Source organism: Rhodoferax sp. LS1R11, from assembly GCF_056521395.1.
Genome location: NZ_JBWMAW010000018.1, coordinates 1 through 85,983, shown reverse-complemented (window position 1 = coordinate 85,983; position 85,983 = coordinate 1). Strand labels below are relative to the sequence as shown.

General features: G+C 59.2%; 79 protein-coding genes and 1 pseudogene. 44 read left to right on the top strand and 36 right to left on the bottom strand.

Annotation, left to right across the window (positions count from 1 at the left end):
* From AC097N_RS18290 to AC097N_RS18225, 14 genes are all read right to left on the bottom strand, one after another.
* The coding region (locus AC097N_RS18290) for a GDP-mannose 4,6-dehydratase (RefSeq protein ID WP_479583499.1) at nucleotides 1-594 on the bottom strand (594 nt) is incomplete at its 3' end.
* A gap of 20 nt (nucleotides 595-614) precedes the next feature.
* Nucleotides 615-1,301, bottom strand: coding sequence for an exosortase-associated protein EpsI, B-type (gene epsI, locus AC097N_RS18285; RefSeq protein ID WP_479583498.1), 687 nt, complete (start codon nucleotides 1,299-1,301; stop codon nucleotides 615-617).
* A gap of 3 nt (nucleotides 1,302-1,304) precedes the next feature.
* Nucleotides 1,305-2,204 carry an exosortase B gene (xrtB, locus tag AC097N_RS18280; RefSeq protein ID WP_479583497.1) on the bottom strand — a complete coding sequence of 300 codons (900 nt, stop codon included), beginning with the start codon at nucleotides 2,202-2,204 and terminating at the stop codon, nucleotides 1,305-1,307.
* Nucleotides 2,201-2,617, bottom strand: coding sequence for a BRO-N domain-containing protein (locus AC097N_RS18275; RefSeq protein WP_479583496.1), 417 nt, complete (start codon nucleotides 2,615-2,617; stop codon nucleotides 2,201-2,203). Before AC097N_RS18275 ends, xrtB begins: the two co-directional genes overlap by 4 nt.
* Nucleotides 2,614-3,996, bottom strand: a complete 1,383-nt coding sequence (locus AC097N_RS18270) for an RNA-binding domain-containing protein (RefSeq protein WP_479583495.1) — start codon at nucleotides 3,994-3,996, stop codon at nucleotides 2,614-2,616. Before AC097N_RS18270 ends, AC097N_RS18275 begins: the two co-directional genes overlap by 4 nt.
* 13 nt (nucleotides 3,997-4,009) lie before the next feature.
* Nucleotides 4,010-4,909: a chain length determinant protein tyrosine kinase EpsG gene (epsG, locus tag AC097N_RS18265; protein ID WP_479583494.1), complete on the bottom strand. Its 900-nt coding sequence runs from the start codon at nucleotides 4,907-4,909 to the stop codon at nucleotides 4,010-4,012.
* A complete protein-coding gene (gene epsF / locus AC097N_RS18260; protein ID WP_479583493.1) occupies nucleotides 4,906-6,258 on the bottom strand; it encodes a chain length determinant protein EpsF in 1,353 nt (450 codons plus the stop codon). The genes epsG and epsF overlap by 4 nt, the downstream gene beginning before the upstream one ends.
* Before the next feature lie 2 nt (nucleotides 6,259-6,260).
* Entirely contained in the window at nucleotides 6,261-7,100 is an 840-nt protein-coding gene (gene epsE, locus AC097N_RS18255) for a polysaccharide export protein EpsE (RefSeq protein ID WP_479583492.1), read from the bottom strand.
* A gap of 68 nt (nucleotides 7,101-7,168) precedes the next feature.
* Complete coding sequence (locus AC097N_RS18250) at nucleotides 7,169-8,137, bottom strand: EpsD family peptidyl-prolyl cis-trans isomerase (protein ID WP_479583491.1); 969 nt, start codon at nucleotides 8,135-8,137, stop codon at nucleotides 7,169-7,171.
* Between the two features lie 12 nt (nucleotides 8,138-8,149).
* Nucleotides 8,150-9,367 (bottom strand): XrtB/PEP-CTERM-associated polysaccharide biosynthesis outer membrane protein EpsL, encoded by a 1,218-nt coding sequence (epsL, locus tag AC097N_RS18245; RefSeq protein WP_479583490.1) that lies wholly within the window; start codon nucleotides 9,365-9,367, stop codon nucleotides 8,150-8,152.
* Nucleotides 9,368-9,369: 2 nt separating this feature from the next.
* Nucleotides 9,370-10,791 (bottom strand): undecaprenyl-phosphate glucose phosphotransferase, encoded by a 1,422-nt coding sequence (locus AC097N_RS18240; protein ID WP_479583489.1) that lies wholly within the window; start codon nucleotides 10,789-10,791, stop codon nucleotides 9,370-9,372.
* Nucleotides 10,784-11,575: an XrtB/PEP-CTERM-associated transcriptional regulator EpsA gene (gene epsA / locus AC097N_RS18235; protein WP_479583488.1), complete on the bottom strand. Its 792-nt coding sequence runs from the start codon at nucleotides 11,573-11,575 to the stop codon at nucleotides 10,784-10,786. Before epsA (AC097N_RS18235) ends, AC097N_RS18240 begins: the two co-directional genes overlap by 8 nt.
* Before the next feature lie 277 nt (nucleotides 11,576-11,852).
* Nucleotides 11,853-12,389, bottom strand: a complete 537-nt coding sequence (locus AC097N_RS18230) for an FxDxF family PEP-CTERM protein (RefSeq protein WP_479583487.1) — start codon at nucleotides 12,387-12,389, stop codon at nucleotides 11,853-11,855.
* Between the two features lie 104 nt (nucleotides 12,390-12,493).
* Nucleotides 12,494-13,435 (bottom strand): 23S rRNA (adenine(2030)-N(6))-methyltransferase RlmJ, encoded by a 942-nt coding sequence (locus AC097N_RS18225; protein WP_479583486.1) that lies wholly within the window; start codon nucleotides 13,433-13,435, stop codon nucleotides 12,494-12,496.
* 163 nt (nucleotides 13,436-13,598) lie between these two features.
* Between AC097N_RS18225 and rplM the strand changes: the two genes are divergently transcribed.
* The 5 genes from rplM (at nucleotide 13,599) to erpA (ending at nucleotide 16,175) form a co-directional block, all read left to right on the top strand.
* A complete protein-coding gene (gene rplM, locus AC097N_RS18220; protein WP_479583485.1) occupies nucleotides 13,599-14,072 on the top strand; it encodes a 50S ribosomal protein L13 in 474 nt (157 codons plus the stop codon).
* Nucleotides 14,069-14,461 (top strand): 30S ribosomal protein S9, encoded by a 393-nt coding sequence (gene rpsI / locus AC097N_RS18215; RefSeq protein WP_114971756.1) that lies wholly within the window; start codon nucleotides 14,069-14,071, stop codon nucleotides 14,459-14,461. Before rplM ends, rpsI begins: the two co-directional genes overlap by 4 nt.
* Nucleotides 14,462-14,563: 102 nt before the next feature.
* Nucleotides 14,564-15,292 carry a DUF6776 family protein gene (locus AC097N_RS18210; protein WP_479583484.1) on the top strand — a complete coding sequence of 243 codons (729 nt, stop codon included), beginning with the start codon at nucleotides 14,564-14,566 and terminating at the stop codon, nucleotides 15,290-15,292.
* A gap of 36 nt (nucleotides 15,293-15,328) precedes the next feature.
* A complete protein-coding gene (locus AC097N_RS18205) occupies nucleotides 15,329-15,748 on the top strand; it encodes a bactofilin family protein (RefSeq protein WP_479583483.1) in 420 nt (139 codons plus the stop codon).
* Nucleotides 15,749-15,809: 61 nt separating this feature from the next.
* A complete protein-coding gene (gene erpA / locus AC097N_RS18200; RefSeq protein ID WP_479583482.1) occupies nucleotides 15,810-16,175 on the top strand; it encodes an iron-sulfur cluster insertion protein ErpA in 366 nt (121 codons plus the stop codon).
* A 15-nt stretch (nucleotides 16,176-16,190) separates the two neighbouring features.
* On the opposite strand, the gene AC097N_RS18195 is transcribed toward erpA, so the two are convergent.
* Complete coding sequence (locus tag AC097N_RS18195; protein WP_479583481.1) at nucleotides 16,191-17,306, bottom strand: anhydro-N-acetylmuramic acid kinase; 1,116 nt, start codon at nucleotides 17,304-17,306, stop codon at nucleotides 16,191-16,193.
* A gap of 21 nt (nucleotides 17,307-17,327) precedes the next feature.
* Complete coding sequence (locus tag AC097N_RS18190; protein WP_479583480.1) at nucleotides 17,328-18,683, bottom strand: peptidoglycan DD-metalloendopeptidase family protein; 1,356 nt, start codon at nucleotides 18,681-18,683, stop codon at nucleotides 17,328-17,330.
* 143 nt (nucleotides 18,684-18,826) lie between these two features.
* Between AC097N_RS18190 and tyrS the strand changes: the two genes are divergently transcribed.
* The 4 genes from tyrS to phoB all read left to right on the top strand — a co-directional run bounded on the left by tyrS (nucleotide 18,827) and on the right by phoB (nucleotide 22,233).
* Complete coding sequence (tyrS, locus tag AC097N_RS18185; RefSeq protein WP_479583479.1) at nucleotides 18,827-20,071, top strand: tyrosine--tRNA ligase; 1,245 nt, start codon at nucleotides 18,827-18,829, stop codon at nucleotides 20,069-20,071.
* A 48-nt stretch (nucleotides 20,072-20,119) separates the two neighbouring features.
* The gene (gene dtd / locus AC097N_RS18180; RefSeq protein ID WP_479583478.1) at nucleotides 20,120-20,584 is read left to right on the top strand and encodes a D-aminoacyl-tRNA deacylase; all 465 of its coding nucleotides are present in this window, start codon (nucleotides 20,120-20,122) and stop codon (nucleotides 20,582-20,584) included.
* A 118-nt stretch (nucleotides 20,585-20,702) separates the two neighbouring features.
* Nucleotides 20,703-21,296 (top strand): hypothetical protein, encoded by a 594-nt coding sequence (locus tag AC097N_RS18175; protein ID WP_479583477.1) that lies wholly within the window; start codon nucleotides 20,703-20,705, stop codon nucleotides 21,294-21,296.
* 244 nt (nucleotides 21,297-21,540) lie between these two features.
* The gene (gene phoB, locus AC097N_RS18170; protein WP_479583476.1) at nucleotides 21,541-22,233 is read left to right on the top strand and encodes a phosphate regulon transcriptional regulator PhoB; all 693 of its coding nucleotides are present in this window, start codon (nucleotides 21,541-21,543) and stop codon (nucleotides 22,231-22,233) included.
* A 47-nt stretch (nucleotides 22,234-22,280) separates the two neighbouring features.
* On the opposite strand, the gene AC097N_RS18165 is transcribed toward phoB, so the two are convergent.
* Nucleotides 22,281-22,880: a transglycosylase SLT domain-containing protein gene (locus tag AC097N_RS18165; protein ID WP_479583475.1), complete on the bottom strand. Its 600-nt coding sequence runs from the start codon at nucleotides 22,878-22,880 to the stop codon at nucleotides 22,281-22,283.
* 265 nt (nucleotides 22,881-23,145) lie between these two features.
* Between AC097N_RS18165 and gspG the strand changes: the two genes are divergently transcribed.
* From gspG to epsA (AC097N_RS18105), 12 genes are read left to right on the top strand one after another with little or no spacing between them, the layout of a single operon-like run.
* A complete protein-coding gene (gspG, locus tag AC097N_RS18160; RefSeq protein WP_479583474.1) occupies nucleotides 23,146-23,577 on the top strand; it encodes a type II secretion system major pseudopilin GspG in 432 nt (143 codons plus the stop codon).
* Between the two features lie 2 nt (nucleotides 23,578-23,579).
* Nucleotides 23,580-24,767, top strand: a complete 1,188-nt coding sequence (locus tag AC097N_RS18155; RefSeq protein WP_479583473.1) for a type II secretion system F family protein — start codon at nucleotides 23,580-23,582, stop codon at nucleotides 24,765-24,767.
* A complete protein-coding gene (locus tag AC097N_RS18150) occupies nucleotides 24,764-26,446 on the top strand; it encodes a GspE/PulE family protein (RefSeq protein ID WP_479583472.1) in 1,683 nt (560 codons plus the stop codon). Before AC097N_RS18155 ends, AC097N_RS18150 begins: the two co-directional genes overlap by 4 nt.
* Nucleotides 26,433-27,242 carry a hypothetical protein gene (locus AC097N_RS18145; RefSeq protein ID WP_479583471.1) on the top strand — a complete coding sequence of 270 codons (810 nt, stop codon included), beginning with the start codon at nucleotides 26,433-26,435 and terminating at the stop codon, nucleotides 27,240-27,242. The genes AC097N_RS18150 and AC097N_RS18145 overlap by 14 nt, the downstream gene beginning before the upstream one ends.
* Before the next feature lie 5 nt (nucleotides 27,243-27,247).
* Complete coding sequence (locus tag AC097N_RS18140; RefSeq protein ID WP_479583470.1) at nucleotides 27,248-27,772, top strand: hypothetical protein; 525 nt, start codon at nucleotides 27,248-27,250, stop codon at nucleotides 27,770-27,772.
* Nucleotides 27,754-28,311, top strand: coding sequence for a hypothetical protein (locus AC097N_RS18135; protein WP_479583469.1), 558 nt, complete (start codon nucleotides 27,754-27,756; stop codon nucleotides 28,309-28,311). Before AC097N_RS18140 ends, AC097N_RS18135 begins: the two co-directional genes overlap by 19 nt.
* On the top strand, nucleotides 28,312-28,800 hold the full coding sequence (locus AC097N_RS18130; RefSeq protein ID WP_479583468.1) for a hypothetical protein: 489 nt from the start codon (nucleotides 28,312-28,314) through the stop codon (nucleotides 28,798-28,800). It abuts the gene before it with no gap.
* Entirely contained in the window at nucleotides 28,797-30,803 is a 2,007-nt protein-coding gene (locus tag AC097N_RS18125; protein ID WP_479583467.1) for a secretin N-terminal domain-containing protein, read from the top strand. Before AC097N_RS18130 ends, AC097N_RS18125 begins: the two co-directional genes overlap by 4 nt.
* The gene (locus AC097N_RS18120) at nucleotides 30,800-31,276 is read left to right on the top strand and encodes a type II secretion system protein (RefSeq protein ID WP_479583466.1); all 477 of its coding nucleotides are present in this window, start codon (nucleotides 30,800-30,802) and stop codon (nucleotides 31,274-31,276) included. Before AC097N_RS18125 ends, AC097N_RS18120 begins: the two co-directional genes overlap by 4 nt.
* Nucleotides 31,251-31,634 (top strand): type II secretion system protein, encoded by a 384-nt coding sequence (locus AC097N_RS18115; RefSeq protein ID WP_479583465.1) that lies wholly within the window; start codon nucleotides 31,251-31,253, stop codon nucleotides 31,632-31,634. The genes AC097N_RS18120 and AC097N_RS18115 overlap by 26 nt, the downstream gene beginning before the upstream one ends.
* Nucleotides 31,621-32,097, top strand: coding sequence for a type II secretion system protein (locus AC097N_RS18110; protein WP_479583464.1), 477 nt, complete (start codon nucleotides 31,621-31,623; stop codon nucleotides 32,095-32,097). The genes AC097N_RS18115 and AC097N_RS18110 overlap by 14 nt, the downstream gene beginning before the upstream one ends.
* Nucleotides 32,094-32,870 carry an XrtB/PEP-CTERM-associated transcriptional regulator EpsA gene (gene epsA / locus AC097N_RS18105; RefSeq protein WP_479583463.1) on the top strand — a complete coding sequence of 259 codons (777 nt, stop codon included), beginning with the start codon at nucleotides 32,094-32,096 and terminating at the stop codon, nucleotides 32,868-32,870. Before AC097N_RS18110 ends, epsA (AC097N_RS18105) begins: the two co-directional genes overlap by 4 nt.
* Before the next feature lie 15 nt (nucleotides 32,871-32,885).
* Here epsA (AC097N_RS18105) and AC097N_RS18100 read toward each other — a convergent pair whose 3' ends face one another.
* Genes AC097N_RS18100 through AC097N_RS18090 form a run of 3 tightly spaced genes read right to left on the bottom strand, consistent with a single transcriptional unit; the run spans nucleotide 32,886 to nucleotide 36,652 of the window.
* On the bottom strand, nucleotides 32,886-34,067 hold the full coding sequence (locus AC097N_RS18100; protein ID WP_479583462.1) for a hypothetical protein: 1,182 nt from the start codon (nucleotides 34,065-34,067) through the stop codon (nucleotides 32,886-32,888).
* Nucleotides 34,064-35,989, bottom strand: coding sequence for a bifunctional metallophosphatase/5'-nucleotidase (locus AC097N_RS18095; protein WP_479583461.1), 1,926 nt, complete (start codon nucleotides 35,987-35,989; stop codon nucleotides 34,064-34,066). The genes AC097N_RS18100 and AC097N_RS18095 overlap by 4 nt, the downstream gene beginning before the upstream one ends.
* Before the next feature lie 15 nt (nucleotides 35,990-36,004).
* Nucleotides 36,005-36,652, bottom strand: a complete 648-nt coding sequence (locus tag AC097N_RS18090; protein ID WP_479583460.1) for a PEP-CTERM sorting domain-containing protein — start codon at nucleotides 36,650-36,652, stop codon at nucleotides 36,005-36,007.
* 1,252 nt (nucleotides 36,653-37,904) lie between these two features.
* Between AC097N_RS18090 and AC097N_RS18085 the strand changes: the two are divergent.
* The 10 genes and pseudogenes from AC097N_RS18085 to AC097N_RS18040 all read left to right on the top strand — a co-directional run.
* Nucleotides 37,905-37,997: pseudogene (locus AC097N_RS18085) on the top strand (PEP-CTERM sorting domain-containing protein); the annotation flags it as partial.
* 67 nt (nucleotides 37,998-38,064) lie between these two features.
* On the top strand, nucleotides 38,065-39,489 hold the full coding sequence (locus tag AC097N_RS18080) for a hypothetical protein (protein WP_479583459.1): 1,425 nt from the start codon (nucleotides 38,065-38,067) through the stop codon (nucleotides 39,487-39,489).
* Nucleotides 39,490-39,613: 124 nt separating this feature from the next.
* On the top strand, nucleotides 39,614-41,164 hold the full coding sequence (locus AC097N_RS18075) for a ShlB/FhaC/HecB family hemolysin secretion/activation protein (protein WP_479583458.1): 1,551 nt from the start codon (nucleotides 39,614-39,616) through the stop codon (nucleotides 41,162-41,164).
* Between the two features lie 19 nt (nucleotides 41,165-41,183).
* Nucleotides 41,184-52,403, top strand: a complete 11,220-nt coding sequence (locus tag AC097N_RS18070) for a filamentous haemagglutinin family protein (RefSeq protein ID WP_479583457.1) — start codon at nucleotides 41,184-41,186, stop codon at nucleotides 52,401-52,403.
* Nucleotides 52,404-52,504: 101 nt separating this feature from the next.
* Nucleotides 52,505-54,226: a DUF2341 domain-containing protein gene (locus tag AC097N_RS18065; protein ID WP_479583456.1), complete on the top strand. Its 1,722-nt coding sequence runs from the start codon at nucleotides 52,505-52,507 to the stop codon at nucleotides 54,224-54,226.
* A 2-nt stretch (nucleotides 54,227-54,228) separates the two neighbouring features.
* On the top strand, nucleotides 54,229-54,639 hold the full coding sequence (locus tag AC097N_RS18060; RefSeq protein WP_479583455.1) for an ExbD/TolR family protein: 411 nt from the start codon (nucleotides 54,229-54,231) through the stop codon (nucleotides 54,637-54,639).
* A complete protein-coding gene (locus AC097N_RS18055) occupies nucleotides 54,636-55,322 on the top strand; it encodes an energy transducer TonB family protein (RefSeq protein WP_479583454.1) in 687 nt (228 codons plus the stop codon). The genes AC097N_RS18060 and AC097N_RS18055 overlap by 4 nt, the downstream gene beginning before the upstream one ends.
* Before the next feature lie 25 nt (nucleotides 55,323-55,347).
* The gene (locus AC097N_RS18050) at nucleotides 55,348-56,904 is read left to right on the top strand and encodes a putative porin (protein ID WP_479583453.1); all 1,557 of its coding nucleotides are present in this window, start codon (nucleotides 55,348-55,350) and stop codon (nucleotides 56,902-56,904) included.
* On the top strand, nucleotides 56,891-57,736 hold the full coding sequence (locus tag AC097N_RS18045) for an ankyrin repeat domain-containing protein (protein ID WP_479583452.1): 846 nt from the start codon (nucleotides 56,891-56,893) through the stop codon (nucleotides 57,734-57,736). Before AC097N_RS18050 ends, AC097N_RS18045 begins: the two co-directional genes overlap by 14 nt.
* A complete protein-coding gene (locus AC097N_RS18040; protein ID WP_479583451.1) occupies nucleotides 57,736-58,395 on the top strand; it encodes a hypothetical protein in 660 nt (219 codons plus the stop codon). The genes AC097N_RS18045 and AC097N_RS18040 overlap by 1 nt, the downstream gene beginning before the upstream one ends.
* 38 nt (nucleotides 58,396-58,433) lie before the next feature.
* On the opposite strand, the gene ybeY is transcribed toward AC097N_RS18040, so the two are convergent.
* Nucleotides 58,434-58,886, bottom strand: coding sequence for an rRNA maturation RNase YbeY (ybeY, locus tag AC097N_RS18035; protein ID WP_479583501.1), 453 nt, complete (start codon nucleotides 58,884-58,886; stop codon nucleotides 58,434-58,436).
* Nucleotides 58,887-58,959: 73 nt separating this feature from the next.
* Nucleotides 58,960-59,973 (bottom strand): PhoH family protein, encoded by a 1,014-nt coding sequence (locus AC097N_RS18030; RefSeq protein ID WP_479583450.1) that lies wholly within the window; start codon nucleotides 59,971-59,973, stop codon nucleotides 58,960-58,962.
* 41 nt (nucleotides 59,974-60,014) lie between these two features.
* Here AC097N_RS18030 and ruvA point away from each other — a divergent pair, with 41 nt between their 5' ends.
* Nucleotides 60,015-60,587 (top strand): Holliday junction branch migration protein RuvA, encoded by a 573-nt coding sequence (gene ruvA, locus AC097N_RS18025; RefSeq protein WP_479583449.1) that lies wholly within the window; start codon nucleotides 60,015-60,017, stop codon nucleotides 60,585-60,587.
* A gap of 15 nt (nucleotides 60,588-60,602) precedes the next feature.
* Here the strand turns inward: ruvA and AC097N_RS18020 are convergent, their stop codons facing one another.
* Nucleotides 60,603-61,817: a carbonic anhydrase gene (locus AC097N_RS18020; RefSeq protein WP_479583448.1), complete on the bottom strand. Its 1,215-nt coding sequence runs from the start codon at nucleotides 61,815-61,817 to the stop codon at nucleotides 60,603-60,605.
* Between the two features lie 153 nt (nucleotides 61,818-61,970).
* Between AC097N_RS18020 and ruvB the strand changes: the two genes are divergently transcribed.
* Complete coding sequence (gene ruvB, locus AC097N_RS18015) at nucleotides 61,971-63,029, top strand: Holliday junction branch migration DNA helicase RuvB (protein ID WP_479583447.1); 1,059 nt, start codon at nucleotides 61,971-61,973, stop codon at nucleotides 63,027-63,029.
* Here ruvB and AC097N_RS18010 read toward each other — a convergent pair whose 3' ends face one another.
* The 5 genes from AC097N_RS18010 to AC097N_RS17990 are packed head-to-tail and all read right to left on the bottom strand — an operon-like array spanning nucleotide 63,030 to nucleotide 66,461.
* Nucleotides 63,030-63,671 (bottom strand): histidine phosphatase family protein, encoded by a 642-nt coding sequence (locus AC097N_RS18010; protein WP_479583446.1) that lies wholly within the window; start codon nucleotides 63,669-63,671, stop codon nucleotides 63,030-63,032. It abuts the gene before it with no gap.
* A gap of 23 nt (nucleotides 63,672-63,694) precedes the next feature.
* Nucleotides 63,695-64,300: a DUF4136 domain-containing protein gene (locus AC097N_RS18005; RefSeq protein ID WP_479583445.1), complete on the bottom strand. Its 606-nt coding sequence runs from the start codon at nucleotides 64,298-64,300 to the stop codon at nucleotides 63,695-63,697.
* Between the two features lie 29 nt (nucleotides 64,301-64,329).
* Nucleotides 64,330-65,262 carry a tRNA 2-thiocytidine(32) synthetase TtcA gene (gene ttcA / locus AC097N_RS18000; RefSeq protein WP_479583444.1) on the bottom strand — a complete coding sequence of 311 codons (933 nt, stop codon included), beginning with the start codon at nucleotides 65,260-65,262 and terminating at the stop codon, nucleotides 64,330-64,332.
* Nucleotides 65,263-65,275: 13 nt separating this feature from the next.
* On the bottom strand, nucleotides 65,276-65,647 hold the full coding sequence (locus tag AC097N_RS17995; protein WP_479583443.1) for a dihydroneopterin aldolase: 372 nt from the start codon (nucleotides 65,645-65,647) through the stop codon (nucleotides 65,276-65,278).
* Nucleotides 65,648-65,672: 25 nt separating this feature from the next.
* Entirely contained in the window at nucleotides 65,673-66,461 is a 789-nt protein-coding gene (locus AC097N_RS17990; RefSeq protein ID WP_479583442.1) for an SDR family oxidoreductase, read from the bottom strand.
* A gap of 20 nt (nucleotides 66,462-66,481) precedes the next feature.
* Here AC097N_RS17990 and AC097N_RS17985 point away from each other — a divergent pair, with 20 nt between their 5' ends.
* The 8 genes from AC097N_RS17985 to AC097N_RS17950 all read left to right on the top strand — a co-directional run bounded on the left by AC097N_RS17985 (nucleotide 66,482) and on the right by AC097N_RS17950 (nucleotide 73,938).
* Complete coding sequence (locus AC097N_RS17985) at nucleotides 66,482-67,624, top strand: class I SAM-dependent methyltransferase (protein WP_479583441.1); 1,143 nt, start codon at nucleotides 66,482-66,484, stop codon at nucleotides 67,622-67,624.
* 43 nt (nucleotides 67,625-67,667) lie between these two features.
* The gene (gene trxC / locus AC097N_RS17980) at nucleotides 67,668-68,105 is read left to right on the top strand and encodes a thioredoxin TrxC (protein WP_479583440.1); all 438 of its coding nucleotides are present in this window, start codon (nucleotides 67,668-67,670) and stop codon (nucleotides 68,103-68,105) included.
* A gap of 84 nt (nucleotides 68,106-68,189) precedes the next feature.
* Nucleotides 68,190-68,558, top strand: coding sequence for a phosphomannose isomerase type II C-terminal cupin domain (locus tag AC097N_RS17975; protein ID WP_479583439.1), 369 nt, complete (start codon nucleotides 68,190-68,192; stop codon nucleotides 68,556-68,558).
* Nucleotides 68,559-68,588: 30 nt separating this feature from the next.
* The gene (locus tag AC097N_RS17970) at nucleotides 68,589-69,581 is read left to right on the top strand and encodes an ROK family protein (protein ID WP_479583438.1); all 993 of its coding nucleotides are present in this window, start codon (nucleotides 68,589-68,591) and stop codon (nucleotides 69,579-69,581) included.
* A gap of 149 nt (nucleotides 69,582-69,730) precedes the next feature.
* Nucleotides 69,731-70,981: an ABC transporter substrate-binding protein gene (locus AC097N_RS17965; RefSeq protein ID WP_479583437.1), complete on the top strand. Its 1,251-nt coding sequence runs from the start codon at nucleotides 69,731-69,733 to the stop codon at nucleotides 70,979-70,981.
* A 139-nt stretch (nucleotides 70,982-71,120) separates the two neighbouring features.
* Nucleotides 71,121-72,005 carry a carbohydrate ABC transporter permease gene (locus AC097N_RS17960; RefSeq protein ID WP_479583436.1) on the top strand — a complete coding sequence of 295 codons (885 nt, stop codon included), beginning with the start codon at nucleotides 71,121-71,123 and terminating at the stop codon, nucleotides 72,003-72,005.
* Entirely contained in the window at nucleotides 71,995-72,849 is an 855-nt protein-coding gene (locus tag AC097N_RS17955) for a carbohydrate ABC transporter permease (protein WP_479583435.1), read from the top strand. The genes AC097N_RS17960 and AC097N_RS17955 overlap by 11 nt, the downstream gene beginning before the upstream one ends.
* 6 nt (nucleotides 72,850-72,855) lie before the next feature.
* Entirely contained in the window at nucleotides 72,856-73,938 is a 1,083-nt protein-coding gene (locus AC097N_RS17950; protein ID WP_479583434.1) for an ABC transporter ATP-binding protein, read from the top strand.
* On the opposite strand, the gene AC097N_RS17945 is transcribed toward AC097N_RS17950, so the two are convergent.
* The 5 genes from AC097N_RS17945 to AC097N_RS17925 are packed head-to-tail and all read right to left on the bottom strand — an operon-like array spanning nucleotide 73,935 to nucleotide 80,609.
* Nucleotides 73,935-76,451, bottom strand: a complete 2,517-nt coding sequence (locus tag AC097N_RS17945) for a sensor domain-containing protein (RefSeq protein ID WP_479583433.1) — start codon at nucleotides 76,449-76,451, stop codon at nucleotides 73,935-73,937. The genes AC097N_RS17950 and AC097N_RS17945 overlap by 4 nt on opposite strands.
* A 5-nt stretch (nucleotides 76,452-76,456) precedes the next feature.
* A complete protein-coding gene (locus AC097N_RS17940) occupies nucleotides 76,457-77,893 on the bottom strand; it encodes a sensor histidine kinase (protein WP_479583432.1) in 1,437 nt (478 codons plus the stop codon).
* Nucleotides 77,890-78,603 (bottom strand): response regulator transcription factor, encoded by a 714-nt coding sequence (locus AC097N_RS17935; protein WP_479583431.1) that lies wholly within the window; start codon nucleotides 78,601-78,603, stop codon nucleotides 77,890-77,892. Before AC097N_RS17935 ends, AC097N_RS17940 begins: the two co-directional genes overlap by 4 nt.
* 28 nt (nucleotides 78,604-78,631) lie before the next feature.
* The gene (locus AC097N_RS17930; protein WP_479583430.1) at nucleotides 78,632-79,888 is read right to left on the bottom strand and encodes a multifunctional CCA addition/repair protein; all 1,257 of its coding nucleotides are present in this window, start codon (nucleotides 79,886-79,888) and stop codon (nucleotides 78,632-78,634) included.
* Between the two features lie 37 nt (nucleotides 79,889-79,925).
* A complete protein-coding gene (locus tag AC097N_RS17925) occupies nucleotides 79,926-80,609 on the bottom strand; it encodes a glutathione S-transferase family protein (protein ID WP_479583500.1) in 684 nt (227 codons plus the stop codon).
* Between the two features lie 144 nt (nucleotides 80,610-80,753).
* Between AC097N_RS17925 and AC097N_RS17920 the strand changes: the two genes are divergently transcribed.
* Nucleotides 80,754-80,927 (top strand): hypothetical protein, encoded by a 174-nt coding sequence (locus tag AC097N_RS17920; protein ID WP_479583429.1) that lies wholly within the window; start codon nucleotides 80,754-80,756, stop codon nucleotides 80,925-80,927.
* A 2-nt stretch (nucleotides 80,928-80,929) separates the two neighbouring features.
* Here the strand turns inward: AC097N_RS17920 and AC097N_RS17915 are convergent, their stop codons facing one another.
* On the bottom strand, nucleotides 80,930-82,939 hold the full coding sequence (locus AC097N_RS17915) for a lytic transglycosylase domain-containing protein (protein ID WP_479583428.1): 2,010 nt from the start codon (nucleotides 82,937-82,939) through the stop codon (nucleotides 80,930-80,932).
* Between the two features lie 9 nt (nucleotides 82,940-82,948).
* Here AC097N_RS17915 and AC097N_RS17910 point away from each other — a divergent pair, with 9 nt between their 5' ends.
* Nucleotides 82,949-83,548, top strand: coding sequence for a 5-formyltetrahydrofolate cyclo-ligase (locus AC097N_RS17910; protein ID WP_479583427.1), 600 nt, complete (start codon nucleotides 82,949-82,951; stop codon nucleotides 83,546-83,548).
* 13 nt (nucleotides 83,549-83,561) lie between these two features.
* On the opposite strand, the gene AC097N_RS17905 is transcribed toward AC097N_RS17910, so the two are convergent.
* Nucleotides 83,562-84,548, bottom strand: a complete 987-nt coding sequence (locus AC097N_RS17905) for a LysR substrate-binding domain-containing protein (RefSeq protein WP_479583426.1) — start codon at nucleotides 84,546-84,548, stop codon at nucleotides 83,562-83,564.
* 123 nt (nucleotides 84,549-84,671) lie between these two features.
* Between AC097N_RS17905 and AC097N_RS17900 the strand changes: the two genes are divergently transcribed.
* Nucleotides 84,672-85,112, top strand: coding sequence for a DUF2917 domain-containing protein (locus AC097N_RS17900; RefSeq protein WP_479583425.1), 441 nt, complete (start codon nucleotides 84,672-84,674; stop codon nucleotides 85,110-85,112).
* Here AC097N_RS17900 and AC097N_RS17895 read toward each other — a convergent pair.
* Complete coding sequence (locus AC097N_RS17895; protein ID WP_479583424.1) at nucleotides 85,045-85,497, bottom strand: TfoX/Sxy family protein; 453 nt, start codon at nucleotides 85,495-85,497, stop codon at nucleotides 85,045-85,047. The two genes, AC097N_RS17900 and AC097N_RS17895, sit on opposite strands and share 68 nt — an antisense overlap.
* Nucleotides 85,498-85,983 lie beyond the last annotated feature (486 nt).

Below are 85,983 nucleotides of genomic sequence, written 5' to 3'. Positions count from 1 at the left end.
GGTGACAAAGGTCTCACCCCGCAGCGGGCTCTCGTGGTTGAACAGAATGCCGTTGCAGGCATACATGCCATAGGCTTCGCGGTAGTTCACCGTGATCCAGTAGGCATACATCTTGGCTACCGCATAGGGGCTGCGTGGGTAGAAGGGGGTGGTCTCCTTCTGGGGAATCTCTTGCACCAAACCATACAGCTCGGAGGTACTGGCCTGGTAGAAGCGGGTCTTCTTCTCCAGCCCCAGGATGCGGATGGCTTCCAGCAGGCGCAGCGTGCCCATGCCATCGGCGTCGGCCGTGTACTCGGGGCTCTCAAAGCTCACGGCCACATGGCTCATGGCGCCCAGGTTGTAGATCTCATCGGGCTGGACTTGCTGGATGATGCGGATCAGGTTGCTGCTGTCGGTCAGGTCACCGTAGTGCAACACCAGGTTGCGCTGGGACACATGGGGGTCCTGGTACAGGTGGTCAATGCGGTCGGTGTTGAAGCTCGACGCCCGGCGCTTGATGCCGTGCACTTCGTAGCCCTTTTTAAGCAAAAGCTCGGCCAGGTAGGATCCGTCCTGGCCTGTGATGCCGGTGATGAGGGCGACTTTTTTCATGGTGTTAAGCAAGTTAGTGATTAATTGGAAATAGAGGTGCCTGCAAAACGAATGCGATGTTCCGGCGCGATAGCCTGAATCATCTCGCTCGCAAATTGGCTTTGAATGACATAGGCATTTGCCGTGTTTTTATCAATCGATGAAACTCGCACCAACATGCCGTCAGGAATCCTGCCCGTCATCGCGTAGCGCATTTCCACCATTTTTTTGTTGGTTCTGTTTGTCGTAATGTGGTCGCCGACAACTGTCCAATAGGTCAGGGGTTCAAATCGTTGCCCCAGAAAAGTTTCAAGCTGTGTGGCCGCTATTGGTCTTGCTGCCAGATTCAACTCGCTGGGCTGCTTGTGCGTTACCTGGAACCCTTGCGCTGGGTAACAAAGCTCAGGTGTGTGGATTTGCAGTGCATTGCTTTGGTTTTTTCCATACGCAATAGACAGCATGATGCGATAGCCGTTGTTGTTGACGTAGGTACGCGTGAGGGTTTCACTGTAGAGCTTGTCCAGCATTTCCTTTTGCTGGGGGTTTACGACTTGATTCGAAATGTTGAGTTGTGCGTTCCATTGACCGAATGTGGTTGGCACCATGGTTTCGAGAGCGATGGACGGGCGTTCGTCTGCCATGTTGATGGTGGGGCGCAGCACCACGCCAAGCGCTGCAGAGGCAAGCATCAGTGCCAGAAGCACCCAATGTTTCATTGAAAGTTTCATGGCTTAGGCACCTGCGAGGCGACGCCGTTGGCGATAGCTCTCAAAAGTTTGCAGCACGGTGTCAAACCCGATGATGAGCAGTAGCGCGCTTAAAAAAAGCACCATGCCCGCAAACCCGTGTAAAAAACCCTGGCCCGCTTCGTCACCAAAGTGGTAGGTGATGAGGGTGAGCGTCATCACGCGGATGACATTGGCTGTGAAGGAAATGGGAACAATCAACACAGCTAGTCCGACGTTTCTGAACAGTGAGTCCCGCCGAATAATATTTAAATACAACAGGCCCAGTGCTTCCAGCGTAAGCAGGGTGTGCAGTCCGGCGCAGGCATCGGCCACCAGCAGCATGTATTGGCCAATTTGCAAAATAACGCCTGTGCGGGCAATGGGATAACCCACCCAGAACAGGATGTGTTCGGCCACATAAGACACAGCCATTTTCATAGGCATGGTGACCAGGTCCACCACCGTACTAGGTAGCGGAACCATGAACAGCATGAAGAACAGGGCAAACCATTGGGCTTTGAGTGCGGCGGTGCCACGCAGCAGCAGCAGCAGGCCAACCAGCAACCAGATAACGGAACCAATCTCCATCAGCAAGATGTCTTGCGAGCGGCCAATGGCATAAAGCAGCACGCCGAAAACAAAGAGGGGCCAGCCCAATGCGCTTGGTTTTTGGCCCTGCGCAGCCAGCTCCATGGCGCCCCAGTTGCGGTACATCAGCCACAGCGAGATGCCCAACACGATGGGCCCGTGCATTTGCTCATCGCTGCTCCAGATACCCCGGAACAAGCCCACCAGGCTGGGCACATACAGCACCGCCAGCCCAATGATGATGGGCGCCCAGGTGAGCAGCTGCGCGGGCAGGGGCGGGCGGGTTGCGATGGGGTTGTTTTGAGTGGGAGTCATTTGAGGCGCTTGGCGTTTTTGCCGGTGACGATGGCTTTGCCGGACTTGGTTTCGATGGCTTTGCGCGTGTTGCCAGCAATGGTGCCGCCTTGCTGCGCGATAACCCGGCTTTCTTCAAATCCTTGGGGTAACTTTTGTTTTGATATTTCCGCGGTGTTTGCCATATCGGTAAGGCGCATCTTGCCGTCTGGCGCGGTCATTTTCAAACCGTGACAATTTGTCACGGTTTCATTGCCCTCGGCTTTAAGCCGTTGTTTGAGCTTGCGCCAACATGCCGACGCATCAACGCTGTCGGTGAGTACCGCAACAACATCGACGATGCTGAAAAACCAAGCTTGGCGCTGTTCGTCCCAGTGGGAGCGAACTTGCATGTTTTCAAAAAGCTTGATGCTGGACATGGCGTGTGTGGTCATGGTTGGCTGAGCACTTTCCAATGGCCACCGTGGGTGGGGCCAATGCGGGCCACTCGGCCTTCTTGTTGTAGCTTGGTTAAAGCACGCTCAATGGTTCGAGTGGTCACGCCAATTTGGGTAGCAAGGTCGGGGATGGTGGCATTGGAATCGTCACGGAGAGCAGTAAAAACTTTCTCCGACATTTTTCCCGACATTTTTCCCGACATTTTTCCCGACATTTTGTCGTTTACTCCCCCAGACTCGGGCTGTTGCTCGGTGGTTTCTTTGACAGTGCTCTTGAACACGGTTACGGCCATGCCGCCCTGAGTGGCTTCAAATTCGGGTTCGGGCAAGCCATAGGCCAAAAAGGTGTCAATCACCCGACGCACGCCGCTGCCATACTTTTCAATGAGTTCAAGCTCTCTGAAGATGGTGGCGATTTGTTTGTTGCGCAGGTGCGATTTGTAGTTGCCGGTTTTGATTTTTTCAACGGTCAGGTCGTCCAGTAGTGCGCCGGGGTTGAAAAATTCGATGCGGTTGTCAAAGACTTTAATGGTGGAGTCGTTGGCGCTGCGGTAGTCGCGGTGCACGATCATGTTGATGATGATTTCGCGCAGGGCCTCCATGGGGTAGTCCCAGCGTTCGGTGCGCTTGGGGTTGCCGGTGATGATGTAGGCCTTGTTGATGTGTTTGACCATGAAGTCCATGATGCGCTGGACTTGTTCAATGAGTGTGTCGCGGCTGGTGATGCTGTCTTTGATGATGGTGGGGCTGGCAAAGCGCCCGGCTTCTATGGTGCTTAGAAAAACATCATTTTTGGAAAACAGCAGGTGACAGGCAAAAGTGGGGCAGCCTTGTTTGACGAGTTCAAATTTTTCTAAAACCGCGTCAAAGGGTGCGTTGAGTTTGATGGCGTCGGCAAAGGCCTGAACTTTGGGCACAGAGATGGACGTGATGGCGTGTTCGGGGTCTGGGTGGTAGTCCCAGCTGGAGTTGATGAGTTTGATGTGCGCGTCAGATATTTCAGTGGCGGTCATTTGGTGGTTGGCGTTGCCAACGCGTTTGAAATACCGGCCTTTGCAAGCGACGGGCTTGATGGGGTATTCACCCAAGCTGATCACCGCAACGGTTTTGCCGTTAATCGGCACGAGTTCCACATCAGGAATGATTCTGGGGCTGGTGATTTGTTTGCATTGGTTGATCCAGCCTTGAACGGTTTCAGCCTGAATGGATAGCCCCAGAGTTTGCCCCTTGTCGTTGATGCCCAGCAACACCGTTCCACCAAGGGTGTTGGCAAAGGCGCAGAGCGTTTCAACTACTTCTTTTTGAAAACTGCTTTTGAATTCAACGCGCGCACTTTCCCCTTGTGCAATGAGTTCAAGTAGTTGCGCAGCGTTCATTGGCAATTTCAGTTCAGGCGTCGTTCAGCACCGAGCCAACCAGCGCCACGCCGCTGTCTTGCAGGCGGCGGGCCAGCAGTGTGGCTTGGGGCACCAGGCTTTTGTTTTTGCGCGCCACCATCAGCGCCGCGCCCGTGCGGGAGGCGATGATTTCGGCGTCCGCATAGTCACTGCCTGCGGGGGTGTCGATGATGATGACGTCAAACATCTGGCTGGCGGTATGCAGCAGTTCGCCAAAGGCGGGGCGGCCCAGCAGCTCTTGCGGGTTGGGGGGCACGGCGCCTGCGGGCAGCACGCTCAGGCCCGGCAGACCAGGTACTTGCAGGGCGGCCTCCAGCCCGGCGCGGCCTGCCAGCAGGCCGGACAGGCCTGCGCCTTTGGCCAGCTGAAACAGGGTGTGCTGGCCGTGGCCGGGTTTGGCACGCAGGTCGGCGTCGATCAGCAGGGTGCGCTCGCCTTGTTGGGCAAACACGATGGCCAGGTTGGCGGCAATAAAGCTGCGGCCCTCGCCCTGGCCGGGGCTGACCACGGCCAGCACCTTGCGGTTGGCGTCGGTGTTAAACCAGCGCAGCATGAGCTGGCTGCGCACGGCGCGCAGGTTTTCGCCCACTTTGCTAAAGGGTTGGTAAGCGGCTACCAGTTCGCGGCTGAGGCTGTTGTCTTTGCCGCTGAGGTAGGAGTAGTCAAACTGCTTGCTCAGGGCAAAGTCGATGTCTTCTTTGGTAAGCAGTTTCAGGGCCAGGGCGGCGTCGCCAAACTGGCTTTTGTCTTTTTGCTGCCGGTCCGAGATGCGGGCGGCATCGGCCACGCTCAGGCGGCCGGTGGCCACCAGAATGTCGCCAATGGAGCGGGCTGCGCCTGTGGCTGCAGGGGGCACTGCAACATGGGGGTGAATGGGGGTGACGGTGGTCATGCGCGTACTCCGGTAGCGGTGCTGATGGTGCCCAGCAAGGGCAGGCCCAGTGCGTCAACCAGGTCTTGGGCGGAGCGCACGCGGCGGTTGGCCAGCTCCAGCATCAAGGCCAGGGCCACGCCCAGCAGGGTGCCTAAAAAGATGGAAACCAGTATGTTCAAAAACACCTTGGGTTTGGACGGGTCTGCCGGGGCCGAGGCGGGGTTGAGCACCGCAATGTTGGTCTGGTTGGTCTGGCTTTCCACGTTGGACTGTGCGGCGCGCTGGCTCATGGCCTCAAAGGTGCGCTGGGCGCTCTCAATATCGCGGCGCATGACGTTGAGTTCGTCACGCTGTTTGTTCAGCACCAGCACTTTGGCTTTTTGGGCACCCAGGGCGCCTTGCAGTTGTTGCTCGCGCTGCTTGCTGACCTGGTAGGTGGTGTCAATGGAGCTGGTGATCTTGCGGGTCTCGGCGTCCAGCTGGGCCTTGAGGGTGGCCAGCTCGGCTTCGGCGCGCTGGGTTTGGGGGTGGTTTTTGCCGAGGTTGATGTTGCTTTCGGTCAGCTTGGCGTCCAGGCGGGCAATGTCGGACTTGAGGCCGTTAATGAGGGGGCTTTGCATGACCTCGGCCACGGTGTCGGCCTTGCCGCTTTGGCGCTTGCTTTGGCTGTCGGTGGTTTGGCCTTGCACGCCGGTGAGCTGGCTGGAGGTTTCGTTGAGTTTGGCGGTCTCAAAGTCAAGCCGGTCGTCAGCAGAGGTGATGCCGTTTTGTTGCTGGTAGTCAGAGAGGGCTTGCTGGGCTTTTTCAAGCTTGCTGCGGGCGGTCTTGGTTTGCTCTTCAAAGAACGAGGCGTATTGGCGGGCCGGGGCCAGGCGCAGGTCAAGGTTGACGTTGATGTAGGCCTGGGCAAAGGCGTTGGCTACGGCGGCGGCAAAGTTGGGGTCGGTGCCGGTGTAGTTGATGTTGATGACGTTGCTCTCGCGGGAGGGCTTGACGTCAAGGTTTTTTTGCAGCAGCGCGGAGAGCCAGTCATTGAGCTGGCCTTTGCCTTCGGTGACGTCACGCCATTGCTGTTGAATGGCGGGGCTTTTGTCCATGCCCAGCATGGACACCACGGCTTTGGCCACGCGGTCGCTGTTGATGATGTCCACCTGGGTGGCCATGTAGCCGGGGGCCATCATGCCTTGCAGCACCATGCCGGTCACCTGGTCGGGGGACTTGACGTCCACCACCACGGCGGCGCTGGCGGTGTATTGCTTGGGCAGCCACAGGCTGACGCCGGTGACGGCGGCCACGGTGAGCAGCAGCGTGAGCAGCGCCACTTTGTAGCGGGCGCGCAGGATGAGCAGGAATTGTTGAAGAGTCATGATTAGAAAATGCTTTCTTTGACGTAGATGACGTCGTCGGCCAAGACGGGGTCCGTCAGCTGGGGTTCGAGGGCCTGGATGCTGCCGTCAGCCGCTTTGCGGTGCAGGCGCAGGCGTTTTTCGGTTCCGCGGGCGGTGGGGCCGCCGCCTTGGGCGAGGGCTTGCATCACCGTCATGCCGCGCTCAATGCGGAACGAGCCGGGGCGCTGGGCTTCGCCATAGATGTAGAACACGGGGGCGCGGTGCACATAGATGCTGTCGCCGCCTTGCAGGACGATGTCGTCTTGCAGTTTGTCGCTCAAGAAGATGGAGGGAATGTCAATTTGCTTGCGAAAGGTGGTGCCGTTGCGCACGCCGGTGACGATGGCGACGTCGTCACCGCCTGCGGTGGCGCCACCGGCGTTGGCCAGCATGTCGCTCAGGCGGGTGTTGGCGGTCTCAAGCGGAAAACGCCCGGGGCGGTTGACCTGGCCGAGCACGGCCACCTGGTTGCCGCGAATTTGCACCAGGATGATGTTGACCTGGGGCTTTTTGATGAAGCCGCCTTTTTCAAGCGCAGTGGCAATTTTTTGCTCGGCCACGGCAATGGACAAACCACCCAGATCCACCGAGCCGATCAGGGGGTAGGTGATGGAGCCGTTCTCAGACACACGGGTCTCGATGGTGAGGTCGGGGTTTTGGAACACCTGCACGCGAATGGCGTCACCCGCGCCCAGCGGGTAGTCGGGCTTGGCCTGTGTGGGGGCCTGGGCCTGGGCGGTGAGGCCTGCCAGGGCGAGCACGGTGGCGACCAGAAATTGCGGTAGGCGGAGCTGCGGCAGACTGAAAAAGCGCTGGGTCATGGGGTGAGGTCCGGGTTGGCTGGGGGTGGGGCGGTGGCTTGCCGATGGGCGGTTTATTGATGGACGGTTTATTTGAGCCCGGCCACGCCTTTTTCGATGGCTGTTTTGCTGGCGTCGGCGGCAGCAGCGGGGGCGGCTGGTGTGGCGGCAGGCGCAACTTCTGCAGGTGCAGCGGCAGCAGCGTCTTCGGTTTTGACAAAGTCGCCCATGTAGGTGATCTTGGCGGCGGCGCGCAGTTCTTTGATCTTGGCGGCCACGGCTTCGCTGGCGCGCTGGTTGCCTATGAATTGCTCGATGCGGGGCAGGGCGGCGGCTTCAGTGATGGGCGCGACCTGTGAGGACACCACGCGCAGCAGGGTGACGGTTTGCGGTGCGCCAATGACGATGCTTTGGCCGTCTTTGGTGACGTGGAGTTGTTTGAGCAGCTCAAGCGGAATTTGCTCGGCCGCACGGGTGGCGGCACCACCGCCAAACTTGATGTCTTTGCTTTTCAGGATGGCGACCACTTCTTCCATGGGCTTGCCGGCGGTGACAAATTCGCGGAATTGGCCCGCCATGCCAGCCGAGGCGGGGACCACAATTTCTTGCACGTTAAAGATGCGGCGTTCGCTGAACAGCTGGGGGTTGTCGGTGAAGTATTTTTTGGCTTCTTCGGGGGTGACTTTGGGCAACGCGGCGGCAATTTGCTGCATGTAGGCGCGGGTCAAAATCTCGCGGCGGGCGGCTTCGATTTGCGTCACGACCTCGGGGGAGCGGTGGAGCTTGGTCTCGGTGGCCTGGTCGACGGCGAGTTGCTGGTCGATGAGTTTTTCAAGCACTTCGCGGCTCATGGCCTTGGCGGCCTCGGGGGACGCGTTGGCGGTGTTGGCGCGGCTGAGCACCTGGTTGATCTGGTGCACCGAGATTTCTTCGGAGCCGACTTTGGCGGCCACTTGGGTGGCTGTTTTTTTGTCTTCTTTGCTGCCGCAGGCGGTCAGGGCGAGGGCGGCGGCAACGGCAAGCGCCGTCAATGAATAGCGGGTGATGGAGGTGGTCATGGTGCGTGAGGCTTAGTAGCTGAATTGGGCTGAAATAGTGGCCTGGTTGCTGGTGTAGTCAAGTCCGGCCAGGGTGGAGTCGCGGGTTGAGTGTTGCAGCGCGGCGCTGAAGGCCACGCGTTGGTAGGGTTGCCAGTCGAGCGACAGGCCGGTGTTGCGGGTGGTGTCGGTGCGGTCGGCAGCTGCGAACCCGAACGGCGAGCCTTTGAAGTTTTGGCGGGCGATGTTGTGGTTCAGGCGCAGCAGGGTTTTGGGGCTGACTTGCCAGACCGGGCCGAGTGACAGGGTGTCGGTCTGGCTGTAGTTGTACAGGTTGCTTTGGTTGCTGGCGAGGTCACGCGTCCAGCCGCCGGTGAGGGCGGACTTGCCGGTGAGGTTCCAGCGCAGGTTGACGCCGGTGTTGACGCCGCTGAAGTCGCGCTGTGCAAAGTTGGGGTGCGTGCGGCTGATGTGGGCCACGCTGAAGTCTGCCGTGCTGTTGCCGGTGACGAGCCAGTGCAGGTTGAGCTGGTGGTCGAGCTGGTTGTAGCCGTCATCAAACAGGGCTGCGGCGGAGGGCACGCGGTTGATGTATTGGCCCTTGGCGGTTTTCAGGCTGTAGCTGAGGGTGCTGCCCGAGGAAAAGTCGTAGCGCACGCCCAGGTCTGCGGCGTTGGCGCTGTAGTCGTCACCTGTGAGCAGGGCTTGCTGGTTGGTTTGTTTGTTTTGCGAGACGCCTGCGAGCAGGCGCCAGGGGCCATCAAGCTCGTAGGTGGCGTCGAACCGGGTGTTGGTGTTGGTGCGCTGGTTGCGTTGGCTGTAGCCCTGAAAGTCTGAAAAATTGTTGAGGGTTTCCTGGCGGCCGGTGGTGAGGTTGCCACGCAGCCGCGGGGTCAGCGCCCAGCGCCAGGCGGCGTTGTAGTTGCGGGCGGTGAAGCTGAGGTAGCCAAAATTTTGGTAGTGGTAGTCAATCAGGTTCAGGTCAAGCTCGACGCGCTGCAGGCTGTAGGCTTTGTTGAAGTTGAGGCCCAAGGAGGTGATGCCCAGGCGCTCGGCGGCGCTGGACTTGCCCAGCAGGGCATTGAGGTTGGCGCTGGCGGGCAGGCGAAACAGGTTGCTGTCGGTTTGCAGGGCGTAGCTGGCCTTGAGTGTGAGGCCGTCATACGCTTGCGCCCACACGGGTGCGGTGCTGCACAGGAGCAGCAGGGCGGTTGAGCTGGCCCACAGGGGCTTGCGCGCAAGGGGGGTCATGCTCAGTAGGCCTTTTGGTCTTTGACGACGAGGCGCACGGTCTTGAGGATGATGTGCATGTCGAGCTGGAGGGACCAGTTGCGCAGGTAGTCCAGGTCAAAGTCGATGCGGCCCTGCATTTTGTCCAGGGTGTCGGTCTCGCCGCGGTAGCCATTGACCTGGGCCCAGCCGGTGATGCCGGGCTTGACCTTGTGGCGCACCATGTAGCCTTTGATGAGTTTGCGGTAGAGCTCGTTGTGGGCCACGGCGTGGGGGCGGGGGCCCACAATGCTCATGCGGCCTTGCAGCACGTTGACGAACTGGGGCAATTCGTCAAGCGAGGAGCGACGCAGGAAGGCCCCCAAGCGCGTGATGCGTTTGTCGTTCTTTTGGGCTTGCTGGATGGCGCCACCGTCTTCGGTCACGGTCATGGAGCGAAACTTGTAGACCAGGATTTCTTCCCCATCGAGCCCGTAACGGCGTTGTTTGAAAATGATGGGTCCCGGAGATCCCAGCTTGACGGCGACTGCAATAACGAGCAGTACCGGAAAAATAAGTGTAAGTATGATTAGTGACAGAAAGATGTCACTGACGCGTTTGAGGGCGCCGTCGGAGCCTTTGAAGGGGGTCTCGCAGACCGAGATGACGGGCATGCCGCACACCGAGCCGGTGTGGCCCTGAATGAGGTCGGTCACAAACATGTCGGGCACAAAGTAGATGGAGGCGGTGGTGTCTTTGAGTTCATCCAGCACCTGCAGGATGCGCGGCTGTGAGGCCATGGGCAGCGAGAGGTAGATGAGCTGGATGTGGTGCTCCTTGACCAGGCTGGCGAGATTTTCGAGTTTGCCCAGCAAACGGTTTTGGTCGGTGGGGCTGAGGCGGTCGGTGCTGCGGCTGTCAACAAAACCGGCTACTTCAATGCGCGAGTAAGGGGAGTTGTGGATTTTGTCCGCCAGTGCCAGGCCTTGTTCGTTCATGCCGACGATGAGGGCACGCGGCAGCGGTCCTTGCAGTTTGAGCAGGCTGGCCGCCGTGGTGCGCAGCAGCAGGCAGGCGACGAGCTCGGTTAGCGGGGCGACCCAAATCCAGGTGTAGAGAACCTTGGTGGAGAACTCGCGCATGTAGCCGGTGACGAGGCCGGTGGCCAGCAGCAGCCCGGCAATCCAGATCCAGTTGACGACGATGTCGGCCACCATGGCCAGGAGCGAGACCTGCAGGCGGGCCTGGCTGGGAAAGGTGAGGGCAAAGACCAATATGGTGAGCATGAGCGTGGGCGGCGGTATTTGCCCTTCTACATAGTAGGTAAGCACCCACAGCGAGCCCACCAGCGCGGCAGGCCCGATCAGCGATTCAAAAATGCTGAGCAAGTTGTCTTTGCCCAGCGAGGGTTGGACGGTTGATTTTTTGAGGGCGGCTGCGGAGCGCGCTATCTTGGTCTTAGACATTGTTGACGTAAGTTTTGTAAATGCCCACGGCTTGTGCGCGGTTGGTGACATTGAGTTTTTTGAAGACGCGCTGCATGTGGTTTTTGACGGTGAAGGCGCTGATGTTCAAAATGCTGCCGATTTCGGGGTTGGTTTTGCCCAGGGCGACCCAGCACAGGACTTCAGCTTCTCGTTCGCTGATGTCAAAGGCCTGGGCCAGGGAGGTCACGGGGGTGTTGATCGAGACGGCCTGGGCCTGGTGGGGCAGGTGAGCGAGCTGGCGCAAGGCGGTGTCTATGTAAGGCATCATCATGGCCATGGCCTCGCGCTGGGCGTCTGTGAATGACTCCTGGGTGCTGAAGGTGACGTACAAACAATCATGACTTCCCCTTTCATCTTTGATGCCGTGGGTCATGGCGCAGCGCATTTTTTGCAGTGCATCACCTAAAGCACATTTCAGGCCAGTGTCTTCCAGCAGGAAGCCGCTTTCGCCCGCGTTCAGGGCAAAAGGCTTTTTTCCGAACTCGGTCCAGCGGGCAAACAGTTGCAGCAGCAGGGGGCTGATGGTTTCGGGGTTGGAGTTATGGGAGCGCACGCCGGTCATGGCCGAAATAATGTCGTGCTGGATGGCGCCGGTGCTGAAATCGCCCCAGGCGGCAATCATGATCTCGTGCGGAAGGTACTGCTGGATGTCGCCCTGCAACCAAAATAGTGCATCAAAATGGCTACGCACCGTTACCGAGTGCGTGACAACACGGTGGTAATGGTGAAGGTCCTCGGGTAATAACGAGGGCAGGAATGTCATATTGGAATACGTTTTTTCTATTAAAAACTTGATGCCAGGGTTGACTTCTGTAGCTCCCCTGGCTTTTGCCAGCTACAAACTAATGCCAAGATAGTGACTTAAGTTTAAGTCATTGCTGCGACTGCACATATCCGCCTGCTGGCGGATGGCGTAAGTGGGCTGCTTGTGTTAAAGAAGTTTTAATAAAAATACGCAAAAGCACGCAGCCATAAAAAAAAGGAATTGCGCTGCAATTCCCTTTTTTTGGAAGAGGCTTGGGCCTCTTGCTGGAGTCAAATCAAACCGATTTGGACTTGTTGCGGCGGCGGGCGATAGCGCCCATCAAACCCAGGCCAGCCAGGAGCATGGCGTAGCTTTCTGGTTCTGGAACAGGCGTTACTTCGGGGAAGGGTGTGTTGCTGACCGACAAGCTTCCAGTGAAGCCGACCGTCGAGCCGCCGATGGCATTGCCGGTCAGGACAATCGTGTGCATGGTGTTGGTGATGCTGCTGGCGTTGAATTGCCACAGGTCAGCACCAATCACGCCTGGAACCGAGAAGTTCACGATGGGGGTGAATGCCATGCCGTCAAACGTGGCGCCGGTCACATCGTAACCAACACCGGTGAAGTTGGCTGACAGCAAAGAGCTGACGCTGATGACGCCAGCAGGCAGAAAGGTCAGGTCGAGGCTGAAGGTGTTGGTGGTTGCGGAGCCGCTGAACGCGCCTGAAAAGGTTGTTGCGTCAGTTTGTGTCAATGAGACCGCTGTTACAGCGGAGGCAAAAGACGAAGCCGCAACCAGTGCTGCGGCGAGGATGAGTGATTTGAGTTTCATGGTGTTCCCTTGGAAAGGCAGTGTTAGGTAAACCAATAATAGGATTCACTACTTTCCGCGTCTATAGTCCATTCGGACTAACCCTATGTCATTTTGGCGACATATTAACCCCCGGATTCCACGCTGAACGCCGCATGCTGGTCTTGTCCCAGCAGGGTGACGAGCTGTGGCAGGGCGGTTTGCAGGCTGGCTTTCAGGGTGTGGGGCGGGTTGATGATGAACATGCCGCTCGCTGGCAGGCCGGGGCGGATCACCTCGCCCGCTTCATCGGAGGTTAATTTGCTGGACTTGACGGTGAGTGTGGCGTTTAGCCAGCTCTTGCCTGCTTTGTTGGCCAGGGTTTTGAGTTTGCGGGGGATGTCATGCGCCTCAGGGCGGGGAATGAGCGGGTACCAGACGGCGTAGGTGCCGGTGGCAAAGCGCACGAGCGCGTCGGCCACCATCGCCACCACACGGCTGTAGTCGTTTTTGATTTCGTAACTGGGGTCGCACAGCACCAGGGCGCGGCGCGCGGGTGGCGGCAGGAATTTCTTGATGCCCTCAAAGCCGTCTTCACGCAGCACGGCTACCTGGCGACCGGCTTCGAGCTGGGCGATGTTGGCGGTGAGTGTTTTGACGTCGGTGGGGTGCAGCTCAAACAGTTTGAGTTTGTCGCGGTCGCCCTCCAGCAGGCGCTGGATGATGAATGGCGAGCCGGGGTAGACCTTGTGGCTGCCTTTGTTATTGAAGCTGGCGACGAACTCGATGTAGTCCTTGAGGGCGGGCGCGAGGTTGCCGGTGATGGCTTTGACTGCGGCGGCTGCTTTTTTGTCAGCGGGTGGCGGGCCGTTGAGTGCCGCCAGCAGCTTGAGAAAGCCGTCGGCCGCCTCGCCGCTGGTTTCGGCGTAGTCGCCGTCAAGGCGGTACAGACCGGCCCCGGCGTGGGTGTCGAATACCGTGAGTGCGGTGTCTTTTTGTCGCAGATGGCGCAGGATGGCAATCAGGACAGTGTGTTTGAGGACGTCGGCATGATTGCCGGCATGAAAGGCGTGGCGGTAACTAAACATAACGAATTTTAACCGCCTGGCGGCGAAATTTGTATAATAGAAGGCTTCGCAGCGCTTTTGTGGCTCCGCGGCGAAGCTTGAACCCCACCTAAGAGATTCCCGTCAGAGGAACGCCGACCGTGGAAAAGAGCCCGACAAACCCTCCTTTAAAAAGAGAAATCTCATGACCAAAACTTTCAGCGCCAAATCCGCTGACGTGGTGCACGAGTGGTTTGTGGTTGACGCGACCGATAAGGTCCTCGGACGAGTAGCCAGCGAAGTTGCTCTCCGTTTACGCGGCAAACACAAGGCCATTTACACGCCTCACGTCGATACCGGTGACTTCATCATCGTTATCAACACATCTCAACTGCGTGTGACTGGCGCCAAGCCAATCGACAAAGTGTATTACAGCCACTCCGGCTACCCAGGTGGCATTTCTGCCATCAACTTCCGTGACATGCAAGCCAAGTTCCCCGGCCGCGCTTTGGAAAAAGCCGTCAAGGGTATGTTGCCTAAAGGCCCTCTGGGCTATGCCATGATCAAGAAGCTCAAGGTTTATGGTGGTGCTGAGCATCCTCATACCGCCCAGCAGCCCAAAGTGTTGGATATCGCCGGCATTTCTGGCGATGCAGTCAAAAGGGAGTCCGCCAAATGATCGGTGAATGGAACAACGGTACCGGCCGTCGCAAATCTAGCGTCGCCCGTGTTTTCCTGAAAAAAGGCTCCGGCCAAATCGTGGTCAATGGCAAAGACATCTCCAAGTTTTTTGGACGTGGCACTTCCATCATGATTTGCAAGCAACCCCTGTTGCTGACCAATCACGCTGAAACGTTTGACATCATGGTCAACGTGGCAGGCGGCGGTGAGTCTGGCCAGGCGGGCGCTGTGCGCCACGGTATCACCCGTGCCCTGATTGACTACGATGCAACGCTCAAGTCCGAGCTGAGCAAAGCTGGTTTCGTCACGCGTGATGCACGTGAAGTCGAGCGTAAGAAGGTCGGCTTCCACGGTGCTCGCCGTCGCAAGCAGTTCAGCAAGCGTTAATTTCCCAAAGAAATTTCGCCAACGAATTGTTGCGAACCAAACAGCCGCCAGAACGCAAGTTCTGGCGGCTGTTTGCATTGGGGCTGCTAGACTCGGCGCCCTATGCGACTTCGCCTCATCCTTCGCCGCCTGACTGTCAGTGCCCCTCGCATGGCGGTGCGCAGTGCCCTGCCCTGGCCGTTTCGCTGGGTGGTGCTGGCGGTTGTTTTTGGGTTTTGCGCAGCCATTGGTTTGTGGGCTTTCGAGTTTGGCAAGAGCATTGCGGGTCTTGACCGGGGGACCCGGGAAGAGTTGCAGCAAACCCGGACCGCTTTGGCCGTGTTGCAGGCCGAGGTGGTCATTTTGAATGCTGCGCGGGAAAAGGCGCAGTCCGTTGCCAACACCGCTGACACGCTGTTGACCTCGGAAAAAGTGGCCCAGGAGCGCCTGGTGGCGCAGATCAAACAACTGGAAGCGGACAACCGGACGCTGCGCGATGACCTGGGATTTTTCGAAAAACTGATACCTGCCACGGGTGCCGAGGGGCTTGCGATTCGCAGTTTGCAAGCCGAGGTGATGGATGCCCGGGAAGTAAAATGGCAGGTGCTGGTGATTCAGGCCCAGAAGAGTCCGCCGGAGTTCAACGGGCAACTGGACCTGAGCTTCACAGGGTTGCTCAATGGCAAGCCGTGGACCGCCAGCTTGCCCGGTGGCGCGCAGGCTTTCAAGGTGAAGCAGTATGGCCGCCTGGAAGGTGTTTTTGAGTTGCCACCGCAAGTGGTGATCAAAGGCTTGACCGCAAAAATCATGGATGGTGCGACGACCAAAGCGGTTCAGTCCATCAAGCTCTAACAAGTGGCAAACATCAACGAAACCTGAATACACAACATGTTCAACAAGAAAAAGCAGCCTCCCATCAAAAGCCTGATCGCCGAAGGCAGTCACATTGATGGCAATTTCAGGTTTGTTGACGGTTTGCGCATTGATGGGGCGTTGGTGGGCAATGTCAGTGGCAATACCGATCATGCGAGCATTCTGGTGATTTCAGAGTCGGCGTCGGTGACCGGAGAGGTTCGGGCCGATCACATCATCATCAACGGCGCCGTGAACGGTCCGGTGCACGCCCGTGTGATGCTGGAGTTGCAACCCAAGGCGCGCATCACCGGGGATGTGCACTACACGGCGCTGGAAATGCACCAGGGCGCCCTCATTGCCGGACTGTTATGCCCCATGGTGGGCGGCGTTGCCAAGGGTGACAAGGGTGATGAGGAAAAGCCCACACTGAAACTAGCGGCAAATAACCAGTAAGTGAATTCCTGAGCGATTTGCTGTAGTATTAAATGATAGATCTCGAAATAAAGGATTCCCCATGAGCGCCGTTGCTGAAAACATCCAGACTGAAATGCCAACCCCGATTCTCTTCACGGACAGTGCTGCTGCAAAAGTTGCTGACCTGATTGCTGAAGAAGGCAATCCTGACCTGAAATTGCGCGTGTTTGTGCAGGGTGGCGGTTGTTCCGGCTTTCAGTATGGTTTCACGTTTGATGAAATCACCAATGAAGACGACACCATCATGAGCAAAAATGGCGTGTCTTTGTTGATTGATGCCATGAGCTACCAGTACCTGCTGGGTGCCGAAATTGACTACAAGGAAGACTTGCAGGGTGCGCAGTTTGTGATCAAGAATCCCAATGCCACGAGCACCTGCGGTTGCGGTTCGAGCTTTTCGACCTGATGAACCGGCCCGGCCTCACGCCGGGTAGATAGCACCGAGTATGCGGGCGCCTTTGGCGCCCGTTACTGTTTGTAGGCTCAAAGCCTCACGTAAGATGGTTTTGCGAGCCAGCCAGGCAAAGGCTGCGGCCTCGACCTGCAACGGCGGTAGGCCGTGGACGTGGGACGATTCCACTTGCAAGGTGGGCAGAAGTGCCTGCAGTCGCGACATCAGATGGGCATTGAACGCGCCACCCCCACAGACAATCAGATTTTTGCTCTCATTTCCGTAGCGCTCTACGCTGGAGGCGCATGCGCTTGCGGTGAGTTCGGTCAAGGTAGCCTGAACATCCACGGGTGACAGGGTTTTGAATGGGTCGAGTTTGCCCGCCAGCCAGGCTGGGTTGAACAGGTCGCGCCCGGTGCTTTTGGGGGCGGGCTGGGCGAAGTAGGGTTCGTCCAGCAGTGCGTCCAGCAGGCCGCTGTGAACCTGGCCAGCTGCGGCCCAGGCGCCGTCGGCGTCATACGGGTGACCGAGGTGTTGCAGGCACCAGGCGTCCATCAGGGCGTTGCCCGGCCCGCAGTCAAAGCCGAGTACGTCATCGGCCAGTCTGGGGCCTAAAACGGTCAGGTTGGAAATACCGCCGATGTTGAGCGTGGCGACGGTCTCACCCGCGCGCCCAAACACAGACTGGTGAAAGGCGGGGACGAGGGGGGCGCCCTGGCCGCCCGCGGCAACGTCACGGCTGCGAAAGTCGGCCACGACGTCAATGCCGGTGAGTTCTGCCAGCAAGGCGGGGTTGTTGAGCTGCAGGGTGTAACCGGTGCCATCAAACGACTGTGGCTGGTGGCGTACCGTCTGGCCATGGGCGCCGATGGCGGTGATGGCCGCTGGACTCATGCCTGATGCGCTCAGCAGTTCGGTCACTACGTGGGCGTAGGTTCGCACCAGCGCATTGCCAGCCAGTGCCGCACGGTGAAGCTCATTGAGCCCGGCGCTGTTGAGCGCCAGCATTTCTTGCGTCAGACCTTGGGAAAAGGGGGCGCTGGCAAAAGCCAGCACTTGCAGGCGGGAGTTGGAGAAGTCGGCCAGTATGCCGTCAACCCCGTCCAGCGAGGTGCCGGACATGAGTCCGATGAACAAGTCCGACACGCTGTGGGCGCCTCGGCCAGGTTACTCGGCGTTTGCCGGTTTCATGATGCCGGCGGCTGCCAGTGCGATGCGGTTGGCCGAAGCCAGACGACCAAACAAAGCCTTCGAGGCGCCGGAAACCGGCGTCGAGCCACCATTGGCCTGGGCAAGTGTGAGAGGGTCTTGGTGGACGCCGTTGACGCGGAACTCAAAGTGCAGATGGGGGCCCGTGGCCCAACCCGTGGAGCCGACGGCTCCGATGTTCTGCCCTTGCGCAATGGTCTCGCCTTTGCGGACGTTGATTTTGCTCAAGTGGGCGTAGATGGTGGTCTGGTTGTTGTTGTGGTCCACCATGACGACATTGCCAAACCCGTTTTGCACACCGGCGAAGGCCACCGTACCGTCACCGATGGTGCGCACGGCGGTACCCGTGGGGGCGGCGTAATCGACGCCCAAATGGGCTTTCCAGATACCCAGAATGGGGTGGAACCGCATTTTGAAGCCACTGGAGACGCGTGAAAATTCCACGGGCGACGCCAGGAAGGAGTGGCGCAGGCTCTGGCCATCCAGGGTGAAATAGGAGCCTTTGCCCGTGGTCATGGGGTCCTGAAACCACATGGCGGTCGACGTTTTGCCAGCGTTCACGAACTCGGCGCTCAGGATGCGGCCGGAGCGAATGGGCTCACCATCGGCTTCCAGGGTTTCGTACACCACCGAAAACCGGTCACCTTTGCGCAAGGCGCGGTGAAAGTCGATGTTGCCCGAGAAAATATCAGCCAGCTGGTTCGCCACGGCATCAGGAATGTCGGCGTCATCGGTCGCCGCAAACAGGGTGGTGCTGATGGTGCCGCTGGCAAGCTTGGATGAACTGGTCAGCGCGGCGGTTTCGATGCGGGACTGAAAGCCCTGGGGGGTGCGCTCAATCACGAGCCGCTTGAAGTTGTCGTCGCCTGCGTTGCTCCAGCGGGAGGTCAGCTTGACCAGCGTGTTGGTGTCGCTGGCTTCGGCCGTGACGTTGCGGCCACGATGTTCCAGCAACAGCCGGGCGGTGTCATTGGTGCGCAGAAACTGGACCGCGACCAGGTCGTTGACCCCCAGGCGTTTGAGCAGGGTGGCCGGGGTGTCTGTGGCGCGGGTGACGTCGGTGCGAAACAGGTTGAGGGCGAGCGCACCGATGTCGGTTGTCGTGGTCAAGGCCTGCGGTTGAATAGTTTCAACCACTTCACGCACGAGCACATCGGAGGCTTCGGTTTCAAGGGAGGCCAGCGCAAATGCGCCGCCACCGCCGCCCAGCATGAACGCCGCAAGGACGGCGGTGACGCGTTTAGGGTGGTGTTCGAGGGACTGACGGGCAAAACTCAGCAGGGCGTTGACGCCGGTAACAAGGCTGTTAATCAAAAGAAGTCTTCCAAATTTGGTTTGGTTTGAGCGCAACAGACCAGGTGCCGGTGCCGCCAAGGGACTTAGCCACTTAAAATCCAGGGCTAGGGAGGAGCGCAATTATAACTTCCCTGACCTTTGTTGTACCAAGAAAAACCCTTATGAATCAAGCACTGGCTACCCAATTTCCTGTAACAGACCGTGTCCGGGAGGCGCTGGCCGTGACCCTGCGGGGCTGTGAAGAATTGATTCCTCAGGAGGATTGGCTCAAAAAACTGGCCCGATCCGAGGCCACGGGCACGCCGCTGCGTGTCAAGTTGGGGCTGGACCCGACGGCGCCGGACATCCACATTGGCCATACCGTGGTGTTGAACAAGATGCGCCAGTTGCAGGATTTGGGGCATACCGTTATTTTCCTGATTGGGGACTTCACCACCCTGATTGGGGACCCGTCGGGCCGCAACACCACCCGCCCGCCGCTGACGCGGGAGCAGATTGAGGTGAACGCGCAGACCTACTACCGGCAGGCCTCGATGGTGCTGGACCCGGCCAAAACCGAAATTCGCTACAACAGCGAGTGGGGTGACAACCTGGGTTCGCGCGGCATGATCGAGCTGGCGGCCAAGTACACGGTGGCACGCATGATGGAGCGCAACGATTTTCATGACCGTTTCAAGTCGGGCACGTCGATCAGCGTGCACGAGTTTTTATACCCGTTGATGCAGGGTTACGACTCGGTGGCCTTGAAGAGCGATCTGGAACTGGGGGGGACAGACCAGAAGTTCAATTTGCTGATGGGGCGCCACCTGCAGGCCGAGTATGGCCAGGAGCCGCAGTGCATTTTGACCATGCCGTTGCTGGAAGGCCTGGATGGCGTTGACAAAATGTCCAAGAGCAAGAACAACTACATCGGCATCTCGGAAGACGCCAATACGATGTTTGCCAAAGTACTGAGCATTTCGGACGTGCTGATGTGGCGTTGGTACACCTTGCTGAGCTTCAGGAGCGAAGCCGACATTGCGGTCCTGAAGGCCGAGGTGGAAGCTGGCCGCAACCCGAAAGACGCCAAGGTGGCGCTGGCCAAGGAAATCACGGCGCGGTTCCACTCGCATGCAGCAGCCGATGCGGCCGAGCAGGATTTCATGAACCGCAGCAAGGGCGGTGTGCCGGACGACATTGCCGAGGTGGCCCTGCCGTTGGGCGAGGGTGGGGCGCAGGTGGGTATTGGCGCTTTGCTCAAAATGGCGGGGCTGGCCGCGTCCAGCGGCGAAGGCAACCGCCTGATTGACGGCGGCGGTGTGCGCATTGACTCAGGTGTGGTCAGTGACAAAGGCCTGAAATTGGGAGCCGGAACCTACGTGGTGCAGGTGGGCAAGCGCAAGTTTGCCAAGGTCACGCTGGCTTGAAGGGCAATGATTTGAAGGACTTGGAATGAAACAACAGCAGGCCCGCGCGTGATCGCGGTTTTGCAGCGCGTAAGTGAAGCACAGGTGGTGATTGACGGCGCAATCGTGGGTGCGATTGGCGCTGGACTGTTGGTGCTGCTGTGTGCCGAACGGGGCGACTCAGAGGCGCAGGGCGACAAGATGCTGGCGAAAATCCTGAAGCTGCGCATCTTCAGCGATGAGGCGGGCAAGATGAACCGCAGCGTTCAGGACATGGACGGTCAGGGCGCTGCAGGTGGCCTGCTGGTGGTGAGCCAGTTCACCTTGGCTGCTGACGCGTCCGGTGGTAACCGACCCAGTTTCACGCGTGCGGCGTTGCCTGATGAGGGGCGGCGCCTGTACGACTACTTTGTGAATCAGGCCAAAGCGGTACATCCGGTGGTGCACACGGGAGAGTTTGGCGCGGATATGAAAGTCCACTTGGTGAACGACGGCCCGGTGACGATACCGCTGCGATTTATTTCAGCCTCGTGAGGAGCTTTGCTATGAGTATGCGGTGGCAGCCACCAAGGGGTTGGCGATGTGACAGGTATTGGTTTTTTACAATAAACCATATAAACTGTATATCTCGTTTAAAAAAGGAAAATCCATCATGACAGCCACCGAAAAGACCACCGAAATATCCGGTGCCGTGACGCCAAATGCCGTCACGCCAGCACCCTTAAAGGCTGCAACCGTGTTAACCGTGACCAGGCCAGTAACGACCGCTGTCGTTCCACCCGCAGCAAAGCGAGCAGTCAAAAAACCATTGGCCACCACCAAGACAGCCGCTAAGTCCGAGTCAACGACTGTTGCCAAGCCCGTAGCTAAGCCAAATGCAAAGTCAGTTGCAAAAAAACCCGCTAAAGCATCGCCAAAGCTCGCACCCAAAGCAGCGGTAAAAGCAGCAGTTAAGGCACCAGCCAAGGCAGCAGTCAGTGCTGCGCAAAAAGGCAAAGCGGCCAAGGACGCCAAGGCGAAGAAGCCAAAACTGGTGCGCGACAGCTTCACTATTCCCAAAGCTGAATACACCGTCTTGGACGACCTCAAGCAGCGCGCAGGAAAACTTGCCAGCGCCGTCAAGAAGAGTGAATTGATTCGGGCAGGTGTCAAGGCCCTGGCCGCCATGTCAGATGTAGCATTTTTGACTGCGTTGAAAGCCGTACCCACCATCAAAACGGGCCGTCCTTCAAAAGCCAAGACTTGATAGCAGCGCGTTGAGTCTTGAAAAAACGGTCACCATTTTAAAAACCATCTTGGAGTTGGGCCGAAATAAAGTTAGGCCACACTTCCCTCGAATCAAAGTGTGGCCGAGTTGATGGAGCTGGGTATAGCGGCCTGATTTCGTTAAATGGATCAAAAACTTGCGCTTGATGAACTCGCATGGGTTGCCGCAATAAAACCGTCATATCCCTGCAATAGACTAAGTTTTTTAGCGAAAAAATTTATATATGGCGGCGCAAATTCTTGTGGTGGAAGACGATCTCGGAATCCAGGAACTGATTGAAATCAATCTTTCACGTGCGGGTCATGTTGTTCAAATTGCCGCTAACGCCGAAATGGGACATGGGCTTGTGCTGGAGTCTTTGCCAGACCTGATATTAATTGACTGGATGCTGCCCGGCATGTCTGGAATCGATTTCGCGCGTCTTTTGCGATCCGAGCCTCGCACACGCAATGTCTCGATCATCATGCTAACCGCGCGGGATGACGAGCGTGACAAGATCACCGGCCTTGAGGTTGGTGCTGATGACTACGTCACCAAACCTTTTTCTCCCCGAGAACTGCTTGCCCGTATTGCGGCGGTGCTTCGTCGTCGTGTTCCTCAGGTGACCGAAAATACAGTCGAAGCGGGTGGTCTGCGTCTGGATCCGGCAGCTCAGCGTGTCACCGCTGCTGGAGCGGATGTGGCGCTTGGTCCTACAGAGTTTCGCTTGCTTCATTTCTTTATGACACACGCTGATCGGGTTTACAGCCGTGCTCAGCTTTTAGACCAGGTTTGGGGCGATCATTTCTATGGTGAAGAGCGCACAGTAGATGTCCACATCCGTCGGTTGCGCGTCGCTATCGAGGGGGGCGGCCACGATGAGCTGATTCAGACTGTCCGCGGTAGTGGTTACAGCTTTTCTGCCGGTGGGCGATGAGCCATTGATGGGGTACGCGGCAAGCCGTAATTAATTCGTGGGTAAGTTCACTGAATGCTGCCTCGCTGCCGTGCATAGATTTTCAATACGGCTGGCACATAGCGGGTAGTTTCAGGAAAGGGCGGAATACGCCTTCCGTGCGCCAGGACCGCGCCAGCTCCGGCGTTGTAAGCAGCTAGCGCCAACTCTTTGTTTTCTGAAAATTGATCGAGCAGATCTCGTAACAGATGTGCTCCTCCCTGCAAATTCTGCTTCACATTCATAGGATCTGTCAGGCCGTAACGACGCGCCGTGGCGGGCATCAATTGCATCAGACCCATCGCGCCTTTGGGTGAAATGGCGTTTGGGTTGTAACCCGATTCGACCTCGATTACCGCATGGAGCAAGGCGGCTTCGATGCGGCTGGACTGCGCCGCCGAACTGATAGCTTCTTCAAAATGATGTTTTTCAATGCGCCGTACTGGATCGCCCGGTTTTACTTTGCTTCGTATAGACGCGTCCCCGTTGGTACGCAGCAGTAATCTGAACCGCGCGTCCGTGGGTTGATCGCTGAAATGAGAGGTCCCATCCTCGGCAATGAACTGAAACACATCGGCCGAGGCGGGGGTCGCCGAACAGACGCCGACGACACACAAAATGGTGGCCATAACAGTTGATTCGAAGACGCGATTACCTTGCACCTTTGACCGTCCTTGGGTAGGGGTAATAGCGAATGATCACGGCTGGTGATTTTGACACTGTGATGTTACGGAAATATTTCAACTCCAGAAGTGGTGGATTAATTTTTTCGTAACAAAACCGTCACAGCCGACCTCTAGACTTCATCTTGTGCTTGATCTTGATCGGCGCCCCAGTTGCGCTGTTTGGTTACCAACAAGACGGCCATAGACCGTTAAAACACAACACCCCCATATGACACAGATTCAAACCCTGGGCGCCCGACGTGCCGCCGGATTCACCCTGCTGGAACTGCTCGTTGTGATGGTAATCATCGGCATGCTGGCTGGCTTTGTGGCGCCAAAATTCTTCGCACAAATTGGCAAGTCAGAGACAAAGACTGCCCGTGCCCAGATCGATGCGCTGGAGAAGTCTCTCGATCAATATCGTTTGGATGTGGGGCACTATCCAAGCACTGAGCAGGGATTGCCGGCGTTGAATGAACGGCCTGCAGGCGAAGCGAAATGGTCGGGTCCGTACCTCAAAAAGACGGTGCCACTTGATCCTTGGTCGCATCCCTATATTTACAAATTCCCAGGCGAACATGGCGAATTTGACCTCTACTCCTACGCCAAGGATGGTCAGCCTGGCGGTAGTGGCGAGGCGGAAGACATCGTGAGCTGGTGAGCATGCACTTCTTGGTCAAAACCTTGAAATCAGACACGGGTATTGGTGTCACGATGCTGGAAGCCATTGATGCCGCCGATGCCCGGCGACAGGTTGCCGCGCTTGGCCATGCCGTACTGTCAGTCGCGCCTGCGCCGCTGTTAAGCCGCATGCGTGCGTCGGGCTCCACGCGTTTTCCGCTCCTGCTTTTCAGTCAGGAACTGTTGTCCCTGCTCGATTCGGGGATCACCATCGTGGAAGCCATCGAGACACTCGCCGAAAAGGAAAATCGACCCGCTGTGCGCACGGTGCTCTTGAGAATTGTTGCGTCACTTCGCGAAGGCAAGCCGTTCTCGGCCACGCTTGAAGACGTGCCGCAAGCCTTTCCGCCGCTGTATGTCGCCACCGTTCGGGCCAGCGAACGCACCAGCGGCCTGGGCGAAGCGCTGGGTCGTTACATCGCTTATGCCACTCAACTTGAAACGCTTCGCGGGCGGCTCGTCAGTGCCGCGATCTACCCGGCGTTGCTCGTGGCTGTCAGTGGCTTGGTCATTCTATTTTTAATGGGCTACGTCGTGCCGCGCTTCTCACATATTTACGAAGACATGGGCGGTGATTTGCCGTTTCTTTCTCGCCTTTTGTTGCAGTGGGGACTGGTCGTTGAAAAGTACTGGCCGATGTTGATAGGTCTTGCGGCCGCACTGGTGGTTGCCGCTGTCAATGGTGGTGGCCGTATGGTGGCGCAACGCGTGGTGGTCCTGATGTGGCGTATTCCGGCCATTGGCGAGCGAATGCGCGTGTTTCAGCTGGCGCGTTTGTACCGCACGCTGGGCATGTTGTTACGTGGCGGGATCGCTATCGTTCCTGCGCTGGACATGGTGGCCGGGCTGCTTTCCGCCGCCCTGCAAACGCGTCTTGCGAATGCGACGAAAAGTATCCGCGAGGGCAACACGATATCGCACGCGTTTGAGTTGGACGGCCTAACCACCGCTGTCGCGCTGCGCATGTTGCGGGTTGGCGAACGCGCGGGAAACATGGGCGAGATGATGGAGCGAATTGCGGCCTTTCACGATGAGGAAATGGCGCGCTGGGCAGAGTGGGTAACCCGCCTGCTCGGGCCTGTGTTGATGCTGCTGATGGGGCTTGTGATCGGCGGTGTCGTGATTCTCATGTATTTGCCAATATTCCAATTGGCCGAAAGCATTCGATGAACGCCCGCCAAGACATCAACTACTTCGCTGAGCCGTTCTCTTCAGTGGAGATTGGAACTGCTCGCACACTCGCCAAGGCGAGGGGCGGCCGCCTGATCGATGCACTGGATGAAGCGAGCGCATTGAGCGCGGAGGTGTTTATAGCGCGGCTTGCCCTGACAGCTCGTCTGAGTGCTTTTCGTCTGAGCGAGATGGATGTGCTTCAACCAGCCTTTGATCTCCTTCCCTACGGTGAAGCCTTACAGCGTGAATGCCTGCTGTTTCGGCGCGACCCCGAAAATTTGGTCATGATCGTTGCCGACCCCTTCAACCTGTCGCTTCGCGACTGGGCGGAGGAGCACATTCGTGCCCGGCTGGAAATTCGCCTGGCCCATGGCAGCGATATTGCGGCCTACCTCGCCCGCCATGAGGAAACCCTGCGCGCGATGGATGGCATCGTGTCTATGCAGCAATCGGATCAGCAAGGGAGCGGCGCTGAAGACATATCGCTCAAAAGCATCAGTGAAGACGCAAGCCCCGTGGTGCGCCTGGTCAATTCGACGCTCTACGATGCACTCAAGGCCGGTGCCAGCGACATCCATCTGGAAACGGCACCGAGCGGTATTTTCATCAAATACCGCATCGATGGCGTGCTGGCCAGCGTTGGTGGGACCCAGGGGGCTGACAACGCTGAGCAGATCATCTCCCGCATCAAGGTGATGGCCGAACTCGACATTGCAGAGCGGCGCGTGCCCCAGGACGGGCGTTTCAAAGTCTCTGCCAGCGGTCGCGAGATCGACATCCGCGTGTCCATCATGCCCAGCATTCACGGCGAAGATGCCGTTCTGCGTATCCTTGACAAACAGCGCCTGTCTGACAAAGTCGTGGGACTCAGGCTGGAATCCCTGGGGTTTGATGCCGCCACCATGGCTGCCTTGAACCGGCTATCTGCCGAGCCCTATGGCATGTTGCTCGCCACCGGTCCAACAGGCAGCGGCAAGACGACGACTCTGTATGCCGCCATCAACGAGATCAATCATGGGCACGACAAGATCGTCACCATTGAAGATCCGGTCGAATACCAGTTGCCGGGTGTTTTGCAAATTCCGGTGAACGAAAAAAAGGGACTCACCTTTGCACGTGGATTGCGTTCCATCCTGCGCCACGATCCTGACAAGATCATGGTCGGTGAAATCCGCGACGGCGAGACGGCGCAGATTGCCGTGCAGGCCGCGCTGACCGGTCACCTCGTGCTCACGACGGTGCATGCGAATAACGTTTTTGATGTGTTGGGGCGCTTCACGCACATGGGCGTGGACCCCTACAGCCTGGTGGCAGCACTCAACGGTATCGTGGCGCAGCGCCTGGTTCGGATGAGTTGTATTCATTGTTTGGAGAGCGATGCACCTGATGCCGCTTTACTTGCGGCTTCGGGAATCACCGACGTGACTGGTTTTAACTTTCGAGCCGGGCGTGGCTGTGCGCAATGCCGTGGCACCGGATTCAAGGGTCGCAAGGCCGTGGCCGAAGTGCTGATTCTGGATGATGAGTTGCGGGAAATGATCGTCGCCCGCGAACCGGTTCGCCGTATCAAGGAAGCGGCTTATCGAAAGGGCACGCGCCTGCTGCGCGATGTTGGACTGGACCTTGTGCGGAACGGGGAAACCACCTTGCAGGAGCTTAATCGTGTGGTTGCCTAAATCCCGGGTGCTGAATATTGCACTTTCGGCCCAGCAGGTGTCGCTCGTCAAAACGGGCGGCTTGGGGTCGCGTGCATCTTCTGTTTGTCGCACTGTTACTTTGCCTCAAAGCGATGATGCTGCGCCCTGGCGCCCCGCTATTTCGGCGTTGGCGAAGATGCTGTCCGAACCTGGCGCCAGCAAGTCAACCGTGAATATCGTGTTGTCCGGGCGGTTCGTGCGCTGGCAATTGCTGCCATCGCGCCCAGAGCTGACCCGATCGAACGAATTGAAGACCTATGCTGCCCTGCGCTTTGCCGAGACCTTTGGCAAGATTGCTGATACCTGGCAGGTATTGCATTCGTTTCAGCCACCTGGCAAGTCCATGCCAGCCTGTGCCATTGATGTGGCCCTGATGGAGGGGCTGTCCAGCACTTGCAAGGCAGCTGGTGCAAGCCTTGCGTCGGTCACTCCGTACTTCGCTTGCGCGTTCGACCACTGGCGCAGGGTCGTCAATGGAAAAGCGGGCTGGTTTGGTTTGATCGAGTCAGACTGTCTGTCGCTGGGCCTGGTGCAGGGGGACAACTGGCTTGGTTTGCGGACGCAGCGCTTCGACGCAGACTGGCGTGATGTGCTGCCGGGCATGATGGCGCAGATCGGCATTGCCGCCGAACTCGCCGAGGCTTCGGTACCGCTGTATCTGGTTGGCAATGGTGAGTCACCCGTACCCATCCCGGGTCTGCCGTTCGAGTGGCTACAGCCAAAGCCCGTTCAGGAACGCGCCATGGGCGGCTGCCGAATGGCGTTTGGAGTTTGAGGTCCATGCAAGCAATCTCCCTCAATTTTATTCAACGTCGCCGTTTCGCGTCACCACTGGGACTGCTGCTGTTTGTGGCAGGCCTGACGGTTGCGGGCACTGTTGCCTTCGACTTATATGTTGCGCAGGATGAGTTGACGCGCATGGAGGCACGTCAGGCACGCTTGCCGCTGCCAAGTACAGTGAAACCCGTCCGCGTGAATGCACTGCCCGCTTTGGCAGACGATGCAAAGCTTGTCGTGCGTGTCGTCACCCAACTGCGTCAACCGTGGGATGCCGTACTGCGCGAGATAGACCTGCTGGCTGATCCCGCCGTAGCGCTTCTCAGTATCGAGGCGCAGGGCCAAACGCGTACGCTGCACCTCACAGGTGAGGTCAAAGCCATGGCTGAATTGGTCGCCTATGTCGGCCGTCTGCGTGAGTCTGCGTCGATCGATACGGCGTACCTTTCGCACCATGAGGACCGGCAGGTGGGTGCGGTCAAGGTGATTCGCTTTGCGGTGGATGCCACATGGAGAGCTCCCCTGTGACGTCAGACAATATGGTTGCACATCTGCGTTTTCAGCTTGGCCACCACGGTTGGCCTGCTGCGGTGGGGCTCGCGTTGATCGCCTGTGCCCTCGCAGTGCAGTTCCTGGGCGTGGAGCCGGTTCAGGCAAAGACGGTGGAGCTGCGTGCCAGCCAAACCGCGTTGCGCCAACGTCTTGCGCAGCAGCCGAGTCAGGAGAACGCTGCAAGCAAGCGAACGGCTGATTTCTATGCCAGCTTGCCTGCGGCCACTGGTGCGCTCGAAGCGATCGAAGTCATTCACAGCATTGCCGCTGCCAAGGGCGTCAAGTTGGCCACCGGCGACTATCGGCTGGTGCGTGAAGGCGGCGCGCATCTTCAGCGTTACCAGATTACCCTGCCGGCTCGCGCCAGCTACCCAAGCCTGCGCGCCTGGATCGCTGAGGTCATGAACGCCGTACCCTCGGCGGCACTGGACGAAATCAGTTTCAGGCGTGATGACGTCGGTAGTGATTCAGTCGAGGCACGCGTGCGCATCACTTTATTCCTGAGGGGCGCCTGAATGCTGCCGTTGCGTAAAGTATTGCTCGCTGTGGCGCTGGCCGCAACCGTCGGTCTGTCGCTGTTTGATCTACCCGGAGCAGAGCCAGAACCAGCAGAAAGCGTTAGTGCCAAGCCGCCGGTGACCTCTCCAGTCGTCGTGATGCGCCAGCCCGCTGTATCGCAGCCCGCGCAACCCCTGAGGACGCGCTTTGACCCCACCGCGCCAGACCTCTTTGCGCCTCGAAATTGGCAGCCCCCGCCCTCGCGGCCTGCACCCTCCGCGGTGGTTCTTCCCCAGGCGCCGCCACTGCCTTTTCGTTATCTGGGCAAAGTACTTGATAACGGTGAAATCATGGTGTTTGTCGATCAAAGCGCCCGCACCCACCTGCTGCGCAAGGGTGATGTTCTGGCTGACTACAAGGTCGAGCAAATTACGCCAGCGGAAATGACACTCGTCTATCTGCCACTCAATGAAAAACAACGACTGACATTTGGAAGTGCAAATTGAAATTCGTCAAACCCCTCGCCCGTCTGACCGTAGTAGCGGTTGCGATTATTCTTTTTGGCTGTGCGGCCAACCCGGCCATCAAAGAAAGCCGCCAAATGCTTGCCGAGGGCCGTATGGATGACGGCGTTCAGCGACTGGAGCGTGCCATTCGGGAAGACCCGAATGACCATGAATTGCGTGTCCATTATTTTCGGCAGCGTGACCTTGTGGTGAGCCAGTTACTCACTTTGGCGGAGGCCGAACGAGCAGCACAACGCCTTGAGTCGGCACAAACCATTTACCAGCGGGTGCAAAAACTCGATGCCAACAATGCGCGCGTGCGCGATGGTCTTGCTTCAATGACGGCCCAGCGGCGTCATGAAGGGCTCGTTCGTGAGGCGGAAGTGCTGCACGGCAAAGGTGATGCCGTTGCCGCGGAACGCATTTTGCGCGCTGTACTGGCCGAGAGTCCGACCCATGGCGATGCGCGTCGGCTGTTGCAAACGCTGCGGGACAAGATGGCACATACCGAGGTGCCTGCCCAGTCTCTCAACGCAACGTATAACAAGCCGATCACGCTGGAGTTTCGGGACACGCCGCTGAAGACGGTGTTTGAGGTCATCGCCCGCAGTTCAGGGCTTAACTTTGTATTTGACAAAGACGTCAAGTCTGACACCAAAGTCACCATCTTCGTGCGCAACACCAGCATCGATGAAATCGTCAAACTGATCCTGGTAACCAATCAGCTCGAACGAAAACTGCTCAACGAAAACTCGGTACTGATCTACCCGAACACGCCTGCAAAAACAAAAGACTACCAGGAGCTGGTGACGCGCAGTTTTTATCTGGCCAATGCAGACGTCAAACAAGCGCAGGCGCTGATCCGGTCGTTGGTCAAAACCAAGGATATTTTTGCCGACGAAAAGCTCAATTTGCTGGTGATCAAGGACACACCTGCCGCCGTGCGTTTAGCTGAACGCTTGCTGGAATCACTCGACATGGCGGAACCCGAGGTCATGCTGGACGTTGAGGTGCTGGAGATGACCCGCAGCAAACTTCAGGAATTGGGCTTGCGTTTTCCCGATCAGATCGGCTACGGCCTGCTCCAGCCCACCACAAGCACCACCATTGTGAACGGCGGCGTGTCCCAAACCAGCACCAACCTGGGCGGAACTCTCGCGCCCGGTTATGTGGACTTGCGCAATACAGGCAATCTGACGTCTTTTGTGTCCAACCCCGCATTGATGCTCAATTTGAAGAATCAGGTGGGCGATGGCAATCTGCTTGCCAACCCGCGGATTCGCGTCAAAAACCGCGAAAAGGCCAAGATTCACATTGGTGACAAGGTGCCTGTTTTCACCACAACGTCCACGGCCAATGTTGGTGTGGCTGCCTCAGTCTCCTACCTGGATGTGGGCCTCAAGCTCGATGTTGAGCCCAATGTCTATCTTGACGACGATGTGTCCATCAAGGTGGGGCTTGAGGTCAGCAGCATCGTCAAAGAAGTTTCTGGACCGGCGGGGTCGCTGGCCTACCAGATTGGCACACGCAGCGCATCCACTGTCTTGCGCCTGAAGAATGGAGAGACCCAGGTGCTTGCCGGACTCATCAGCGACGAAGAGCGCAGCAGCGCCAATCGGCTGCCGGGCCTGGGTGACGTTCCTGTCCTGGGTCGCCTCTTCTCAAGCCAGATGGACAACAGCAGCAAAACCGAGATTGTCTTGCTGATCACGCCGCGTATTGTCCGCAACCTGGCACGCACGCAAGACGTATCTGCCACCGTGCCAGCGGGTTCGGAATTGTCGGTGGGAACCCCGGCGCTGCAGGTGAAAAAGGCAGACGCACGGGGGTTGTCACTTTCAACCAGCCCGCAAGGTGGCCCACGCCCTGCGGCGCCGCCCGAGCCCGAGCCGACGCCCATGGTGGTTGAAGTGCCCGCCGCGCAAGCTGCGCCAGTGTTCGTGGTACCCCAGGCTGAGTCCTTGCCGTCCCAACCGGCTGCGGTGGAAAGCGCACCCCAATGAGAAGCAGAGCCGCTGGTTTCACCCTGATTGAGCTGGTGGTCACGGTGGCGATCGTCGGCGTTCTGGCCTCCATCGCCGTTCCGCTGAGTGAGCTCAGCGTGCAGCGGGGCAAAGAGCAGGAGCTGCGCAGCGCATTGCGGCAGATTCGCTCGGCATTGGACACCTACAAAAAAGCCTCGCAAGAAGGCCATGTGCTGCGCCGTGCGGACGGGTCGGGCTATCCGCGATCGCTCAATGAACTGGTTGATGGCGTCGACGATGCCTTGAACCCCGCGAACGCAAAAATTTTCTTTCTGCGACGCCTTCCCCGCGATCCCTTTTACCCGGAGCCGGGCATTCCCGCCGCCGATACCTGGGGCCAGCGCGCCTATGCCAGCCCACCCGATGCACCCGCAGAGGGTGACGATGTGTTCGATGTCTACTCGCGCTCCGAGCGTGTTGGTCTCAATGGCATTGCTTATCGTGAGTGGTAACAAGCATCGCGGCTTCACCCTCATCGAGCTGCTGGTGGTGATGGCCATCATTGCCACGCTGCTCAGCATTGCCACGCCGCGTTATTTCAACCACATTGACCGTGCGCGCGAAGCCGCCTTGCGTGAAACCCTGTCTGTGGTTCGGGATTCGATAGACAAGTTCCACTCCGACAACGGCCGGTACCCCGCCGAGCTGGAAGAATTGGTGACCAAGCACTACCTGCGTCGCGTGCCGGTGGATCCTGTCAGTGAAAGTACGGATACCTGGGTGATCGTGCCACCGCCAAGCGCGCTCTCGGGTGTGTGGGATGTCAAGAGTGGTGCCGGTGGAGAGGGGGCGCCGTATGCGCAATGGTGATACCTGTAGCCAGCGAGGCTTTGGCTACCTTCTCGTCTTGTTCACGCTGGCTGCAATGGGGGGGCTGCTGGCCGCTGCGGGTCAAGTCTGGCACACCACTGCGCAGCGTGAAAAAGAATCCGAACTTCTCTTCGTCGGTAACCAGTTTCGCCAGGCCATCAACTCGTACTACGAACGTACGCCCACTGCGGCAAAGCAATATCCGGCCAAGCTCGAAGACCTGCTGGAAGACAAGCGCTTTTTGGTGCCGTACCGCCACTTGCGCAAGATATATCGCGACCCCATGACTGGTGGCCTGGATTGGGGGCTGGTCAAGACGGGGGACCGCATTCTGGGCATTCACAGTCGGTCCACCGGCACACCTCTCAAGACGGCATTTCAGGGGCGTGACGAGAGCTTCTCGGGGCTGTCGAGTTACGACCAATGGGTATTCAGTCAGGACTCCATGGGAGCAGCACCATGAATAAATTCATTCACCTCAATAGCCAGGACCTTGAGCACCTTGTTGTCACTATTGAAACGTCGCTCAAAATCAACAACCGCTACCAGTTCTTTCTTTGGGCCCAGGGCGCACTGCAAGGCTTTATTCCCCATGAGACCCTTTTTGGCGCCTATGGCGACATCGCAAGGATGCGTTTCAAATGCGAAACCTTCTCTCGCGGTCTGTTGAGCGAGCGTGCCGAGCAGGAGGTAGGCGATACCGTCAACGGCCTGCTGCCGCGACTGGCGGACGACTGGCTGCGTGGCGGACGCACACCACGGCTTTCTTGCGTGGACGGCGACGATCAGGTCGGCCGACGACAGCTATTGACCGATATCAAACGCTGCGACTTCGGCCACGTGGCGGCACACGGAGCGAAAGAAATACAGGGCGATTTCGGTAGCTTCTTTGTGTTTGCCGGTTTGGGGCAACCCCCCGGCGCGCGCGAAGCCTATCTGTTGGAAATGCTGATGCCCTATCTGCACATGGCACTGCACCGCATGCTGGCCAACCCAGGCAGTGGTGAGGCGCCAGAGGTTGCGGTTGCCCGGCTCTCCAAGCGCGAAATCCAGGTGTTGCATTGGGTAAAAAATGGCAAGACCAATCAGGAAATAGGACAAATTCTGGACATCAGTCAAACCACGGCCAAAAATCACGTGCAGCGAATCATGCGCAAACTCAAGGTCAACAACCGTGCCCAGGCCGTGGGCAAAGGCGCCGTTTTGCGATTGCTGGCGCCCGGTGAATCCGCCTGACGTGTAAAGCCCGGCCTACGGCAGCACAATGATCTGAAGTGAAACCTTGAGTGCGCGCTCGTAAGCTTCGTCAAGCGGCATGCGGGTGCTTGCGCTGGCCTCGGCCGGTGGCAAGGGTTCTGAACTGTGGGGCGGCTGTCCAAGCACATCACGAAACAGGGAGGCCGGCACCATCAGGTGTTGGCCGTCGGCACCGCGCAGCGCCATGCCCGCGAGCCGCCCCGCACCGTCAAACACCGGTCCGCCGCGTGCTCCCGCAGGCAGCGGTATGCCCAGCTTGCGCACCCCTGCCTGACCACTGAAGGCACCCAGAAAGCCTTGATGCAGCCACGGCCAGGCAGGCGTTGCATCTGCTGCCGCGTCTGGCGTGGCAGCGTAGGCCATGGCAAAACCGGGGCTGCCGGCAAAGGCGTCACGCGGGGCCAGCTGCACGTCACCCCCCTCCAGTGGCGACACCAGCCGCAGTGAGGCCAGACCTAGCATGCGGTGTGCCTCCGGCAGGGGTTCAATCACCGCCTCTGTGGTTTGCCCGAGCCCGTTGCGAACCCAGACGCGCTGGGCACCCGTGATGCCTGCGATGGGTGCCAGTGCGCGCTGACCGCCATCCAGCAGCACGCCACTGTCAACCACCCGGGCGCCATCGGGTAAGGGCAGCTGGTCATTCAGCATCAAAAATTGCGGTGCCATGCGGTGGGGCAGGTCCAACAAGGTACCGGTCGCACGCGGGGAGGGCGCCGCCAGGGCGCGTCTGGTTTCTGTGGCCACCGTGTCGTCTGGCGCACGCGTCAGCGTGTCCTCCAGCAACTGCTGTGCAAAAGCGCCTTGTCCGCCGACCCGCAGCAGCCATGCGTACAGCGCGCTGGCGGCGGGGGAGTCCCGGTGCGCACCCGCCGTATGGGCACAAAACGCTAACGCCCGCCGGTAGTCGCCCGCCTGCATCCAGGCACGCACCAGGCCCATCTCCGTGTCGGCAGCGTGAAGCATCATGGCCGCCCGGTCAAACCCGAGAATGGCCGAGGACGTTTCACCCCGCATCAGGGCCTGCTCTGCCGCCTTGAGCAGCGCCTCCCGCTGCGGCATGCCTGCCGCACTGGCGGCACGCGGGTCCATCACCTGGGCGGCCGTGGGCGTCTGCGCTTGCGTGCCACCCCACAGGGTGGTCACGCACAAGGCCGTCAAGAGTTTTTTGGCGCTCAAGGCAGTCTGGTCACGCGAGGCACGTTCAGCTGCAGCAGCGGGTCCGTCTGGTTATAGGCAGCCTGAGGCGCTGCATAACCGCTGGCCAGGTAGCCCACCAGCGCATCAATGTCCTGCGCGCCGCCCAGCGGGTTCAGGCCCCCCAGCAGCACCGTGAAGCCGTCTCCACCGGTGGCCAAAAAGTTGTTCACCGTCACCCGGTAGCTCTTGGTTGGGTTCACCACCACACCCGCGCTCACGATCTGGTCCTGGGCGCCTGCCACCATCGGGGGCACCACGGTCACATCCATGGGGGTCAAGGCCAGGTCCACAATCTTCGAACAAGCCGGGGCCGAGGCACTCCACGAGTACTTGACGCCATTGGACACTTGCAAAATGCGCTGGGTGGTCTGACCCAGGCAGCCCACAAACTGCTGCTCCAACAGGTTTTTAATCTGCTGGCCGGTCAGCGTCATCGTCACCAGGCTGTTGCCAAAAGGCTGCACGGTAAACGCATTGCCGTAAGTCACGTCGTACGGGTAAGCCGCGCCCACAAAGCCGGGCGTGCGCACACCGCCCGAGTTCATGAAGGCCGCCACCGCGCCGCCCACCTGGGCTGGCTGCGTGGCCTGCAACTGCGCGTCGGCAATCAGCGAGCCTGCAGGCATTTCACCGGCGGTGTTAGCGGCGTTGGACAACGCGCTGGTGATCGTGCCGATGACCTGGTTGGCCAGCGGCGACACCAGTGCGTTGTAGCCCGCCACCATGTCTTTCACCGCTGTGTTGTTGGCAATGACGGTGTTGATGGCCGCATCGGTGCGGTCGACCAGACGGTTCGTCACGGCCACGGCGGTCACATTGCGGGTGGCCGGGTCGATGGTCATGTCAATGTCGGTCAGCACCCGCCCAAACGCGCTGGAGCTGGTCACGGGGACCAATCGGCCGGTCTTGTTGGCCAGGCCCGTGGGGCGTACCGTGCTGGTGACGACACCGGCTGTGCTCTTGACGTCAACGGTATTGGCCGAGCAGTTGTAGGCGGCGTGCGTGTGGCCGCTGATCACCAGGTCCACGGCGTTGTCCAGGCGCTTGACGATCTTGGCGATGTCGGAGTCACTGCCATCGGTGTTTTTCAGGTTGCCATCGCAGCCATTGATGTCACCCACGTTCGGGCTGGTCTGAAAACCGCCCTGATGCACCAGCACCACGATGGACTCAATACCCTGTGCACGCAGCCGCGGCACCAGCGCGTTGACGGTGTCCGCCTCATCGCGAAACTCCAGCCCGGCCACACCTGTGGGCGTCACAATTTTGGGTGTGTCTTTGAGCGTCATGCCGATGAACGCCACCTTCACGCCATTGAAAGTCTTGATGCCATACGCGGGCAGCAGGGGGCGCCCCGTAGCCGTCTCCACCACGTTGGCCGACAGCCACTTGAACTTGGCGCCGTCAAAAGTGCCCGGCGCGCTGGAACCCAGCCCCTTGCAACTGTTGGCGTCAGGTACGCCGTTGGTGAGCTTGCAACCGCCGTTCTGCAGGCGGCGCAGCTCAGCGCTGCCCTTGTCAAACTCGTGGTTGCCTACGGCGTTGAATTCCACCCCAATCTTGTTCAGGGCCTCAATGGTTGGCTCGTCATAAAACAGGGCCGAGATCAGTGGCGTGGCGCCAATGAAGTCACCCGCACCCACCACCACGTTGAGCGGGTTTTGGGCCTTCATGCGGGCCACATAGGCGGCCATGTATTCGGCACCGCCCACGGCGGGGCGTTGTGCTGCAGGAATGGTCGTGTTCACACCAAAGGTGCCGGGCGACTGCAGGTTGCCGTGAAAATCGTTGAAGCCAATGACCTTGACATTGAACGGTACCGGCGCGGGCGCTTGTGCCTGCACGGCGCCAAAACACAGCATGGCGGCCGCGGCAACAGGAATGAGGGTATGAAGTTTCATGGTGCGCTCCTGGAATTATTGGGCTGCTTTGCTACGGCGGCGGCTGGCGATGGTGCCAAACAGGCCCAGGCCCGCCAGCATCAAGGCAAACGACGAGGGCTCGGGCACGGGCGCCACCGTCAGACGCAGGGCACCCACCGTGGCATTCAACGGTGTGCCTTCCAGCATGAGCGACTGGTCCAGCACGCCGCTGATGCGGTAGCTGCCCGCGCCCAGCGAGAACACGCCCTGGCTGAACGACGCGTTGGTGAGCGCCACATTGAAGTCATAACCCGTGTCGGCCGCAGTGAAGTAGTCAGTCACAGGCACCACAGACGTGCTGCCCAGGAAGCTGCCGTTGTTCATGAGCTTGAACGTGTCGCCCGCCAGGGCGCCGTCCACCACCGTCAGCTGGCCCACCGAACCTGCGCCAATGGTGAACGTGAAATTCAGTGCCTTGCCAAACGTGCTGCTCAGCGTGTTGGCGTTGTCAATCCACTCCACACCTGCGGTGAGCGAGTCAAAGTCATTCACATTGAACTGGTTCCACTGACCGTAGGAAGCGTCACTGCTGAGTGTGGTGAGTGCCACATCTGCAACCCCTGAAGGGGCTGCAAAAACGGGTGCAGAGAAGGCTGCTATCAGCGCGCAGGCCGCCAGCGACTGGGGTTTAAAAATGAACATCAAGCTCTCCGTGTAGTCAGGTTAAAAAACTTGACTATCACGATATAGCGTGTCCCCGCTGTGAATTGACCATGAATTTATTGTGACGAATTTATGTCGTCAGAAACGCGCAACGGCTTTGAATTTGATCAGTCAACGGTGATCATGCGGTTTGATCTGATTGCTATAAATATGATAGCTATACCCGAAGGATGTACCTGGGCTACAGCCTGTTTTTTCTCTAAAAGAGTGGCTTGCAACCTTTTTTAGGTGTCTGAACGGACTACGAATTGCGGGGTTTGATTCACATCAACTGTAATGTTCGCGAACTAAATTAGTTCCCACGTTGACGAAATATATTTTCTGTTGGCGTACGGGGAGCTAGTTAAACCAATATGCCTGCTCAGGGGGATTCACTGGTGCAGTGAATCTGGATACCGATAGCAACTTTTCCTTTCTTCAACTTCTTTTAGAGAACTTTCACATGAAACTTAAACTTATCGCTCTGGCTGCTTTGTTGGCCACCGCCGGCGGCGCCCATGCGGCCATCGCCAACAGCAGTGTCAACGGCAACTCATCCTCTGGCGACATGTTCGTTAGCATGGTGAGTGCATCCAATAACGCGTCCTTCGCAGCTGATCTGGGCTTGCGCCTGGACCAGTTCACTTCCGTGATTGCTCCAACCGCCACTGGTATCAAGCTGGTATGGGATCTGGACAATAGCACCTTCACCGACTTGAGCAGCGTTGCTACCGGCTTGGCCGGTGTGATGCAAGCCCTGAACTACGGTTCGGTTTACACCACCTTCGCCACTGCCGCCGTCACTGGCGCTGCCGATTTCAAGTATGACGTCAAGGCCATGGATGGCTTGCCAGGTTCACTGCCAGGTGTTGGTACCAATCGCTATCTGTCCACCTCCGCAGCCGGTAGCGTCACAGCAACGAACGGTCAGGTATTTGTTTTGGATAGCGCACTTGATCCCTATGTCAATGCCTCCAATGGGGATAGCACCAACAGTACCCACGGCACTCTCGTGAACACAGCTGGTGCCAACATGTTCGACTCTGGCGATGCCACAAACGTTTATTTTGTGAATGCTAGCGGTAATGCCTGGAAGAACAACACAACCTTCGCCTCCACTGGTGCTGTCGGTAGCGCGTTGAACTTCTACTCGTTGACCAATACGAGCACAAATACAGCCACTCAGGCTTTGGTGACCAAGTACTCCGGCCAGTGGGAGTTTGACGCGAATTCCGCCCAACTGAGCTACACGGTTGCTGCTGTGCCAGAAGCCGAAACCTACGCCATGTTGCTGGCTGGCCTGGGTTTGATCGGTGCCTTCGTGCGCCGTCGCAAATCTGTTTGATTCTTCTTTGAATGCTTCGTCCCCGCTCCGCAAGGGAGTGGGGGTATTTACCTAAAGGAAATTTGTCATGAAATTGAAACACATCGCTCTGGCAGTCGCTTCAATCAGCGTCGCACCTGCATTCGCCGCTACCGGCAGCTTGGCCACTTTGTACGGCGTTACTGCTGCCCGCACGGTGTACGTGTCCGGCGCGTCTGCCCTCTCTGGATCTTTGGCGGCTGTTGTTGCCAAAAACTGCACTGGCGGCGCTGGCAACGTGAAATCGCTTACCGTTGGTAGCTCCACTAGCGCCGGTCGTGTCACAGTTTGCACCACCACTTCGATCGACGGCCAGTTCACCGGTCCCTTTGCTGTGGTCAAACGTGATACCAATGGATCTTTTGACGGCGTGGGTCCTGTGATCAGCCAGACTGGTCTGACAACCTGGGCCAACGTTGCCAGCTGCGACAGCACTGCAGCAAATTGCGCGATAGACAGCACCAATTCAATCATCCCCCACGCTGGCTTGTCTGACGTCGATACCAATGTCTGGATTGGCATGTCCAACACCGGCGCTTTGAGTGTGCCTGTGCCTGAATTGGGTAGCACCATTGCCAGTGGTGGCTTTGCCGGTCAGGGCTTTGGCATTATGGCCAGCGAGGAACTTTACAAAGCTATGCAGACCAAGCAAAAGGCTGAAGGGACTTTGGCATCTACTTGCGCAGTGGGTGACTTCACTGCTGGTGCCTGTCAGCCCTCTATCAGCAAGGAGGAATATGCCGCTGTGGTCGACGGTGGAAACTTCAACTACATTGCCAATGGTGCTCTGACTGGTACAGCCGACGTCATCAATCTGTGCAAGCGTGTAGAAACATCAGGCACCCAGGCTGTGTCGAATGTGTACTTCCTGAACAATTCCTGCAGCAACGCCAGCCCCACTTTCGGTGCCAAGCCACCGAAATCGGTTGATTTGCTGAACAGCCCAACGGCCGTGTCCTTCAACACTGCCAATGTTGTTGGTAACTACGACGACTTCGGTGGTGCATTCGGCTTGTTCGAAGGCTCTGGCACGGGTGATGCACGCAACTGCGTGATCAACCGCAACAACGGCCAGAACCCCAACAAGGTAGCTGACGGCTTGGGTAAATTCGCATTGGGCTTCTTGTCACTCGAGAACACCCCAGCTGCTGGTTGGAAGTTGCTCAAGCTCAACGGAGTGTCGCCAAATGCTAACCAGACAGCCGCTGGCTGGGTAACAGATGCCACTCACCGCGTCAACGTGATCAAAGGCGTGTACGACCTGTCCCCAGAGCTTGAAATGCTGTGGCCCGCTGCCACGCCGTTCAGCACCTTCCTGACTACGCTGAAGAACACCTTTGCCGACCCATCTGCCGTGAACACCAAGGGTATCTTCCAGGCCAATGGCGCGTTCACCAACGCTGCTTTCCCAACCCAAGTGCACAAAGGTACACGCGGCGGCAGCTTCTGCGCGCCTATGGCATTGGCTGAGTAAGTTTTAGGTTTTGACTAACCCAGGCGCTGTAGCAGTCACAGCCTGGGTCTGTTTGAATCCCACCCCCCGGAGACGGGGGGTGGTTTTTGTGTTTTGGCCTTGCGCCTTGAAAATTTGGTGAGCAATGAATAGATCGCTGTGGATGATGGGACTGGCGTTGCTGTGTGCCGTAGGCTCGGCGCAAGCGCAGGAAGCCCAATTTGACGTATTCGAGTACCAGGTGGAGGGAGCAACACTGTTGCCGGTCACCGTGGTCGAAAAGGCGGTGTACCCGCACCTGGGTGAAAAGAAAACCTTGGTCGATGTAGAAAAAGCGCGCGAAGAGTTGGAGAAGGCCTACCACGGCGCTGGCTACCTCACCGTGTTGGTGAGCATTCCGCAGCAAAAAGTGGATGGCGGCGTGGTGAAGCTGGCGGTGACCGAAGCGCCGGTGGATCGGCTGCGCGTGGTGGAGTCGCGCTATTTCAGCCTGAGTTCCATCAAGGCAGGTGCACCTGAACTTGCCGAAGGCCATGTACCAAATTTCCCGCAGATGCAGGAAGAGCTCGCCGCCTTGAATCGCAGTGGCGACCGGCGCGTGACCCCTGTGCTGCGCCCGGGCAAGACGCCTGGCACGGTAGAGGTGGACTTGAAGGTGGAAGACAAGTTGCCCTTGCATGGCAGCGTAGAGGTGAACAACCGTTACAGCCAGGACACAACCCCAACCCATGTAAGCGCAAGCTTGCGCTATGACAACCTGTGGGACAAACAGCACAGCCTGGGGCTGACGGTACAAGGTGTTCCGGAAAACCCCAGCGAGAGCCGTGTGCTGTCGCTGAACTACACCTGGCCTATGGCTTCAGGCAATTATCTGGCTTTCTACGGGGTCAAGTCGGACTCGGACGTGGCGGCCCTTGGCACGTTGAATGTGGTGGGCAAGGGCGTGATTCTAGGAGCGCGCTACATCATGCCGCTGCGTGGCGGAAACGATTTCTTCCACACTGCCACTGTCGGGATGGACCACAAGGACTTTTCCCAGGCCGTGAACCTGATTGGCAGCGGCAGCTTTAATACGCCCATCACTTACATGCCGTTTACCTTGGGCTGGGACGGCACTTGGGTCGGCGAAGGCCAGAGCACCAAGCTTGGACTGGCGTTCAACTTTCATGTGCGCGGGTTGGTGGGCGATGAGCAGCAGTTTGCCGACAAGCGTTTCAAGGGGCGCTCGGGCTATGCCTACCTGCGCGGCAATGCGTCGCACAGCGACACCGCTACCAGCGGCTGGGGCGCAAGCGTCCGCACCAGTTGGCAAATCTCGCCACAGCCTTTGATTTCGAACGAGCAGTTCACCATCGGTGGCGTCGATACCGTGCGCGGCTACCTCGAATCTGCCGCTTCGGGCGACACCGGGATCGCAGCGAGCCTGGAAGCGACCACACCCAACTTCGCCAAACGCATGAGTGATTCGCTCGATGATGTGCGTTTGTTGGCGTTTGTGGACGCTGGCACCGTGAATGTGCTCTCTCCAATTACGGCGGATGACCACTACACCCTGGTCGGCGCTGGCTTGGGCATGCGACTAAAGGGCTGGCAGGGATTATCGGCTGCGGTGGATTGGGCCGTGGCCTTGAATGACTTGGGTGCGACCCATCGGGGCGACAGTCGCGTGTATTTCAAATTGGGTTACGAGTGGTGAATGGGATCTGGAGAACTGTATGAATCGTAATTGTTATCGACTGGTATTTAACACGACCGCAGGCATGATGGTGCCGTTGGCGGAAATCGCGCGTGGACGGGGCAAGGCTGCAAGCAGTTCGGTACTGATTGGTACGCTTGTCGCAAGCGTGGTGTTGGCCAACGTGGCACAGGCAGAAATGCCGGTGGCCAGCGCCGGTGGAGCAATTCCGAATTTTGTGACTTCCGGTCAAGCAGGCTACCAAGTTAATGGTAACCAGGCATTCATCAACCAGGTGGGTAACAAGTCCATCCTCAATTGGCAAAGTTTCAACGTCAGTGCCGGCAACAATGTGCAGTTCCGTCAGGTCGACAGCCTGTCCACCAACAATCCGGTAGCGGGTGCCAGCTTCACTTCGCTCAACCGCATCTGGGACAACAACCCCAGCGTTATAGCCGGTGCGCTCTCGCAGGCTGCTGGTCAAAATGGGAACGTAATTCTGGTCAACACGAATGGAATGGCCTTCGTGGGTGGCTCGCAGGTCAATCTGAACAGCTTTACTGCCAGCAGTCTCAACATCAAAGATACGTTCGTTCTGGACTCACTCTTCCCTGGGGATAAATTGCCGCAGTTTGAGGGCTCAGGAGGTTTCATCAAGGTGTTTGAGGGGGCGAAAATATCTGCCGGAAATTCCGGCCGTGTCATGCTGATCGCACCAACGGTCATCAACAAAGGAATAATCGACGCGCCTGATGGCCAGGTGATCCTGGCTGCTGGCAGCAAGGTGTATCTGAGGGCTTCCGGGAAAGAAGATCCCAACGTACGTGGCTTGTTGGTTGAGATTGATAGCCCTACAGCTTTGAACGATTTCAATACAGTTAACACTGCCATCAAAGACGGTAAGTTGGACGGTCAAACGGTTTCGCTTACAAGCCCCACCCAGGATCTGTTGGGTCATGCCACCAATCTGGGGGAGTTGTCCACCCCGCGTGGCAATGTGACAATGGTCGGCTACGCTGTCAATCAACAAGGCATCGCGCGGGCAACAACCTCAGTTGTGGTGAATGGATCAATCTATTTACAGGCCAAGGACCGTGCCTTTACCAGTGGCGGCACACTCGACCCGGCTGGCGCGCAGCGCGGTGGCAGGGTAACGCTGGGTGAAAAAAGTTTGACTGAGGTGCTGCCAGAGGTGGCTGATGCCACCTCTGCTGTCGACGGCGCTGCCGGCGCTGGGCTAGAGAAACTATCCCAAGTGCAGGTGCTGGGGCAGGATATTCGCATGGCAGGCAGCGCGGCAATCAACGCGTCCTCGGGTGAGGTAAGCATGATCGCGGTGGATGCGCCCGGCTCACTGAACTCGGTAACTTCCATTTACAGCGGGAATAGCCCTGTGTCCAACGCGGCACGTATTCACATCGCTAGTGGTTCGCGCATCAATGTGGCCGGTATAGAGAATGTGCAGGTCGCGGTTGCGCGCAACAGCATTGAGGTTGAACTTCGTGGTGACGAATTGAAAGATTCTCCAGCCAATCAGCAGGGTCCGCTTCGGGGCGAAACCGCCTATCTCGACATCAACCGTGCGCTTGCAAATGCGAATGCAGGCAAGTCCACGTTGATTGCAAAAGACAGTCTGGAGGGCTACCAGGCTCGTCTTGAGCGCACGGTGGCTGAGCGCTCGACAGTGGGTGGCAACGTCTCGATTCACTCGCAAGGTGAGGCTATTCTCGAAGCTGGCGTCGTGATTGATCTTTCTGGTGGCAGTACGCAATACACGCCCGGCACGGTGAAAACTACGCTGCTGGCCAAGGGTGGCGTTCTGACTGATCTGGCCGATGCCAACGCCGAAATTAGATACGACGGAATTTCGACGCGTTATGTCGTGGATTACACGCGCTGGAATAAAAAGGAGGTGATTGATCTGCCGCAGAGTTTGAAGTATGAGGCCGGCTATACCGAAGGCAAAAATGCGGGTGCTCTGGGCGTATTTGGCATGAATGCGACCTACATGCAGGCCGACATTCAGGGACGTACTACGGTGGGCCAATTACAGCGCGATGCAGTTGCTCAGCCGACGGGTGCACGTCTTACGCTTGGTTTTGACGATACGGTCAAAAACCTAAATGAAGTCAGTAATCTAAGTGTAAAAACCCGCGACTATAAGTTGAATCAAAATGTTGAGGTGGCCAATGAAGCTGCCCGGTTGGCAACTGACTTCAAGTTTGGTGATGCACTGCCGGATGATCTCAAAAACACCTTGACGGTAAATGCCAATCTACTCACCAAAGGCAAGGTTGCTTCGCTGAATGTATTCAGCAATCAAGCTGTAACTGTGCGAAATTCCTTGCGGACGTCCCAAGGTGGTGGGGTGTCGATTATCGGTAGCGGTGTGACAGTAAATGCCAATATCGATGCTGCCAGTGGCACTATCAACCTTGCCGCACGCAATACGGCACGCACGGTTCCCGAGACACTGTCTGGCAACTTGCCTGACCCGCAGCTCACAATTGCCGACGGTGTCACACTGTCGGCACGTGGCGCATGGGTCAACGATCTTCAGTCTCCCCCGAGTGGACCCTATGAGGCGGTTCGCCTGAATGGCGGCGCTATCACACTGTCTGCCGAATCCCAGGCAAGCAGCGGTGCATATATCGCACAAGGCGCCGTGACGCTGGGAAAGAATACCTTGCTTGATGCAAGCGGTGGCGGGCAGGTTAAGGCTGACGGCAAGGTGGTCGGTGGTAATGGCGGCGGAGTGAGTGTCTCTGGCTTTTCAGTTTCTGGTGTGGATCAGAACGTGCAGGCCTTTGGTTTAGGCAAGGGCGGAAAAATCACGCTGATTAGCAAACAGATCAATATCGGTGGAGTGCCAGAAAACGTGTTTGGAGAGCTTAATGTCGACCCCGAATTTTTTGAGCGAGGTGGTTTTTCCGAGTTCAATTTGACCGGGCTTGACAAACTCACCGTAGCCGATGGAGCAGAGGTAAGGCCGACGGTCAAAACCTTGGAGTTAGATTCGACGTATCGCCTTGCGCCAACTGGCACCAGCATTGAGGACTTTGCGCATATTGTCAAGCAGGAGGACCGTGTGCGACAAGTCGCCAACCTAACTCTTGCTGCGAAGCAAAAAGACGTTGGAACAGGGGACTTGTTGATTGGGACGGGCGCTCGAATTATTGCTGATTCCAAAGCAAAAGTGTCGATGGAAGCGCGCAACAAGTTGGAAATATTGGGCAGCGTGACTGCGACAGGAGGAACAATCTCTGCGCTGCTGGATCGCAGTGATGGCCAGGTGAACGGCCCTGTCAATGCCAACTCAATCTGGCTGGGGGGTGACGCTGTGCTTGACGTATCAGGCAAGGCTGTCACCTACACAGACAGTCGTGGACTGACCCAGGGCGAAGTATTGGCTGGCGGTGCGGTTAGTCTGAACGCGAAGACCGGCTACGTGGTTACGGAATCGGGGTCCCGTATCGATGTTTCGGGTGCCGCACCAGTGCGACTTGATGTAGCGAACGAGCTTGGTGGACTGGGCAGGTTGATTGGCAGCGACGCGGGCTCGCTGACGGTGTTCGTCGAAGAGGGTGCATTGTTGGACGGAAGTTTGGCGGCACAGGCAGGTGGTCCGTCCAATCGTGGTGGCAAGCTCGATCTAACACTTAGCAAGTATGTGGCACCTACCAGTACAACCCCTGCACAACCGAATATCACCTTAAGTCTGGCGCAAACCGCGACGCCGCAGGCCACCGGTTTGACATCCAGTTCGGCGATCCCCAATGTGGACGCGGTGCGGGTCAGGCTGGGTGCACACAAGTTGGAAGCAGCAGGCTTTGACCGCATTGCCCTTGCAAGTCGCGATGCGATTGAATTGGAGGATGGGTTGAACCTCGGCGCTAACCGGGCGTTGCCCTTGCGCGATGTCAAACTGGATGCAGCACGCATTCAGACCAAGGGCGGCGCCGCTGCGTTGATCGCTGAAACGATACACGTGGGGAACTACGATCCAACGCGTTCGGGTGGCACAAGTACAGTGACCAACACAGGTACGTTGTCACTCCACGCACGCCAACTGGAACTAGGGGGCAAACTTCGATTGGAGGGGATGGCGAGAGCAGAGCTGAACGGATCGGAATCCATTTCGCTGGCAGGAGTGACGACGGGCATTGTGCGCCCTGCCGGTGAACTCAGTGCCTCGGCTGATGTGGTTTTTGAAGGGGCAGTGGTAGCCCCAACGACCTATTCCGAGTACGCTATTGCTGCCCTGCAGCATACGGTCACCTTTAGCCGCAATACTGATTCGCCGACACAGCCAATGTCTGCGCAGGGTAGCTTGAAAGTAGAGGCGAAGCACATCGTACAAGGTGGCAATCTTTGGGTTCCATTTGGCCAGATTGATCTTGTAGCCGACGAATCGCTGACGTTACAAAGTGGTAGTTTGACTTCTGTCGCTGCGTTGCCTGGCAGTTTGATTCCATTTGGCAAAGTAGTGAATGGACGTAGCTGGGTCTACGATACGGACTCAACAAACATTCCGGGTGGACAGTTGCCGCAGGTGGAACTGGGTGGCAAAGTTATCCGGATGTCCGGAAAAACCGTCGATATGCAGGCAGGGGCCAATGTCAACGTCGCCGGTGGTGGCGACCTGCAGGCCTATGAATTCACCGTGGGGCCAGGTGGTTCACGCGACGTCATCGTTGATTCAATAAAGGTCGATGAAAAGATAGTCCCCACAAACACTTACGCTATTCTTCCCAGCTTTAAAGGCGGCATTGCACCCAGTGACGTTCAGGAAAAATTTGATCGCGCGAGCGGTGCGTCAGTCTATCTCTCTGGTGTTAGCGGGTTGGCCGATGGCGTGTACACGCTATTGCCCCCGCATTACGCACTGTTGCCAGGTGCTTTTTCTGTACGGCTTAACACCGGCATCAAAGATTTGATGCCGGGACAGTCATACACCCGTCAGGATGGTGTGCGTATTGCTGCGGGCTATGTCACCGACAGCCGGGTGAATGCGCCGAAAGACGCGAGTTGGAGTGGCATTGAAGTTCTTACCCGTGAGCAGGTGCAGGCACGCTCCGAGTTCACACTGACCAAAGCATCAGCTTTTTTTGCCTCCGGTGTTAACAGGCCGAAGGACGCGGGATTGTTGTCGATTGCGACAACCGGCATTGGCCATGACAGCCTGAAGCTTGACGCTACCTACAACCTGGTTGCCAGTACCGGCGGGCGCGGCGCGGCGGTTGACATCAGCGCACCTCAACTGGCCATTATCAGTGGTTCGCCATCTGGCCTGGATGCTGACGCAACGCAACTTGACGTGGACAAGCTCAATGCGCTGGGGGCACGCAGTTTGCTGATTGGCGCAACCCGTGTTGCGGACACCGACACGACGACAACGGTTACCAACACGACCCTGACGGTTGGCGCAGACAAGCTGACGCTGGCCAACGACGCCGCCCACGCCTTGAAGGCGGAAGAGGTCATTCTTGCGGCTAAAGACACGCTGATCCTCGCTGCGGGCAGTGTGATTGACGCGCAAGGCACCACGGGCAATGCGGGCAACTACACCACGGTGGGCAACGGTGCGTTGGTGCGCGCAGCGTCTACCAGGGCAACATTTGAGCGCACGGGCAGTCCGGATCGCAGCCAGGGCGCCTTGCTGGGAGACGCCAGCAGTTTGGTGAAAGCGGCTGACTCGATTGCGCTTGATGCGACCCGGGAAAACGCTTTCAAGGGCGTTGCAGAGTTCCGCAAAGACGGCAAAACCGTGGCGGGCAACCTGGCGGTGGGCGCGACACGTGTCAATTTGGGCGCAGCACCCGTGACGGCCGAGGGGGCCACTTACACGCAGGCGGATCTGGACGGATTGAACAATCTGGATGGGCTGACATTGACCAGCTACAGCACGTTTGACCTGTATGGCGACGTGAACGTGGGCGGTGTAGATGCGGCGGGTAAACCCACGCTGCAGAGTTTGAGCCTTCAAGGTGCAGGACTGGCCGGGCTGGACAACAGCGGCAAGACAGCCAACCTGCGTGCAAAAAATATCACGCTGACCAATCCCTCCAACGTAGGTTTTGCGGCGGGTGGCGCGTTGGGCAATGGCACCTTGGCCATTTTGGCCAATACCCTGACGATGGGCGAAGGCGACAAAGCGGTGCAGGGCTTTGGTGCAGTGAACATCACCACGGATGAACTGGTGGGCACTGGCAAAGGAAAAGCCGCCATTGCGGCACCAGTCACCCTCAACGTGGCGCGTATCCGTGGTGAAGTGGGCGCGGACCAAAGCCTGACATCCACAGGAGCGCTCAATGTGGCCACGCGCGCTACAAGCAGCTTGCTGGCGCCAGTGACTGCATTGGGCTCTAAATGGGCGCTTGCAGGCACTTTTGTTGACTTTGACACCACGGCGGAGCTGCCTTCAGGCCAGTTCAAATTGAATGCAAGCAACGGTGATGTCACTTTGGGTGCAAATGCGCGAGTGACTGTGGCTGGCCACAGCGTCAGCTTTTTCGATGTGACCCGGCCCACCTGGGGTGGCAATGCCGAGTTCACAAGCGACACGGGCAACGTGAGTTTTGCCACCGGGGCTCATGTGGACGTATCTGCCGCGCCCGGCGCAGACGCCGGCACGCTGATCGTGCGTGCAACGCAGGGCGCTGTCACGCTGGCCGATGGCAGCGTGACCGGCAACGCGTTGCCGGACGCCAATGGCCTTCGTGGTGAAGGTGCGCAGGTGGAGATTGATGCCGGTACGCTGTCCAATTTCTCCGCACTCAACACGGCGCTGAATTCAGGCGGGTTCGATGGTGCACGCAGCTTGCGTGCCCGCACGGGTGACTTGGTGGTGGCTGCGTCAGACGTCATCAAGGCACATGACATTGCGATTTCCGCAGACAGCGGCAAATTTACCGTACAAGGCGAACTCAATGCGGATGGTGACAAAGGGGGGCGCATTGAACTTTTTAGCGGTAAACAACTGACGCTGGAACCGGGCGCTAGGCTCTCGGCCCGTGGTTTGCTGGCTGGCGGTGACGGCGGTTCGGTGAGTTTGGGCAGCACGAGTGAAGATACGGTTTTGGCTGGCGGCAGCATTACCACGGCTGCAGTGGCTGGCGGGCAAGACGGCACGGTGCAGATTCGTGCCAGCCGCTTTGACAATGTGGCATTCACCAACCTGTATGCGCCCATTAGCGATACAGGGACGGCCAATACCTACAAAGTCAGCCTGAGTGGGGTGACAACAGCGAATGTGGCGACCTCGCTGGTGAGGGGTTTGGTGGTCGCTTTCACGCCCAAGTTCAATAGCACGGCGGCTGCCAACAGCTCGCTGAGTCTCAGCGGCACAACGGCGAAAGACATCTGGTACAACGGCGCCGTATTGAAGGCGGCCAACATCATCAAGGCAGGCGTGACCACCTACATGGTCTATGACGGCACACGCTTCAACATCGTGGACGCGGCATTCGCCAACCGCACGACGGCGGCGGTACTCGGGACATCTTCTGGCACGACGACGACGAACTACGTCGCCATCCAGCCGGGCATAACGAGCTACAAGATCGGCATGACCCTGGCTTACACGCCTGACGCGGACAACCTTGGTACCGCGCCCACGCTCAACATCAACAGTCTGAGCGCCAAGACTATCAAGTACAACAACGCGGCCATAGCGGTCGGCTTTTTGAAGGCCGGCGAGCCAGTCTACCTTGTGTATGACGGAGCAGCTTTCCAGGTCGCACTGGAGGCGAATGCGCCGCGGGCTACCGGTACAGCCACCGCGATGGCCGTGGCTTCAACACGCGCCTTGAGCGCTGGCAATTCGTACGCCTTTGTGGCGAATGCCAACAGTGTTGCTGGCAGCACAACGTTGACGATAGGTGGGGTGACCGCTGTCTTGTTGAAAAATGGGGCTGGTTTGACGACCAGCGACATCAAGATCAATGACCTGGTGTATGCCTCTTTTGACGGTACATTTTTTCACTTGTTGACAGAGATGGCGGCCAAAGTGGACGTGGGTCAAGGCGTCCGGGTGACGTCGGTTGCTGGTGATTACACAAAGGCCATCCAGACTGCCATTACAGGCGCTTCGAGCATTGTGGTGGAGGCCGTGCGCACTTACGATGCACTTGCCACCAGCGGCAGCAGCGTGCTGGACGCCAACCGGTTGAGCGCCGATGCTTACCGCTACTTGCCCAAAGCGACCCGGGACAACCTGGAGTCCACACTGACTGGCGTCGCGCCGACCTTTGATGCCAGTAAATTTCACCTGCGCCCTGGAACCGAGATCAAGTCCACGGGCAATATGGTGATGCCCAGAGACATCAACCTTGCTGCCTACCGCTATGGTGGCGAGTCAGGGGTATTGACGGTTCGGGCGGAAGGAAACCTCGACATCAAGGCCAATTTGTCGGACGGTTTTAGTATTGCCACACCGTGCACCGCGGTGCCATGTCCGACAAGCAATCCTACCGTAGCCGCACTGCAATCAGGCAACTCGTGGTCGTATCGTTTGGTGGCCGGAGCCGACAGCGCCGCCGCCGATCCGATGGCAGTGAAAGCAGGTGCCAGCGATGTGACGCTTGCCGCAGGCAAGCTGGTGCGTACGGGCACCGGCGACATCCGCATCGCCTCGGGTCGCGACATCAAGCTGACAGACAGCAAATCCGCGATTTATACCGCCGGCCGTGTCGCCGATGCCGTTAGCGGTTTTGTCACACCAGCCGGCGTATTGAGGCCTGTGTTTGCGCAGGGAGGCGGCGATGTCAACCTGATGGCACTGGGGGACATTGTTGGCAAACCCTCGGCGCAGTTGTATTCCGAATGGTTGTACCGCCAGGGGGCGGTGAATCCTTTGACAGGTGCGTACACGCAGCAGCCCGCTTGGTGGGTGCGCTTTGATCAGTTTCAGCAGGGTGTGGGCGCTTTAGGTGGCGGTGACGTCACACTTCATGCGGGCGGCAACGTGAAAGATGTCTCGGCCAGCACGCCGACGCAGGGACGCATGGCCGGTTCAACTCCTGAACTTGGGCAACTGAAGGTCACCGGTGGCGGCGATCTGCACATTGAAGCTGGCGGCGACGTGCTGGGCGGACAGTATTACGCTGGCCGCGGCAAACTGGCCATCAAGGCGGGTGGAAAGATCGGGCATAGCGATCAAAACCTCCCAGGTGCCCAACGCCTTGATACTTTGCTTGCGTTAGGCGATGCGCAGGCGCGGGTACAGGCGCTCAGCAGCGTGACGATCAGCAATGTGCTCAATCCGTATTTGGTCGTGCAGAGCGCGGGGAATCTGCAGACCGGTATTGGCGCCTTTGAGCCGCAGCGCAGCCTGTTTTCAACCTACAGCGCCAGCAGCGGCGTGGATTTGCAGAGCCTTGGGGGTCAAGTAACGTTGGCCGAGAATGTGACTGGCATTGGCAGCGCTTTCACCGGGCTTTTAAACTCCGCTGACGGCAAGAAGGACAACCAGACCGACCTGGTCTATGTGCTGCCGCCCAGCCTGGCTGCGACTGCTTTCCAGGGCAGTGTTTCGGTCGGCACCAATACACGAAACCTGACCATGAGCCCTGCGGCAGACGGGAATTTGTCGCTGCTGGCGGCGGACTCGGTGGAATTGAATTCAGTGCTCAGCATGAGTGATCGGGATCCTGGCCGGATGCCCAGCCCCGCCCGTCCGGCGTCGGTCGATACATCGACTGCGCTTTTGCAGATACCAAAATTGATAGTCGATCTTGAGAAGCCGACGGCAGTAGACCACGCTGCTGTTCCGGTTCACTCTGGGGACACAGTGCCAGCCCGCGTGTATGCCGTCTCAGGGGATGTGCAAGGCTATTACGACAAAGATAAGGAGAATCTGTTCAGTACCCTGAATCTGCCAAAGGCGCTGCGGGTGCGTGCCGGGCGCGATGTGCGCGATTTGGGTGTGATGGTGCAGCATAGCAGCGACGCCGATGTCAGCCTGATCGAGGCGGGCCGGGATGTATTGTTCTCTGGCGTTGCCCGCCGGGACAGCGCCAAGATCTGGATCAGTGGCCCCGGACGGCTGGAAGTGACTGCTGGGCGGAATGTTGATCTGGGTACCTCTGCCGGGATTACGAGCCGAGGCGATCTAGATAACGTCAACCTGCCAAGAGGTGGTGCAGATATCCAGGTGTTGGCGGGGGCGGGGGCCAAGGGGCTGGACGTGACCGGCGCGATCAACCGGCTGATCGGCAAACTCGAAAATGGCGACAAAGACGAACCTACGATGTGGCTGGCCCGCTGGCTCACTGGCAACAATGAGCTCAACGCGGGTAATGCGCTTTCAGAGGTGCGTGCGGTGGCGGCGCAAGGCGCAGAGGCACAGCGTAACCGCGTGCGCGAACTGGTGTTTGCCGCATTGCGCACAACAGGCCGCGATCACAACGACGCGACCAGCTCGTTTGCAGGCGACTACTCGCGCGGCTATGCGGCGCTGGAATTGGTCTTCCCCGGCATGGGCGAGAAGACCCCGGAGGGCGGTTTCAAAAACTACCAGGGCAATGTCAACCTCTTCGCCAGTCACATCAAGACAGAACGAGGGGGGAACATCGAGGTCATGATTCCTGGCGGAGACCTGATCGTGGGGCTCGCCAACACGCCGGATGCACTGGTCAATCCGGATGTATTGAATGGCAACGTGCTGGGTATAGTGGTGGCAGCGGAAGGCGATATCAAGGGCTTTTCGCGAGGTGACATGCGGGTCAATCAGTCGCGCATTCTTACCGTGGGCGGTGGCGATGTGTTGTTGTGGTCGAGTGAAGGCGATATCGATGCGGGCAAGGGAAAGAAGACGGCCTCCGCTGTACCACCGCCAATAACTGCTGTTGATGACCAGGGCAATGTAACGCAGGTGTTACAAGGTGCGGTTAATGGCAGCGGCATCGGCGCGCTGTCCAGTGGTGGCGTTCAGGCTGGCGACGTTGACTTGATCGCGCCCAAGGGAACGGTCAACGCGGGCGATGCCGGTGTCCGTGCTGGCAATTTGAACATTGCGGCGCAGGTGGTGCTTGGGGCCGACAACATTACGGTGTCAGGCAAGTCGGTTGGCACTCCAGTTGCAGATACCAGTGCGGTCACCGCAACGGCTTCTGGTGCGACTTCCTCAGGTGACGACATCTCCAAAACCACCGCGGCTTTGAGTCAGTCTGCATCCGACTCTGCGAAGAATGCGCAGGCATTGGCCGACTCCTTCAAGCCGACATTCGTGCGCGTTGATGTGCTTGGATTTGGAGATTGATGACGTCACATCGCTTTTTGTCACGGCTTTGCAATAGATATTCTGTAACCTCATGCCGCAGGTGGATCGAGTCCATCTGCCAATTTTAAAAATCAAATCAAATGAAACGTCTCATCGCTCTCGTCGCTCTCTTACTGATATTGCCCGCTTCAGCCCAGGCCTGGTGGAACAAAGATTGGACGTTGCGCAAACAAATTACGCTGGATACGCAGGCCGCTGCGGTACCGATTGAGGCCACCTCGGTGCCGGTGCTGGTGCGTTTGTCTACCGGTAATTTTGACTTCCTGTCGGCCAAGGAGGATGGCTCGGACATTCGCCTGGTGGCGGAGGACGACACCACAGCGCTTCCGTTTCATATCGAGCGCTTTGACAAGGTCAATGAGCTGGCATTCATCTGGGTGCAGGTGCCCAAGCTGGCGGCCAGCAATTCAACCCAGCATATCTGGCTGTATTCGGGCAATGAAAATGCGCCCGCTGCTGCTGACAGCAAAACCAGTTATGACGCGTCGCAGTTCATGGTGTATCACCTGAGTGAAACGCAAGGTTTGCCGCAAGATGCCACAGCCAACGGCAGCCATGCCAGCGACGCCAAGCTTGTGTACTCAGCGGGTGGTTTGATTGGCGGTGCTGCAAAGTTTGTGGGCGACGGCGGTATGGTGGTGGGCAGCCCTGCCTTGCAGGCGGCCAAAGAATTTACTTTTTCCGCCTGGGTCAAGCCAAGCAAGGCCGATGGTGAATTGATGGCGCTGGGCGGTTTGACGCTGGGCCTGAACGCCGGTGTGCCGGTGCTGTCTGGCAACGGCGTGAAGGCGCAAGCTGCTGCGGCTGTTGCTTTGAATGAATGGCATCACGTAGCGGTCACCGCAGGGCCTGGTTTCACGCTGTATGTGGATGGCAAGTCTGTGGCCACGGCTCCGGGTGCCTTGACCCCTGCGGCCAGCCTGCGCATTGGCGGTGGTTTAGTGGGTGAGATGGATGAGGTGCAGGTCTCCACGGTTGCACGCTCTGGCGCGTGGCTGGCGATGCAAATGGAGTCACAGGGGCAGGCCGGCAAGCTGGTGAAGTACGGTGAGGACAAGACGACGAAGAGCGATGAAGGCACCTCTTACTTCAAAACCACGATGAACAACCTGACCGTGGACGGTTGGGTGGTTGTGATCATCTGCGTGTTCATGTTTTTTATCGCCATTTGGGTGATGGTTGGCAAGCTGCTGCTGCTGGGGCGTGTAGAGAAAGCCAACGCCGTATTTGCCGAGGAATTCCACAAGATGTCTCGTGGTCTGGCAGAGCTGGATGACAGTGCGGCGGCGCATACCGGCAAGATGGATCAGTTGGCCAAGATGATGGACGTGTTCAAGCATTCGCCGCTGTACCGCATTTACCACGTGGGTGTGACGGAGTTGAAACACCGTTTTCCGGCCAAGGGCGGCGAGCAAGGTTTGCCGGTGATTTCATCGCGCTCTTTCAATGCCGTGCGGGCGAGCCTGGATACCCAGCTCATCCGCGAGGGCAGCCGCCTGAACAAGGGCATGGTGTTGCTCACCATTGCGATCTCTGGTGGCCCGTTCCTCGGCTTGCTGGGTACCGTGGTGGGTGTGATGATTACCTTTGCGGCCATTGCTGCCGCAGGTGATGTGAATGTGAACGCGATTGCACCCGGTATTGCCGCGGCGCTGGTGGCTACTGTGGCCGGTTTGGGTGTGGCGATTCCCGCGCTGTTTGGCTACAACTACCTGACGACACGGATCAAAACGGTTTCCAACGACATGCATGTGTTTGTGGACGAGTTCGTGACCAAAATGGCCGAGAACTACGGGGGCTGATCATGTCAAAAGTCCAAGATGACGGGGCGGTCTACGATGACATCAACATCACGCCCATGCTGGATTTGTCTTATGTGCTGTTGGTCATTTTTATTCTCATGACCACAGCGTCGGTTCAGGGTATCAAGGTGAACTTGCCCAAGGCGAGCAACACGCCGAGTTTGGCGAAGCCTTCTACCAAGGCGATCACGATCACACAAAACGGTACGCTGTATCTGGATGCCTATCCGGTCGCCTCGTTGGCAGAACTGGAGTCCCGCCTGGTGGGTTACAAGGCGAGTCTCAAGGAGTTTCCGATTGTGGTGAAGGGTGATTCGACTGTGCAGTATGAGAAGGTGGTTGAGGTGCTTGACTTGCTGGGCAAGCTTGAGCTGACCCAAATTGGCCTTGTGACGGCGCGGTTGGTCAAGTGAGTGCTGCAGGAAATTCTCCCCGGCGATGGCGTCGGGCTCTGCTCATCGTGTTGGGTGTGGCGCTGGTCGGTGTGCTGCTCTGGATGTTGGTCAAGGAGTTGTCCAAGCCCAGTGAGGTGAAAAGGAAACGCGCGGTTCAGGAGATTTCGCTTTTGAAACCGCCGCCTCCACCGCCTCCGCCCAAAGTGACACCACCGCCACCCAAGGTGGACGTGCAAGAAAAAATTGACATCCCCAAGCCCGATTCGCAACCCGACAAGCCGGCAGAGGCGCCACCACCGGGGCCTGACCTGGCTGTGGATGCAGCAGGCGGTGCAGGGGGGGACTCCTTTGGACTCGTGGGAAAGAAAGGCGGCAGTGACTTGATTGGCGCTACGGGCACGGGGACAGGAGGCGGTAGTCGCTTTGCCTGGTATGGCGCCCTGATCAAGGAGCGCATTCAGGAGCGTGTTCAGGAGATGACGTCGAAAGACAAGAAGCTGCGCAAGGCGGACTTTCGGGTCACGGTCAATGTGTGGGTCAATGCGGCGGGCGCGGTAACCCGGGCGGAGTTGATTGACTCCACCAACGACGCTGAACTGGACAACGCGCTGAAGGTGGCTCTGCGCAATTTGCCGGCGCTGCGTGAAGGTGCGCCAGCCGATATGCCGCAACCCATCAAATTACGGATTACTGCTCGTTGATGAGCAAACTTTATTGAGAAGCTAAATGAGCAAGAAAATTCAAACACAGCTGAAACTGATGAGCCTTGCGGTGGCTATGGCGTGCGGCGTCAATGTCGCTCACGCAGATGAACGCACGGAATTGGAGACGCTGCGTCAGACGACGCTGAATTTGATTCAAATTCTGGTGCAGCAGGGCGTGCTCACCCAGGAAAAATCCGACCAACTGGTCAAACAGGCCGAGGTAAAAGCCCTGGAAACCGTGACCACGCAGAAGAAGGCTGATGCGGGCGTGGTGCGGGTGCAATATGTGCCGGAGTCGGTGAAAAAACAAATTTCTGATCAGGTGCGTGAAGAAGTGGTTGCACAGGCCAAGCTGGAACGCTGGGGTGATGCCAATGCTGTGCCCGAGTGGGTGGACCGGGTCAAGCTGGAAGGGGATATTCGTCTGGGGTACCAGGGCGACCGGTTTCCATCGGGCAACGCACCTGAGCAGTTCTTCCTGGCACAGGGACAAAACGTCAACAACACGACCGAGGACCGGGATCGCTTCCGGTTACGCGCTCGCCTTGGCATCAACGCCAAAATTACGCCTTCCATTTCTGCCGGACTGCGTTTGGCCACAGGCGGCTCTACCGATCCGGTGTCCACCAATCAAACGCTGGGACAGTACGGCAACAAATCCAATTTCTCATTGGACCGTGCCTTTCTCAAAGCACATTCCGACGATGTATTGCCCTGGTTGACCGTTTCGGCGGGGCGTATCCCCAATCCCTGGTTCAGTACCGACCTGTTGTGGGATGACGATTTGAATTTTGAAGGGGCTGCGCTGCACGTTGACCCGTACGCCCAATCGTCCAACGTCTGGCGCCCATTCGGGACACTGGGGGCTTTCCCGATGCAGGAGATTGAGCCCTCTACCACGGTCAGTGCCAAGAGCAAGTGGCTGCTGGGCGCGCAAGTTGGTTTGGAGTGGATACCCAGCGCCGATACCCGTGCCAAGGTGGGTTTGGCCTACTACGACTATCGCAATATCAGTGGTGTGACCAATGCGTTTGGACTGTCCGCCACCAACGGCAGCGCCGCCAATATTCGGCAAAAAGGCAATACCCTGTTCAATATTGCCAATACCAACCCCGCGACCACGCTGTATGCCTTGGCGTCAGACTTTCAGCTGCTCAACCTGACGGCCAAGCTTGACCTGAACGTGTACAACCCTGTTCACTTGATTGTGGATGCTGACTATGTAGAAAACATTGGTTTCAGCCGCAGCAAGACGCTTGAGCGGACCGGACTGAGCCTGGACCCCCAAACGAGGGGCTACATGACACGGGTGGCCGTGGGTATGCCCAATATGCTCTTGAAGAACGATTGGCAGGTGTCTGTGGCTTATCGTTATCTGGAGGCTGATGCCGTGCTGGATGCCTTTACCGATTCGGACTTTCATTTGGGCGGCACCAACAACAAAGGCTTTGTTCTCGGGGCGCAATATGGCTTGGGGAAAAACACATGGCTGAGCGCGCGTTGGTTGTCCAGCAACGAAATTACCGGTTTGCCCCTTGCTACGGATGTGTTTCAGGTCTATTTCAATGCCAAGTTCTAGCGTGGTGCCGCGTTTCCTTGTGGCGGGCATCACGTGCCTGCTGGCTGGCTGTGCGCTGAGTCCCCAGCAACTTGCCTATCGCGAGCGGCTGGAGTTGGGGTTTGTGACGCCTGAGGATATTGAGCGCTTCAAAACGCCCGAGCATGAACAGCTGGCACTGGTTGCAGACGCACGGGGGGGCGTGTTGCGCAACTCGTCAATATTGGATCAGCAATTGATCCAAGCCGCTGGCACAAGTGATGTCACCCGTATCACGGCATTGCTGGCCGAAGGCGCACAGGTCAATGCCACGGATGCTTTGGGCAACACGGCGCTGTTGAATGCCGTGCGTGAGGGTGAGGTGGAAAGTGCTCGTGTATTGCTCAAGGCCGGTGCGTATGCGGATGGCCGGGGTGGCGCGATGCAACCACTGGCCGCTGCGGCATTGCGGGGCCATACGATAGTGGCGCGTCTGCTGATTCGCAATGATGCAAATGTGGAGGCGGTCGGCGCCAACGAACTTTCTGCGTTGATGAACGCGGTCAAGCTCAACCATCTTGGTGTGGCGAAGGTGTTGATTGAGGCAGGTGCCAACACACGTGTGGTGGATCGGGCCGGGGATAACTTGCTGGCGGTGGCGGTGACTGAAGGCTATGCAGAGATGCTTGCACTGTTGCTCAAACTCGGCGTGCCGGCAGACCTTGCCGATCGAAATGGGCTGACGGCACTGTATTGGGCGGACTACTTGAAACGCCCTGATTTGTCCCGGTTGTTACTGGATGCAGGCGCTGATCCGGCGCGGAAAAAAACTGAAATTAGGGTGAGCCAGTCTTACCAATTGGGGGAGTTTTGATGGTGCGAGTATCTGACCTGCTGATCGTTCTTGCGCTTGCAAGTTTGGGGACCAGCCATGCATGGAGTCAAGACAAAGGCGTCTCGCGGGAGCGTGAGGCACTTCGACGTGTGCAGCAACAGGTGCAACAAGTCCGGCAGGAAAAAACGGATCTTGAGAGCAAGCTGACCGGTGTTGAACAGGAGAAGGCGGCGCTGTCGCTTGAGAAGGAAAAGCTTGCAGGCCAGGTGAATGGTGCCCAGGCGCGTGCCAAATCCGAAAGTGCCAAAAGTCAGCTGCTGCAATCTTCGCTTGATGCAATGACCAAAGAAAAGCAGGCGCTTGAGGTTCAGAAAACAGAGCTTGACCAGCGTTTTGCCGAGTTGACAACGAAGCAGGCCAGCACAGAGCGAGAACTCACCCTGATGCAGGCGCAAAAAAAGCAGACGGAATCGACGTTAGTGACACGTGAGCAGCAGGTTGCGAGTTGTGAAGATAAAAATGCAAAACTGTATTTGCATGGACGCGACTTGATCGCGCAGTGCCGGGACCGAAGTGCCAGCGACGTCGTGCTGAGATTGGAGCCCTTCACAGGTATCAAGCGCGTGAATCTTGAAAACGTGCTTGAGGAGTACCGTGACAAGTTAGACGCTCAGAAATTAACAGCGTCCGAAAAATAAAGAATACTTTCCGGCTGCAAGTGTGCGGTTGATGCAGTTCAGTACGGACTCTCGAACCCTAAACGAGCCAGTATTTCCACCTCTCGCAGCTCCATCACCTGGGCATCTTCTTCGCTCGTTTCGTGGTCCCAGCCCTGGGCATGCAATGCGCCGTGCACCAGCAGGTGGGCGTAATGGGCCTGGAGCGTTTTGCCCTGGTCTTTGGCCTCCTGGGCCACCACCGGGGCGCACAGCACCAGGTCGGCGGTGACGAGCGGTTCCTGCGTGTAGTCAAAGGTCAGCACGTTGGTGGCGTAGTCTTTGTGGCGGTAGTCGCGGTTCAGCGCCTGGCCTTCTTCGGCATCCACGATGCGCACGGTGATTTCCGCGTCGCTTTGCAGGGCATGGCGTATCCAGCGCGTCACCTTGTGGCGAGGCAGCGCAGCCCGGTGAAGGGCTGCGTCCTCGATGTTGCCGAATTGCAGCGACAGGGAGAGTTGGTTTAACAAAATCATGAGGTAAAAAGGCCTGTAGCCCCCGTGTGGTGTGCGTGAGTAGCTATTATATTAATAGCTATTTCCGGGGTCAGACCGGCTTTTTTCGGGAGCGGGTACGGGGCGCCTCTGTGTACGGTTCGGGCTCGGCCTCCGCATCGTCACGCCGCTCGTAGCCGATGCGGCCGGGTGCGTCATACGCGTCCACGATGCGGGCCACCAGAGGGTGGCGCACCACATCGGCACTGGTCAGGCGGCAGATGGCAATGCCGTCCACGCGCTTGAGCACGCGCTCGGCGTCAATCAGGCCGCTGAGTTGGGTTTTGGGCAGGTCGATCTGGCTCACATCGCCGGTGATCACGGCCTTGGAGCCAAAACCGATGCGGGTCAGGAACATCTTCATTTGCTCGGGCGTGGTGTTTTGTGCCTCGTCCAGAATCACAAACGCGGTGTTGAGCGTGCGCCCGCGCATGAAGGCCAGCGGGGCGATCTCGATGGTCTGGCGCTCAAGGGCTTTTTGCACCTGCTCGAAACCCATCAGGTCATACAGCGCGTCGTACAGCGGGCGCAGGTAGGGGTCGATTTTCTGGGTCAGGTCGCCGGGCAAAAAACCCAGGCGCTCGCCCGCTTCCACCGCCGGGCGCGTCAGCACAATGCGCTGCACGGCGCTGCGCTGCAAGGCGTCCACCGCCATGGCCACGGCCAGATAGGTTTTGCCGGTGCCGGCAGGGCCAATGCCAAAGGTAATGTCGTTGGCAGCGATGTTGTCCAGGTAGTTGGCCTGGTTGACGGTGCGGGGCTTGAGGTCGCTGCGTTTGGTTTTGAGCGACGGGCCTTCGGCGTCGTTCATGTCGGGGTCGCCTGCCAGCATCAGCTGGATGGTGGCGGTGTCGATCGGGCGCGCGGCCATCTCGTACAGGGCCTGCAGCATTTCCATGCCGCGCTTGGCGTTGGCCTTGGTGCCGTCGACCTTGAACTGCTCGTGGCGGTGGGCGATTTTGACCTGCAGGGCCACCTCAAGGGTGCGCAGGTGCTCGTCCATGGGCCCGCACAGATGGGACAGCCGGGTGTTGTTGGGCGGGGAAAACAGGTGTCGGAGGATCAAGTTGATAATTCCTGAAAAGGGTAACCAATGATAGGCAAGAAATGATCGGCAAACTAACGGGCACGCTCGACAACAAGAATCCACCCCAGGTGTTGGTGGACTGCCACGGCGTGGGCTATGAGGTCCATGTGCCCATGAGCACGTTTTACAACCTCCCCGATGTGGGGAGCAAGGTGAGCCTGCTCACGCACTTTGTGGTGCGCGAAGATGCGCAGATTCTGTATGGGTTTGCCACCCCGCAAGAGCGGGAGGCGTTTCGCCAGCTCATCAAGATTTCGGGCGTTGGTCCACGCACCGCCTTGTCGGTGCTGTCGGGCATGAATGTGGACGAGTTGTCCCAGGCGGTGACGCTGCAAGAGGCCGGACGGCTGATCAAAGTGCCGGGTATCGGCAAGAAAACGGCCGAGCGCCTGCTGCTGGAGCTCAAAGGCAAGCTTGGGCCCGACATTGGCGTGGCAACCAACGTGGCCAATGACGCCCAGGGCGACATCCTGCAGGCCCTGGTGGCGCTGGGTTACAGCGACAAGGAGGCGGCTGTCGCGCTCAAGGCCTTGCCGGCCGACGTGGGTGTGAGCGAGGGGATCAAGCTGGCGCTGCGAGCACTTGCCAAGTGACGGGCTGTACCCGATTTATTGCGCGTTGCGCACGGCCCGGCCATTCACCGCCTGCACCGGGCGGGCGTTGTTGGGGAAGAGTTGGGAGAACAAGCGGATTTGCTCGCGGCTCACCGGTGTGGGTTGTTTGAGCACCATCCACAACACGCCTTCCGTGCACGGCGGCGTGGTCAGCGAGCCCATGAACTGGTAGTAGCGCTGGTCTTTGGGCAGCAACTCATTCATGTCGATCAACCCCAGCGGCATGCGTACGCGGTCGCCCGCATCGAGCGGCATGTAGGTCCAGACCTTGTCAATCAGGGCGTTGGCCATGCCGGGGTCCAGCAGCACGGCCACCACGGCCAACTGGCCCTCGGCGTTTTTGTGCACCAGGTGCGCCACCATGGCAAAGCTGCGGTAGTTGACGCGTTCCTCCGATGGGGTGTGAAAGTGAAACTGGAGCAATTTGTAGTTGGAGCCGCGCACGGTGATGGAGTTCTCGCCCGTCAAATCAACCTGGATGGTGTGGCCATTGTTCACCACCGTGCCGTTGCTGGGCTGGTAGTTGAATTGCAGGGGCTCTGCCGGACCTTGCAGCGTGCCTGAGTCTTCAATGTTGATGGGGGACTGGCGCTTGCCAATGGCGCACACGTTGAAGTCGGGCTTGAGCTTGCCCCAGGCCGGCGGGCCATTTTCGCCGTCGTAGCTCCAGTGCACTTCGCCGCCATGCGGGTCGGCCCCGTGCGCCGGGGCGGGGCCTTCGACGATCATGTCCTGGCCGGTCAAAGCGGCTGCTTTGGCGCGAATGTACTGGCGGCTGGCCCTGGGGTTGACCGCGGCGACCACATGCGCTGCGGGCGCGGCCTGGGTGGGTGCGGCGCCATGGCCGGTGTCTGCGGTTTTGCCGTGGGCGTCAGCTGGTGCTGGCGCTTCTTTCGCGGGCATGGTGATGAATTTTTTCTCTTTCCCGTTGACCACCAAGGTGAGACGCTTGTTGGGCTGCACATCGTTTTCTACCGCTTCGCGCACCTGATCGCCCATCGCTTTTGCGGTGGAGGCGGCAGGTGTCGGCTTTTTGACGGGGGCGGCGTGGGCGTCGGCTGCCGCGTGGTCGGCGGCCCATGTCTTGGCGGGAAAACCTGCCGCGATGGCCATGGCCAGGCAGGAGAAAGCGCTCCAGACGCGCCAGGACCGTGTCCAGGGTTGGGGGCGTTGGCGCTGTGCAACAGGTGTCGGGCGTGTCGTAGTCATGTCAGGCGGACCCAGTGGGGGATGCGGTGTGGGGCCCCTCTTTGTCAAAAAGACGGGTGGTTCACTTCTTATCGGCAAGTTCAAGCCGCCACTTGAGCCCACCGGGGTGGCTGCAGGCTATAGTCAAGCTCCACTTTCGTATCCCCACCCGCCGTGAGCATTCAGACCGACGATTTCGCCCCCCCGCCCGCCAAACGCATGGTGTCCGCTGCACCTTCTTCGCCCGTGGAGGAGGCGATTGAGCGCGCCCTGCGCCCCAAGCTGCTGGACGATTACGTGGGGCAGGCCAAGGTACGCGAGCAGCTCGAGATTTTCATCGGCGCCGCCAAAAAACGCGACGAGGCGCTGGACCATGTGCTGCTGTTCGGCCCACCCGGCTTGGGCAAGACCACGTTGAGCCACATCATTGCCCACGAGCTGGGCGTGAACCTGCGCCAGACCAGCGGCCCGGTGCTGGAAAAACCCAAAGACCTGGCCGCCCTGCTGACCAATCTGGAGAAGAATGACGTTCTCTTCATTGATGAAATTCACCGGCTCTCGCCCGTGGTGGAAGAAATTTTGTACCCCGCGCTGGAGGACTACAAGATCGACATCATGATTGGCGAAGGTCCGGCGGCCCGCTCCATCAAGCTCGATTTGCAACCCTTTACGCTGGTTGGCGCAACCACGCGCGCAGGCATGCTGACCAACCCGCTGCGCGACCGTTTTGGCATCGTGGCGCGGCTGGAGTTCTACACGTCGGAAGAGTTGGCGCGCATCGTGCGGCGCAGCGCCGGTTTGCTCAAGGTACCGACCGATGACAGGGGGGGCTTCGAGATTGCCCGGCGTTCACGCGGCACGCCCCGCATTGCCAACCGCCTCTTGCGCCGCGTGCGCGACTACGCCGATGTCAAAGGCGTGGGCGAGATCACGCTGGACATTGCCAACCGCGCGCTGGCCATGCTCGATGTCGATCCACAGGGCTTCGATTTGATGGACCGCAAACTGCTGGAAGCCGTGATTCACCGTTTTGACGGGGGGCCGGTCGGTCTGGACAACATCGCTGCCAGCATTGGTGAAGAGCGCGAAACCATTGAAGATGTGATTGAGCCCTACCTGATTCAGCAAGGCTACCTGCAGCGCACGCCGCGGGGTCGCATCGCCACGCTGGCGGCTTACAGGCACCTGGGGGTGACGCCGCCCAACAAGGATGGGGATATGTTCGGCGTTTGATCAGGCGCTGGTTTCGTCCAGCGCGCCTTCATCTTCCAGGTGACGGGTGTCGGACCAGCCGACCAGCGTGAGGCCATCGGGGGTCCACAGGAGGCGGTTGATGGCTGCATTGCCGAGTTGCCAGGTGCGGGGTGCCTGCAGGTCCTGGCCGGTGGCGGCGCGGTACAGCAGGTCCATCACGCCGCCGTGGGCCACCAGCACAATCTGTTCACCAGCGTGGCGCGCAGCCAGTTCGGACGCCGTGCGGGTGATGCGCTCGCGCATGTCGATCAGCGACTCGCCGCCGGGCGGTGACCAGGCCGGGTCGCGCTTGCGCCAGCGCAAGGCCTCTTCGGGCCAGCTGGCTTCAATCTCGGTGAAGGTCTTGCCTTCAAACACACCAAAGCCTCGTTCGCGCAGGCCCTCATGCGTTTCGACCAACTTGCCTGCCGTATTGGAGACGGCGCGCGCGGTGTCCCAGGCCCGAAACAGGTCGCTGGAATAGATGGCGCTGATGGATTCTCCCGCCAGGGCGAGCGCCAGACGGTGTGCCTGCCAGCGGCCGGTGTCGTTCAAGCCGATGTCGAGTTGGCCCTGGATGCGGGTGTCCACGTTCCAGGCGGTTTCTCCGTGGCGAATGGCAATGATGCGGGTGGCTTGCATGGGCAGGGGTTTGGATGAAGAAGTTACCGGGGAATTTCAATGTTGACGCGGCGCACACCGGGTGGCGGGTTGGGGAAGTCCTTCAACGCGGCCTCCAGCATGGCGGGCAGGATGGCGTCGCTGTCGGCCCAACGGTCATCATGGGCAGCACGGGTCTCATACACCACCTGGGCCGTGCTCAGGTTGCGGATGACCAGGGTGACCTGGCGCCAGTAGTAGGGCTGCTCGGGCACGCCAAACCCCAGCAAACCGCGGTTGGCACCGATCATCACATTGCCGGTTTGCACCCCGACGCCAAAGTTCCAGCCTGGAAACCATCCCGTGGTGGGGCGGTCGCCCGGTCCGTAGGCATCTACTTTGGTACCGATCGACACCTGCACGCTATAGCCGGGCGCTGCGTCCTGGCGCCGTAAACCGGCCTTGGTCAGCGCCTCCTGCGCCATGGCTTCCAGGCGGTGTTGCCGGTCAGTGTCTGCTTGCTGGGAGGGCAGGCGCTCAAACCGGTAGGTGGCGCCCAGCGGTACGGACGGCGCTGTGACAAAGCTGCGCACATCGGTGTCCACCAGTCTCACGGTGCCACAACCGGTGAGTCCAATGGCTGCAAAAAGGGCAATGAGTGACTTGAACATGGCGCCTCCCGTGAAAACGGCGTGAAAAATCAGTTGATGCTGACCACCTGCAGACTCGGCAGGGAGGCCACCGGAAACTCCTCGTCATCAAACATCTTGTCGCCGTCCACATCGGGCAAGCCCGTGGTCTTGATGTCCTTGAAGTTGTGACGCGTGAGGTCCATCAGGTGGGACGGAACCACGTTTTGCAGCGCGGTAAACATGCTGGCAATGCGCCCGGGGTGGTGTTTGTCCCACTCGCGCAGCATATTGCCGATCTGTTTGCGTTGCAAGTTCTCCTGGCTACCACACAGCGTGCAGGGAATGATCGGGAACTCGCGGTGGGCGGCCCAGCGAATCAGGTCCTTCTCGGCCACGTTGGCCAGCGGCCGGATCACGATGTGGCCGCCGTCGTCGCTCACCAGCTTGGGCGGCATGCCCTTGAGCTTGCCGCCGAAAAACATGTTGAGGAAAAAGGTCTGCAGGATGTCGTCGCGGTGGTGGCCCAGCGCAATCTTGGTGGCCTTGAGCTCGTCCGCCACGCGGTACAAAATACCCCGGCGCAGGCGGCTGCACAGGCTGCACATGGTCTTGCCCTCAGGCACTACTTTTTTGACGATGCTGTAGGTGTCCTGCGTCTCGATGTGAAACGGCACGCCCAGCTGCTTCAGGTAAGCGGGCAGGATGTGGTCGGGAAAACCGGGCTGCTTCTGGTCCAGGTTGACCGCAATCAACTCGAACTTGATGGGCGCACGGGCCTGCAACTTGAGCAGGATGTCGAGCATGGCGTAGCTGTCTTTTCCGCCTGAGACGCACACCATGACGCGGTCCCCCTCTTCAATCATGTTGAAGTCCATGATGGCCTGGCCGACCTGGCGGCACAGGCGTTTTTCGAGCTTGTGGGTCTCGCGCTCGATTTTGGGGTTGGTTTTGGGTTCTGCGTCCAACGGAACCACGTCGTCTTCGATCCAGACTGCACTCATGTTTTTTCTCCTGTCACCACTGACCAGTTTCTACGCGTATGGCGACTTCACAGTCGTCAAAAATTTCAAGTTTGGCAATTTTCACCCGCACCCCCAGTACACCGGGCAACTGCATCAGGCGGCTGGCCAGTTTGCCAATCAGGCTCTCCAGCAGGTTCACGTGTTCGGCCGTGCACTCGGTGATGATGATCTGGCGCACCTTGCGATAGTCCAGCACATGCAGGATGTCGTCATTGAGCGGCAGCAAGGCCTGGGGGCCGAGGTTCAGCTCGGCATCCACCTGGATGGGCTGTGGCGCTAGTTTTTCGGCTTCCAGAATGCCCAGGTTGGCGTCAAAGCGCAGGCCGGTCAGGGTCAAAATCTGGGTGCCGTGAAGTTTGTTCATAGGGGTTTGGGGGATCATTCGCCGCTTACATCAGCGAAAAATCGCGTTCGAATTTCATCAGGTGCTGGCCGCCGTCGACCAGCAGCGTGGTGCCGGTGATGGACTGGTTCTCAAGCGCAAACTTGACGGTGGCCGCCACGTCGGCTGGCGTGCTGGAGCGGCCCAACGGCGAGAGCTTGTGCCGTGCCTGGAACTGCTCGTCAGTGAGCAGCGGGCTGGTCAGGGTCAGGCCGGGGGCGACACCCACCACCCGAATCTCGGGTGCGAGCGCCATCGCCAGCATGGTGTTGGCCGCCTCCAGTGCCGCCTTGGACAGGGTGTAGCTGAAGAAGTCGGGGTTCTGGTTCCACAGCTTCTGGTCCAGCAGGTTGACCACCGCGCCGTGCACCAGCGCTTCGGGCTGGGCCAGGTTGCGAGCCTGCACATGGGCGTGTAGCGCCTGGGCCAGCACAATCGCGGCCCCGGCATTGCTGCGCATGTGTTTTTCCATGGCGGCAAAACTGAAGGTGGCGGCCTCGTCATGTTCAAACGTCGAGGCGCTGTTGACGATGGCGTCCACCTGGCCAAATTCATTGATGACTTGCGGCAGCAAATTGCGCACGGCCACTTCGTTTGTCAAATTTGCACGAAAAGCGGCGCTACCCGGCGTCAGACGTGCGCAGTCAGCTACTGTTTTAATAGCATCTTCGAGGGAGTCACGGTAATGCACCGCCACCTGCCAGCCGTCTTTGGCCAGCGCCAGGGCGATTTCGCGGCCCAGTCTTTTGGCGGCGCCAGTGACAAGTACAGTGCGGGCAGGAGCAGGTGAGGACATTCGGGGACAATTCAGTCTTGATGAAAACACCCTACAGTTTAACGAGCGCCCTTGAGGGCCGCCTGGCGCAGGTCATCCGCGGGCAAGGCGGCTGGATCGGCTTTGACGAGTTCATGGCCCTGGCTCTCTACACCCCGGGCCTGGGCTACTACGCCAATGACAGTGCCAAGTTTGGCGCCATGCCCTATGCGATGGATGATGGCGCGCCTGTTGCGGGCAGCGACTTCGTGACCGCGCCCGAGATGACGCCGCTGTTTGGCCAGACGCTGGCCGCCCAGGTGGTGCAGGCCTTGCAGGTGACCCAGACCACCGAGGTTTGGGAGTTTGGCGCGGGTTCCGGCGCGCTGGCGCTGCAACTGCTCGACGCGCTGGCGGCCTTGGGCCAGCCCCTGCGGCGTTACACCATTGTGGATTTGTCCGGCAGCCTGCGCGCGCGCCAGCAATTGAAACTCGCGGCCTACGCCGACACTGTGCAATGGGTGAATGAGTTGCCCGCTCACATGCAGGGTGTGGTGGTTGGCAACGAGGTGCTGGACGCCATGCCGGTGAAGCTGCTGGCCCGCGTGAACGGCGCTTGGCATGAGCGCGGCGTTGTGCTGACCGACTCGCCCGTGGCAGATGCACCGGTGTTCGCCTGGCAGGATCGTCCGACGGCATGGCGCCCGCCGCTGGACATCGAAGGTGAGCATGACTACCTGACCGAGATTCACCCGCAGGCCGAGTCTTTTATCCGCACGCTGGCCGACAAGCTCACCGTGGGCGCTGCGTTTTTTCTGGACTACGGTTTTCCCGAGCACGAATATTTCCACCCCCAGCGATCTATGGGCACCGTGATGTGCCACCAAAGCCACCGGTCCGACCCCGACCCGCTCTCCGCGGTGGGGCTCAAGGACATCACCGCGCACGTCAACTTCACCGGCATTGCCCTCGCCGCGCAGGATGCGGGGCTGGAGGTGCTGGGCTACTGCTCGCAGGCCCGGTTTCTGATCAATTGCGGTCTGGCGGGCCGGATGGAGGCCTCGCCTTTGCCGGTGCGGGTGCAGGCCCAGCGGCTCATCATGGAGCATGAAATGGGTGAGCTGTTCAAGGTCATCGGCCTGTACAAGGGCGCGCCGTGGGAGGCCCTGGGCTTCTCGCAGGGCGACCGCACGCACACCTTGTAGTTCGCTCATTTGGCCTCCATGTTGTCGGTAGAAAGGGATCACCATGACCGACTCGCTGCACATTGTTTGCCCGCATTGCCACACCACCAACCGCGTAAAAAGCGCCGATCTGGCCAACGCACCCGACTGCGGCGGTTGCCACAAGCCTTTGTTTGTAGCGCATTCGCTGGCGCTGGACGAGCGCCATTTTGACCGCCACATCAACCGCAGCCAGATTCCGGTGCTGGTCGATTTCTGGGCGCCCTGGTGCGGTCCATGTCGCCAGATGGCACCGGCGTTTGAGCAGGCCGCCGCTCAGTTGGAGCCCCAATTCCGGTTGGTGAAAGTCGATACCGAAGCGGCCAAAAATCTGGGTGCTCGCTTTAACATCCGCAGTATCCCGACGCTGGCATTGTTCGCCAATGGCCGCGAAGTGGCGCGCCAGGCCGGTGCCATGGGGGCTGCGGACATCGTGCGCTGGGCCCGGTCACAGCAGTTTTGACGGCGTTGCGTTCGTAACGGCGCAGTAACTTGGGTGGCTGTGACGCATTAGCATCTAGGCTTTCGCAAACCAGGCCCACGCCCCATGACCACCCAAATCCGCACCGAAACCATCGAACGTACTGAGCGACCCTGGGGCTGGTATGAGACGGTGTCCGAGGTGCCGGGCAACAAGATCAAACGCATCGGCATGTCGCCGGGGCAGCAACTCAGCCTGCAAAAGCACCACCGGCGCGCCGAGCATTGGGTGGTGGTGCAGGGTACGGCCACCATCACCGTGGGTGAACAGGTCCTGACGTTGGGGGTGGGCGGCCATGTCGACATTGCCGTGGGCACGGTTCACCGACTGGCCAACCTGACGGCCGAGCCGGTCGAAATTGTCGAAGTGCAGTTTGGCGACTACCTGGGCGAAGATGACATCGTTCGGCTCAGCGACGACTACGGTCGCGTCTGATTCCTATCCAAAACCAAAGAGACAAACAACATGAATACCAACGTATTGACGGACGGATTTCGCCTGCCCGAGGGCGCCGCGCCTGTGGCCTGTGTGGACATTGGCGGTACCAAAGTGGCGGTCAGCATTGCTGATGCGCAAGGGGTTCGGGGCCGCGTGGCTGAGCCCACCGCGAAAGAAGGCGCCTCTGACGCGCTGGCGTTGCAAATCATCCGCATGGTGGGGGAGAGTTGTGATGCGGCGGGTGTCGCGGTCGCCAGCCTGGCGGCCGTGGGCGTGTCGTCCTGCGGGCCGTTTGTGATGAACCAGGGCCTGGTGGAGCTGGCCGCGCCCAATATTTGCGGCGGCATGGCGGGCAAGGCCCGCGGTCTGCCCAACGACTGGAAAACGGCCTTGCTGGAGGCCCCCTTGCGTGCGGTGTTCCCCCATGTGCGGGTAGAAAACGATGGCATTGGCGCGCTGGAAGCCGAGCGCCGCTGGGGTGCTTTGCAAGACGGGGGTCAAGCGCTGGACCACTGCGCCTACCTCACCTGGAGCACCGGCATTGGCGTGGGCCTGTGTGTGGATGGTCGCGTGCTGCGCGGCAAGAACGGCAATGCGGGCCATGCCGGGCATCTGTTTGTGGTGGACAACGACGACGCCCTGTGCGGCTGCGGCAACGTGGGCGACGTGGAAGGCCTGATCGCCGGCAACGCCATACCGCGGCGCTTCGGTCATTTGGGTTACCCCGATGCTGCTACACTTTTTATAGCTGCTAGCGCAGGTGATACGGGGGCTGTGGCTATTGTGGATGAATTTTGCCGGATCATGGGGCGCACCCTCTACAACCTGATTGCGACGCTTGACTTGACGCGCATCAGTATCGGCGGCAGCGTCTTCTGGCATAACCGTGATTTTCTGCTGCCCAAATTGAAGGCGCAACTCAAAGGCAAGCTGCCGGCACTGACCGATGGTTGCGAGTTGGTCCCGGCCGGTCTGGGTGAGCGGGTGGGCGATTTTGGAGCTCTGGCGTTGGTGGCCTGAAGTAATTGAGGTCTCCTAGGGTAAGCACCGATACTCGGCGCTCTAAAATTAATTAACAATTAATTAATTCGATCGGCAAGGCGCCGACGCGAATTAACCCGTGTTTCGCGACCCGTTGTGGTCGCGGGGCTTAAAACTCAGGAGACAACATGTTGAAACTTTCAAAATTGGCTACGGCCGTTGCATTTGTGGTGGCTGGTTCAGCCGCCATGGCCGGTGAAGTCGAAGTGCTGCACTACTGGACATCCGGTGGTGAAGCCAAGTCGGTCGCTGAACTGAAAAAAATCATGGAAGCCAAGGGCCACGTCTGGAAAGACTTCGCCGTGGCGGGCGGCGGCGGCGACAACGCAGCCACTGTTCTCAAGAGCCGCGTCGTGTCCGGCAATCCGCCTGCTGCGGCCCAGATCAAGGGCCCTGCCATTCAGGAGTGGGCTTCTGAAGGCGTGCTGGCCAACCTCGACACCACGGCCAAGGCCGAGAAATGGGACAGCCTGCTGCCCAAGGTCGTCGCTGATGTCATGAAATACAAAGGCAACTACGTTGCCGCTCCCGTGAACGTGCACCGCGTGAACTGGATGTGGGCCAATGCGGCTGTGTTGAAGAAGGCTGGCGTGGCTGGCATGCCCAAGACATGGGACGAGTTCTTTGTCGCTGCTGAAAAAGTTAAAAAAGCCGGCCTGATTCCCGTGGCGCACGGTGGCCAGAACTGGCAGGACTTCACCACGTTCGAATCCGTGGTGTTGGGTGTGGGCGGTGCCAAGTTCTACAACGACGCGCTCGTGAAGCTGGACCAGAAGGCCCTGACCAGCCCCACCATGACCAAGTCGCTGGAGACTTTCCGCAAAGTCAAGGGTTACACCGACGCAGCCGCCCCTGGCCGCGACTGGAACCTGGCCACCGCCATGGTGATGCAAGAGAAGGCTGCCTTCCAATTCATGGGTGACTGGGCCAAGGGCGAGTTCATCGCTGCGGGCAAGGCGCCGGGCAAAGACTTCCTGTGCGCTGCTGCGCCTGGTACGGCCAATGCCTTCACTTTCAACGTGGACTCGTTTGCCATGTTCAAGCTCAAGGACGCCAGTGCTCAAAAGGCCCAGGGTGATCTGGCTGCTGCCATCATGGGCACCCAGTTCCAGGAAGTGTTCAACCTGAACAAGGGTTCCATCCCGGTTCGTCTGAACATGAGCATGGACAAGTTTGACGACTGCGCCAAGCTCTCCAGCAAAGACTTCGTGTCAACCGCCAAAACCGGTGGTCTGGTGCCTTCCGTGGCCCACGGCATGGCCATCGCGCCTGCGGCTGAAGGTGCGATCAAGGACGCTGTCAGCCAGTTCTGGAACGACGACAAGATCTCCATCGCTGACGGCGTGAAAAACATCGCCAAAGCGGCTGCGACCAAGTAAGTCGCTTCGTTTGCCCGCGGAGCGGATGGGATGCGTGCCGTCGTTCGTGTCCCCCGCCCTGCGGGCTCCTCCTTTACCTCACTTTGGCACGTATCCCACGCCTTCCGCTTGGGGTGGAAGTGTTTGCCATACGAGAGCAATGCGCATGAAGAACTTTGAAAATTTATTACCTAAGCTGGTGATTGCGCCGGGCTTTGTGCTCGGGTTTGCGTTCATCTACGGCTTCATGATCTGGAACGGCGTGTTGTCCGTGACCGGATCGCGCATGCTCCCCAATTACGAAGAATTCGTCGGCCTTGAACAATACGTTCGCCTGTGGGAGATGGACCGCTGGTTGGTAGCCCTGAAAAACCTGGGCATCTTCAGCTTGTTGTACGTCGGTGGCTCCATGATTCTGGGTATGGCCCTGGCCATTTTTCTCGATCAAAAAGTACGCGCCGAGGGCTTGCTGCGCACGGTGTACCTGTACCCCATGGCCCTGTCGTTCATTGTGACCGGCACTGCCTGGAAATGGATTTTGAACCCCAGCCTCGGGCTGGAAAAACTCATGCACGACCTGGGTTGGACCAGTTTTCACTTTGACTGGCTGGTGCAAAGCGAGACCGCCATTTACTGCGTGGTGATTGCCGGCATCTGGCAATCGGCCGGCTTTGCCATGGCCTTGTCCCTGGCCGGTTTGCGCGGTATTGACGACAGCATCATCAAGGCGGCGCAAATTGACGGCGCCTCGCTCCCGCGCATTTACTGGCGCATTATTTTGCCCATCTTGCGGCCTGTGGTGTTCTCGACCGTGCTGGTGCTGTCGCACCTGTCCATCAAGAGTTTCGACCTGGTGATGGCGCTGACCGCCGGTGGCCCTGGCTTCTCGTCCGATGTGCCCGCCACCTTCATGTACGTCATGAGCTTTACCCGCGGCCAGATTGGCCTGGGTGCGGCCAGCGCCACCATGATGCTGGCCACCGTGGCCGCCATCGTGGTCCCTTACCTCTACAGCGAGCTTCGCGCCAAACCCCATGATCGCTAAACACCTCCCCCGTATCGCCATCTACGGCATTTTGCTGGTGGCTGCCTTCTTCTTCCTGGCGCCGCTGTATGTGATGTTGGCCACCTCGTTCAAGGACGCCGAGCAGATTCGCTCCGGCAACCTGTTGAGTCTGCCCAACGCCATCAACTTCGAGTCCTGGGGCCTGGCCTGGTCCAGCGCCTGTACGGGTGTGGACTGCCGCGGCTTGCGCCCTTATTTCTGGAACTCGGTCATCATGGCCGTGCCCGCGGTGCTGATCTCGACCGCCTGGGGTGCCATCAACGGCTATGTGCTGAGCATGTGGAAATTCAAGGGCAGCGAAGTGCTGTTTGGTTTCATGCTGTTTGGCGTGTTCATGCCCTTCCAGGTGGTGCTGTTGCCGATGAGCCAGGTGCTCGGTTTTCTCGGCTTGTCGAGTTCCCTGACCGGGCTGGTGCTGGTGCACTGCATTGCCGGTCTGGCGGGTACCACGCTATTTTTCCGCAACTATTACACCGCCATTCCCAAAGAACTGGTGAATGCAGCGCGCATTGATGGGGCTGGTTTCTGGCGCATTTTCTTTCGCATTGTGGTGCCCATGTCGACGCCCATTTTGATGGTCACGCTGATCTGGCAGTTCACCAACATCTGGAATGACTTTTTGTTTGGTGTGGCCTTCAGCGGTGCCGACAGCAAGCCCATCACCGTGGGTCTGAACAACATGGCCAACACCTCCAGCAGCGTCAAGAGTTACAACGTCGACATGGCAGCGGCCGTGATCGCCGGTTTACCCACCATGCTGGTCTATGTGCTGGCCGGTCAATACTTTGTTAAAGGACTCACAGCTGGCGCTGTGAAAGGATAAAAAATCATGGCAGCTTCACTTCACATCGCAGGCATTCGCAAGGTCTTTGGCAAGGGCGACAAGGCCGTCGAGATTCTCAAGAAGATCGAAATTGACGTCGCCCCCGGCGAGTTTCTGATTCTGGTCGGCCCCTCGGGTTGCGGCAAGTCCACGCTGCTCAACATCATCGCGGGTCTGGAAGAACCCACTGAAGGCGAGTTGCGCATCAATGGCAAAGATGTCATTGGTGTGGCGCCCGCCCAGCGCGACATTGCCATGGTGTTCCAGAGCTACGCGCTGTACCCCACCATGAGCGTGGCCGACAACATTGGCTTTGCGCTGGAGATGCGCAAGGTGCCCAAGGACGTGCGCACCAAGCGCATTCACGAAGTGGCGGCCATGCTGCAAATCGAGCATTTGCTGGACCGCCGCCCGGCCCAGCTCTCGGGCGGGCAGCGTCAGCGTGTCGCCATGGGCCGCGCCCTGGCCCGTGACCCCCAGCTGTTTTTGTTTGACGAGCCCTTGAGCAATCTGGACGCCAAGCTGCGCGTGGAAATGCGCGCCGAAATCAAGCGCCTGCACCATCTGTCAGGCATCACCAGTGTGTATGTGACGCATGACCAGATCGAAGCCATGACGCTGGGCAGCCGCATCGCGGTCATGAAGGACGGCATTCTGCAGCAAATTGGCACGCCGGACGACATCTACCGCCGTCCCGTCAACACCTATGTGGCAGGTTTTATCGGTTCACCTAACATGAACTTCATCCCCGGCAAGATCGAGCAGACGGGTGAGAACGGCAAGTTTGTCTTTGCCGGGGGTTATCTCGATCTGATTTGCCCAGACGCCAAAGAAGTGACGCTGGGCCAGCGCCCCGAGCACATCCACCTGAGCCCTGACGCGCCCTGGCGCGGTGAAGTGGTGTTGGTGGAGCCCACGGGTGCAGATACCTATGTGGTGGTCAAGACCGGGGTGGGCCTGATGACCGTGCGCGTGGCGCCCAACTCAACCATGAAAGTGGGCGAACAGACGGGCCTTACGGTCAGCAGCAAGCACAACAACTGGTTCAACGCCCAGACTGGCGTGCGCATCGATCGCGCAGGCGCTTAAGGCGTGGGCGCCTGACGGCCGGCCATGAAGGCGTCAAAGTCCGGCGCCGACATGGGCCGTGCAAACAGGTAGCCTTGCGCGTAGTCGCAACCGGCCGCGGCCAGCAGGTCGAGCTGTTGTTGGGTTTCCACCCCTTCAGCCACCACTTTCATGCCCAGTTCATGGGCCATCACGATGATGGCCTTGCACAGGGCCAGGTCGGTGCAAGCCGGAACCAGGTGGTGCACAAAAGACTGGTCGATTTTGATGAAGTCAATGTCAAATTTTTGCAGGTACGACAGGGACGAATAACCGGTGCCAAAGTCGTCCAGCGATACCTGAATGCCCGCCTCACTCATGGCCAGCAGCAGGTTGGTCACGCGGGGGCTGGTGTCCAGCAGTAGCCCTTCGGTAATCTCCACCACAATACTGTCGCCGGACAGCCCCAAGGCTTGGAGGTGGGTGATCCAGGGTTCGTGGTCCGTCCCGTGGTGGTGAAACTGCACCGGTGATTTGTTGACGCTGATCTGAAACCGCGGGTCCAGCGCAGCCCGCCATGTTTTGACTTGCTGCGCAGCCTGGCGGAACACCCATTCACCAATGTCAACAATGAGGCCACTGGCTTCGGCAATCGGAATAAAAGCGGCCGGGCTGACCAGCCCACGGGTGGGGTGTTGCCAGCGAATCAGGGCCTCTGCCTTGTGCACGGCGCCGGTGGCAATTTCAACAATGGGCTGGTACACCAGGCGGAACTGATCGTCCGCGAGGGCGCTGCGCAGGTCATTGGCCAGGCGTACCCGGGTTTGGGCGGCCTCCTGCAGTGCGGGTGTGAAAAAGCTGAAACGGTTACGCCCCGCGCCCTTGGCCACATACAGCGCCTGGTCGGCGTTCTTGAAAAGCTCCTCGATCTCTGTGCCGTCGAGGGGGTACATGGTCACCCCGATGCTGGCCGAGACGAACACTTGCTCCGTGCCCAGCTGGAACGCGCCAGAGAGGGACTGCAGCAGGGTTTGCAAGATGCGTTCCATGCTGCTGGTGTCTGACAGCTCGGTCAGCAGCACCGTGAACTCGTCGCCTCCCATGCGGGCAACCGTGTCCACGTCACGCACACAGGCGTTGATGCGGTGGGCGGCGTCCACCAGCAGTTGGTCGCCGCTGGCATGGCCCAGGGTGTCGTTGACCTCCTTGAAGTGGTCCAGGTCAATGAACAGAATGGCGAGTTGCTGGCCTTCGCGTTTGGTCTTCTTGATCTCCTGCTCCAGCCGGTCGCGCAACATGTTGCGGTTGGGCAGACCGGTGAGCGCATCAAAGTGGGCTTGCTGCCAGATCAGTGTTTCGGAGTTTTTGCGCTCGGTGATGTCGGTGTGGGTGCCCGTCATGCGAAGCGGCTTGCCCTGGGCATCCCGGCTGATGACCATGCCTCTGGTCAGCACCCATTTCCAGCTGCCGTCCATGCAGCGCACGCGGTGTTCGTTCACGTAGGTGGGCGTGAGGCCATCAAAATGGGCCTGGCGGTCTTTGATCAACTGCGCCATGTCCTCAGGGTGAGTGCGTGCGTCCAGCTCGTCGGAGCGGTTGCGCATGTCACTTTCGTTCAGGCCGTACATCTCCAGCAGGCGTTTTGAGAAGTGCTCCTCACCGGACGGGATGTTCCAGTCCCACACACCGTCGCCGGTACTGTCCAGGGCCAGCTTCCAGCGCTCTTCGTTCTCCCGCAGCGCGGTCTCGGCCCGGACGTAGTCCGACACGTCGGCAAAGGTCCGCACCATGCCGCCGTCGGGCAAGATCTTTGACTTGACCTCCAGCGTGCGTCCGGCGGGCGTGACGCGCATGTAGTGGGCAGGCACCGTGCCTTTGCCACCTGACAACACGTAGGCGCGGGCGTTGGCCGCCACCTGTGTGGCATGGGGCCCGAAGTCGCCGCGCTGGTACAGGAACTGGTTCAGTTCGGCCAGTGTGGGGCGTGTCTCCAGCAAGCTGGCAGGCAAGTCCAGCAGCTCGCAGACGCGGGGATTGAAGGTGTTGACCCGGGTGTCGGCGTCAAACACGAAGATGCCCTGACTGATGTTGGCCAGTGTGGTTTGAAGGAGATGGGATTTTTCTTGTAGCTGGTCATTGAGCTCACGCAAGGCCAATTCGGTTTTCTTGCGATCCGTGATGTCGGTGTGGGTGCCAATCATGCGCACGGCGCGGCCCTGTTCGTCGCGCACAATCATCATGATGCGCGCCAGAATCCATTTCCAGGATCCGTTTTTGCAGCGCATGCGCAGTTCCACCGAGTTGATCGCCGTGTCGCCCTTCTGATACGCCAGCGAGACTTTGCGCATCTCGGGTAAGTCATCAGGGTGGACGCGCCCGGTAAATTCCAGCGAACTTGTGCCGATTTCTCCGACCGAGTAGCCCAACATCTCCTTCCAGCTCCTGGAGTAGATTTGTTCCCGGGTCGTCATGTTCAAGTCCCAGACGCCTTCGCCTGCGCTTTCCCAGGCCAGTTTCCAGGGGCTGGCGTCATCGGGAGTGTTGAGAATATCCATCTGTTTCAATCTCTCAGGGGCAAACTCAGCCGCACGCGCAGGCCATGGGGTTGCACGGCCAGGGCTGTGGCGCTGCCGTCATGGCGATGCGCAATTTCCGCCACAATGGCCAGCCCCAGGCCGCAGCCCCCGGGCAGTTCGCTGGCACGCCAGAAGCGCTCAAACACGTGGTTCAGTTCGGCCTGCGTCAGGCCCGGGCCGTTGTCCTCGACCTCTATAAAGGCCCGGTCGCCAAAGCGCATCACGCGCAGCGTGACCACGCTGCCCCGGCCCGCGTAGAGCAGGGCGTTGTCCAGCAGGTTGCTCAGTGCCTCACGCAGCAGCAGCTTTTCGCCGTCCACCAGCACGCTGTCTTCGCCTTCGTAGCCCAGGTCGACCCCGGCCGTGAGCGCCCGCGGGGTCCACTCCCTCGCCACATCGCGCGCCAGGGCGGCGGCGTCGAGCGTTTGCAGGCGCACATCGGCCTCGTTGCGGGCCAGTGACAACAGTTGGTGCACCAGGTGCGCGCTGCGCCGGGCACCGGCCAGTACCTTGGCCAGACGACCCTGCAGTGCCTGGGGGTCCGTCTCCTGCAGGGCCAGCTCGGTCTGGCTGATCAGGCCTGCCAGCGGGGTGCGCAGCTGGTGGGCGGCGTCATTGAGAAAGCGCTTTTCCTGTCCCAGGCTGCGGCGCACGGCAGCGAGCAGCTGGTTGACGGCACCGGCCAGCGCGTGGACCTCCTGGGGGGCCTGCGTCATCTCGATGGGGGAGAGTGCGGACAGGCTGTGTTCGCGCCGGTGACCCAGCTGGGCCTGCAGCCGGGTGAGCGGGCTCAACCCGCGTGAAATGCCGCCATAGACCAGCACGCTCAGCACGGCGCCCAGCATCAGCAGCGGCACCAGCATGTCGGCCACCAGTTCCGCGGTGATGCGTTTTTGGACCGCCAGGCTTTTGGCCACCTGCACGCGCAGGAGCTGGGGTGCATCCGTCTCGCCATAGTTGACATCCAGCAAGGCCACGCGCATGGGTTTGCCTTCTACCGTGACGTTGTACAGCAGGGGCTCACCCGTGATGGGGGGAAGGTTCATGACCGGGCCGGGCAGCTTGCCGTTGCCCAGCAAAAAGCTGCCTGGCGGCGACGACACCATGTAACTGACCCGGTCCTTGGGGTCCTGTTCAATGATGTCTTGTGCCGCGCGCGGAAAATCAATCAACAGCCCCGAACCCACCGGTTTGACCTGGCGCGCCAGTGACAGCACGGACTGGGTCAACGACTGGTCAATGCCTTTCTCGGCATAACGCAAGGCAATGCGGTAGGTGAGGGCGCCGCCTACCAGCCAGAGCACGAGTTGGGGCAACAAAAGCCAGAGCAAGAGTTGCCGCTTGAGTGACAAGCCGTGTTCTGGCGAAGGAAAGGTGGCCTGGGTCAGGCCTGTGCCCGTCTCAGGGTCCGACCGCTTCATGGGGTCGTGGATTCCAGCATATAGCCCAGGCCGCGCACGTTGCGGATGTTCAGCCCCGAGTCGTCGAGCTTGCGACGCAAGCGGTGGATATAGACCTCCAGCGCGTTCGATCCCGTGCCGCTCGTGGCACCCACGCCGTCGCCAGGGACCGATTGCCAGACCTCCAGCACGTCTTCCCGGCTGATGACCTGGCCCGCATTGGAGACCAGAAGCGAGAGCAAGGCCCATTCGCGTTGCGTCAACTCCATGGGTTCTTCGCCTAGCCAGGCCAGGGGCAGGCTGGCATCCACCCGCAGGCGTTTGGCGTGGTCGGACGCCAGCTCCAGCGAGCCACCGAAGGCGGGCAGGCGGGCGCGGCGCAACATGGCGCCCAGGCGGGCCTGTAGCTCGGCCATATTGAAGGGTTTGGTCAGGTAGTCGTCGGCGCCGGCGTTGAGGCCCTGCACCCGGTCTTCCACGCCGTCCCGCGCGGTCAGGATCAGTACTGGTAGCGCGGGCAGGCGCAGTCGGATCCAGCGCAGCACATCCAGCCCGCTCACTTTGGGCAGGCCAAGGTCGAGAATCACGCCGTCAAAGCGGTTCGATTCCAACAGGGTTTGCGCCATGGCGCCATCGCTCGCCAGCGTGACCGAGTGGCCCGCCTGGACCAGCTGGGCGCTCAGGCCGTCACGCAGTAATTCGTCGTCTTCAACAATCAGTAAGCTGGGCATGGCAGGAGCATAACAAGCAACGGCGGGGCTACCGGCTGGCCCGCACGGCCTCCACCCGGGCCAAATGAATGAGTTCACCTACTTTTTTGCCGTTGGCCCCCGTCTGTAGTGCGGAGCTAGCTATTAAATGTGTAGCAACTGATTGCGCTGCCACCAGCGCCGCCAGCAAGCGCGGACTTTGCGGGTAGGGTGCCTCGGCATGGCCCAGACGCCCGCGGGCATCACATTCGCAGGCCAGCAGAATGTCGGCAAAACGGGGGGGCTTGCGAAAGGCATCACAGCGCTCCAGCAGGCGCACCACCGCGGCGGCATTCAGGTCCGCGCTGCGGTGGATGTTGCCGTGCTCGCGCGCCACCACATCGGCCAGTTCACGGCACTCAGTGGGCAGGCGCAGCCGGTCGCAAATGCCTTTGAGCAGGCGGGCACTGCGCTCTTCATGGCCAATGTGGCGCGGCAGCACCTCGGGCGCGGTGGTGCCTTTGCCCAAGTCGTGAAACAGGCAGGCCACCCGCACCGGGAGCGATGCCTGCAGGCGCGCGCTCATGTCCAGCACCATCATCAGGTGCCGTCCGGTGTCAATTTCGGGGTGGTACTCGGCGCGCTGTGGCACGCCCCACAGCTGGTTGACCTCAGGCAGCAGGCGCACCAGGGCGCCACAGTCCCGCAACACCTCGAACATGCGCGACGGGGTGTTCTCCATCAGGCCTTTGGCCAACTCCTGCCACACACGCTCGGCCACCAAGTGGTCGGCTTCACCGCCATCCACCATCTCGGTCATGAGTTGCAGGGTCTCCGGTGCCACGGTGAAGTCGGCAAAACGCGCGGCAAAGCGGGCCACGCGCAGGATGCGCACCGGGTCTTCACGGAAGGAGTCGGTGACGTGGCGGAACACCTTGTCAGTCAGGTCCCGGCGGCCGCCATAGGGATCGACAAACTCGGCGTTATTTATATCAAATTGGCCTGTAGCCCCCGTGGAATGTGCGGAGACAGCTATTGAATTGATAGTGATATCGCGTCGGGCCAGATCGTCTTCCAGCGTCACGTCAGGGGCGGCATGGATGGCAAAGCCGTGGTAGCCGGGTGCCGTTTTGCGTTCGGTGCGGGCCAGGGCATATTCTTCTTTGGTCTTGGGGTGCAGGAACACCGGAAAGTCTTTGCCCACGGGTAAAAAACCCTGGGCGAGCAGCGCCTCGGGCGTGGCGCCCACCACCACCCAGTCCCGGTCTTTCACGGGCAATCCCAACAGCGCGTCCCGGACCGCGCCACCCACCATGTAAATTTGCATGGTGGGCAGTTTACTGAAACCTTAGTTCCTCCGTCCTTCAAGGCTTCAGGCGGTAGGGCTCTTCGAAGTCGCGGAAATCCTTTTCTGCCAAGGCGCCATCCATCCACGCCTTCACGCCTGGCAGCGCACAGACACGCGCCACGTAATCGGCAATGGCCGGTGGCACGGGCAAGGCATAGGTTGTGAGGCGCATGCAGACCGGGGCGAAATACGCATCAGCCACAGAAAACTCGCCAAACAGCATCGGCCCACCGTGCTGCGCCAACAGTTCTTGCCACATCGCCACCAGTCGTGCCACATCGGCGCGCACCGCGGGTTTGTCGCGCCAGATCAGGGCGCCCGTGTCGGCCAGCGAGGCCTCGATGTTCATCGGGCAGTTGCCGCGCAGGCCGGTGAAGCCCGCGTGCATCTCGGCACACACGCTGCGGGCCCGCGCACGGGCCGCCTTGTCGCGCGGCCACAGGCGTTTGTTGGGGAATTGCTCGGCCACGTACTCGGCAATGGCCAGCGTGTCCCACACCACCAGGTCACCGTCCACCAGCACCGGCACCTTGCCAGTGGGGGTGACGGCATCCACGGCGCTTCGGAAGGTGGAGCCGGCGGCGAAGGAGTCAAAGCGGACCATGACTTCGTCAAAGTCAATGCCGGCCTGTGTCAACAGCACCCAGGGGCGCATGGACCAGGAAGAGTAGTTTTTGTTACCGATGTAGAGCTTGAGCATGTAGTCCTCCAAAAACTCCATGCTAGCGGTTCAGACCGCCGTGATTGATGAAATCGCCGCGCGGATTTGATGCGTGGGCCGACACCAGAGCCCGGGCCCGGACGACGCGGGGATAATCCGGCTCACATTAAAGGGAGTATCTGGATGAGCGCAATGTTGAAAAGTGCGGCTGTCGCACTGGCGGTGGTAACAGTTTTGGTGAGCAGCGGCTGCGCGGTCATTGCGGTGGCCGACGCGGTGGTCACCACGGCGGCCGTCGTGGTCAAGACCGGCGTCAAGGCGACCGGCGCTGTGATCGGCGCCGTGATCCCGGACTGATGTCAGGGCAGGTCGCGGTTCACTTCCGTTGCTGTCGCATCACGCGGTCCGACCATGCCCAAGCGGGTTTTCAGTGACTGCGGTTGCCCGGTGATGAGGGCTGCGTAGTTGGTCGTGTTGGACAGCACTTTCTTCACGTAATCGCGCGTCTCATTGAAGGGTACGTTCTCCGCCCAGATGGCTGCTTCCAGCACCGGCCCACCGGTCTGGCCACGCCAGCTGCGGGGGCGGCCGGGACCGGCGTTGTAGGCCGCCGCCGCCATGGGCATGGAGCCTGCAAAGTCGTCCAGCACCAGCTTGAGGTAGCCGGTGCCAATGGCGATGTTGGTGTCCCGGTCATTGATCTGATGCGGTTTGAAGTCGGTCATGCCGATTTTCTTGGCCGTCCAGCTGGCGGTGGGCGGCATGACCTGCATCAGGCCGGAGGCGCCCACGCCGGAGCGGGCGTCCATGATGAAGCGGCTTTCCTGCCGGATCAGGCCGTACACATAAGCGGGGTCCAGCCCGATCTGGTTGGCACGCTGGACAACGGCGTTTTTGTGCGGCATGGGAAACCGCTGCGCAAAGTCAATCACGTTTTTGGTGCGCTCGCTGGTGTTGATGCAGCGGTCCCACACCTGGTGCTGGCAGGCCAGATCGGCCGCAGCCAGCAGTTCGCGGTCACTCATGCCGCCGTTTTGGTGCAGGTTGGTGGCGTAGTTCCACTCACGCACGCCTTCGCTGCGCAGACCCACTTGTATGGCGTACAGGCTGCGGGCGAGCGCGGGGTTTTGGACGGCGTTGGTTTTTTCCTCCACGGTCAGGGGCTCCGGCGAGGCGGGCGTGGTGATGCGCAGGCCCAGTTCTTCCAGGGCCAGTTGCTCGTAAAAACCACGCACGCTGGCAATGCCTTCCAGCAGGCGGCGCGCCTCGGCTCGCTCGGTTTCGCCTTTGGCCAGCTTCAACAGTGCGCGCGCACGCCAATACACCCAGGTGCTGTCCTTTTGCTGGGTTTCGCTCATGGCGGCGATGCTGCTGGCGACTTGCTCCCAGTCGCCGGCGCGCAGCATGGCGCGGGCTTTCCAGGCCAGCTGGTCGTCATGCATGAATTGGTCTTGCTGCCCTTTCAGGAAATAGCCTACCGCGCGGTCTGACAGGCGCATGGCGGAGCGCTTGCCAATGACGCCCCAGATCCAGCTGCGTTCTTCTTGCGTGAGCTGGGTTTTCCAGCGCAGTTTGTCCACTTCAATGGCGGCGGCATCGGGGTCTTTCACGGCCAGGCGGATCAGGGCCAACGTGACCAGTTCCTTGCTGCGTGAGCGCAAGGCCAGCAACTTGCCTTCCAGGTATTGCTCGGGCGCGGCATAAATAGCGCTGGCCGTGTTGGCCCATTCCGAGTCCAGCAAGCCCACGGCCTGGGTGGCCACGCGTTGGCTGTCGTTCTCCATGCCCAGGCGGGCACGCAGCCAGATGGTGTGGGGTTTGAGTTTGCCTGCCTTGACTTGTTGGTCTGCCGCGGCGGCACAACCTTCGTCGGCGTCTTTTTGCGCGAGCCACAAGGTCTCGACCTGGCGCGCCACGTCGACGTCGCGGGGTTTGTCGCCTGCCAGCAGGGCATAGCATTTGAGGGAGCGGTCGTCCTTCATGCGGAAATTGGCGTACTCCGCCATGAAGGTGCCCCAATCACGGCGCTGGCCCAGCAATTGCAGCCATTCATTGCGCAGTCGGTCTTCCTGGTAGGTGCCGGCGTAACGGGTGAAAAAGTCCTGTACCTCACCCGGCGAGGCGGTGTCGAGCCGGGCCTTGAGTTCCCAGTAGGCCGCCCAAGGCTCGAGTGCGTTGCCGCGTACCTGGGGCAACAGGGCGGTCAGGCGCTTGCGGTCGCCCTTTTTGAAGGCCTGGTTCATTTCCAGAACTGTTTCGTCGGACGGGCTCTTGGCGCCAGTGCGCGACTGGGCGTGCGCCGGAAGCGTGGCGGAAATGGCGAGTGACCCCAGCAGGGAAATCGATGTCAAAATGGTGTGAAACTGCATGTGGGGATTATGGATAATTCTGACGAAAAAAGGGCTCTTGAAAAAAAGGCCCTGCGCAAGCTTCTCATTGAACAACGTCTTAACCTCCCGGATCGTTCGCAACGCGCTGATCTTTTGCAGCGTGTGATGCGAATCTGGTTGGTGGGCCGACCGGATGCCGTGATTGGGGCCTATTGGCCCATCAAGGGCGAATTTGACCCACTACCCGCCTTGCATCGCTGGAAGGAAGACGGCGAACTGATTGACCAACCGCAGCCTAGACGCATTGGACTGCCGGTGGTCGACAAAGTTCACAAAACCATGACTTTTCATGCGTGGTACCCCGGCTGCCCCATGGAAGAGGATGCCTACGGCATTCCCAAGCCCAAAGACACCGAGGTGATCATGCCCACGCTGCTGTTTGTGGCGTGTGTGGGTTACGCCCCGGGCGGCTACCGGCTGGGTTATGGCGGTGGTTTTTATGACCGCATGCTGGCGACGCTGGAGCCGCGTCCGCTGACGGTGGGGCTGGGTTTTTCCAACGGGTTCCTGCCCGACTTTGAGCCGCAGTCCCACGACATGCCGCTGGATGCCATCCTGAACGACAACGGCGTGGTCTGGCCGGTCTAGTTCGGTCTGGCGTTCAGTCCAGCCCGTCCATGGTGTCCGGGTCGGGCACATCCCCAATGGCCACGCGGGTTAACGCGGCCTGCGCCTGCAGCCAGGTGCAAAACGCCACAATTTCAGGCCGGGCTGCCGAGCGTGGCCCGACGATCAGCCAGTACACCATTGGTGATTCCAGCCGCATGCCGGGCAAGACTTCGACCAGGTCGCCCGAGGCCAGGCTGTCGGCCACGAGCGGCATGCGCGCCAGCGCCACGCCTTGACCCGTGAGTGCGGCTTGTGCAATCTGGTGCGCGTAGTTGAAATACAGCCAGCGCTTGGGCTCCAGCTTGGTGATGTGGTTTTCGTCCAGCCAGCGCCGCCAGGTCAGCCATTCCAGATTCTGCGTGCGGTGCGCGTCGCTGGCTTCAATTAAACCAAACTGTGCCAGATCAGCACCCTTGTGGAGCGCCGGTCCGCTCTTGAGCAGCCAGGGGCTGGCCACGGGTGTGAGTTGCTCGCCAAACAGGCGAATGGCATGGGCGGGTGCCTGGGCTGTCCGTGCGTAGCGCAGCGCCACGTCCACGTCGGCCGTTTCCAGGTCCACTGGCACGTCGCTGGCATCAATGCGAATGTCGATGTCCGGGTGCTCACTTTGAAACGCCTCCAGCCGGGGAATGAGCCACATGGACGCAAAGGAGGCCCAGGTGGTGATCGTCACGCTTTTGCGCCCGGTACTGCGCCGGATTTGTCGCACCGCCCCGTCCAGCCGCTCCAGTGAGGGCATCACGGCGCGCAACAACTGGGCGCCTGCGCTGGTGAGTTCGACGGCCCGCGTGTGGCGCAAAAACAGGCTGACACCCACTTCGTCTTCCATGGACTGAATCTGGCGGCTCACCGCGCTTTGGGTGAGCGACAGTTCTTCGGACGCAGCCCGAAAGTTGAGGTGGCGTGCCACCGCCTCAAACGCCCGCAAGTGGCCCACCGAAATGGGACGGGTGCGCAGATGGTTGTCGGAGGGGTGCATGAGCAAGGGTCGAGTTGAATTGATTGATGCGATAACGGTATGAATAGCTTACCCCGATTTCATTGGACCCATCTGCTTGTTGCGGCGATCATTCATGCCAATCCAACGAAATCAGGAGCTGTCATGAATTCACTGTTAAAGCGTAATGCGCATCAATCTGTTCGCAATTCCGTTGCCTCGCGTTGCCAGATGCTGGCGCCCGGACAAGCGCTCACCCTCCAGGCGCAGCAGGCGGGTTGGCTGCGCGTGAGCGACGGCCGGGTGTGGGTCACGTTGGAGGGGCCACATGCGGGGCCTGCCAATGACCGGGGCGACTGGTTTTTGACTGCCGGTGATGAACTGGCCTTGTTGGCGGGCCAGCGGGTCGTGATGGAGTCCAGCGGTGCGACCGCCAACTTGTCTGCCGGCTATGAATGGGTGCCCGCGGCGGTGGGTGTGGGCGCGTTTGCAGAACTGAGCCAGGCATTGGGTCTGGTGGCTCGCGCCGCCAAACGGCTTATGGCCGAGTGTTTCGGCGTGCGGCAGAAGTCTTCGGCTTCTTGCCAGCTGCGGCTGCTGTCGTAGCAGGCCGCTTGGGTTTGGTTTTGGCCGGGGTTTGCCTGGCTTTCAAGGCGCATTCCAGCGCCAGCCGAGCCCAAGGCGCCATGGCGTCAGGTGACTCCATGGCCTCATCCGGCACGCTGTAGTAGTTCATGCCCCGGGTGACTGGCACGCCGTCTTTGGTCGAGGTGTAGGTGAACCGCGCACACCCGGCCGCTTCCCTCTGGCTGCGGCTGGGGTCGTCGGCTTTCAGCCACAGCTTGTCGCCCGAGCCCAGGTCCGCAATGATCGCAATCGTCAACCCGCCGGTGCTGATGCCCCAGCCGCCGAACATCTTCTTGGGCGTGCAAGCGCCTGTGCTGGCCAGCAGTTCGCAGCAGTAGTCGGCAAAGTCACGGGTGGCGGTCATGGGGGATTATGGAGTTGAGGGGCGTCGAGGCATTGGACAGGGTTGCTTTATTGAGTTAGCAGCTTAAATCAGGTGGAGACTAAGTTGACGCGCGCCGAAACCCTAGAGGCTGTGAGTGGAGCAAAAGGAGGGAGTGAAGCTGCAACGGATCAAGGGTGAATCGGCTGCTAATAGGAGCCTGCTAGCTCCATGAGTTGTTCATGAATGGAATTTATCAGCACCAACTTGCGCGGAGGCTAAAAAGCGTGCCATAATTGAGGGCTTCGCTACTGACACTTGATAAAAGTGTGGTGGCAAGAGCAGAGGCTGATTCAAGAGTTGGCTGATGCGGGTTTTGAGACTTTTGTGTTTTGGGATTTCGAAGAAATTTGGAGATGGAAAAAGTTAAAAAACTTTGATAACGCAGTCAAAAGCGTGTCATAATTCAAGGCTTCGCTGATCACAGTGAAGCGAGAAAAGCGAGACGAAAGTCGAGTTTTTGATCAT

Excerpts from the sequence above, each read along its gene's own strand:
- AC097N_RS18120 (WP_479583466.1), top strand. The coding sequence starts at position 30,800 with ATGAGAAGCAGAGCCGCTGGTTTCACCCTGATTGAGCTGGTGGTCACG.
- AC097N_RS18110 (WP_479583464.1), top strand. The coding sequence starts at position 31,621 with ATGCGCAATGGTGATACCTGTAGCCAGCGAGGCTTTGGCTACCTTCTC.
- AC097N_RS18010 (WP_479583446.1), bottom strand. The coding sequence starts at position 63,671 with ATGCAAGCCACCCGCATCATTGCCATTCGCCACGGAGAAACCGCCTGG.
- AC097N_RS18175 (WP_479583477.1), top strand. The coding sequence starts at position 20,703 with ATGACAGCCACCGAAAAGACCACCGAAATATCCGGTGCCGTGACGCCA.
- AC097N_RS18095 (WP_479583461.1), bottom strand. The coding sequence starts at position 35,989 with ATGAAACTTCATACCCTCATTCCTGTTGCCGCGGCCGCCATGCTGTGT.
- erpA (WP_479583482.1), top strand. The coding sequence starts at position 15,810 with ATGAGCGCCGTTGCTGAAAACATCCAGACTGAAATGCCAACCCCGATT.
- AC097N_RS18205 (WP_479583483.1), top strand. The coding sequence starts at position 15,329 with ATGTTCAACAAGAAAAAGCAGCCTCCCATCAAAAGCCTGATCGCCGAA.
- AC097N_RS17925 (WP_479583500.1), bottom strand. The coding sequence starts at position 80,609 with ATGCTCAAGCTCTACATCGGTAACAAAAACTACTCTTCCTGGTCCATG.
- AC097N_RS17930 (WP_479583430.1), bottom strand. The coding sequence starts at position 79,888 with ATGCAAATTTACATGGTGGGTGGCGCGGTCCGGGACGCGCTGTTGGGA.
- AC097N_RS18080 (WP_479583459.1), top strand. The coding sequence starts at position 38,065 with ATGAAATTGAAACACATCGCTCTGGCAGTCGCTTCAATCAGCGTCGCA.
- AC097N_RS18005 (WP_479583445.1), bottom strand. The coding sequence starts at position 64,300 with ATGTTCAAGTCACTCATTGCCCTTTTTGCAGCCATTGGACTCACCGGT.
- AC097N_RS18020 (WP_479583448.1), bottom strand. The coding sequence starts at position 61,817 with ATGACTACGACACGCCCGACACCTGTTGCACAGCGCCAACGCCCCCAA.
- AC097N_RS18075 (WP_479583458.1), top strand. The coding sequence starts at position 39,614 with ATGAATAGATCGCTGTGGATGATGGGACTGGCGTTGCTGTGTGCCGTA.
- AC097N_RS18050 (WP_479583453.1), top strand. The coding sequence starts at position 55,348 with ATGAGCAAGAAAATTCAAACACAGCTGAAACTGATGAGCCTTGCGGTG.
- AC097N_RS18070 (WP_479583457.1), top strand. The coding sequence starts at position 41,184 with ATGAATCGTAATTGTTATCGACTGGTATTTAACACGACCGCAGGCATG.
- AC097N_RS18065 (WP_479583456.1), top strand. The coding sequence starts at position 52,505 with ATGAAACGTCTCATCGCTCTCGTCGCTCTCTTACTGATATTGCCCGCT.
- gspG (WP_479583474.1), top strand. The coding sequence starts at position 23,146 with ATGACACAGATTCAAACCCTGGGCGCCCGACGTGCCGCCGGATTCACC.
- AC097N_RS17955 (WP_479583435.1), top strand. The coding sequence starts at position 71,995 with ATGATCGCTAAACACCTCCCCCGTATCGCCATCTACGGCATTTTGCTG.
- epsA (WP_479583488.1), bottom strand. The coding sequence starts at position 11,575 with ATGACATTCCTGCCCTCGTTATTACCCGAGGACCTTCACCATTACCAC.
- AC097N_RS17945 (WP_479583433.1), bottom strand. The coding sequence starts at position 76,451 with ATGGATATTCTCAACACTCCCGATGACGCCAGCCCCTGGAAACTGGCC.
- AC097N_RS17970 (WP_479583438.1), top strand. The coding sequence starts at position 68,589 with ATGAATACCAACGTATTGACGGACGGATTTCGCCTGCCCGAGGGCGCC.
- rpsI (WP_114971756.1), top strand. The coding sequence starts at position 14,069 with ATGATCGGTGAATGGAACAACGGTACCGGCCGTCGCAAATCTAGCGTC.
- AC097N_RS18150 (WP_479583472.1), top strand. The coding sequence starts at position 24,764 with ATGAACGCCCGCCAAGACATCAACTACTTCGCTGAGCCGTTCTCTTCA.
- AC097N_RS18060 (WP_479583455.1), top strand. The coding sequence starts at position 54,229 with ATGTCAAAAGTCCAAGATGACGGGGCGGTCTACGATGACATCAACATC.
- AC097N_RS17895 (WP_479583424.1), bottom strand. The coding sequence starts at position 85,497 with ATGACCGCCACCCGTGACTTTGCCGACTACTGCTGCGAACTGCTGGCC.
- AC097N_RS17915 (WP_479583428.1), bottom strand. The coding sequence starts at position 82,939 with ATGCAGTTTCACACCATTTTGACATCGATTTCCCTGCTGGGGTCACTC.
- trxC (WP_479583440.1), top strand. The coding sequence starts at position 67,668 with ATGACCGACTCGCTGCACATTGTTTGCCCGCATTGCCACACCACCAAC.
- rplM (WP_479583485.1), top strand. The coding sequence starts at position 13,599 with ATGACCAAAACTTTCAGCGCCAAATCCGCTGACGTGGTGCACGAGTGG.
- AC097N_RS17935 (WP_479583431.1), bottom strand. The coding sequence starts at position 78,603 with ATGCCCAGCTTACTGATTGTTGAAGACGACGAATTACTGCGTGACGGC.
- AC097N_RS18270 (WP_479583495.1), bottom strand. The coding sequence starts at position 3,996 with ATGAACGCTGCGCAACTACTTGAACTCATTGCACAAGGGGAAAGTGCG.
- epsF (WP_479583493.1), bottom strand. The coding sequence starts at position 6,258 with ATGACTCTTCAACAATTCCTGCTCATCCTGCGCGCCCGCTACAAAGTG.
- AC097N_RS18040 (WP_479583451.1), top strand. The coding sequence starts at position 57,736 with ATGGTGCGAGTATCTGACCTGCTGATCGTTCTTGCGCTTGCAAGTTTG.
- xrtB (WP_479583497.1), bottom strand. The coding sequence starts at position 2,204 with ATGACTCCCACTCAAAACAACCCCATCGCAACCCGCCCGCCCCTGCCC.
- AC097N_RS17965 (WP_479583437.1), top strand. The coding sequence starts at position 69,731 with ATGTTGAAACTTTCAAAATTGGCTACGGCCGTTGCATTTGTGGTGGCT.
- AC097N_RS17905 (WP_479583426.1), bottom strand. The coding sequence starts at position 84,548 with ATGCACCCCTCCGACAACCATCTGCGCACCCGTCCCATTTCGGTGGGC.
- tyrS (WP_479583479.1), top strand. The coding sequence starts at position 18,827 with ATGAATCAAGCACTGGCTACCCAATTTCCTGTAACAGACCGTGTCCGG.
- ttcA (WP_479583444.1), bottom strand. The coding sequence starts at position 65,262 with ATGAGTGCAGTCTGGATCGAAGACGACGTGGTTCCGTTGGACGCAGAA.
- AC097N_RS18240 (WP_479583489.1), bottom strand. The coding sequence starts at position 10,791 with ATGTCTAAGACCAAGATAGCGCGCTCCGCAGCCGCCCTCAAAAAATCA.
- AC097N_RS18090 (WP_479583460.1), bottom strand. The coding sequence starts at position 36,652 with ATGTTCATTTTTAAACCCCAGTCGCTGGCGGCCTGCGCGCTGATAGCA.
- AC097N_RS18115 (WP_479583465.1), top strand. The coding sequence starts at position 31,251 with ATGGCATTGCTTATCGTGAGTGGTAACAAGCATCGCGGCTTCACCCTC.
- AC097N_RS18210 (WP_479583484.1), top strand. The coding sequence starts at position 14,564 with ATGCGACTTCGCCTCATCCTTCGCCGCCTGACTGTCAGTGCCCCTCGC.
- AC097N_RS18045 (WP_479583452.1), top strand. The coding sequence starts at position 56,891 with ATGCCAAGTTCTAGCGTGGTGCCGCGTTTCCTTGTGGCGGGCATCACG.
- ruvA (WP_479583449.1), top strand. The coding sequence starts at position 60,015 with ATGATCGGCAAACTAACGGGCACGCTCGACAACAAGAATCCACCCCAG.
- AC097N_RS18165 (WP_479583475.1), bottom strand. The coding sequence starts at position 22,880 with ATGGCCACCATTTTGTGTGTCGTCGGCGTCTGTTCGGCGACCCCCGCC.
- AC097N_RS18135 (WP_479583469.1), top strand. The coding sequence starts at position 27,754 with ATGGAGAGCTCCCCTGTGACGTCAGACAATATGGTTGCACATCTGCGT.
- epsA (WP_479583463.1), top strand. The coding sequence starts at position 32,094 with ATGAATAAATTCATTCACCTCAATAGCCAGGACCTTGAGCACCTTGTT.
- AC097N_RS18140 (WP_479583470.1), top strand. The coding sequence starts at position 27,248 with ATGCAAGCAATCTCCCTCAATTTTATTCAACGTCGCCGTTTCGCGTCA.
- AC097N_RS17985 (WP_479583441.1), top strand. The coding sequence starts at position 66,482 with ATGAAAACACCCTACAGTTTAACGAGCGCCCTTGAGGGCCGCCTGGCG.
- epsI (WP_479583498.1), bottom strand. The coding sequence starts at position 1,301 with ATGAAACTTTCAATGAAACATTGGGTGCTTCTGGCACTGATGCTTGCC.
- AC097N_RS18275 (WP_479583496.1), bottom strand. The coding sequence starts at position 2,617 with ATGACCACACACGCCATGTCCAGCATCAAGCTTTTTGAAAACATGCAA.
- AC097N_RS17920 (WP_479583429.1), top strand. The coding sequence starts at position 80,754 with ATGAGCGCAATGTTGAAAAGTGCGGCTGTCGCACTGGCGGTGGTAACA.
- AC097N_RS17995 (WP_479583443.1), bottom strand. The coding sequence starts at position 65,647 with ATGAACAAACTTCACGGCACCCAGATTTTGACCCTGACCGGCCTGCGC.
- AC097N_RS17950 (WP_479583434.1), top strand. The coding sequence starts at position 72,856 with ATGGCAGCTTCACTTCACATCGCAGGCATTCGCAAGGTCTTTGGCAAG.
- AC097N_RS17990 (WP_479583442.1), bottom strand. The coding sequence starts at position 66,461 with ATGTCCTCACCTGCTCCTGCCCGCACTGTACTTGTCACTGGCGCCGCC.
- AC097N_RS17900 (WP_479583425.1), top strand. The coding sequence starts at position 84,672 with ATGAATTCACTGTTAAAGCGTAATGCGCATCAATCTGTTCGCAATTCC.
- AC097N_RS18225 (WP_479583486.1), bottom strand. The coding sequence starts at position 13,435 with ATGTTTAGTTACCGCCACGCCTTTCATGCCGGCAATCATGCCGACGTC.
- epsL (WP_479583490.1), bottom strand. The coding sequence starts at position 9,367 with ATGACCCCCCTTGCGCGCAAGCCCCTGTGGGCCAGCTCAACCGCCCTG.
- AC097N_RS17910 (WP_479583427.1), top strand. The coding sequence starts at position 82,949 with ATGGATAATTCTGACGAAAAAAGGGCTCTTGAAAAAAAGGCCCTGCGC.
- AC097N_RS17940 (WP_479583432.1), bottom strand. The coding sequence starts at position 77,893 with ATGAAGCGGTCGGACCCTGAGACGGGCACAGGCCTGACCCAGGCCACC.
- AC097N_RS18230 (WP_479583487.1), bottom strand. The coding sequence starts at position 12,389 with ATGAAACTCAAATCACTCATCCTCGCCGCAGCACTGGTTGCGGCTTCG.
- AC097N_RS17975 (WP_479583439.1), top strand. The coding sequence starts at position 68,190 with ATGACCACCCAAATCCGCACCGAAACCATCGAACGTACTGAGCGACCC.
- AC097N_RS17960 (WP_479583436.1), top strand. The coding sequence starts at position 71,121 with ATGCGCATGAAGAACTTTGAAAATTTATTACCTAAGCTGGTGATTGCG.
- AC097N_RS18130 (WP_479583468.1), top strand. The coding sequence starts at position 28,312 with ATGCTGCCGTTGCGTAAAGTATTGCTCGCTGTGGCGCTGGCCGCAACC.
- phoB (WP_479583476.1), top strand. The coding sequence starts at position 21,541 with ATGGCGGCGCAAATTCTTGTGGTGGAAGACGATCTCGGAATCCAGGAA.
- epsG (WP_479583494.1), bottom strand. The coding sequence starts at position 4,909 with ATGACCACCGTCACCCCCATTCACCCCCATGTTGCAGTGCCCCCTGCA.
- AC097N_RS18250 (WP_479583491.1), bottom strand. The coding sequence starts at position 8,137 with ATGACCACCTCCATCACCCGCTATTCATTGACGGCGCTTGCCGTTGCC.
- epsE (WP_479583492.1), bottom strand. The coding sequence starts at position 7,100 with ATGACCCAGCGCTTTTTCAGTCTGCCGCAGCTCCGCCTACCGCAATTT.
- AC097N_RS18155 (WP_479583473.1), top strand. The coding sequence starts at position 23,580 with ATGCACTTCTTGGTCAAAACCTTGAAATCAGACACGGGTATTGGTGTC.